Source organism: Streptomyces sp. NPDC031064 (assembly GCF_055570965.1).
This window is the reverse complement of the sequence record NZ_JBVIGF010000003.1, coordinates 470591-556544: the sequence shown is the minus strand read 5'-3', so window position 1 is coordinate 556544 and position 85954 is coordinate 470591. Positions and strand designations below refer to the sequence as shown.

The 85954-nt window shown below is 72.1% G+C and carries 79 protein-coding genes, 2 pseudogenes and 2 riboswitches; of the genes and pseudogenes, 29 read left to right on the top strand and 52 right to left on the bottom strand.

All coding sequences use genetic code 11. From position 1 onward, the window contains the following. Window positions 1-144: 144 nt before the first annotated feature. From ACZ46W_RS13590 to rsmH, 16 genes are all read right to left on the bottom strand, one after another. The gene (locus ACZ46W_RS13590; protein WP_366130232.1) at window positions 145-1227 is read right to left on the bottom strand and encodes a DivIVA domain-containing protein; all 1083 of its coding nucleotides are present in this window, start codon (window positions 1225-1227) and stop codon (window positions 145-147) included. A 57-nt stretch (window positions 1228-1284) separates the two neighbouring features. Further along, window positions 1285-1581: a YggT family protein gene (locus ACZ46W_RS13585; protein WP_073752292.1), complete on the bottom strand. Its 297-nt coding sequence runs from the start codon at window positions 1579-1581 to the stop codon at window positions 1285-1287. 70 nt (window positions 1582-1651) lie between these two features. After that, entirely contained in the window at window positions 1652-2278 is a 627-nt protein-coding gene (locus tag ACZ46W_RS13580; protein WP_073752289.1) for a cell division protein SepF, read from the bottom strand. Between the two features lie 142 nt (window positions 2279-2420). Continuing rightward, complete coding sequence (locus ACZ46W_RS13575; RefSeq protein ID WP_468336081.1) at window positions 2421-3140, bottom strand: YggS family pyridoxal phosphate-dependent enzyme; 720 nt, start codon at window positions 3138-3140, stop codon at window positions 2421-2423. A 6-nt stretch (window positions 3141-3146) separates the two neighbouring features. After that, on the bottom strand, window positions 3147-3878 hold the full coding sequence (gene pgeF / locus ACZ46W_RS13570; protein WP_468336078.1) for a peptidoglycan editing factor PgeF: 732 nt from the start codon (window positions 3876-3878) through the stop codon (window positions 3147-3149). A gap of 9 nt (window positions 3879-3887) precedes the next feature. Then, window positions 3888-5102 (bottom strand): cell division protein FtsZ, encoded by a 1215-nt coding sequence (ftsZ, locus tag ACZ46W_RS13565; protein ID WP_366130236.1) that lies wholly within the window; start codon window positions 5100-5102, stop codon window positions 3888-3890. Between the two features lie 278 nt (window positions 5103-5380). Then, on the bottom strand, window positions 5381-6202 hold the full coding sequence (locus ACZ46W_RS13560) for a cell division protein FtsQ/DivIB (protein WP_468336074.1): 822 nt from the start codon (window positions 6200-6202) through the stop codon (window positions 5381-5383). Between the two features lie 13 nt (window positions 6203-6215). Further along, the gene (gene murG / locus ACZ46W_RS13555; protein ID WP_084897035.1) at window positions 6216-7310 is read right to left on the bottom strand and encodes an undecaprenyldiphospho-muramoylpentapeptide beta-N-acetylglucosaminyltransferase; all 1095 of its coding nucleotides are present in this window, start codon (window positions 7308-7310) and stop codon (window positions 6216-6218) included. A 6-nt stretch (window positions 7311-7316) separates the two neighbouring features. Further along, a complete protein-coding gene (gene ftsW / locus ACZ46W_RS13550) occupies window positions 7317-8855 on the bottom strand; it encodes a putative lipid II flippase FtsW (protein ID WP_468336070.1) in 1539 nt (512 codons plus the stop codon). Window positions 8856-8903: 48 nt separating this feature from the next. Further along, complete coding sequence (gene murD, locus ACZ46W_RS13545; RefSeq protein ID WP_468336067.1) at window positions 8904-10334, bottom strand: UDP-N-acetylmuramoyl-L-alanine--D-glutamate ligase; 1431 nt, start codon at window positions 10332-10334, stop codon at window positions 8904-8906. Continuing rightward, window positions 10316-11386, bottom strand: coding sequence for a phospho-N-acetylmuramoyl-pentapeptide-transferase (gene mraY / locus ACZ46W_RS13540; protein ID WP_468336064.1), 1071 nt, complete (start codon window positions 11384-11386; stop codon window positions 10316-10318). Before mraY ends, murD begins: the two co-directional genes overlap by 19 nt. Then, a complete protein-coding gene (locus tag ACZ46W_RS13535; protein WP_468336061.1) occupies window positions 11383-12813 on the bottom strand; it encodes a UDP-N-acetylmuramoyl-tripeptide--D-alanyl-D-alanine ligase in 1431 nt (476 codons plus the stop codon). Before ACZ46W_RS13535 ends, mraY begins: the two co-directional genes overlap by 4 nt. A 4-nt stretch (window positions 12814-12817) precedes the next feature. Continuing rightward, window positions 12818-14485 (bottom strand): UDP-N-acetylmuramoyl-L-alanyl-D-glutamate--2,6-diaminopimelate ligase, encoded by a 1668-nt coding sequence (locus ACZ46W_RS13530; RefSeq protein WP_468336058.1) that lies wholly within the window; start codon window positions 14483-14485, stop codon window positions 12818-12820. A gap of 17 nt (window positions 14486-14502) precedes the next feature. Continuing rightward, window positions 14503-16464 carry a peptidoglycan D,D-transpeptidase FtsI family protein gene (locus tag ACZ46W_RS13525; RefSeq protein ID WP_468336055.1) on the bottom strand — a complete coding sequence of 654 codons (1962 nt, stop codon included), beginning with the start codon at window positions 16462-16464 and terminating at the stop codon, window positions 14503-14505. A gap of 4 nt (window positions 16465-16468) precedes the next feature. Beyond that, window positions 16469-16876: a cell division protein FtsL gene (ftsL, locus tag ACZ46W_RS13520; protein ID WP_468336052.1), complete on the bottom strand. Its 408-nt coding sequence runs from the start codon at window positions 16874-16876 to the stop codon at window positions 16469-16471. Between the two features lie 69 nt (window positions 16877-16945). Then, entirely contained in the window at window positions 16946-17902 is a 957-nt protein-coding gene (gene rsmH / locus ACZ46W_RS13515) for a 16S rRNA (cytosine(1402)-N(4))-methyltransferase RsmH (protein WP_468336049.1), read from the bottom strand. A gap of 412 nt (window positions 17903-18314) precedes the next feature. Here rsmH and ACZ46W_RS13510 point away from each other — a divergent pair, with 412 nt between their 5' ends. The 4 genes from ACZ46W_RS13510 to ACZ46W_RS13495 all read left to right on the top strand — a co-directional run bounded on the left by ACZ46W_RS13510 (window position 18315) and on the right by ACZ46W_RS13495 (window position 24011). Next, window positions 18315-18863: a beta-class carbonic anhydrase gene (locus ACZ46W_RS13510; protein WP_468336046.1), complete on the top strand. Its 549-nt coding sequence runs from the start codon at window positions 18315-18317 to the stop codon at window positions 18861-18863. 209 nt (window positions 18864-19072) lie between these two features. After that, window positions 19073-20245, top strand: coding sequence for an AAA family ATPase (locus ACZ46W_RS13505; protein ID WP_468336043.1), 1173 nt, complete (start codon window positions 19073-19075; stop codon window positions 20243-20245). Beyond that, the gene (locus ACZ46W_RS13500) at window positions 20245-21612 is read left to right on the top strand and encodes a DUF58 domain-containing protein (RefSeq protein WP_468336040.1); all 1368 of its coding nucleotides are present in this window, start codon (window positions 20245-20247) and stop codon (window positions 21610-21612) included. The genes ACZ46W_RS13505 and ACZ46W_RS13500 overlap by 1 nt, the downstream gene beginning before the upstream one ends. Next, entirely contained in the window at window positions 21609-24011 is a 2403-nt protein-coding gene (locus ACZ46W_RS13495) for a transglutaminase TgpA family protein (protein WP_468336037.1), read from the top strand. The genes ACZ46W_RS13500 and ACZ46W_RS13495 overlap by 4 nt, the downstream gene beginning before the upstream one ends. Before the next feature lie 476 nt (window positions 24012-24487). On the opposite strand, the gene ACZ46W_RS13490 is transcribed toward ACZ46W_RS13495, so the two are convergent. From ACZ46W_RS13490 to ACZ46W_RS13480, 3 genes are all read right to left on the bottom strand, one after another. Next, entirely contained in the window at window positions 24488-24886 is a 399-nt protein-coding gene (locus tag ACZ46W_RS13490) for a DUF3040 domain-containing protein (protein ID WP_468336034.1), read from the bottom strand. Window positions 24887-25152: 266 nt separating this feature from the next. After that, entirely contained in the window at window positions 25153-25911 is a 759-nt protein-coding gene (locus ACZ46W_RS13485) for a methyltransferase (RefSeq protein ID WP_366129118.1), read from the bottom strand. A 71-nt stretch (window positions 25912-25982) separates the two neighbouring features. After that, window positions 25983-26468, bottom strand: a complete 486-nt coding sequence (locus ACZ46W_RS13480) for an SAV_6107 family HEPN domain-containing protein (RefSeq protein WP_468336031.1) — start codon at window positions 26466-26468, stop codon at window positions 25983-25985. Window positions 26469-26622: 154 nt separating this feature from the next. Between ACZ46W_RS13480 and ACZ46W_RS13475 the strand changes: the two genes are divergently transcribed. From ACZ46W_RS13475 to ACZ46W_RS13460, 4 genes are all read left to right on the top strand, one after another. Further along, window positions 26623-27567, top strand: coding sequence for an ATP-binding cassette domain-containing protein (locus tag ACZ46W_RS13475; protein WP_468336028.1), 945 nt, complete (start codon window positions 26623-26625; stop codon window positions 27565-27567). Next, on the top strand, window positions 27539-29632 hold the full coding sequence (locus ACZ46W_RS13470) for a YhgE/Pip family protein (RefSeq protein WP_468336025.1): 2094 nt from the start codon (window positions 27539-27541) through the stop codon (window positions 29630-29632). The genes ACZ46W_RS13475 and ACZ46W_RS13470 overlap by 29 nt, the downstream gene beginning before the upstream one ends. A 26-nt stretch (window positions 29633-29658) precedes the next feature. Continuing rightward, entirely contained in the window at window positions 29659-30267 is a 609-nt protein-coding gene (locus ACZ46W_RS13465) for a TetR/AcrR family transcriptional regulator (protein ID WP_468336022.1), read from the top strand. Window positions 30268-30666: 399 nt separating this feature from the next. After that, window positions 30667-32181: a phytoene desaturase family protein gene (locus ACZ46W_RS13460; protein WP_468336019.1), complete on the top strand. Its 1515-nt coding sequence runs from the start codon at window positions 30667-30669 to the stop codon at window positions 32179-32181. Between the two features lie 43 nt (window positions 32182-32224). Here the strand turns inward: ACZ46W_RS13460 and ACZ46W_RS13455 are convergent, their stop codons facing one another. The 6 genes and pseudogenes from ACZ46W_RS13455 to ACZ46W_RS13430 all read right to left on the bottom strand — a co-directional run. Beyond that, entirely contained in the window at window positions 32225-33058 is an 834-nt protein-coding gene (locus tag ACZ46W_RS13455) for a hypothetical protein (RefSeq protein ID WP_468336016.1), read from the bottom strand. Window positions 33059-33109: 51 nt separating this feature from the next. Continuing rightward, entirely contained in the window at window positions 33110-34027 is a 918-nt protein-coding gene (metF, locus tag ACZ46W_RS13450; protein WP_468336013.1) for a methylenetetrahydrofolate reductase [NAD(P)H], read from the bottom strand. Window positions 34028-34161: 134 nt separating this feature from the next. Next, window positions 34162-34815 (bottom strand): thiamine phosphate synthase, encoded by a 654-nt coding sequence (gene thiE / locus ACZ46W_RS13445; RefSeq protein WP_468336010.1) that lies wholly within the window; start codon window positions 34813-34815, stop codon window positions 34162-34164. A gap of 162 nt (window positions 34816-34977) precedes the next feature. Then, the gene (locus tag ACZ46W_RS13440; protein WP_366129126.1) at window positions 34978-35343 is read right to left on the bottom strand and encodes an Rv2175c family DNA-binding protein; all 366 of its coding nucleotides are present in this window, start codon (window positions 35341-35343) and stop codon (window positions 34978-34980) included. 61 nt (window positions 35344-35404) lie between these two features. Then, entirely contained in the window at window positions 35405-36610 is a 1206-nt protein-coding gene (locus tag ACZ46W_RS13435) for an NAD(P)/FAD-dependent oxidoreductase (protein ID WP_468336996.1), read from the bottom strand. A gap of 112 nt (window positions 36611-36722) precedes the next feature. Further along, a pseudogene (locus tag ACZ46W_RS13430) lies at window positions 36723-37061 on the bottom strand (avidin-fold protein); the annotation flags it as partial. A gap of 50 nt (window positions 37062-37111) precedes the next feature. Beyond that, a riboswitch (TPP riboswitch) is annotated at window positions 37112-37225 on the top strand. Between ACZ46W_RS13430 and thiO the strand changes: the two are divergent. The 6 genes from thiO to ACZ46W_RS13400 all read left to right on the top strand — a co-directional run bounded on the left by thiO (window position 37223) and on the right by ACZ46W_RS13400 (window position 43161). Continuing rightward, window positions 37223-38419 (top strand): glycine oxidase ThiO, encoded by a 1197-nt coding sequence (gene thiO, locus ACZ46W_RS13425; protein WP_468336007.1) that lies wholly within the window; start codon window positions 37223-37225, stop codon window positions 38417-38419. Its footprint overlaps the riboswitch before it by 3 nt. Further along, window positions 38416-38616 carry a sulfur carrier protein ThiS gene (gene thiS / locus ACZ46W_RS13420; RefSeq protein WP_366129129.1) on the top strand — a complete coding sequence of 67 codons (201 nt, stop codon included), beginning with the start codon at window positions 38416-38418 and terminating at the stop codon, window positions 38614-38616. Before thiO ends, thiS begins: the two co-directional genes overlap by 4 nt. A 3-nt stretch (window positions 38617-38619) precedes the next feature. Next, complete coding sequence (locus tag ACZ46W_RS13415) at window positions 38620-39414, top strand: thiazole synthase (RefSeq protein WP_468336003.1); 795 nt, start codon at window positions 38620-38622, stop codon at window positions 39412-39414. A gap of 244 nt (window positions 39415-39658) precedes the next feature. Beyond that, window positions 39659-41617, top strand: a complete 1959-nt coding sequence (pknB, locus tag ACZ46W_RS13410; protein WP_468336000.1) for a Stk1 family PASTA domain-containing Ser/Thr kinase — start codon at window positions 39659-39661, stop codon at window positions 41615-41617. Between the two features lie 6 nt (window positions 41618-41623). Next, a complete protein-coding gene (locus ACZ46W_RS13405; RefSeq protein WP_468335997.1) occupies window positions 41624-42478 on the top strand; it encodes a deoxyribonuclease IV in 855 nt (284 codons plus the stop codon). Between the two features lie 74 nt (window positions 42479-42552). Continuing rightward, the gene (locus ACZ46W_RS13400) at window positions 42553-43161 is read left to right on the top strand and encodes a DUF4396 domain-containing protein (protein ID WP_468335994.1); all 609 of its coding nucleotides are present in this window, start codon (window positions 42553-42555) and stop codon (window positions 43159-43161) included. Window positions 43162-43184: 23 nt separating this feature from the next. Here the strand turns inward: ACZ46W_RS13400 and ACZ46W_RS13395 are convergent, their stop codons facing one another. Beyond that, window positions 43185-43817, bottom strand: a complete 633-nt coding sequence (locus tag ACZ46W_RS13395; protein ID WP_468335991.1) for a sulfite oxidase-like oxidoreductase — start codon at window positions 43815-43817, stop codon at window positions 43185-43187. A gap of 156 nt (window positions 43818-43973) precedes the next feature. Between ACZ46W_RS13395 and bfr the strand changes: the two genes are divergently transcribed. Then, the gene (gene bfr / locus ACZ46W_RS13390) at window positions 43974-44453 is read left to right on the top strand and encodes a bacterioferritin (protein ID WP_468335989.1); all 480 of its coding nucleotides are present in this window, start codon (window positions 43974-43976) and stop codon (window positions 44451-44453) included. Window positions 44454-44484: 31 nt separating this feature from the next. On the opposite strand, the gene ACZ46W_RS13385 is transcribed toward bfr, so the two are convergent. Both ACZ46W_RS13385 and ACZ46W_RS13380 read right to left on the bottom strand, forming a co-directional pair. Then, the gene (locus ACZ46W_RS13385; RefSeq protein WP_468335986.1) at window positions 44485-44772 is read right to left on the bottom strand and encodes a (2Fe-2S)-binding protein; all 288 of its coding nucleotides are present in this window, start codon (window positions 44770-44772) and stop codon (window positions 44485-44487) included. Window positions 44773-44975: 203 nt separating this feature from the next. Continuing rightward, window positions 44976-46322 (bottom strand): class II 3-deoxy-7-phosphoheptulonate synthase, encoded by a 1347-nt coding sequence (locus ACZ46W_RS13380; RefSeq protein WP_468336993.1) that lies wholly within the window; start codon window positions 46320-46322, stop codon window positions 44976-44978. 56 nt (window positions 46323-46378) lie between these two features. Between ACZ46W_RS13380 and ACZ46W_RS13375 the strand changes: the two genes are divergently transcribed. Both ACZ46W_RS13375 and ACZ46W_RS13370 read left to right on the top strand, forming a co-directional pair. Then, complete coding sequence (locus ACZ46W_RS13375) at window positions 46379-46489, top strand: trp operon leader peptide (RefSeq protein WP_468335983.1); 111 nt, start codon at window positions 46379-46381, stop codon at window positions 46487-46489. Between the two features lie 136 nt (window positions 46490-46625). Further along, window positions 46626-48512: an anthranilate synthase family protein gene (locus tag ACZ46W_RS13370; protein ID WP_468335980.1), complete on the top strand. Its 1887-nt coding sequence runs from the start codon at window positions 46626-46628 to the stop codon at window positions 48510-48512. A gap of 39 nt (window positions 48513-48551) precedes the next feature. On the opposite strand, the gene ACZ46W_RS13365 is transcribed toward ACZ46W_RS13370, so the two are convergent. The 4 genes from ACZ46W_RS13365 to ACZ46W_RS13350 all read right to left on the bottom strand — a co-directional run bounded on the left by ACZ46W_RS13365 (window position 48552) and on the right by ACZ46W_RS13350 (window position 52399). After that, a complete protein-coding gene (locus tag ACZ46W_RS13365) occupies window positions 48552-49580 on the bottom strand; it encodes a 6-phosphofructokinase (RefSeq protein ID WP_468335977.1) in 1029 nt (342 codons plus the stop codon). A gap of 122 nt (window positions 49581-49702) precedes the next feature. Beyond that, window positions 49703-50377, bottom strand: coding sequence for a response regulator (locus ACZ46W_RS13360; protein ID WP_468335974.1), 675 nt, complete (start codon window positions 50375-50377; stop codon window positions 49703-49705). Continuing rightward, the gene (macS, locus tag ACZ46W_RS13355) at window positions 50374-51606 is read right to left on the bottom strand and encodes a MacS family sensor histidine kinase (RefSeq protein WP_468335971.1); all 1233 of its coding nucleotides are present in this window, start codon (window positions 51604-51606) and stop codon (window positions 50374-50376) included. The genes ACZ46W_RS13360 and macS overlap by 4 nt, the downstream gene beginning before the upstream one ends. Before the next feature lie 46 nt (window positions 51607-51652). After that, window positions 51653-52399: a lysophospholipid acyltransferase family protein gene (locus tag ACZ46W_RS13350; RefSeq protein WP_366129581.1), complete on the bottom strand. Its 747-nt coding sequence runs from the start codon at window positions 52397-52399 to the stop codon at window positions 51653-51655. A 204-nt stretch (window positions 52400-52603) separates the two neighbouring features. Here ACZ46W_RS13350 and ACZ46W_RS13345 point away from each other — a divergent pair, with 204 nt between their 5' ends. Together ACZ46W_RS13345 and ACZ46W_RS13340 are read left to right on the top strand one after the other, a co-directional pair. Then, a complete protein-coding gene (locus tag ACZ46W_RS13345) occupies window positions 52604-53410 on the top strand; it encodes an alpha/beta hydrolase (protein WP_468335968.1) in 807 nt (268 codons plus the stop codon). Further along, the gene (locus tag ACZ46W_RS13340) at window positions 53403-53966 is read left to right on the top strand and encodes a hypothetical protein (RefSeq protein WP_468335965.1); all 564 of its coding nucleotides are present in this window, start codon (window positions 53403-53405) and stop codon (window positions 53964-53966) included. Before ACZ46W_RS13345 ends, ACZ46W_RS13340 begins: the two co-directional genes overlap by 8 nt. Before the next feature lie 15 nt (window positions 53967-53981). On the opposite strand, the gene ACZ46W_RS13335 is transcribed toward ACZ46W_RS13340, so the two are convergent. The 6 genes from ACZ46W_RS13335 to ACZ46W_RS13310 all read right to left on the bottom strand — a co-directional run bounded on the left by ACZ46W_RS13335 (window position 53982) and on the right by ACZ46W_RS13310 (window position 58765). After that, window positions 53982-54740: an endonuclease/exonuclease/phosphatase family protein gene (locus ACZ46W_RS13335; RefSeq protein ID WP_468335962.1), complete on the bottom strand. Its 759-nt coding sequence runs from the start codon at window positions 54738-54740 to the stop codon at window positions 53982-53984. 71 nt (window positions 54741-54811) lie between these two features. Continuing rightward, window positions 54812-55753: an ROK family glucokinase gene (locus ACZ46W_RS13330; RefSeq protein ID WP_468335959.1), complete on the bottom strand. Its 942-nt coding sequence runs from the start codon at window positions 55751-55753 to the stop codon at window positions 54812-54814. 50 nt (window positions 55754-55803) lie between these two features. Further along, window positions 55804-56253, bottom strand: coding sequence for a DUF5304 domain-containing protein (locus tag ACZ46W_RS13325; protein ID WP_468335956.1), 450 nt, complete (start codon window positions 56251-56253; stop codon window positions 55804-55806). A 49-nt stretch (window positions 56254-56302) separates the two neighbouring features. Further along, window positions 56303-57451, bottom strand: a complete 1149-nt coding sequence (locus ACZ46W_RS13320; protein ID WP_468335953.1) for an ArsA family ATPase — start codon at window positions 57449-57451, stop codon at window positions 56303-56305. 29 nt (window positions 57452-57480) lie between these two features. After that, window positions 57481-57933, bottom strand: a complete 453-nt coding sequence (locus ACZ46W_RS13315) for an SRPBCC family protein (protein WP_468335950.1) — start codon at window positions 57931-57933, stop codon at window positions 57481-57483. 64 nt (window positions 57934-57997) lie between these two features. Further along, window positions 57998-58765, bottom strand: a complete 768-nt coding sequence (locus tag ACZ46W_RS13310) for a metallophosphoesterase family protein (RefSeq protein WP_468335947.1) — start codon at window positions 58763-58765, stop codon at window positions 57998-58000. A 257-nt stretch (window positions 58766-59022) separates the two neighbouring features. Here ACZ46W_RS13310 and ACZ46W_RS13305 point away from each other — a divergent pair, with 257 nt between their 5' ends. After that, window positions 59023-60819 carry an AMP-dependent synthetase/ligase gene (locus ACZ46W_RS13305; protein ID WP_468335944.1) on the top strand — a complete coding sequence of 599 codons (1797 nt, stop codon included), beginning with the start codon at window positions 59023-59025 and terminating at the stop codon, window positions 60817-60819. Here the strand turns inward: ACZ46W_RS13305 and ACZ46W_RS13300 are convergent. After that, window positions 60807-62402, bottom strand: a complete 1596-nt coding sequence (locus tag ACZ46W_RS13300; protein ID WP_468335941.1) for a GMC oxidoreductase — start codon at window positions 62400-62402, stop codon at window positions 60807-60809. The genes ACZ46W_RS13305 and ACZ46W_RS13300 overlap by 13 nt on opposite strands. A gap of 100 nt (window positions 62403-62502) precedes the next feature. Next, entirely contained in the window at window positions 62503-63645 is a 1143-nt protein-coding gene (locus ACZ46W_RS13295) for a glycosyltransferase family 4 protein (RefSeq protein WP_468335938.1), read from the bottom strand. Between the two features lie 88 nt (window positions 63646-63733). Here ACZ46W_RS13295 and ACZ46W_RS13290 point away from each other — a divergent pair, with 88 nt between their 5' ends. Next, window positions 63734-65035 carry a glycosyltransferase 87 family protein gene (locus ACZ46W_RS13290; protein WP_468335935.1) on the top strand — a complete coding sequence of 434 codons (1302 nt, stop codon included), beginning with the start codon at window positions 63734-63736 and terminating at the stop codon, window positions 65033-65035. On the opposite strand, the gene ACZ46W_RS13285 is transcribed toward ACZ46W_RS13290, so the two are convergent. The 5 genes from ACZ46W_RS13285 to ACZ46W_RS13265 all read right to left on the bottom strand — a co-directional run bounded on the left by ACZ46W_RS13285 (window position 64992) and on the right by ACZ46W_RS13265 (window position 70411). Beyond that, window positions 64992-66122 carry a hypothetical protein gene (locus ACZ46W_RS13285; protein ID WP_468336991.1) on the bottom strand — a complete coding sequence of 377 codons (1131 nt, stop codon included), beginning with the start codon at window positions 66120-66122 and terminating at the stop codon, window positions 64992-64994. The two genes, ACZ46W_RS13290 and ACZ46W_RS13285, sit on opposite strands and share 44 nt — an antisense overlap. 25 nt (window positions 66123-66147) lie before the next feature. Further along, complete coding sequence (locus ACZ46W_RS13280) at window positions 66148-67179, bottom strand: C40 family peptidase (RefSeq protein ID WP_468335932.1); 1032 nt, start codon at window positions 67177-67179, stop codon at window positions 66148-66150. Between the two features lie 226 nt (window positions 67180-67405). After that, window positions 67406-68431, bottom strand: coding sequence for a C40 family peptidase (locus ACZ46W_RS13275; RefSeq protein WP_468336988.1), 1026 nt, complete (start codon window positions 68429-68431; stop codon window positions 67406-67408). A gap of 321 nt (window positions 68432-68752) precedes the next feature. Beyond that, window positions 68753-70117, bottom strand: coding sequence for an NYN domain-containing protein (locus tag ACZ46W_RS13270; RefSeq protein WP_468335929.1), 1365 nt, complete (start codon window positions 70115-70117; stop codon window positions 68753-68755). 51 nt (window positions 70118-70168) lie between these two features. After that, the gene (locus ACZ46W_RS13265) at window positions 70169-70411 is read right to left on the bottom strand and encodes a hypothetical protein (protein WP_126882978.1); all 243 of its coding nucleotides are present in this window, start codon (window positions 70409-70411) and stop codon (window positions 70169-70171) included. Between the two features lie 152 nt (window positions 70412-70563). Between ACZ46W_RS13265 and ACZ46W_RS13260 the strand changes: the two genes are divergently transcribed. From ACZ46W_RS13260 to ACZ46W_RS13230, 7 genes and pseudogenes are all read left to right on the top strand, one after another. Next, window positions 70564-71262 carry a rhomboid family intramembrane serine protease gene (locus tag ACZ46W_RS13260; protein ID WP_468335925.1) on the top strand — a complete coding sequence of 233 codons (699 nt, stop codon included), beginning with the start codon at window positions 70564-70566 and terminating at the stop codon, window positions 71260-71262. Continuing rightward, a complete protein-coding gene (locus ACZ46W_RS13255) occupies window positions 71259-71540 on the top strand; it encodes an Lrp/AsnC family transcriptional regulator (protein WP_267241175.1) in 282 nt (93 codons plus the stop codon). The genes ACZ46W_RS13260 and ACZ46W_RS13255 overlap by 4 nt, the downstream gene beginning before the upstream one ends. Window positions 71541-71763: 223 nt before the next feature. Then, on the top strand, window positions 71764-72126 hold the full coding sequence (locus tag ACZ46W_RS13250) for a small hydrophilic protein (RefSeq protein WP_468335922.1): 363 nt from the start codon (window positions 71764-71766) through the stop codon (window positions 72124-72126). Further along, entirely contained in the window at window positions 72089-73537 is a 1449-nt protein-coding gene (locus ACZ46W_RS13245) for a sensor histidine kinase (RefSeq protein ID WP_468335919.1), read from the top strand. The genes ACZ46W_RS13250 and ACZ46W_RS13245 overlap by 38 nt, the downstream gene beginning before the upstream one ends. Then, a complete protein-coding gene (locus ACZ46W_RS13240; RefSeq protein ID WP_366129160.1) occupies window positions 73534-74193 on the top strand; it encodes a response regulator transcription factor in 660 nt (219 codons plus the stop codon). Before ACZ46W_RS13245 ends, ACZ46W_RS13240 begins: the two co-directional genes overlap by 4 nt. A 74-nt stretch (window positions 74194-74267) precedes the next feature. Then, the gene (locus tag ACZ46W_RS13235) at window positions 74268-75698 is read left to right on the top strand and encodes an SLC13 family permease (protein WP_468335915.1); all 1431 of its coding nucleotides are present in this window, start codon (window positions 74268-74270) and stop codon (window positions 75696-75698) included. Then, window positions 75653-76875 (top strand): annotated as a pseudogene (locus ACZ46W_RS13230) (glycerate kinase family protein); the annotation flags it as partial. The gene ACZ46W_RS13235 and the pseudogene ACZ46W_RS13230, both read left to right, overlap by 46 nt. Here ACZ46W_RS13230 and ACZ46W_RS13225 read toward each other — a convergent pair. From ACZ46W_RS13225 to ctaE, 6 genes are all read right to left on the bottom strand, one after another. After that, complete coding sequence (locus ACZ46W_RS13225) at window positions 76836-78200, bottom strand: aminotransferase class V-fold PLP-dependent enzyme (protein WP_468335912.1); 1365 nt, start codon at window positions 78198-78200, stop codon at window positions 76836-76838. The pseudogene ACZ46W_RS13230 and the gene ACZ46W_RS13225 overlap by 40 nt on opposite strands. 174 nt (window positions 78201-78374) lie before the next feature. After that, window positions 78375-78492: riboswitch (SAM riboswitch) on the bottom strand. Between the two features lie 75 nt (window positions 78493-78567). Then, entirely contained in the window at window positions 78568-79632 is a 1065-nt protein-coding gene (gene trpD, locus ACZ46W_RS13220; protein ID WP_468335909.1) for an anthranilate phosphoribosyltransferase, read from the bottom strand. Window positions 79633-79757: 125 nt separating this feature from the next. Beyond that, on the bottom strand, window positions 79758-81389 hold the full coding sequence (gene qcrB, locus ACZ46W_RS13215; protein WP_468335906.1) for a cytochrome bc1 complex cytochrome b subunit: 1632 nt from the start codon (window positions 81387-81389) through the stop codon (window positions 79758-79760). Next, complete coding sequence (gene qcrA / locus ACZ46W_RS13210; protein ID WP_468335903.1) at window positions 81386-82438, bottom strand: cytochrome bc1 complex Rieske iron-sulfur subunit; 1053 nt, start codon at window positions 82436-82438, stop codon at window positions 81386-81388. The genes qcrB and qcrA overlap by 4 nt, the downstream gene beginning before the upstream one ends. Beyond that, window positions 82435-83244: a cytochrome bc1 complex diheme cytochrome c subunit gene (gene qcrC / locus ACZ46W_RS13205; RefSeq protein ID WP_468335900.1), complete on the bottom strand. Its 810-nt coding sequence runs from the start codon at window positions 83242-83244 to the stop codon at window positions 82435-82437. Before qcrC ends, qcrA begins: the two co-directional genes overlap by 4 nt. 78 nt (window positions 83245-83322) lie before the next feature. Continuing rightward, complete coding sequence (ctaE, locus tag ACZ46W_RS13200; RefSeq protein WP_073752150.1) at window positions 83323-83943, bottom strand: aa3-type cytochrome oxidase subunit III; 621 nt, start codon at window positions 83941-83943, stop codon at window positions 83323-83325. Window positions 83944-84141: 198 nt separating this feature from the next. On the opposite strand from ctaE, the gene ACZ46W_RS13195 reads away from it, so the two are divergent. Next, on the top strand, window positions 84142-84543 hold the full coding sequence (locus ACZ46W_RS13195; RefSeq protein ID WP_468335897.1) for a hypothetical protein: 402 nt from the start codon (window positions 84142-84144) through the stop codon (window positions 84541-84543). 6 nt (window positions 84544-84549) lie between these two features. On the opposite strand, the gene ACZ46W_RS13190 is transcribed toward ACZ46W_RS13195, so the two are convergent. Further along, window positions 84550-85791 (bottom strand): L,D-transpeptidase, encoded by a 1242-nt coding sequence (locus ACZ46W_RS13190; protein WP_468335894.1) that lies wholly within the window; start codon window positions 85789-85791, stop codon window positions 84550-84552. Window positions 85792-85954 lie beyond the last annotated feature (163 nt).

Below are 85954 nucleotides of genomic sequence, written 5' to 3'. Positions count from 1 at the left end.
CCACACACCCCCACCCCCCCCCCCCCCCCCCCCCCCCCCCCCCCCCCCCCCCCCCCCCCCCCCCCCCCCCCCCCCCCCCCCCCCCCCCCCCCCCCCCCCTACTGCCTACCGACGGCTACGCGCGTACCGCGCGCCGCGCCCGCGTCAGTTGTCGTCCTCGTCGATGAGGAAGCCACGCATCGGCGACGGAGCCTGCTGCATCGGCTGCGGCGCCTGCGGCCGCACCGGTGCCATCGGCTGCGTCATCGCGGGCGACATCTGCTGCTGGCCGCCGTAGGACGGACCACCGCCCATCGGCTGGCCGCCACCCATGGTCTGGTTGCCGCCGTACGACGGGGCGCTCGCGCCGGCCGACGCCATCGACGGGGACGGCGGCAGCGACGCGGTCGCCGGGGTCCGCGGGGGGGCCAGCGAGTCGTCCGCCTGGGTTTCGAGCTGGCGGAGCTGGCTCTCCAGGTAGGACTTCAGGCGCGTACGGTACTCACGCTCGAAGCCCCGCAGGTCCTCGACCTTGCGCTCCAGCGTGGCGCGGGCGGACTCCAGGGAGCCCATCGCGACGCGGTGCTTCTCCTGCGCGTCCCGCTCCAGGGCGTCCGCCTTGGCGCGGGCGTCGCGCTCCAGGCCCTCGGCGCGCGACCGGGCCTCGCCGACGATCTTGTTGGCCTCGGAGCGGGCCTCCGCGATCGCCTGGTCGGCAGTCTGCTGGGCGAGGGAGAGAACGCGGGCCGCGCTGTCGCCGCCGGGGCCCTGACCGGGCTGCGGCATCTGCGGGCCGTGACCGCCCATGGGGCCACCCATGGGACCGCCCATCGGGCCGCCCATGGGGCCGCCCTGCATGGGACCGGGGCCGTGCTGGCCCTGCGGGCCGCCGTGGCTGGGACCGGCCGGAAGCTGCGGAGCACCACCGGGAAGCTGGGGGGGACCCATCTGCGGGGGCTGCTGCTGGACCGGCGGACCCGATATCCCGGCGGGCACGGGAGCCCCCGGACCGACCGGTCGGTCCTGCTGCTCCGGCGGCTTGCGCATGCCCTGCTGCTGCTGGTTCTGCGCGGCCGCGCGCGTGGCGGCGGCCAGCTTGGCGCGCAGGTCCTCGTTCTCGCGGAGCAGGCGCGTCAGTTCGGCTTCGACCTCGTCGAGGAAGGCATCGACCTCGTCCTCGTCATAGCCTTCTCGGAGGCGGACGGTCGTGAACTGCTTGTTCCGCACGTCCTCGGGGGTCAGCGGCATCTTTCCTTCACCTCTACGTAGTCGTCGGCAGTCGGCAGGACCGTTATCGCTACACCCTCACACCCTCATCATGAAGCTGTTCACGATGGAGATCAGGATGTAGACGATGATCATCAGAACGAAGAAGGACAGGTCGAGTGCCACGCCCCCGAGACGCAACGGCGGGATGAACCGCCGCAGAAGCTTCAGTGGTGGATCAGTGACAGTGTAGGTGGCCTCCAGAACGACCACCATCGCCTTCCCGGGTTGCCATGAACGAGCGAACTGGAAGACGTAGTCCATGACCAGCCGGAAGATCAGGACGACAAGGAAGCACATCAGAGCGATGTAGATCACTTGTAGTGCGACGCTCATCCCGCGCTTCCCTCTCCCCTGGTCCTATGTCCACCGGCCTCCCGGCCGGGCCGTTCCCGGTGTCGTGCTCTCAGCTCTGGTTGAAGAATCCGCCCTCTGCGATGCGGGCCTTGTCCTCCGCCGTGACATCGACGTTAGCAGGCGACAACAGGAACACCTTCTGCGTCACTCTCTCAATGCTGCCATGCAGGCCGAAGACGAGACCGGCGGCAAAGTCGACAAGTCGCTTCGCGTCCGTGTCGTCCATCTCCGTGAGATTCATGATCACAGGCGTGCCCTCGCGGAAGTGTTCCCCGATGGTACGGGCCTCGTTGTAGGTCCGCGGGTGCAGCGTGGTGATGCGGTAGGGCTCCCGCTCGGACACGACCTTGGGCATGATCACCGGTGCGTTCTTCTCCAGGCTCGGGCGTTCAGGTGTGATGGATGCCACGGGGGCGATTCGCGCCGGACGTCCGCTTTCAGCGGGAAGCGGAACAGGGTCGCGCTGCACGGGCGGCTGCTGGACGACACGCACCGGCTCCTCGCGCTCCGCCTGGTGCGAAGACTGGTGCGGGGGCTGGTGGCGCCGTCGGTCGCGCTCGGGCTCCGGCTCCAGTTCGGGTTCGAAGTCGTCATCGGGGTCGAAGCCCCGGCCGTCGTACCCATCGTCCTCCACGAGGCCGAGGTAGACCGCCATCTTGCGCATCGCGCCGGCCATTCTCTGAGTCCTCCGCTCTGTGGTGGATCGCCCTCATCACTCATGGGCACAGCGTCACCAAGTGCCCGCGATCCACAAGGCCTGTCCGCTGTTCGGCGGAAATGACCATATTTTCTGCTGTGGTCCGACTTGCTTCGCGACGTTACCCGAGCCGAGGTCGGACTCCGAGCACCGCCGTACCGATGCGCACATGTGTCGCTCCGGCCGCCACCGCGTCCTCGAGGTCCGCGCTCATCCCTGCTGACACCATGTTCGCAGCCGGATGGGACACGCGCAGGCGGGATGCGAATTCCATCAGCCGATCGAATGCGGCCCGTTCGCGCCCCGCATAGGGTCCGGCCAGCGGCGCGACCGTCATGAGTCCGTCGAGCCGGAGGCCCGGCGCGCCCTCGACCGCGTCCGCCAACTCCTCGATGCCGTCCGGCGCGACGCCGCCGCGCTCGCCACGCTCACCGGACTCCGCGTCGAGCGCCACCTGGATCAGGCACCCGATGTCGCGCCCGGCGCGCTCCGCCGCGCCCGACAGCGCGGTGACGAGCTTCAGCCGGTCGACCGACTGCACCTCATGCGCATAACTCGCCACAGAACGGGCCTTATTGGTCTGCAACTGGCCGACGAAGTGCCATGTGAGGTCGAGGTCCGCGCACTCGGCGGCCTTGGGGGCCGCGTCCTGGTCGCGGTTCTCGGCGACATGACGGACCCCCAGCTCGTGCAGCAGCCGTACGTCGCTCGCGGGGTACGTCTTGGTGACCACGATCAGGGTCACGTCCTCGCGCTCACGCCCGGCCGCCGCGCACGCGGCAGAGATACGTTCCTCCACTCGCGCGAGGTTCTCGGCGAGTTGAGCCTTGCGGTCCGTCATCTGCTATCAGTCCAACCAGACATATCCGGCGAGCCGCCCGGTCGTGCGGTCGCGACGGTACGAGTAGTGGTCGCGCGATTCGAGCGTGCAGACCTCCGAAGCGCGCCGGTCGCGCACCCCCAGCGCGTCGAGCTGGGCGTGCACCCCGGCGGTCACATCCACCGCCGGAGTGCCCCAACTCGTCGTGGAGTGCGCCTCCGGTACGACGGCGGCCACCTCGCCCCGCATGGTCTCGGGGACCTCGTAGCAGCGTCCGCACACGGCCGGGCCGGTGCGGGCGGTGATCCGTGCCGGCTCGGCACCGAGCGCGATCATGGCCTCGACGGTGGCCGGCACGACACCGGCGACCATCCCGGGCCGGCCGGCGTGCGCCGCGCCCACCACACCCGCGACCGGGTCGGCCAGCAGGACGGGCGTGCAGTCGGCGGTCAGCACCGCGAGCGCGAGCCCGCGCCGGGCGGTGACGATCCCGTCCACCGCCAAAACGTCCTGGTCCGCCGCCCACGGTCCGTCGACCACGGCCACGTCCCGGCCGTGCACCTGGTTCATCCACACGACCCGCCGCGGATCGAGCCCCAGCGACTCGGCGGCGAGCCGGCGGTTCGTCGTGACGGAGCCGGGGTCGTCGCCGACCGCTCCGCCGAGGTTGAGCTCTTCGTACGGAACGGCGCTCACCCCGCCCCACCGATCGGTGAAGGCGAAATGCGCGCCGCTCACTGAGTCGTGCTGCCCTATCACGTCACAGGGTCACTTCAGGAAGTCCGGGACGTCCAGCTCTTCGGCCGAGGTGTCCGGGTACGGACGGGCCGGCGGCACCGCCGGCGGCGTGACCGTCAGGGAGCTGTCGCTCACGGCCGGGGCGGGCTCGGCCGCCGGGGCCGGGGCCTCCTCGCGCACCGGCACGGTGCCGAGGCCGCTCACCGGGCGGGGCTGCTCCGTGGCCCGCGCCGGGGGCGCCGGCTCCTCGCGCTTGCTCGACCCGGCGCTGAGGATGTTGTCGCGCCGGGCCGGCGGCTGGCCCCCGTCGAAGCCGGCCGCGATGACCGTGACCCGCACCTCGTCACCGAGGGCGTCGTCGATGACGGCACCGAAGATGATGTTGGCCTCGGGGTGCGCGGCCTCGCTGACGAGCTGGGCGGCTTCGTTGATCTCGAAGAGGCCGAGGTCCGAGCCACCGGAGATGGACAGCAGCACCCCGCGGGCGCCGTCGATGGACGCCTCCAGCAGCGGCGAGGAGATCGCCATCTCGGCGGCGGCCACCGCGCGGTCGTCGCCGCGGGCCGAGCCGATGCCCATGAGGGCGGAACCGGCCTCGGACATGACCGACTTGACGTCGGCGAAGTCGAGGTTGATGAGACCCGGGGTGGTGATGAGGTCGGTGATGCCCTGGACGCCGGAGAGCAGGACCTGGTCGGCGGACTTGAACGCGTCCAGCACGCTGACCTGGCGGTCCGAGATGGACAGCAGCCGGTCGTTCGGGATGACGATGAGGGTGTCGACCTCTTCGCGGAGCTCGGCGATGCCGTCCTCCGCCTGGTTGGCGCGGCGCCGGCCCTCGAAGGTGAACGGCCGGGTGACCACACCGATGGTCAGGGCGCCCAGCGAGCGCGCGATGTTGGCGACGACGGGCGCGCCGCCGGTGCCGGTGCCGCCACCTTCGCCGGCGGTGACGAAGACCATGTCGGCCCCCTTGAGGACCTCCTCGATCTCCTCGCGGTGGTCCTCTGCCGCCTTGCGACCGACTGCCGGGTTGGCTCCGGCCCCGAGGCCGCGGGTGAGTTCACGGCCGACGTCGAGCTTGACGTCGGCGTCGCTCATCAACAGAGCTTGCGCGTCCGTGTTGATGGCGATGAACTCGACGCCCTTGAGACCGACCTCGATCATTCGGTTGATGGCATTGACACCACCGCCGCCGACACCGATGACCTTGATGACTGCGAGGTAGTTCTGCGGTGCTGCCACGTCGAAGGCCTCTCGCCTCGAGTTACGTGTCGCCACTTCGCGGTGGTCTCGCGCCGCGACGACGGATGCCGATGGGACGGTCCGAAACGCCGACCCAAACCCTAACGTTGAAGTTTAGGGTTACCAGTGTCTCTGTTCGCTGGACTCTTCCGAACAGGACACTAAGTCGACAAGTGGCGCACGTTCAACGAACACGCCGAACCTCCCGTTTTTCTTTTCACCCTATGTGATCACCCATAGCGCTGACCAACCAGGGTGCTGGCCAGCGCATATGTGCGTCAACTCCGCGACACGGCAGGGGCGGTCGGGGCACTCACGTCGAAGTGCCCCGCTTTGGGCGCCGCCTTCATCAGTGCGGTGAGCGCACGGGCTTTCGCCTCGCCGTCCTCGCCGCTGCCCCACACCACGGTCCTGCCGCCCGTCAGCTCCAGGGTGATGGAGTCGTACGAACGGACCCTCAGGACCTTGGCGTCCTCGGCGACCGGCCCCGGCAGGTCGCCCGCCACACCGACCGCCGCGGCGGTCAGCCGGTCGGCCCCGAAGCGGCGCAGGCTGGGGGACTGACCCACCGTCAGCTCCAGCAGCGGCACGCCCTTCGGGGCCTTGGCCGCGTCCACCGTGGCGAAATGCACACCGCTCGCGTCCACTTCGGTGAACTTTCCGCTCTTTTCCACCAGGAGGACCGGCGTACGTTCGACCACATTCAGGGCGATTCCGTGCGGCCATGACCGGACGACGTCCACCGAGTCGATCCGGGGCAGGGCGCGCAGCAGCCGGCCCTCGATGTCGTCCGTGTCGACCGACACCAGCGGGGCTCCGACCGGCACCGCGGCGGCCGCCCTGACCTCGGCGGGCGTCAGCACCCGCGTACCGGAGGTGGTGACCTGCTCGACCCGCAGCCACGCGGAGCCGTAGAAGAGCCACACACCGCTGGCGAGCAGGGCCAGGGCGGTGACGATCAGGAGCACGGCGCGGGGACCGGGCAGCCGGGAGAGCCGGGCCGGGGACGGACCCTTGGGCTTGGCGCCCTTGAGCCTGGCACCCACCGGCCGCTTGGTGCCCGGAGCGCCGCGCTCGGTGGTCGTCGTCGGCCCGGCCATGCTCCCTGCCTTCTCACGCCCTGTGGCGTGCCGCGATCGCCTCGTAGACCATGCCGACGAGCAGGTCGTCGGCGTCCCGGCGGCCGAACTCGGCGGCGGCGCGGGACATCTCGTACAGCCGGTGCGGGTCGGAGAGCACCGGGAGCACGTTGCCCTGGACCCACTCGGGCGTCAGCTCGGCGTCGTCGACCAGCAGCCCGCCGCCGGCCTTGACCACCGGCTGGGCGTTGAGCCGCTGTTCGCCGTTGCCGATCGGCAGCGGTACGTACGCGGCGGGCAGCCCCACGGCGGAGAGTTCGGCGACGGTCATCGCGCCCGCGCGGCACAGCATCATGTCGGCCGCGGCGTACGCGAGGTCCATCCGGTCCACGTACGGTACCGGGATGTAGGGCGGCATACCGGGCATGTTGTCGACGTGCGGCAGTTCGTTCTTGGGGCCGACCGCGTGCAGGATCTGGATGCCGGAGCGCTGGAGGACCGGGGCGATCTGCTGGATCACCTCGTTCAGCCGGCGGGCGCCCTGCGAGCCGCCGGAGACCAGCAGGGTCGGCAGGTTGGGGTCCAGGCCGAACGCGGCGCGCGCCTCCGGGCGGACCCGGGCGCGGTCGAGGGTGGCGATGGTGTGCCGCAGCGGGATGCCGATGTAGCGGGCGTTACGGAGCTTGCTGTCGGGGGTGGCGACGGCGACCCCGGCCGCGTACCGCGAGCCGATCTTGTTGGCCAGGCCGGGCCGGGCGTTGGCCTCGTGGACCACGATCGGTACGCCGAGCCGCTTGGCGGCCAGGTAGCCCGGCAGGGCCACGTAACCGCCGAAGCCGACGACGCAGTCGGCCTTCGTGCGCTCCAGGATCTGCTCGGCGGCCTTGATCGTGCCGCGCAGCCGCCCCGGGACGGTGATCAGCTCGGGGGTGGGCTTGCGCGGCAGCGGAACGGCGGGGATGAGCGCCAGCTCGTAGCCCCGCTCCGGTACGAGCCGGGTCTCCAGACCCCGCTCCGTACCGAGGGCCGTGATCCCCACGGTCGGGTCCTGCCTGCGCAGGGCGTCCGCGAGGGCGAGCGCGGGCTCGATGTGGCCGGCGGTCCCCCCACCGGCGAGTACGACATGCACCGAAATTCACCGCTCTCCGGACGGACGCTTCTTGACGCGCCGTCGCATCGACTTCCAACTCACCCCGGCCCGTTTGCCGAGACCAGGCTGTCGCATGGCCAGGGCCGCCTTCGCCGCGGGCTCCTCTCGCGCGAAGGCGATGAGCAGACCGACGGCGAACATGGTCGGCAGCAGGGCGGACCCTCCGTAGGAGAACAGCGGGAGCGGGACACCGGCGATCGGCAGCAGGCCGAGCACCGCACCGATGTTGACCACGGCCTGCGCCGTGATCCAGGTGGTCACGCCTCCCGCGGCATACCTCACGAAGGGGTCCTCCGTGCGTCCGGCCACGCGGATACCCGCATAGCCTAGAGCCGCGAAGAGGGCGAGTACCGACAGCGTCCCCGCCAGCCCCAGTTCCTCCCCGGTGATGGCGAAGATGAAGTCGGTGTGAGGTTCGGGGAGTTGGCCCCATTTTTCCACACTCGCTCCCAGCCCGGAACCGAACCATCCGCCCGACGCCAGAGCATAGATCCCGTGCACGGCCTGCCAGCACGAGTCCCCCGGGCCGGGCTCGGTGGCGCCGATGCAGGCGAGCCGCGCCATCCGGTTCTCGCTGGTCCTGATCAGCATGACGCCGATCGCGGCGGCGACCGCCAGCACGCCGACGAACATCCGGGTGGGCGCGCCGGCGAGCCACAGCAGGCCGAAGAGGATCGCGGTGAGGATGATCGCCGTCCCCATGTCGCCGCCCAGCATGATCAGTCCCAGCAGCAGGAAGGCGACCGGGACGAGCGGCACGAGCAGGTGCTTCCACTGGGTCAGCAGCCGTTTGTCCTGCTTGCGGGCGAGCAGGTCCGCGCCCCACAGGATCAGCGCCAGCTTGCCGAACTCGCTGGGCTGGAGCTGGAAGGGGCCACCCAGGTAGATCCAGTTCTGGTTGCCGTTGACGGAATGCCCTATCCCCGGGATCTGCACCAGGACCATCAGGAAGACGGTGCCGACGAGCAGCGGGTAGGCGAGCGCCCGGTGCAGCTTGGCCGGGACCCGGGAGGCGAACAGCAGCAGCCCGGTGCCGATGGCGGCGGCCAGGAACTGCTTGCGGAAGAAGTAGGTGTCGGACAGCGACAGCTCCAGCGCCTTGATCTGCGACGCCGAGTAGACCATCACAAGGCCCAGGACGGTGATCAGCAGGCTGGCGCCGAGGATCACGTAGTACGCGGTCAGAGGCCGGTCCCAGGCCCGCCGTGCCCGCTCGTAGAGCCCCCGCACCCCGCTCCCCCGCGGCGGCCGGGGGGCCGGCACCCTGCGGGCCCGCCCGGCCCGGCCACCGCCACGGGCCGCGGGCGGCCGCCGGAGCCCCGCGGTGCGGCCGCGCAGGGCGAGCCCGAAGCCGAGACCGCGCGGGGCGGGGCCATGGGTGCGGCCCCGTCGGGCGGGGCCCCTGGCGGGGCCGTTCAGGGCCGGACCAAAGGCGCGGGCCCACCCGGCGGGGCCCATGGCGGGGCCGTTCAGGGCGAGGCCCGCGCGGTGCGGTGCGTACGCGGCGGCGTGGTCGGCCGGCATGGTCGCTGTCCCCTCCAGTCGTGCCCGGCGCGGCCGGACCGGTGGCTGTCAGGCGCGCTCGGCGGCGAGTGCGCGGACCGCGTCCGCGAACGCCTCGCCCCGCTTGTTGTAGTTGACGAACATGTCCATCGAGGCGCAGGCCGGGGCGAGCAGGACCGTGTCCCCGGGCTGTGCGAGCCGTGCCGCTTCCCGGACCGCCTCCGGCATCGCCCCAGTGTCGGTCCGGTCGAGGTCGACGACCGGTACCTCCGGGGCGTGTCGCGCGAGGGCTTCCCGGATCAGGGCGCGGTCGGCGCCCATCAGGACGACGGCGCGCAACCGCTTCGCCGACGCGGCGACCAGCTCGTCGAAGGTCGCGCCCTTGGCGAGGCCCCCGGCGATCCACACGATCGGGTCGTACGCGGCCAGCGACGCCTCCGCGGCGTGGGTGTTGGTGGCCTTGGAATCGTCGACGTAGCGGACGCCCTGGACCTCCTCGACCAGCTCGATGCGGTGCGGGTCGGGGCGGAAGGCCCGCAGTCCGTCCCGTACGGCGGTGGCCGGGACGCCGAAGGCGCGGGCCAGGGCGGCCGCGGCGAGCGCGTTGGCGATGTTGTGCGGGGCCGGCGGATTGACGTCGGAGATCTGGGCGAGCTCCTGGGCCTGCTTCTGCCGGTTCTCGACGAAGGCGCGGTCCACCAGGAGGTCGTCCACGATCCCGACCTGGGAGGGGCCCGGCGTACCGAGGGTGAAGCCGATGGCGCGGCAGCCCTCCTCGACGTCGGCCTCGCGCACCAGGTCCTCGGTGGCCTTGTCGGCGACGTTGTAGACGCAGGCGACCTGGTTGCCCTCGTAGATCCGGCCCTTGTCGGCGGCGTACGCCTGCATGGAGCCGTGCCAGTCGAGGTGGTCCGGGGCGAGGTTCAGGACGGCCGCGGAGTGGGCGCGCACGGAGGGCGCCCAGTGCAGTTGGTAGCTGGACAGTTCGACGGCGAGGACGTCGTACTTCTCCTCGCCGAGGACGGCGTCCAGGAGGGAGACGCCGATGTTGCCCACGGCGGCGGTCTTCAGGCCCGCCGCCTCCAGGATGGCGGCGAGCATCCGTACGGTCGTGGTCTTGCCGTTGGTGCCGGTGACCGCGAGCCAGGGCGCGGCGTCGGGGCCGCGCAGCCGCCACGCCAGCTCGACGTCGCCCCAGACCTCCACGCCCGCCTCGGCGGCCGCGCGGAACAGCGGCTTGTCGGGCTGCCACCCGGGCGTGGTGACGACCAGCTCGGTGCCCTCCGGCAGGGTCGCCCCGTCGCCGAGGCGGACGGTGATGCCCTCCGCCTCCAGCTCGGCCGCCTGCGCGCGGGAGCGCTCGTCGTCGCCGTCGTTGACGACCGTGACGTGGGCGCCCAGGCCGGCGAGGACGCGGGCGGCGGGGATGCCGCTCACGCCCATGCCGGCGACGGTGACGTTCTTGCCCTGCCAGGAGGTACTCACTTGTCGGCTGCCCATCCCGCGTAGAAGAGGCCGAGTCCCACGATGACGCACATGCCCTGAATGATCCAGAAACGGACCACCACGAGCACTTCGGACCAGCCCTTGAGTTCGAAGTGATGCTGGAGCGGAGCCATCCGGAAGACCCGCTTCCCGGTCATCCGGAACGAACCGACCTGGATGACGACGGAGAGGGTGATGAGCACGAACAGGCCGCCCAGGAGGGCCAGCAGCAGCTCCGTGCGGGAGCAGATCGCCAGGCCCGCGAGCGCGCCGCCGAGGGCGAGCGAACCGGTGTCACCCATGAAGATCTTGGCGGGCGAGGTGTTCCACCACAGGAAGCCGAAGCAGGCGCCCATCAGCGCGGAGGCGACGACGGCGAGGTCGAGCGGGTCGCGCACCTCGAAGCAGGCGTTGGGGTTGGTCAGGGTGTCGGCGTTGGCGCACGACTCCTGGAACTGCCACAGCCCGATGAAGGTGTACGCGCCGAAGACCATCACCGAGGCGCCGGTGGCGAGGCCGTCGAGGCCGTCGGTCAGGTTCACGCCGTTCGACATGGCCAGGATCATGAACAGCGCCCAGACCACGAACAGCACCGGGCCGATGGACCAGCCGAAGTCGGTGATGAAGGAGAGCCTGGTGGACGCCGGGGTCTGGCCGCGGCCGTCGGCGAACTGGAGCGCGAGGACGGCGAAGGCGATGCCGACGATGAGCTGGCCGGCCATCTTCGCCTTGGCCCGCAGGCCCAGCGAACGCTGCTTGACGATCTTGATGTAGTCGTCGAGGAAGCCGACGAGGCCCATGCCCGCCATCAGGAACAGCACCAGGACGCCCGAGTAGGTCGGGTCCTCGCCGGTGATGACCTTGGCGAGCGCGTACGCGATGAGCGTGGCCAGGATGAAGGAGATACCGCCCATGGTGGGCGTGCCCTTCTTGCTGCCGTGCGTACGCGGGCCGTCGTCGCGGATGAACTGCCCGTATCCCTTGCGGGCCAGGAGCTTGATCAGCAGCGGCGTACCGATCAGGGTCAGGAAGAGCCCGATGGCTCCCGCGAAGAGGATCTGCCTCATCGGCCGGCGACCTCGCCCTCGGTGGTGTTCTCGAGCAGTGCCTGGGCGATCCGCTCGAGCCCGACCGACCTTGATGCCTTCACCAGCACGACGTCTCCCGGGCGCAGCTCTCTGCGCAACAGGTCGATCGCCGCCCGTGCGTCGGACACGTGCACCGACTCCTCACCCCACGAACCCTCGTTATATGCGCCCAGTTGCAGCCAGGACGCTTCCCTGCCCCCGACTGCGACGAGCTTGCTGACGTTGAGCCGGACGGCGAGCCGTCCGACCGCGTCGTGCTCGGCGAGCGCCTCGTCCCCCAGCTCGGCCATCTGACCGAGCACCGCCCACGTACGGCCCCCCTTGGCCTGTGCGGCCTTGCCCATGGCCGCGAGCGCGCGCAGGGCGGCTCGCATGGACTCGGGGTTCGCGTTGTAGGCGTCGTTGACGATCGTCACACCGTCAGGACGCTCGGTGACCTCCATGCGCCAGCGGGAGAGGGAGCCCGCCTCGGAGAGCGCGGTGGCGATCTCGTCGACGGACATGCCCAGCTCATGGGCGACGGCGGCCGCGGCGAGCGCGTTCGACACGTGGTGCTCACCGTACAGGCGCAAGGTCACGTCACTGCACCCGGTGGGTGTGTGAAGCCTGAAAGAGGGCTGTCCGGTCTCTGTGAGCCGGACATTCTCGGCACGTACGTGGGCTTCTTCGGCCTCGCCGAAGAACGTCACGCGCGCGTGGGTGCGGTTTTCCATGGCCCGCACGAGAGGGTCATCCGCGTTCAGCACGGCGATCCCGCCCGCCTCGGCGGACGGCAGCGCCTCGACCATCTCGCCCTTGGCCTGGGCGATCTGCTCCCGGCCGCCGAACTCGCCGATGTGGGCGGAGCCCACGTTCAGGACGAGACCGATCGACGGCGGGGTCAGCTCGGTGAGGTAGCGGATGTGGCCGATTCCGCGCGCTCCCATTTCCAGGACGAGGTGCTCGGTGTCCTTGTCCGCGCGCAGCGCGGTCAGCGGCAGGCCGATCTCGTTGTTGAGGGAGCCGGGCGTCCAGACGGTGGGGCCCTTGCGCTGGAGCACCTGGGCGATCAGGTCCTTGGTGCTGGTCTTGCCGGCCGAGCCGGTCAGCGCGACGACCTTGGTACCGAGGCGTCCGACGACCGCGCGGGCGAGCGCGCCGAGCGCCGTCTGGACGTCGTCCACGACGATGGCGGGCACCCCGACCGGGCGGGTGGCCAGCACGGCCGCCGCGCCCGCGTCCATGGCGCGCTGCGCGTAGTCGTGGCCGTCGACGTTCTCGCCGGCGAAGGCGGCGAAGAGGGAGCCGGGCTCGACCTGGCGGGAGTCGATGACGACGGGGCCGGTGACCTGTACGGCCGGATCCGGTATGTCGTACGACTGCCCGCCGACGATTTCGGCGATCTCGGCGAGGGAGAGGGCGATCACTACTTCATCCCTGACTGTTCTGGATGGCTTCGCGGAGGACCTGGCGGTCGTCGAAGGGGCGTACCACTCCGGCGATGTCCTGGCCCTGCTCGTGGCCCTTGCCCGCGACCAGCACGGTGTCGCCCGGCTGGGCGCGCGCCACGGCGGCGGCGATGGCGGCGGCCCGGTCGGCCTCCACGATCACGTCACCGCGCTCGTGGACGGGCACCTCGGCGGCGCCGGCCAGCATCGCGGCGAGGATCGCGAGCGGGTCCTCGGAGCGGGGGTTGTCGGAGGTGAGTACGGCGGTGTCGGCGAGGCGTGCGGCGGCGGCGCCCATGGGGCCGCGCTTGGTGACGTCCCGGTCGCCGCCGCAGCCGAGGACGATGTGCAGTCGGCCCTCGGTGACCTTGCGCAGGGCGCGCAGGACCGATTCGACGGCGTCCGTCTTGTGGGCGTAGTCGACGACGGCGAGGTAGGGCTGGCCGGCGTCGACGCGCTCCAGGCGGCCGGGTACGCCGGGGACGGCGGCGACGCCGTCGGCGGCGGTCTGGGGGTCGATCCCGGCCACGGCGAGGGTGACGACGGCGGCGAGGGTGTTGGCGACGTTGAACGGGCCGGGCAGCGGGGCCTTGGCGCCGATCCGCTCGCCCTTGGGGCCGCGGATGGTGAACGTGCTCCCCAGGGCGCCGATTTCGACGTCCTCGGCCCACCAGTCGGCGTCCTGGTTCCCCTCGGCGGAGAAGGTGACGACGGGGACGGAGGCCTCCTTGACCAGCCTCCTGCCGTACTCGTCGTCGAAGTTGACCACTCCCTGCCGGCTGCGGCGCGGGGTGAAGAGCTGCGCCTTGGCCTGGAAGTAGTCCTCCATGCCGGAGTGGAACTCCATGTGCTCCGGGCTGAGGTTGTTGAAGACGGCGACGTCGAAGACGCAGCCGTCGACCCGGCCGAGCACGAGGGCGTGGCTGGAGACCTCCATGGCGACCGCTTCGACGCCGCGCTCGCGCATCACCGCGAACAGGGCCTGGAGGTCGGTGGCTTCCGGGGTGGTCCGTTCGGACTTGATGCGCTCGTCGCCGATGCGCATCTCGACGGTGCCGATGAGCCCGGTCGCGCGGCCGGCGGCCTGGAGGCCGCCTTCGACGAGGTAGGCGGTGGTGGTCTTGCCGGAGGTGCCGGTGATGCCGATCTGGAGCAGGTCGCTGCCCGGCCGGCCGTAGATGTCGGCGGCGAGCTCGCCCATCCGGCCGCGCGGGTCCTCGGTGACCAGGACCGGCAGGCCGGTCGCGGCGGCGCGTTCGGCGCCCGCCGGGTCGGTGAGGACGGCGGCGGCGCCGAGGTCCGCGGCCTGGCCGGCGAAGTCGGCACCGTGGAGGCGGGCGCCCGGCAGGGCGGCGTACACGTCTCCGGGGCGCACGGCCCGGGAGTCGTGGGTGATGCCGGTCACCTCCGCGCTGCCCGGCGACGGGATGCCCAGCCGGGTCGCCAGCTCGCCCAGGGGTGTGGGGCGGACCTGGTCCGGCCGGGGCGCCCCGGGGCGTTTCGCGGGGGCGTCCTTCGGGGTGGTTCGGGACTGATCAGCGTGTGGCACGGCGGTGAGCGTACCGGGCGCACCCGCGATCGGGCTAAATGAGGGCGCCGGTGCAGCGTGGTCGCCGGATCGGTTCCCGGGGTCGGGCGTGATGGTTGTCACTGGTTGCTCCCGCCGGCTCACTCGCCGGGTTTGAACGTGACCGGCATGCGGGGTGCTTTTTTGCCGGTTGGTGCGACTTGCAGGGTCTTGAGGGCGAACTCCATGACCTTCTTGTAGATGGGGCCGCAGATCTGGCCGCCGAAGTAGCTGCCCCTGGTGGGGTTCTGGATGGCGCAGTAGACGGTGATCTGCGGGTCGTCGGCGGGTGCGAAGCCCGCGAAGGAGGCGGTGTAGCCGCGGTAGCGGCCGAGTTGGGGGTCGACGCGGTTGGCGGTGCCGGTCTTGCCGGCGACGCGGTAGCCGGGGATGGCGGCCTTGGTTCCGGTGCCTTCCTCGTCGTCGACGACCGATTCCAGCATGGCGGCGAGGGTCTTGGCCGTCTTCTCGCTGATGACCCTGGTCTGTTTGGGGGCGGGGGCCGGGGTGAAGCGGCCGTCGGGTCCCTTGGTGCCGCGTACGAGGGTGGGCTCGACGCGTACGCCGCCGTTGGCGATCGTCGAGTAGACGGACGCCGCCTGCATGGCGTTGATGGACAGGCCCTGTCCGAAGGGGATCGTGTACTGCTGGGAGGTGGACCAGTCCTGCGGCTTGGCCAGGATGCCGGGGGTCTCGCCGGGGTAGCCGAGGCCGGTGGGGCTGCCGAAGCCGAACTTGCGCAGGTAGGAGTGGAGGACCCGGTTCGCGTGGGCCTGGGTCGGGCCGAGCTGGCCGGTGGCCAGGATGGTGCCGATGTTGCTGGACTTGGCCAGGACGCCGTTGAGCGTCAGGTACCAGGTGGGGTGGTCGACGTCGTCCTTGAACAGCCGGTCGCCCCGGTGCAGCCGGTTGGGCACGACGACATGGGTGGCGGGCGTGGCGACGCCCTCCTCCAGGACGGCGGCCATCGAGACGACCTTGGCGGTGGAGCCGGGTTCGTAGGCGTCCTGGAGGGCGGCGTTGCCCATGGCGGCGGAGTTGGCCTGGGACAGGTCGTTGGGGTCGAAGCCGGGCGAGTTGGCCATGGCGAGGACCTCGCCGGTCCGGGCGTTCTGCACTATCACGTAGCCGCGGTCGGCCTTGGACTCCTCGACCTGCCGGGTGATGGCCTGCTGGGCGGCCCACTGGATGTCGCGGTCGATGGTCAGCTCGATGTCGGAGCCGGGGACGGCGGGGGTTTCCCGGGCGCCGACGGTGGGCACCCGGCGGCCGCCCGACTGGGCGTACTTGATCTTGCCGTCCCTGCCGGCCAGCTCGTCGTCGAGCATGGACTCCAGGCCGCCTCCGCCGCGGCCGTCGGCGTTGACGTAACCCAGTATCCCGGCGGCGAGGGTGCCGTTGGGGTACACGCGCTTGCTGCTGGGCTCGTTGAAGATGCCGGCGAGCACATTGACGCCGGCGCCGCCGCCGGCCTTCTCCTTGCGGGCCTTCTCGGCGAAGACGTTCTTCAGGTCCTTGATCTGGTTCCAGACCTGCGGGGTCTGGCGGCGGGCCAGCATCGCGTAGCGGGACTTGGGCGCCTTGAGCTTCTTGACCAGCTCGGCGGGGTCCTTGCCGAGGATCGGTGCGAGGAGGGCGGCGGCCTGCTCCGGGGCGTCGGGCGCCTTGCTCTCCTCGGGCGTGAACATCTTGGGGTCGGCGGTGATGTCGTACGCGTCGACGCTGGTGGCCAGGGCGATCCCGGCGCGGTCGGTGATCTCGCCGCGCTCGGCGGACAGCGTGTACTCCTGGTACCGGTTCTTCTCGGCCTTGGCCGCGTACGCGCTGGCGTCGACGGCCTGGACCTGGAGGAGGCGCACGACGAACGCCAGCATGACCAGCGTCAGGCCGAGACTGACCAGCCGCAGCCGGGGCCTGGGGCTGCCGAGGCGGATGGTGCCGGCCCTGGCGGGCGGGCGGGGCGCGGGACGCGGGCGCCGGGCGGCCGGGCGGGCGGGGCGGCCGGAGCGCTCCGGGCGGGCGGGGGCCGGTACGCGGCGGCGTGGGGGCTGGGTGGGGGGCACTGCGTCACCTGCCGGGCGTCGTCGGGACGGTGGGCGGGGCGGGTTCGGCCGTCGCCCGGCTGGGTACGCCCCGGACGGTGCCGTCGGGGCCCAGGAAGACGGGGCTGCCGCCGGGCACCATGCCGAGCTCACGGGCCCGGCGCTCCAGCGCGTCGGGGGCGGACCGGCCGTTCACGTCCCGCTGGAGCTCCTGCTCCTCGTCGGTGAGTTCGGTGGTCCGCTTCTTGAGTTCGCTCAGCCTGAAGGAGCCCTCGTTGAGGGAGGAGTTGAGCAGCAGGAGGGTGATCAGGCCGCCGCCCAGGAGCAGGACGACCAGCAGGACGAAGGGGGTGCGGGCCGCGGTGCTCGGCCCGGACGGCATGAGCCGCGCGAGCCTGGCCGCCCGCCCCTTCAACGGTCCCGCCTTGGTCACCTGTCCTCCCGGTTCGCCCCGCTGCCGTCCTCGTGCGTCACGCCGTCGTGCCTCTTTGGTGCCGGCCGGTCACAGCTCGTCCTCCCTGATCCGCTCGGCGCCCCGCAGCCGGGCGGGGGCGGCGCGGCGGTTCTCGGCGACCTCCTCCTCGGTGGGGAGTTCGGCGCCGCGCGTCAGCAACTTGAGCTTCGGCTGGTAGCGCTCCGGCACGACGGGCAGCCCCGGCGGCGCGGTACTGGCGGCGCCCGCCGCGAAGACCTGCTTGACCAGCCGGTCCTCCAGCGAGTGGTAGGACAGGACGGCGATCCGGCCGCCGACCGCGAGGGCCTTCACCGCGGCCGGGACGGCCCGCTCCAGGACGGTCAACTCGCCGTTGACCTCGATGCGCAGGGCCTGGAAGGTGCGCTTGGCCGGGTTGCCGCCGGTGCGCTTGGCGGCCTGCGGGAGGGCGTTGCGGATGAGCTCCACCAGCCGGGCGCTGTTGGTGAACGGTTCCTTCTCCCGTTCCCGCACGATCGCCGCCACGATCCGCTTGGCCTGCTTCTCCTCGCCGTACTGGCGCAGGATGCGGACAAGCTCGCCGGGCGGGTAGGTGTTGAGGACCTCGGCAGCGCTGATGCCGGTCGTCTGGTCCATGCGCATGTCGAGCGGGGCGTCCTGGGCGTACGCGAAGCCGCGGTCGGCCTCGTCGAGCTGCATGGAGGAGACACCGAGGTCGAACAGGACGCCCTGGACTCGCGGGACGCCGAGCCGGTCCAGGACGCCGGGCAGCTCGTCGTACACGGCGTGGACGAGGGTGGCGCGGTCGCCGAACCTCGCGAGCCGCTCGCCGGAGAGCCGCAGCGCCTCCTTGTCCCGGTCGAGGGCGATCAGCCGCGCCTCGGGGAAGCGGGTCAGCAGCGCCTCGCTGTGGCCGCCGAGGCCGAGGGTGCAGTCGACGACCACCGCACCGGGGTGCGCCAGTGCGGGTGCCAGCATGTCCAGGCACCGCTGGAGCATCACCGGGACGTGTCGGGTCTCGTTCATGCACGACCCTCGCTGCGCTCGCTCATGCGCCCTCTCAGATTCGGCGCGGCGTACGTACTGCCGGGTCCGGCGCCGGAAAGGGGGCGTCGGCCGACCGGCGAGCGGGAGGAGGCCGAGCCGTACGTACCGCCGCACACGCGGGGGAGAAACTGCGGGATTCGCTGGGATTCGCTCAATGTCTCCGTGAACTTCGCGTCACTTTAGTCCACTCCCCCGCCCGGTCAATCAACCGGGCAGCGCGTCGCGCGGGCCGCCCGGCACCCGGCCGCGCGAGGGGTGCAATTACGGACGGCTCACCCATATGGTGGCGCATTGCTCCCGCCTGTGGGTTACCTCACAACAAGGTGCGTTGATGTTCTTTGTCCCCTCTCACAGCGCGCCCGGAGGGCCGGTGACCATTAACGTCATAGCCATGTCGACTTCCGCTTCCGCGCACTCCATGCCCAGCCCGATACCTACTGGCGGCACGGTCACGGACCGCCTCGTCGAGGCCAACCGTCGTTACGCCGCCGATTTCACGGACCCCGGGATGGACGCGCGCCCCGTGCTCCAGGTCGCCGTCGTCGCCTGCATGGATGCCCGGCTCGACCTGCACGCGGCGCTCGGCCTGAACCTGGGCGACTGCCACACCATCCGCAACGCCGGTGGTGTCGTCACCGATGACGTGATCCGCTCCCTGACCATCAGCCAGCGGGCGCTCGGCACCCGCAGCGTGGTGCTGGTGCACCACACGGGCTGCGGCCTGGAGACCCTCACCGAGGAGTTCCGGCACGATCTGGAGCAGGAGGTCGGACAGCGGCCGGCCTGGGCGGTGGAGAGCTTCCGCGACGTCGACCAGGACGTCCGGCAGTCGATGCAGCGGGTGCGCACGTCACCGTTCCTGTTGCACACCGACGACGTCCGGGGCTTCGTCTTCGACGTGAAGACGGGACTCCTGCGCGAGATCGACGCGTCTTCCTGACTTTTCTCGGCACGGGACACCCGCACGGACCATGCCAACCCCGACATATCGCACGCGGTTATCCACAGCCGAGTGACACGTACGGGTAACGGCAACAAGAATGCGGGGGTGGCACCGCTCCTGAATGGTTCGGAGACGGTGTCCGTGTTTCAAGGGTGGACCGTGCCGTCAGTCGTGCACGGCCCATGGAACGGGCCGAGGAGGGCCGTGTGACGACCTATGACGATCGAGCGAGCCTCACAGATCTGACCACCACAGCGGAACGGGTCCGCCGGTCGGTGGAAGGTGTGATCGAAGGCAAGCCTGAGGTCGTACGGCTTTCGCTGACCGTGCTGCTCGCCGAGGGGCACCTCCTGATCGAGGATGTCCCCGGCGTCGGCAAGACGATGCTGGCCAAGGCGCTGGCGCGGTCCATCGACTGCTCCGTGCGGCGCATCCAGTTCACGCCCGACCTGCTGCCGTCGGACATCACCGGTGTCTCGATCTACGACCAGCAGCGGCGTGAGTTCGAGTTCAAGCCCGGCGCGATCTTCGCGCAGATCGTGATCGGCGACGAGATCAACCGCGCCTCGCCCAAGACCCAGTCGGCGCTGCTGGAGTCGATGGAGGAGCGCCAGGTCACCATGGACGGGCAGAGCTACGAACTGCCCAGCCCCTTCATGGTGGTGGCCACGCAGAACCCGGTCGAGATGGAGGGCACCTACCCGCTGCCCGAGGCGCAGCGCGACCGCTTCATGGCCCGCGTCTCGATCGGCTACCCGAGCGCCGAGGCCGAGCTCCAGATGCTGGACGTGCACGGCGGGGTGTCGCCGCTCGACGACCTCCAGCCGGTGGCGCACGCCCACGACATCGTGAAGCTGATCGACGCGGTCCGCATGGTCCACGTCTCGGAGGCGGTCCGGCGGTACGCGGTCGAGCTCGTCGCGGCGACCCGCACCCACCCCGACCTCCGGCTCGGCGCCTCGCCGCGCGCCACGCTGCACCTGCTGCGCGCCGCGAAGGCGTCCGCCGCGCTGAGCGGCCGTGACTACGCGCTGCCGGACGACGTCCAGGCGCTGGCCGTCCCGGTGCTGGCGCACCGGCTGCTGCCGACGTCCCAGGCCCAGCTCAACCGGCGCACCTCCGAGCAGGTCGTCCGCGACATCCTCCAGCGCACACCGGTGCCCACGGCGGCGCCGCCCGCGGCCGCGCCGAGGTCCGGCAGCCCCATGTCCGGCGGCCACGTCCCGGGCGGGCACGTCTCCGGCGGTCCGGTGTCCGGTGGGCACGTCTCCGGTGGCCATGTCTCCGGTGGGCACGTGCCGGGCGGTCAGGTGCCCGGCGGCCCCGTGTCCGGCGCCCCGCTGTACGGCCAGCAGCAGCCCGGCGTACGGCGGCTGTGATGACGGCCGGGGGGCCCGCCGCCCAGGACGGCGACAACATGGGCGGGGTACGGGCCGCCCTCGGTGGGCTGACCACGCGCGGCCGGTCGTTCCTGGCGGCCGGCATCGCGGCGGCGATCTGCGCGTACGTGCTGGGCCAGGGCGACCTGCTGCGGGTCGGGCTGCTGCTCGCCGTGCTGCCGCTGGTCTGCGTGACCGTGCTCTACCGCACCCGCTACCAGGTGGCGGGCAGCCGCCGGCTGTCGCCGCAGCGGGTGCCGGCCGGCTCCGAGGCGCGCGTGCACCTGCGGATGGAGAACGTCTCGCGGCTGCCCACGGGGCTGCTGATGCTCCAGGACCACGTGCCGTACGTGCTGGGGCCACGGCCCCGGTTCGTGCTGGACCGGGTGGAGGCGGGCGGGCGCCGTGAGGTGTCCTACCGGGTCCGCTCGGACCTGCGCGGGCGCTATCCGCTGGGGCCGCTCCAGTTGCGGCTGAGCGACCCGTTCGGGATGTGCGAGCTGACCCGGTCGTTCAGCGCGTACGACATGCTCACGGTCATACCGCGCACCGAGCCGCTGCCGCCGACATCGCTGTCGGGCGAGGCGTCTGGGTACGGCGAAGGGCGGCACCGGTCGCTGGCGCTGGCCGGCGAGGACGACGTGATCCCGCGCGAGTACCGCTACGGCGACGACCTGCGGCGGGTGCACTGGCGCTCCACCGCGCGGTACGGCGAGCTGATGGTGCGCCGCGAGGAGCAGCCGGAGCGGGCCAGGTGCACCGTGCTCCTGGACACCCGTGCGGTGGCCTACCAGGGTTCCGGGCCGGACACCGCCTTCGAGTGGGCGGTGTCGGGCGCGGCGTCGGTGGTGGTGCACATGCTGGAGCGGGGCTTCGCGGTCCGGCTGCTGACCGACGAGGGCAGTGCGCTGCCCGGCGACGGCGGGGACGGGTTCGCCTCGCCGGCACAGGACTCCGCCGAGGCGGCGGGCCTGATGATGGACACGCTCGCGGTCGTCGACCACTCCGACGGGGCGGGGCTCTCGCGCGCGTACGAACTGCTGCGCGGCGGGAACGAAGGACTGCTGGTCGCCTTCATCGGCGACCTGGACGAGGAGCAGGCGGCGGTGACGGCCCGGATGCGGCAGCGCACCGGTGCGGCCGTTGCCTTCGTCCTGGACAGCGGCACCTGGCTGACCGGCGGCGCGGTCGCCGGGGCCGTGGAGGACAGGCTGCGACGGTTGCGCGACGCGGGGTGGACGGCGGTGGCCGTTCCGGCCGGGGCGTCGCTCGGCGAACTGTGGCGGGACGCGGGCCGGGCCCGTACGGGATCGGGATCGGGTACGGCGAGCAGTGGGATGACCGGGGTTTCGGGGGGTTGGTCATGAGCGGTCGCGGGAGGCTGGCGCTGTGCGCGTTCGCCGCCACGCTGATGGCGGCGGGCGCGTTGCTGCCGCTGGTCGATCCGGCCACCTGGCTCCTCCAGGCGGCGGTGCTGGTGGCGGTGCAGAGCGGTGCGGGCGCGCTGGTCCGGCGCTGGACGTCGGCCCGGGCACTGACGGTGACGGTCCAGGCCGTGGTGGCCCTGGTGTCGCTGACGGTCGTGTTCGCCCGGGACCACGCCGTGGCCGGGTTCCTGCCCGGGCCGGACGCCGTCCGGCAGTTCGGTGTCCTGCTGACCGCGGGTGCGGAGGACGTGGGGAAGTACGCGATCCCGGCGCCCGAGACGGACGGCATCCGGCTGATGCTGGTCGGCGGTGTGCTGGTGATCGGGCTGGCGGTGGACGTCCTCGCGGTGACGTTCCGCAGCGCCGCCCCGGCCGGTCTGCCGCTGCTCGCGCTGTACTCGGTGGCGGCCGGGCTGTCGGGCGGCGGCGCGAGCTGGCTGTGGTTCCTGCTGGCCGCCGCCGGTTATCTGCTGCTCCTGCTGGCCGAGGGCCGCGACCGGCTCTCCCAGTGGGGGCGGGTCTTCGGCGCCGCGGCGCCCTCCCGGCGCGGCCGGGGGACGGCCGGGCCGCTGTCCCCGGGCGGTGGGCCGGTGGCCCCGGTGCGTACCGGGCGGCGGATCGGTGTGGTGGCCCTGGGCATCGCGCTGGCCGTGCCGGCGGTGCTGCCGTCGCTCAGCGGCGGGCTGCTCGACAGCGTGGGCAACGCGGGCGGCGAAGGCGGCGGGGGCACCATCGAGGCGGTCAACCCGCTGGTGTCCTTGCAGGACAACCTGACGCAGCCCGAGGACCGCGAGGTGCTGCGGTACAACACCAACGCGGAGGAGACCTCCGGGCTGTATCTGCGCCTGGTGGCGCTCGACCGGTTCGACGGCACGTCCTTCAGGACCTCCGAGCGCCCCATCGGGGACGTACCGGAGGAGCTGCCGCGCCCGGAGGGGCTGAGCGGGAACGTCAGCACGTCGGAGATCACCACCAACATCTCGGCGTCCGGCACCTACGAGCAGAAATGGCTGCCGCTGCCCTATCCGGCGTCCCGGGTCGACATCGACGGGCGCTGGCGGTACGAGCCGGCCGGGCGCACGCTCGTCGGCGACGAGGGCCAGACCACCAAGGGCGCGCGGTACTCGGTGCGAAGCCTGGTCGTGAACCCGACCCGGCAGCAGTTGGCGTCCGCCCCGCCGGCCCCGGACGCACTGGCGCGGGAGTACACCAAGGTGCCCGAGAACCTGCCCCAGGACGTGAAGGCGACGGCGCTGCGGGTCACCAAGGACGCGGCGAACGACTACGAGCGGGCCGTCAAACTCCAGGACTGGTTCGCCGTGGAGGGCGGCTTCCGCTACGACACCGCGGTGAGGTCGGGTACGGGGGTCGCGGCGATCTCCCAGTTCCTGAAGAACAAGGAGGGGTTCTGCATCCACTTCTCCTTCTCGATGGCGGCGATGGCCCGGACGCTGGACATTCCCGCGCGGGTCGCGGTCGGCTTCACTCCGGGTGCGCCGCAGTCGGGCGGCACCATGTCGGTCGGCATCCGCGACGCCCACGCCTGGCCCGAGCTGTACTTCGAGGGCGTGGGGTGGACCCGCTTCGAGCCGACGCCGACGCGCGGCTCGGTGCCCGAGTACACCCGGCAGGAGACGCCGACGGGTGAGCCGAGCACTCCGGCCGCGCCCGAGGCGAGCGCCACGGCGGCGCCGTCCGCGCAGCCTTCCGCCCAGGAGAGCTGCCCGCCGCAGGCGCGGCGGCTGGGCGAGTGCGGCGACACCGAGGAGCCGGACGCCGCCGCGGCGGGCGGGTCGGGCCCGCCGATGGGCACGATCCTGCTCGTCGCGGCCGGTGTGGTGGCCGTGGTCCTGATACCGCTGCTGCCGCTGCTGTGGCGGACGCGGGTACGGGCACGGCGCCTCCGTACGGCCGGGCAGGCCCTGGCGGTGTGGGAGGAGGTCATCGACACGGCGTGGGACCACGGCATCCCGCCGGACGATGCGCAGACGCCGCGCCAGACGGCCGTGCGGATCATCCTGCTGGGCCACCTGGACGGGGCGCCGGCCGAGGCGGTGCACCGGGTCGCCGACGCGGTGGAGCAGGTCCTGTACGCCCCGCGGCCGCGGCCCGCGACCGGGCTGGCCGAGGACGCCGCCCGTGTCCGCCAGGGCCTGGCCGCCGGTGCCGGCCGGGCCGGCCGGCTGCGCGCGCTGCTGCTGCCGCGCTCGGCCGTGCGGGTGGTGTGGGCGCTCTCGGACCGCTGGACGGCGCTCACCACCCGCTGGGCCGACCACCGCCGCCGCCTGCTGACCCGCTGGTCCGCCGCCCTCCGCCGCCCCACCCGCCAACGCGGCTGACGCGCGGACGGGCGGCGCCTCGCGGCCCGCTCCCGATCGGAAGGCCCCGGCCGGGTGGCCGGGGCCTTCCGGTCGGGGCCTGATGGGTCGGCCTGCTGCCTGGGCAAGGGCCGGGGCCTGGTGGCCAGGGTCCGGGGGCTTGTTGGCCAGGGCCTGATGGTGGTCGGCCTGTTGCCTGGCCAAGGGCCGGGGCCTGGTGGCCAGGGTCCGGAGGCTTGTCGGCCGGGGCATTGTGGCCGGGGCCTGATGGTGGTCGGCCTGTTGCCTGGGCAAGGGCCGTGGTCGACGGGCCGCGGCCTTGGCGCGACACCGACTCCCCTGTGCGTGCCCGTGCGGCACGGGCGGGGCGGGGCGCCGGAAAGGTCGGCGGGGCCGACGGGCCGACGGGGCCGCGGACATGGGTGAGGGGCGACCGCCCTTGAGCGGTCGCCCCTCACCCGTAAGTCACGCTGGGGCCCGGCCTCGCGGCCGTGCGTTCAGTGGCCCTGCTCGTCGCGGCGGCGCTGCCACCGCTGCTCGATCCGGTCCATCATCGAGCGGCGTTGCCGGGGGTGGTGCCGGCCGTGGGCGGCCGTGCCTCCCTCGGCCTGCTGCTCGCCCGGCTTGGGCGCCTTGCGCCATCCGGTGACCGCGAGGACCGCACAGCCGAGCATGACGAGGAATCCCACCACGCTGATCCAGATCTGCTGCGCGACCATTCCGGCCATGAGGAGCGCGATACCCACCAGGAAGCCTGCGACAGCCTGGTAGACCCGTCGCCGGGTGTATGTACGCAGCCCGCTTCCCTCGAGCGCTGTCGCGAACTTGGGATCTTCGGCGTACAGCGCTCGCTCCATCTGCTCGAGCATTCGCTGCTCGTGCTCCGAGAGCGGCACGGAGTCCTCCTCGTCGTCGGTCGCTGGGGGCGACCGGTATGCGGCCCTTTCAGGATAGGCAGGGATTCGCCCCCGTGAAACCCGCCCTCTGTGCCATTTCACCGATCGGGCCGCCATGCCGGTTCGGCTGGTGAGGCGTTGATTCCCCGTCCTCCGATCCGTCATGCCGGATGGTGTCCCTCGATCATACGGGGATCCGGACGCGAGCGGGGGGCCTGTGGCGTACTCCATCTGCCGCTGCGCCGCTGATCAGCCCGCTGCTCGGCTCAGCCGCGCTTTTCGCCCAGCACGTGCAGTTGGGTGGCGACCGACCGGAACGCGGGCAGCTCGGCTGCGGCCGCCTCCAGCTTGAGGAGCGCGTCCAGGGCGCCGGGCTCGGTGTCGACGAGGACACCGGGCACGAGGTCGGCGAAGACCCGTACGCCGTGCACGGCGCCGACCTCCACGCCGGCCGCCTCCACGGCCTCGGTGAGCTGCTCGGCCGTGAAGCGCCGGGGCACCGGGTCGCCCTCGCCCCAGCGGCCGGCCGGGTCGGTGAGCGCGCGGCGGGCCTCGGTGAAGTGCCCGGCGAGCGCACGCGCGAGGACCGCGCCGCCGAGCCCGGCCGCGAGCAGACTGAGCGCGCCGGAGGGCCGCAGGGCCTCCACCGCCTTGCGCACGCCTTCCGCGGGGTCGTCCACGTACTCCAGGACGCCGTGGCACAGCACCACGTCGTAGCCGCCGCGCTCGACGACGTCGAACAGGCCGTGGACGTCGCCCTGGACACCGCGCACCCGGTCGGCGACGCCGGCCTCGGCGGCACGGCGCTCCAGCGCGAACAGCGCGTTGGGGCTGGGGTCGACGACGGTGACCCGGTGCCCGAGCCGCGCGACGGGCACGGCGAAGTTCCCGCTGCCGCCGCCGGTGTCGAGGACGTCCAGGCTGTCCTTGCCGGTCGCCTTGACCCGGCGGTCGAGGGCGTCCTCGAGAACGTCCCACACCACGGCGGTACGAAGGGAGGCGCGGGGGCGCTGCGGGTCCGACACGGCTGTTGACTCCTAGGTGACGGTTAACGAACGCTTCCCACCCTATGGCCTGACGGGCTGTGCACGGTCCCTCAATCCGGCTGGTCCGCCGGCGTCCTTCGGACCCGTGGCCGCGGCAGCACCGGCTCGGGCACAAACAGCCGCTCCACCAGGCCCAGGAACATGGTCACGTCCCGGATCAGGTCGTCGGCGTCACGGCTGCTGGCCGCGCCCCGTATGCCCGCCTCGGCGCGCGCCCGGCGGGAGGCCCCGGCGGCGAACAGGGCGCTCCACTCGGTCAGCTCGGGCGCGATCTCCGGGAGCACGTCCCAGGCGCTGCGTATCTGCCGGCGTTTGCGCGGAGTGGTCTCGGGGCGGCCCCGGACCGCGAGCACGGCGGCCGCGGTGCGGAGGGCGGCGAGGTGCGCGGTGGCGTACCGCTCGTTGGGGGTTTCGAGGGTGCTCGCCTCCTCCAGGCCCGCGCGGGCCTGGTCGAGCAGGTCGAGGGCGGCGGGGGGCGCCGAGGCGCGACGCTGCACGGGGTGGACGTCGCTCGCCGCCGCGTGGGAACCGGCCATGACGAACCTCCAGTCGTCGTGTGACGGCACTGTGGCCGTATGTGTCCATCGTGCAGGCCACCACTGACAATCGGCCCTGACCTGGTCTTTTGCTTCGATCGAAGGTTCGGAGTAGTTTTTGCACTGACTGGTCAGTTCAAAGAAATGGGGGCTCGTGGACCACCAGGACGACGACCTGGAACGCCCGGAGAAGCGGGACACAGTGGCGGGGGAAGAGGCGCAGGCCGCCCACACCGAGGACGCGGACCACACCGAAGACGCGGACCACGACGACGAGGCGAAGCCCGGTGACCAGGCGGAGCCCGGTGCCGAGGCGCCGGCCGACGACACGGCACCCGGCCCCGGCCCTCGCCCCGGCGACGACGCCCCGCGGCAGCGCGGTGCGGCGGTCGTCGCGGAGGGCTTCGGGATGAAGGGGCCCAGAGGCTGGGCCTTCCGAGGCGTCACCGTGGACGCCGCGCCCGGCGCGCTCGTGACGATCGAGGGACCGTCCGGCTCCGGACGCACCTGCCTGCTGCTGGCCCTCACCGGCCGGATGCGCCCGACCGAGGGCCACGCGGAGGTCGGCGGGCTGCGACTGCCGCGCAAGATGGCCGCCGTACGACGGATCAGCGCGCTCGGCCCGGTGCCCGGCGTCAGCGACCTCGACCCGGCGCTGACCGTCGCCGAGCACCTCCGTGAACGGGCCCTGCTCCAGCGCCGGTTCGACGGCTCCCCGCTCGCCCTGCTGCGGCCGCGCGCCGAGCGGGCCGCCGCCTCACGCGCGCGCGTGCGGGCCGCCCTGGACGCCGCCGGTCTCGACCTGGACGCCCTGCCCAAGAAGGACCGCACGTCCGTGCGGGACCTGGAGCGGCTGGAGGCGCTGCGCCTGTCGATCGCCCTGGCCCTGATCGGCGAGCCGCGCCTGCTGGCCGTCGACGACATCGACCTCAAGCTCTCCGACGCCGACCGCGCCGAGGCCTGGGCGCTGCTGCGGTCCATCGCCGACGGCGGCACGACCGTCCTGGCCGTGTGCAGCGAGGCGCCCGGGAACACGATCACCATCCGGACCACCGAGGAGGGGGCGGCCGATGCGCTCGCCGAAACTGGCCGCGCTTGAGCTGAAGCGGTTCGGCAGGGGGAAGCTGCCGCGCGCCGCGCTCGTCGCGGTCCTGCTGCTGCCGCTGCTGTACGGCGCGCTGTACCTGTGGTCCTTCTGGGACCCGTACGGCAGGCTCGAGAAGCTGCCCGTCGCGCTCGTCAACGAGGACCGGGGCGCCACCGCCGACGGCAAGAAGATCACCGCGGGCGACGACATCACCAAGAACCTGCGCGAGAGCAAGGTCTTCGAGTGGCACGAGGTGAGCGACGCGGAGGCCCGTGAGGGCGTCGAGAACGGCACGTACTACCTGTCGCTCACCATGCCCGGGGACTTCAGCGAGCGCATCGCGTCCAGCTCCGGCGCCGCGCCCGAGACGGGCGCCCTTCAGGTGCGTACGAACGACGCCAACAACTACATCGTGGGACAGATCTCGCGGACCGTGTTCGCCGAGGTCCGCACCGCCGCGTCGACGAAGTCGTCCCGGTCGTTCCTGGACAAGATCTTCATCAAGTTCTCCGACCTCCACGACGCCACCGAGAAGGCGGCCAAGGGCGCCGACGAGCTCAAGGACGGTGCCGCGAAGGCCAAGAAGGGCTCCAAGGACCTCTCCGACGGCCTCACCGACGCCAAGAAGGGCAGCGGCGAGCTGGCCGGCGGTCTGAAGAAGCTCGACAAGGGCGCGTCCGACCTGGAGACCGGCGCCCGGCAGGTCGCCAACGGCACCCAGGTGCTCGCCGACAAGGTCAATGGTGTGGCCGCCGACGTACGGCCGTACCTCAAGGACAACGGCAAGCAGATCGGCGATTCCGCCCGGCTGGTCTCCGACCTCTCCAAGGGCATGCGCAACAGCCTGGACCTCATCGTGAAGCGGGGGCCGACCCTGCGGACGGGCGCGCACGTCGCCGCCGACGAACTGGCCGCCATCCACAAGGAGCAGTGCGAGGACAACCCCCTGCCCGACGCCAAGGCGTGCCCCAAGCTGGAGAAGGCGAAGGTGGCCTCGGCCGACGTGGCGACGGTCGCCGACGACCTCCACGAGCTGGCCAAGGACAGCAACGGCGACCTCAAGCGACTGGACGCGCAGCTCAAGGACCTCCAGACGAAGGCCGACGCCCTCGCCAAGCGGGCGCCGAACCTCGACGAGGACCTCGCCTACGCCGTCGGCAAGATCAACGAGCTGAACGCCGGCGCCCACAAGGTCGCCACCGGCGCCGACACCCTGCACACGGGCCTGAGCACCGCCAAGTCGGGCTCCACCGAACTCGACAGCGGCGTCGGGCGGCTCAAGAAGGGCGCCGGCGAGCTCGACAGCGGCCTGTACAAGCTCGCCGACGGTTCCACCGAGCTGGCCACGGGACTCAACGACGGCGTCGAGAAGATCCCCGACTACGACAAGGACTCCCGCGACCGCCGCACCGAGGTCATGGCCGACCCGGTCAAGCTCGCCTCCCAGTCGCTGCACAAGGCGCCCAACTACGGCACCGGATTCGCCCCGTACTTCATCCCGCTCTCCCTGTGGGTGGGCGCCATGGTGGCGTACATGCTGATCCAGCCGCTCAACCGCCGTGCGCTCGCCGCCGGTGCCTCCGCCTGGCGCATCGCGCTGGCCGGCTGGCTCCCGGTCGCCACGATCGGCGTGCTCCAGGTGGCGGCCCTGATGTCGGTCCTGCACTGGGCCCCGGGGCTGGGTCTCCGGATGGCCCGTCCCGCCGGGACGGTGGCCTTCCTGCTGCTGGTCACCTGCTGCTTCGCCGCCATCATCCAGTGGCTGAACGCCCGCTTCGGCGCGGCCGGACGGATCCTGGTCCTGGCCCTGCTGATGCTCCAGCTCACGTCGGCGGGCGGCACCTACCCGGTGCAGACCAGCCCCGGCTTCTTCAACGCGATCCACCCCTTCCTGCCGATGACGTACGTCGTCGAGGCACTGCGCCGGCTGATCACGGGCGGCGGCATCGGACCGGTCTGGCAGGCCTGCGCCGTGCTGGCCGCCTTCACCGCCGGGGCGCTCGCCCTGACCGCCCTCTCCGCGCGCCGCAAGCAGGTGTGGAGCCTGGACCGCCTGCACCCGGAGCTGAGCCTGTGAGCGCCGGGCCTGTGAGAATCGACGCCATGGACACCCAGAGCAGCAGACGGCAGGCCACCCGCACCAAGCTCTACGAGGCCGCGGTGACCCTCATCGCCGAGCAGGGCTTCTCGGCGACGACAGTGGACGAGATCGCCGAGCGCGCCGGGGTGGCCAAGGGCACGGTCTACTACAACTTCAAGAGCAAGACCGAGCTCTTCGAAGAGCTGCTGCGGCACGGGGTCGGACTGCTCACCGAGTCGCTGCGTGCCGCCGCCGACGAGACGGCGGCGCGCGGCGGGACCAGGGTCGAGGCGCTGGACGCGATGATCCGGGCCGGTCTGTTGTTCATCGACCGCTACCCGGCCTTCACCCAGCTCTACGTGGCCGAGCTGTGGCGCACCAACCGCGCCTGGCAGTCGACCCTCCTGGTGGTGCGCCAGGAGGCGGTCGCCGTCGTCGAGACGGTGCTGCGGGAAGCCGTGGCCGACGGCGAGCTGAGCGACGAGATCGACATCCCGCTGACCGCCGCCGCGCTGGTCGGGATGGTGCTGGTGGCGGCGCTGGACTGGCAGGCGTTCCAGCGTGAACGGTCCATCGACGACGTCCACTCGGCCCTGTCCCGGCTGCTGCACGGGCGCGTGAGCGGCCGCTGAGACCGCCGTACACGAAGAAGCCGGTCCGGTGAGGCTCGATCCCCCCGAGCCTCACCGGACCGGCGTCATTCCCCCGTGTCCCCCGATTTCCCCGTGCCCCCCGTACCCCCGTGCGGTCCCCCGTGTTCCCCCGTGTTCCCCCTGGTGGGAGAGCCCTGACCACCGTGTTTCCCCCGTTGGTCCCGGGCCCTCCTTTGTGCACCCCCGTTCCGTCAGGTGCGCGGTGCCGGTACCGCCGCCCCGTGTCGGCGGTGTCGGCTCCGCGCCCCTTCCGTGGTCTCCACTCTTCCGTCCGGGCCCATCCGGTCCCATCCGCGTACCTACTCATCTCGCTCCCTAGGTACGGGTACTCAGACGTCCGTGCTCATGCGCAGCCGGACGCCGGATAAGGTCCGTGACATGGCACGGATTGTGGTGATCGGCGCGGGGATGGGCGCCATGGCGGCGGCGGCCCGGCTGGCCGTGGCGGGCCACCGGGTGACGGTGTACGAGCGCATGGAGACGTACGGCGGCGCGGTCGGCCGGTACGAGCGGGACGGCTTCGCCTTCGACACCGGACCGGGCCTGCTGCACCTGCCCGCCGTGTACCGGGACCTGTTCGTGAAGACCGGCAAGGAGCCGCTGGAGCGGTGCGTCGAGCTGGCCCAGGTCGACCCGGCGAGCCGGCACGTCTTCGCCGACGGTACGGCGGTCTCGCTGCCGAACGCCTCGCGCGCCGGGATCGTCTCCGCGCTGGACGCGGCGCTCGGCGCGGGCGCCGGGGCACGGTGGGGCGAGTTCCTGAACCGTGCCCGGGACGCCTGGGACCGCTCGCGGCGGCCGCTGCTGGAGGAGCCCCTCCCGGCGGACGTGACGCCGTTCGCGCGCGACCCCTACCCGGCGCCGAGGACCGGTCTGCTGCGCCGTCCGGCGGCCACGCTCGCCGATGTGGGGCGGCGCGAGCTGCGCGACCCGCGGCTGGCCGCGCTGCTGGAGAGCCACGCCCTGGCGTACGGCTTCGATCCGGCGACCGCCCCCGCTGCCGCCGCCGTGCTGCCGTACATGGAGCAGACCTTCGGGAGCTGGTACGTGAGCGGCGGCATCCGGGCGCTGGCGGACGCCGTGTACGAGCGGTGCCGGCAGCGGAAGGTGGAGTTCGTCTTCGGCACGCCGGTGACCCGTGTCCTGGTCAAGGACGGCCGGGCGGTCGGCGTCGAGCTGGACGACCGGGAAGCGGTCGAGGCCGACCACGTGGTCGCGGGCGCGCCCCTGCCGGCGCTGTACCGGGACCAGGTGCTGGAGTGGGACAGCCAGGACGAGTGGCCGCGTCACCAGGAGGGCGTGCGGACGGGCCGGGTCACGGTGTGCCTGGCGCTGCGCGGCGCGCGGGAGCCGGGCGCCGCGCACCGGACGGTGGTGCACTCCGCCGACCGGGCCGACGAACTGGACGCCCTGGCGCGGGGCCGGCTGTGCGAGCGGCCCACCGTCGTGGTGCTGCGCCCCGACGACGAGCGGCTGCGCCCGGACGGGGACCACGAGTCGGTGACGGTGACCGCGACGGTGCCGGCGGGTGGGGCGTTCTCGTCGGAGAACCTGTGGGGCTCGGACGGGCAGCCGGCCGTGGAGGGCTTCGCCGACCGGATGGTCGAGGCCGCGGCGGCCGCCGTGCCCGAGCTGCGGGAGCGGCTGCTGTGGCGGGTGGTGCGCACCCCGGCCGACACGTTCCGCGAGACGGGCGCGTACCAGGTGCCGGGTCCGGCGCTGGCCGGCGCGCGCGGGTCGCTGCTGCCCGCCGCGAATCCGGCGCCGCTGGACGGGCTGTACTTCGCCGGGGGCTGGGCGCACCCGGGCGGCGGGCTGGCCCACGCCGGGATGTCGGGTGCCCTGGTGGCCGGGCTCATCGTGGAGGGCGCGGGCTTCCGGGGCTCTCAGTAGCGCCGAGGGCCGGCCCCCGGGGCGGTCGGCAAACGGACCGCCCTCAGTAGCGGTACGGGTCGCCCTGGGCCTGGTCCGGGTCGTAGCCGTACGGGGGCTGCTGCGGGGCCTGCTGGTCCCCGTCGCGCTGCTGCGGCACCCAGACGCCGCCGGGCGGGGTTTCCATGCCGTACTGGGGGGCGTAGGGGTCGGCGTACTGCTGCTGGCCGCCGTAGCCGTTGTCGTACGGGGTGGTGCCGGCGTACGGGTCGGAGTAGGCGGCGTACCCCTGCGGGTCCCCGGTGCCGTAGTCGTGGGTGGCCGTGGCGTAGCCGCCCTGCTGGTCGTAGGCGGGGGCGGCGTAGGTGCCGTACCCCTGGTCGTAGGAGGCGGTCTGGTCGGCGGGGGCGTAGCCGGGTGCGGCGCCGTAGACCCCGTACTGGCCGGTCTCGTCCGGCAGCGGCTCCGGTGCGTAGACCGCCGTGGTCTCGGCGGCCGTCGGCTCCTGGTCCCGGTGCTGGTCCCGGTGCTGGTCCTGTTCCCGGTCCGGCTCCTGCTCCTCGTATGCGAGGTTCGTCACCTCCAGGGTCGGTCCGGCGGCGGCGCCCGTCGCCCCGGACTTGCGGCGGCGGCTGGCCCCGGGGCGGCCGCCGAGCGCCCACCCGGTCGAGAAGCCCCGCCGGAAGGAGAGCGTCACGTACGTCTGGCCGATCGCGAAGGCGATGGCGCCCACGGCGATCACGGGGACGGAGGGCAGCAGCACGCCGAGGACCACGCCCAGGAACCCGGCGAAGGCGAGCAGCCGCCAGCGCAGCCGGGCCTTGTACTGCAGGAGCACTTCACCGAGCAGCCACAACGCGACGACGCCGAACGCGATGTAGAGGACCGTCCAGCCCATGCCCGCCCCTCTCGTACGGCCCCCCGCCCCGGGACTGGCGGGTACGGCCGGTCAGGACTGCTCGTGCAGTCCGAGATTCTCGTAGATCTCGAGCGTCGCCGTGGAGTTGTTGAGCGTGATGAAGTGCAATCCGGGGACACCCTCGGAGAGCAGCCGTGCGCAGAACTCCGTCGCGAACTCGATGCCAATGGAGCGTACAGCGGCCGGATCGTCCTTGACTGCGAGGATCCGCTCTTTCAGCTCGGGCGGGAAGTGGGCGTTGCTGAGCTGAGCGAACCGTTCGATCTGCTTGACGCTGGTGACGGGCATGATCTCGGGGATGATCGGGGTCTCGCAGCCCTTGGCCGCGACCCGGTCGCGCAGCCGCAGATAGTCCTCGGGGAAGAAGAACATCTGGGTGATCGCGTAGTCCGCGCCCGCACGGCACTTGTCCACGAAGTGCCGGATGTCGGTGTCCCAGTCGGTGGAGCGCGGGTGCATCTCGGGGAAGGCCGCGACGCCGACGCAGAAGTCGCCGGACTCCTTGATCAGCCGGACCAGGTCGGCGGCGAACCGCACGCCCTGGGGGTGCGGGACCCACTCGCCCATCGGGTCGCCGGGCGGGTCGCCCCGGACGGCGAGGATGTTGCGGATGTCGGCGTCGGCGTACTGGCCGATCATGTTGCGCAGCTCGGCGATCGTGTGGTCGACGGCGGTGAGGTGCGCGACGGGCGTGAGCGTGGTGTCGGCGGCGATCTCCTGGGTGGCCTTGACCGTCCCGGCCCTGGTGGAGCCGCCGGCTCCGTACGTCACGGAGACGAAGCTCGGAGCCACGGCTTCGACGCGGCGCAGCGCGTTCCAGAGGTTCCGCTCGCCCTTCTCCGTCTTGGGCGCCCAGAACTCGAAGGAGTACGACGTTTTGCCGGTCGCGAGCAGATCGCGCACCGTTCGCGCGCGATCTGTCCTGGTGGAAGGTGTGCCAAGGGCCATACGGGCAGGTTAGCCACGGGTCGGGCGTCACCCAACCAGAGCAGGGTGATTTGTCGGTTTTGCCGGGTTGTTGTCCACCCCTTGGACAATCGTGGACACGGTGACCCGGGCGCGGCGCCTACGCGGAGCGCCCGCTACGCCGTGCGCTCGCGGACCCGCTTGGCCAGCGCCGCCGTGGCCGCCGCCGGGTCGTCCGCCTCGGTGATCGCCCGGACGACGACGATCCGGTTGGCGCCGGCGTCCAGCACCTCGTCCAGGTTGCCCGCGTCGATGCCGCCGATCGCGAACCACGGGCGGTCCTGGTCCAGCGACGCCGCGTACCGCACGAGGCCGAGCCCCGGCGCGTACCGCCCCGGCTTGGTGGGCGTCGGCCAGCACGGGCCCGTGCAGAAGTAGTCGACGCCCGGCTCGGCGACCGCCGCGTCCACCTCGGCCTCCGCGTGCGTGGAGCGGCCCACCAGCACCTCGTCGCCCAGGATGACGCGGGCGGCCGGAACGGGCAGGTCGCCCTGGCCCAGGTGCAGCACGTCGGCGCCGATGGCGTGCGCGACGTCCGCCCGGTCGTTCACCGCCAGCAGCTTGCCGTGCCGGCGGCAGGCGTCGGCGAACACGGCCAAGTGCTCCAGCTCCTCGCCCGCCTCCATGCCCTTGTCACGCAACTGCACGATGTCCACACCCGAGGCCAGCACGGCGTCGAGGAACGCGGGCAGGTCGCCCTGGCGCTTGCGGGCGTCCGTGCAGAGGTAGAGCCGGGCGTCGGCGAGCTGGGCGGCGCGTGCGGTGGACATGAGGTGTTCCCCCCGGTTGGTGCGGCGGTGTACGGGCCAGAGGCTGGGCTCCCCGGCCCGTACACCGCCTGGTGTGTCGGTGTTCCGCCCGGCGTCGGCCGCCGGGCGCCTACCAGGACGCCGCCGGGCGCTTGCCGGGACGTCGCGGCGCTTACCAGGACGTCAGACGGCGAGCGCCTGGGCGCGGCGCTTCACCTCCGTGCCGCGATTCTCGCTGAGCGCCTGCGCGGGCGTGCCCGGCAGGCTCGGGTCGGGGGTGAAGAGCCACTCGAGCATCTCTTCGTCGGTGAAGCCGTCGTCCTTCAGGAGCGTCAGGGTCCCGGCGAGACCCTTGACCACCTTGCCGTCCTTGATGAAGGCGGCAGGGACCTGGAGCGTCCGGTTCTCACCACGGCGCACGGCGATGAGCTGGCCCTCCTTGACCAACTGCCGCACGCGCGTCACCTCGACATCGAGCATTTCCGCGATGTCGGGCAGGTGGAGCCAGGCGGGGACGAGAGCATCGATCTTTGCGTCAATCTCGGTCACGGCACTAGCGTGCCATCCCGCACTGACAGTCGGTAGCCGGGCTACGCCGGACCGGCCCCCGCTACGCCCGAGCGGCCGACTTCAGCGGTACGGAGGGGTCGGCGACGAGCCCCGGGTCGAGCGGCGTGCCGGACTCGATGAGCTTGCGCCCCTGGGCCAGGTCGCGGGGGCGGCCGACGGCCAGCAGCGCGACCAGGGCGTCCTGCCGCAGCCACGCCACGGACCAGGCGGCACCGGCCGGGTCGCCCCGCCACACCATCGTGTCGGCGGCCGGGTGATGACCGGCGTACTGCACGAACCGCCCGAACTGCTCGGACCAGAAGTACGGCACCGGGTCGTACGCCCGGGGGGCCTCGCCGACGATGTCGGCGGCCACCGTGCGCGGCCCCTGGAGGGCGTTGTCCCAGTGGTGCACCATCAGCCGCTCGCCGTAGCGGGCGGAGGGGAAGGACGCACAGTCGCCCACGGCGTACACGTCGGGCGCGGACGTGCGCAGGTGGTCGTCGGCGGTGATGGCGCCCTCCGGGCCGAGCGCGATACCCGAGCCGGCCAGCCAGGCGGTGGCCGGCCGGGCGCCGATGCCGACGACCACGGCCCCGGCGGGCAGCAGGCGCCCGTCCTCCAGGGCGACCTCGCCCGGTTCGAGGTGCGCCACGCGCGCGTGCGTCAGGAGTTTGGCGCCGCTCTCCTCGTACCACTCGGCCATCGGGGCGGCGACCTCGGCGGGCAGCGAGCCGGCCAGCGGCCGGCCGGCGGCCTCGACGACGGTGACCGCGCAGCCCGCCTCCCGGGCGGCCGTCGCGAACTCGGCGCCGATCCAGCCGGCCCCGACGACCACCACGTCGTGCTTCTCGGTCAGGACCGGGCGCAGCCGCTCGGCGTCGTCGAGGGTGCGCAGCAGGTGGACCCCGCGGACGCCCTCGGAACCGGGCAGCGCGATGGGCTGGGCGCCGGTGGCGACGACGAGGACGTCGTACGGGACCGGCCCCGCCTCGGTGTCCACCTCGTGCGCGTCCGGGCGCAGGGCGGTGACCTCGACGCCCAGGCGCAGTTCGATGCCGAGCGACTCGAAGTCCACGTCGAAGGCCGATCCCTCCGCCGTCCCCAGGAGCACCGCCTTGGACAACGGAGGCCGGTCGTAAGGCTGGTGGGGCTCCGCGCCGATCAGCAGCACGGGACCGGTGAAGCCCTGCTCGCGCAGCGCCACCGCCGTCTGCACACCCGCCATCCCGGCGCCGACGATGACGACGCGCCGCTCTGCTTCCATCCGCTCGTTCACCCGTCCACCTTATGCACCTGACACATCGTCAAGAAGAGACCGGCGGGAGAGACCGGGACGGAAGGCCGGAAGACGGAGGGGCGGAAGACGGAAGGACGGAAGACGGAAGCTCTTCCACCACGCTGGTACCACTGCCCTCCTGCGACTCCCATTCCCAGGTCTCCTCCAGCCGAACGCGCCCGTCGTCAAGTTCCACGACCGTGGCGACGCAGTGACCCGACGCCGTCCGGCCGTCGCGCTTGAGCTGGACATACCGAAAGTCGAGACGATCTCCCTCACGCGTCCCGACGAGGTGGCCGCGCACCACGTCCCCGCCCGCGTACTCGGCCCAGACGCACCCGTCCCCCTCGTGGTACGTGAACCGGGTCGCCGTACCGACCTGACCGGGAGCCTGGTCCGCCACAGGGGCGAGGACCAGCCCGTCGAGCGACCGCGCCACGGTGAAGCTCCCTTACAGCCGGTTGCGGGGTGGGGTTAGTCTGGCCACCGTAGAGCACTCGCGGGAGCCCGGACGCACCGGGCTGAGAGGGAGGCTGGGACGGCCTCCGACCGTACGAACCTGATCCGGGTCATGCCGGCGAAGGGAGGGGCTGGACGCCCATGCATCCACGTACGTCAGACGTCCTCGTCGTCGGGGGCGGAATCATCGGCCTGGTCACGGCCTGGCGGGCGGCGCAGCGCGGTCTGCGGGTCGCCGTGGTCGACCCGGGGCCGGGCGGCGGGGCCGCGCAGGTCGCCGCGGGCATGCTCGCCGCGGTCACCGAACTCCACTACGGCGAGGAGACGCTCCTCGGGCTCAATCTGGAGTCGGCGCGCCGCTACCCGGACTTCGTCACCGAACTCCAGCAGGCCGCCGGCGGCGTGGACGTCGGCTACCGCGCGCGCGGCACGCTCGCCGTCGCCCTGGACGCCGACGACCGCGCCCACCTGCGGGAGCTGCACGCGCTCCAGCACCGCTCGGGCCTGGAGTCGGAGTGGCTGACCGGCCGCGAATGCCGCCGCCTGGAGCCCATGCTGGCGCCGGGTGTGCGCGGCGGACTGCGGGTGGACGGCGACCACCAGGTCGACCCGCGGCGGCTCGCCGCCGCTCTGCTGGCCGCGTGCGAGCGGGCGGGCGTGGTGGTCCACCGCGCCTGGGCGGAGCGGCTGGTGGTCCTGCGGGACCGGGCGGCGGGGGTGCTCCTGAGCGATGGCACCGAGCGGGCCGCCGACCAGGTGGTGCTGGCCGCCGGCAGTCTGAGCGGCCGGCTCGGCGGCGTACCGGACGAGGTGCTGCCGCCGGTACGGCCCGTCAAGGGGCAGGTGCTACGGCTGTCGGTGCCGTCCGCGTACGCGCCGTTCCTGAGCCGTACGGTACGGGCGGTCGTGCGCGGCAGCCATGTGTACCTGGTGCCGCGCGAGAACGGCGAGCTGGTGGTGGGCGCGACGAGCGAGGAGCTGGGCTGGGACACCACGGTCACGGCGGGCGGGGTGTACGAGCTGCTGCGTGACGCGCACGAGCTGGTGCCCGGCATCACGGAGCTGCCCCTGACCGAGACCCGCGCGGGCCTGCGGCCCGGCTCCCCGGACAACGCGCCGCTGCTGGGGCCGACCGCACTGCCCGGGCTGCACCTGGCGACGGGGCACTACCGCAACGGGGTGCTGCTGACGCCCGTCACCGGCGACGTGATGGCCACCGTGCTGACCACCGGGGAGCTCCCGGAGGAGGCTCGCGCCTTCACCCCGGCCCGCTTCTCCCCCGCCGCCTCCGCCGCGGTCTCCCCCGCCACCTCCACCGTCACCGTAGGAGTGTCATGAACGTCTCCGTGAACGGCGAGGCGCGACAGCTCGCCGGCCCCACCACCCTCGACGCCCTGGTCGCCACCCTCACCACCGCGCCGTCCGGGGTCGCCGCCGCCGTCAACGAGACCGTCGTCCCGCGCAGCCAGTGGCCGGGGACGCTCCTCGGCGACGGCGACCGGGTCGAGGTCCTCACCGCGGTCCAGGGGGGCTGAGCCATGGCCGACGACCGTCTGACCATCGCCGGGACCACGTTCGACTCCCGGCTGATCATGGGCACCGGCGGGGCGCCCAGCCTCGACGTACTGGAACGCTCCCTGGCCGCCAGCGGCACGGAGCTGACGACCGTGGCGATGCGCCGCCTCGACCCGACCGTGCAGGGCTCGGTGCTGTCCGTCCTCGACAAGCTCGGCATCCGGGTCCTGCCGAACACGGCGGGCTGCTTCACCGCGGGCGAGGCCGTGCTGACGGCCCGCCTCGCGCGGGAGGCGCTCGGCACGGAGTGGATCAAGCTGGAGGTCGTCGCGGACGAGCGGACCCTGCTGCCCGACCCGATCGAGCTGCTCGACGCGGCCGAGACGCTGGTCGACGACGGCTTCACCGTCCTGCCGTACACCAACGACGACCCGGTGCTGGCGCGCAAGCTGGAGGACGTGGGCTGCGCGGCCATCATGCCGCTGGGCTCGCCCATCGGGTCGGGGCTCGGCATCCGCAACCCGCACAACTTCCAGCTCATCGTGGAGCACGCACGCGTGCCGGTGATCCTCGACGCCGGCGCCGGTACGGCGTCCGACGCGGCGCTGGCCATGGAGCTGGGCTGCGCGGCCGTGATGCTGGCCTCGGCGGTGACCCGGGCCCAGGAGCCGGTCCTCATGGCGGAGGCGATGCGGCACGCCGTCGAGGCGGGCCGCCTGGCGTACCGGGCGGGACGGATTCCCCGCCGCCACTTCGCCGAGGCCTCCTCCCCGGTCGAGGGCCGCGCGGCCCTGGACCCGGAGCGACCGGCGTTCTAGCGCCCGCACCGGGCCGGGCGCGGCCAGGCGCGGTGCGGGCGTCGGCGGAGCTGCCGGTGCCCACGGCTCCGGGGCGGGCGCGGCCCGGCCCGGCCGGGGCTGCCGGCTGCGCCCCCGGCGGCGGCCGGCGTGGCCGGGGGCTGGCGGGCTGCGCCCCCGGCGGGTGTCACAGGTCGGCTTCAGTCCAGGCCGTGGCAGGTACGGGGCGGTGGGGGTGTCGGTGGGGGCTCGTAGACTCGGGCGGGTGGATACGACCCTGCACGACCCCCTCGTCGGCCAGCTCCTCGACGGCCGTTACCGGGTCGACGCGCGCATCGCCGTCGGTGGCATGGCCACCGTCTACCGGGCCGTCGACACCCGGCTCGACCGGGTGCTCGCCCTCAAGGTGATGCATCCCGCCCTCGCGACCGACGCGACGTTCGTGGAGCGGTTCATCCGCGAGGCCAAGTCCGTGGCGCGCCTCTCGCACCCCAATGTGGTCGGCGTCTTCGACCAGGGCGCCGACGGGGCGTACGTCTACCTGGCGATGGAGTACGTCGCCGGGTGCACCCTCCGGGACGTGCTGCGCGAGCGCGGCGCGCTCCAGCCCCGGGCGGCGCTCGACATCCTGGAGCCGGTGCTCGCCGCGCTGGGCGCCGCGCACCGGGCCGGGTTCGTCCACCGGGACATGAAGCCGGAGAACGTCCTGATAGGGGACGACGGCCGGGTCAAGGTCGCCGACTTCGGGCTCGTCCGGGCCGTCGGCGCGGCCACCAACACCACCGGCTCCGTCCTCGGCACCGTGTCGTACCTGGCGCCCGAGCAGATCGAGCACGGCACCGCCGACACCCGCGCGGACGTGTACGCGTGCGGTGTCGTCCTGTACGAGATGCTGACCGGTGCCAAGCCGCACGCGGGCGACACGCCCGCCCAGGTCCTCTACCAGCATCTGAACGCGGACGTCCCGCCGCCCTCCGCCGCCGTGCCCGGCCTCTCGGTCGAGCTGGACGAGCTGGTGGCGAGCGCCACCGCCCGCAACCCCGAGGTGCGCCCGCACGACGCGGTGGCGCTCCTCGCGCAGGCCCGCGAGGCCCGCGCCGCGCTCGGCGACGACCAGCTCGACCTGATCCCGCCGCAGGCCCGTACCGACGGCGGGACCGGCGTCGAGGCCGGGGCCGACGCCGGGGCCGGCGGCTCCGAGGACCCCACCAGCGTGATCGCGCGGGCCCTGCCCGGCGAGCAGGACGGTGTCCAGCGCACCAGCCGGCTCGTCATGCCCCCGCGGCCCGGGCCCGAGCCGGAGCGCCACCGCCCCGCCCGCGCCCCCTTCGGCAACGCCCGTCGTGGCGTGCTCGCCGCCGTCGTCGCCGTCCTGCTGGTCCTCGGCGTGGGCGCGGGGGTCTGGTACATCAACTCGGGGCAGTTCACCCGGGTCCCCACCGTGCTCGGGCAGACCCAGGCGGAGGCCGAGAAGCGGCTCGCCGACGCCGGGCTGGACGTCAAGGACGTCAAGCGGGACTACAGCAACGCCTACAAGCGGGGCACCGTCATGGCCGCCGACCCCGCGCCGGGCGAGCGCATCCGGGGCAACGGCTCGGTGACCCTCACCGTCTCGCGCGGCCCCAGGATCGTGAAGGTGCCGAACCTCAAGGGCCTGGCGCTCGCCGACGCCAAGCGGGAGCTCACCAAGGCCGGTCTCGCCCCGGGTGTGATCACCCGGGCGTTCAGCCAGGAGTTCGAGCAGTCCACGGTCATCAGCTCCGACCCGGAGGCGGGCACCGAGCGCAGCCCCGACTCGGCGGTCGCCCTGGTCGTCAGCAAGGGCGCCCCGATCGACGTCCCGGACGTCACCGGGGACACCGTGGAGGACGCCAGCCGGACACTGGAGGAGGCCGGGCTCACCGTGAAGGTCGCCCCCGCGCGGGTCCACTCCACCGAGGCGGCGGGAAGCGTGGCCGCCCAGTCCCTCTCCCAGGGCAGCCAGGCCGCCAAGGGCGACACGATCACCCTCACCGTCTCCAAGGGCCCGCGCATGGTCGACGTCCCGGACGTCACCGGGAAGAACGTCGACGACGCCAAGCGGGAGCTGGAGGGCGCCGGCTTCACGGTGAAGGTCGAGAAGGGCTTCCCCTTCCTCGGGGACACCGTGGACAGCCAGTCCGTCAGCGGCGGCGAGCAGGCGCCGGAGGGCAGCACCATCACCATCAAGACCAAGGGACTGTAGAAGCACATGAGGAACCCCGTCGGCGGCCATGTCCCCGTGGCCGGCGGCCTCGCCAAGACCGGCCTCACCTACGCCCGCGAGATCGGCGCCGAGACCGTCCAGGTCTTCGTCGCCAACCCGCGCGGCTGGGCCACGCCCGCCGGAAACCCGGTCCAGGACGAGCTGTTCCGCGAGGAGTGCGCCATCGGCGGCATACCCGCGTACGTGCACGCCCCCTACTTGATCAACTTCGGCTCCCACACCGAGGCGACCGTCGAGTTCTCCGTGGCCTCCCTGCGCCACTCGCTGCGCCGCGCCCGGGACATCGGCGCGCTCGGCGTGGTCGTGCACACCGGTTCGGCGACCGGCGGCCGCCCCCGGCACGAGGCCCTGGCGCAGGTGCGCACGCACATGCTGCCGCTGCTGGACGAGCTCACGCACGACGACGACCCGTTCCTGCTGTTGGAGTCGACGGCCGGTCAGGGCGCCTCGCTCTGCTCCCGCACCTGGGACTTCGGCCCGTACTTCGAGGCGCTCGACGCCCACCCCAAGCTGGGTATCTGCCTGGACACCTGCCACATCTTCGCGGCCGGGCACGACCTGACCGGCGAGCACGGCGTACGCCAGACCCTTGACCTGCTGGTCGACACGGTCGGCGAGGGCCGGCTGAAGCTGATCCACGCCAACGACTCCAAGGACGTGGTGGGCGCGCACAAGGACCGTCACGCGAACATCGGCGCGGGTCACATCGGCGAGGACCCGTTCCGTGAGCTGATGCGCCACCCGGCCACCGACGGCGTTCCGCTGGTCATCGAGACTCCCGGCGGCAAGGAGGGACACGCCGCGGACATCGAGCGCCTGAAGAAGCTGCGAGACGGTTGAGGAATACCCCAGGGGGGTATACGGTTCTTGCTGTCGGCAGGAACCGCTACCGCCACATGACCTTGGGGGCTCTCATGCAGCACGGAACTCACACCCAGCACGGCGAGCGCGAGCACCACGGACACCACGAGCACGGCGAGCACGAACACCACGAGCACCGTGACCACCAGCACCGAGACGACCACGGCCACCAGGGCCACCAAGCCGCAGAGAACAACCACCAGCACCACCAGCACGGCACCGGCAAGGTGAGCTGGTCCATGGCCGCCCAGGCCACCCTCCACTGCCTCACCGGCTGCGCCATCGGCGAGGTCCTGGGCATGGTCATCGGCACGGCCCTGGGCTGGAGCACCCTGCCCACGATGGCCCTCGCCATCACCCTGGCCTTCTTCTTCGGTTACGCGCTCACCCTGCGCGGCATCCTCAAGGCCGGCGTGGACTTCAGGACCGCCTTCCGGGTGGCCCTCGCCGCCGACACGCTGTCCATCGCCGTCATGGAGCTGATCGACAACGGCGTACTGGCCCTATGGCCCGGCGCGATGGACGCGCACCTCACCGACGGGTTCTTCTGGGGCGTCCTCGCCTTCGCCCTCTTCGCCGCCTTCGTCATCACCACACCCGTCAACAAGTGGATGATCGGCCGCGGCAAGGGCCACGCGGTGGTGCACCAGTACCACCACTGAGCACGGGGTACCGCCAGGGGGTATCAGAGCTCCGGGCCGTCCCCCGGCTCCTCCTGGTACGAGTACCGCTGCTCCGTCCACGGGTCGCCGATGTTGTGATAGCCGCGCTCCTCCCAGAAGCCGCGGCGATCGGCGGTCATGTACTCCACGCCCCGGACCCACTTGGGCCCCTTCCAGGCGTACAGGTGCGGCACGATGAGCCGCAGCGGGAACCCGTGTTCGGCGGTGAGCAGCTCACCGTCCTTGTGGGTGGCGAAAATCGTTCGGTCCGAAGCGAAGTCGGAGAGCCGCATGTTCGCACTGAATCCGTACTCCGCCCACACCATCACATGCGTGACGGCGGCGGCCGGCGGCGCGAGTTCGAGGATCGTACGGGCGGGGACCCCACCCCATTCGGCCCCCAGCATGCTGTACTTCGTGACGCAGTGCAGGTCGGCCACCACCGTCGAGAAGGGCAGCGCCGAGAACTCCTCGTGGTTCCAGGTGTGCTTGTCGCCGCCAGCCGTGGCGCCGAAGACCCTGAACTCCCAGCGGTCCGGCTTGAACTTGGGGACCGGCCCGTAGTGGGTTACCGGCCAGCCGCGCTGAAGCCGCTGCCCCGGTGGAAGCTCGGACTCCCCTGCTGCCCGGTGTTCCCCGCTCCCTGGCTGACCCATGTCTCAATGGTGACAGACCGGGAGGGGTGGTCATGACCAGCGACGAGGCCGATTCGGGCAACTCCTACTAAGCGTGCACTTACTGGACGGCCTGGATCAGCGGTGCGAGGATGCGCGGCATCTGACCCGTTCACACGCGCGGAAGGAGCCTCTGCGATGCAGGGCGACCCCGAGGTCATCGAGTTCCTCAACGAGCAGCTCACCGCCGAGCTCACGGCGATCAACCAGTACTTCCTGCACGCGAAGATGCAGGAGAACTTCGGGTGGACGAAGCTCGCGAAATACACCCGTGCGGAGTCGTTCGACGAGATGAAGCACGCCGAGGTGCTGACCGACCGGATCCTCTTCCTGGAGGGCCTGCCGAACTACCAGCGGCTCTTCCACGTCCGCATCGGCCAGACCGTGATGGAGATGTTCCAGGCGGACCGGCAGGTCGAGGTCGAGGCGATCGACCGGCTCAGGCGGGGCATCGAGGTCATGCGGAGCAAGGGCGACATCACGTCGGCGAACATCTTCGAGTCGATCCTGGCGGACGAGGAGCACCACATCGACTACCTCGACACGCAGATCGACCTCGTCAACAAGCTCGGTGAGGCGCTCTACCTGGCCCAGCTCATCGAGCAGCCGGACAGCTAGGTGGCGCGAGCCCGACGGCGTCCGGCGGGGCCTAAGCGGCTTCGGGGAGCTCGACGACGGCGTCCACGGCTCCGTCGGCGACGAGGGAGTCCACGGCTCCGTCGGCCATGAGCGCGGGCTTCCCCTGGTCCACCAGCTCACGCCGGGGGCAGTTCCCACGGCCGAGGATCGCCTGTATGCGGCGTACGCAGGAGCCGCAGTCCGTGCCGGCCTTGCACGCCGACGCTATCTGGCGAGGGGTGCAGGCACCGGCGTCCGCGTGTTCCTTGACCTGCTTCTCGGTGACACCGAAGCACGAGCAGACGTACACGCGGTTCACCTCCCTGCGGGGCTCGACGGGATCTGTGGCTGGAGACCCCGCCCTTGATCGGTGAGGCTAACCTAACCTTACCCGCAGCCCCCGGCGTGCAAAAGCCCGGCAAACGGCGATGGGGCGCGGATCACACGGATCCGCGCCCCATCGGCACGTCAAGGCGATTTCACGCCAAGAACAGAGTCGACCAAGATCACAGTCGACCAAGATCACTGGTCCCGGTACATCTCCGCGACCAGGAACGCCAGGTCCAGCGACTGGCTGCGGTTGAGCCGCGGGTCGCAGGCCGTCTCGTAGCGCTGGTGCAGGTCGTCGACGAAGATCTCGTCGCCGCCGCCCACGCACTCGGTGACGTCGTCACCGGTCAGCTCCACGTGGATGCCGCCCGGGTGCGTACCCAGCTCCTTGTGGACCTCGAAGAAGCCCTTGACCTCGTCGAGCACGTCGTCGAAACGGCGCGTCTTGTGGCCGGAGGCCGCCTCGAAGGTGTTGCCGTGCATCGGGTCGGTCACCCAGGCCACGGTGGCACCGGACGCGGTGACCTTCTCGACCAGCTCGGGGAGCTTGTCGCGGACCTTGTCGGCGCCCATGCGGACGATGAAGGTCAGCCGGCCCGGCTCCCGCTCCGGGTCGAGACGGTCGACGTACGTCAGCGCCTCGTCGACCGTGGTCGTCGGGCCCAGCTTGATGCCGATCGGGTTGCGGATCCTCGACGCGAACTCGATGTGCGCCCCGTCGAGCTGGCGGGTGCGCTCGCCGATCCACACCATGTGGCCCGAGGTGTCGTAGAGCTGCCCCGTCCGGGAGTCGACGCGGGTCAGCGCCGACTCGTAGTCGAGCAGCAGCGCCTCGTGGGAGGCGTAGAACTCCACCGTGCGGAACTCTGCCGGGTCGGTGCCGCAGGCCTTCATGAAGTTCAGCGCGTTGTCGATCTCGCGCGCGAGCTGCTCGTAGCGCTGGCCCGACGGCGAGGACTTCACGAAGTCCTGGTTCCAGGCGTGCACCTGGCGGAGGTCGGCGTAACCACCGGTGGTGAAGGCGCGCACCAGGTTCAGCGTCGAGGCGGACGCCTGGTACATGCGCTTCAGCCGCTCCGGGTCCGGGACCCGGGCCTCCTCGGTGAACTCGAAGCCGTTGACGGAGTCGCCCCGGTACGTCGGCAGCGTCACCCCGTCGCGGGTCTCGGTCGGCTTGGAGCGCGGCTTGGAGTACTGGCCCGCGATCCGGCCCACCTTCACGACGGGCACGGAGGCGGCGTACGTCAGCACGGCGCCCATCTGGAGCAGGGTCTTGAGCTTGTTACGGATGTGGTCGGCCGACACGGCGTCGAAGGCCTCGGCGCAGTCGCCGCCCTGGAGCAGGAACGCCTCGCCCCTGGCGACGGCTCCCATCCGGGCGCGCAGCAGATCGCACTCGCCCGCGAAGACGAGCGGCGGATACGACTCGAGGTCCGCGATCACATCGCGCAGAGCCTCGGCATCGGGGTACTCGGGCTGCTGCGCCGCGGGCAGGTCTCGCCAGGTGTTGCCACCGGTTGCGGTGGACTTAGCGTTCACGGTCACGTGCACAACCTTACGGGGTCTTCCCATTCGTCCATTTAGGCGCTCACCTGATGAGACAACGAATCTTGATGGCTCTCCCGGTTCCGTGCGGTAGGGTGCGGCCCATGTTCGCGCTTTCGACCCAGAACTGGTGGTGGACCGCTCATCCGGCGGCCCACTGACTGCGCGTACACCGACACACGCGAAGGCCGCCCGAGGGGCGGCCTTCTTCGTTTCGTACGGGCCGTTCCTCTCCATCCGGATCCACCCGGATCCATCCGGATCCACCCGGATCCATCCGACTGGAAGGAACAGCCCGTGGACCTCTCCCGACTGCTCGACGACTCCTGCCCGCCCTTCGCCCTGCTGCGCCGCCGCACCCCGGGCCGCGATCACGACACGGTCGAGGTGCTGATCGGTGCCGTGCACGAGGCGGAGCACCTCGCGGACATCCCCGTCGGTGACCGGCCCACCCTGGCCCTGGTGCCGTTCCGGCAACTGCGCGAGCGGGGCTTCGACGTACGGGACGACGGCACGCCGCTGTCCGTGCTGGTCGCCGACGAGGCGTACGAGCTCCCGCTCGCCACCGCCCTGGAGCGGCTTCCCGCGCACGACGTGAACGTCGAGGCGGGTGCCTTCGACGTGTCCGACGAGGAGTACGCGCGGACGGTCCGCCGGGTGATCGAGGACGAGATCGGGCGCGGCGAGGGGGCGAACTTCGTCATCCGCCGCACGTACCGGGGCCGTATCCCCGGGTTCGGGCGGCGGGACGCGCTGGCGCTGTTCCGGCGGCTGCTGGACGGGGAGCGGGGCGCGTACTGGACCTTCGTCGTGCACACCGGGAACCGCACCCTGGTCGGGGCCAGCCCCGAGGTGCACGTGCGGATGTCGGGCGGGACGGTCGTGATGAACCCGATCAGCGGCACGTACCGCTACCCCGCCGCCGGGCCCACCGCCGAGGACCTGCTGTCCTTCCTCGCCGACCGCAAGGAGACCGAGGAGCTCTCCATGGTCGTGGACGAGGAGCTGAAGATGATGTGCACGGTCGGCGACATGGGCGGGGTGGTCGTCGGGCCGCGGCTGAAGGAGATGGCGCACCTCGCGCACACCGAGTACGAGCTGCGCGGGCGCTCGTCGCTGGACGTGAGGGATGTGCTGCGCGAGACGATGTTCGCGGCGACGGTCACCGGGTCGCCGGTGCAGAACGCCTGCCGGGTCATCGAGCGCCATGAGCCCCTCGGGCGGGACGGGGCCGGGCGCGGCTACTACGCGGGGGCGCTGGCGCTGCTCGGTACGGACGCGGGCGGGGCGCAGACCCTGGACTCGCCGATCCTGATCCGTACCGCCGACATCGCGGCCGACGGCGAGCTGCGCGTCCCGGTCGGCGCCACGCTGGTGCGGCACTCGGACCCGGCGGGCGAGGTCGCCGAGACGCACGCGAAGGCGGCGGGGGTGCTGGCGGCGCTGGGGGTACGCCCCGGGCGGCCGCGCGAGGAGTCCGTACGGCCCCGGCTCGCGGACGATCCGCGCGTCCGGGCGGCCCTGGACGCGCGGCGGGCGGACCTGGCGCCGTTCTGGCTGCGGATGCAGGAGCCGAGCGCCGAGCCGGCCGGGCACGCCCTGGTGGTGGACGGGGAGGACACGTTCACCGCGATGCTCGCGCACCTGCTGCGCTCCTCGGGTCTGGAGGTCACCGTCCGCCGGTTCGACGAGCCGGGGCTGCGGGAGGCGGCGCTGGCGCACGAGGGCCCGGTGGTGCTGGGTCCCGGGCCGGGCGACCCCGGCGACCTGGCCGACCCGAAGATGCGCTCCCTGCGGGCGCTGGCCGCCGGACTCGTGCGCGGCCACCGGCACGGGCTGCTGGGCGTGTGCCTCGGCCATGAGCTGATCGCGGCCGAGCTGGGCCTGGACCTCGTGCGCAAGGCGGTGCCCTTCCAGGGCGCACAGGTGCGGATCGACCTGTTCGGTACGGAGGAGACCGTCGGGTTCTACAACAGCTTCACCGCCCGGTGCGACCGGGAGGCGGCGGCCGAGCTGGCGGCGCACGGCGTGGAGGTGAGCCGTGACCCGGTGACCGACGAGGTGCACGCGCTGCGCGGGCCGGGCTTCGCGGGCGTGCAGTTCCACCCGGAGTCGGTACTGACGCTGCGGGGCGCGTCGATCGTGCGGGACCTGGTGCGGGCGCTGGACGTCAGCCGGAGGTGAGGCCACCGCCGCCCGACGTCCGCCCCCGCCACGGAACCGTCAGCCGAAGAAGACGCCGACCTCCTCGTACAGCCCGGGGTCCACCGTCTTCAGCTTCGCGGTCGCCTCACCGATCGGTACGCGGACGATGTCCGTGCCGCGCAGGGCGACCATGGTGCCGAAGTCGCCGTCCCGGACGGCGTCGATGGCGTGCAGCCCGAACCGGGTGGCCAGCCAGCGGTCGAAGGCGCTCGGTGTGCCGCCGCGCTGGACGTGGCCGAGGACGGTGGTGCGCGCCTCCTTCCCGGTCCGTTTCTCGATCTCCTTGGCGAGCCACTCGCCGACCCCCGAGAGCCGGACGTGGCCGAAGGAGTCCAGCGTCCCGTCCTTGAGGACCATGTCGCCGTCCTTGGGCATGGCGCCCTCGGCGACGACGACGATCGGCGCGTACGACGCCCGGAAGCGGGAGGTCACCCAGGAGCAGACCTGCTCCACGTCGAAGCGCTGCTCGGGAATGAGGATCACGTTGGCGCCGCCGGCCAGGCCGGAGTGCAGGGCTATCCAGCCGGCGTGACGGCCCATCACCTCCACCACCAGCACGCGCATGTGGGACTCGGCGGTGGTGTGGAGACGGTCGATGGCCTCCGTCGCGATGCCGACGGCCGTGTCGAAGCCGAAGGTGTAGTCGGTGGCGGACAGGTCGTTGTCGATGGTCTTCGGTACGCCGACGCACGGGATGCCGTACTCGCCGCTCAGGCGGGCGGCGACGCCCAGGGTGTCCTCGCCGCCGATCGTGATCAGCGCTTCCACGTCGTGCTTGGCGAGGGTGTCCTTGATGCGGCGGACACCGTCCGCCGCCGTGAGGGGATTGGTGCGCGAGGAGCCGAGGATGGTGCCGCCGCGCGGCAGGATGCCGCGCACGGCCGGGATGTCGAGCCGTACGGTGTCGCCCTCCAGGGGGCCGCGCCAGCCGTCGCGGAAGCCGGTGAAGGCGTAGCCGTACTCCTGGACGCCCTTGCGGACGATGGCGCGGATGACCGCGTTGAGACCGGGGCAGTCGCCGCCTCCGGTCAGTACTCCGACCCGCATGGATCATTCCCTTCGCCGTCACGGGGACGATGGAGACGTACGCGGGTCACGCTAATGGTGACGTACGTCACTCCGGGACGGTACGAACGGTGAATTCCGGGCGGGCGTAGGAGAGTTACGCGCTACGCGTCGTCGAGGCCGCGCTCTATCGCGTACCGCACCAGCTCGACCCTGTTGTGGAGCTGGAGCTTGCCGAGCGTGTTCTGGACGTGGTTCTGGACGGTGCGGTGGGAGATGACCAGGCGCTCGGCGATCTGCTTGTAGCTCAGCCCCTTGGCGACCAGCCGCAGCACCTCGGTCTCGCGGTCGGTGAGCTGGGGGGCCTTCGGCTCGTCCGTGCCGGCGGCGGGCAGCGGCTCCGAGGCCAGGCGGCGGTACTCGCCGAGGACCAGGCCGGCCAGGCCCGGCGTGAAGACCGGGTCGCCGACGGCCGTGCGGCGCACGGCGTCGAGCAGCTCGGCGGTGCTGGCCGACTTCAGCAGGTACCCGGTCGCGCCGGACTTCACCGCCTCCAGGACGTCGGCGTGCTCGCCGCTCGCGGAGAGCACCAGCACCCGCAGCGCGGGGTTGGCCCCGACCAGCTCCTTGCAGACCTGGACGCCCGGCTTGGCGGGCAGGTTCAGGTCGAGGACCAGCACGTCCGGACCGGTGGCCTGGGCGCGGCGCACGGCCTGCTCGCCGTCGCCGGCCGTGGCCACCACGTCGAACCCGGCCTCGGCCAGGTCCCGGGCGACGGCGTCCCGCCACATCGGGTGGTCGTCGACCACCATCACCTTGATCTGCTGCTGCTCGCTCATCGTCCTGCCTTCCCCCGCGAGGCCCTTGCCTTCGGAACCTTCAATTCGACTTCTGTGCCCTGCCCCGGCACCGAGACCAGCTCGGCGGTGCCGCCCAGGTCCCGGAGCCTGCCCCGGATGGACTGCGCGACGCCGAGCCGCCCCTCGCCCTCCGCCTGCGCGAGCCGCCCCTCCGGGATGCCCGGGCCGTCGTCCCGTACCGTCACGATCACCTCGTCCGGCCAGTCCTCGACCAGGATCCAGGCGCGGGCACCATCACCCGCGTGTCTGTGGACATTGTCCAGGGCGGCACTGACAGCGGCCGCGAGCTCCTTCGCGGCGGCGGGCGGCAGCAGCACCGGAGCGCCCGGTTCCGAGAAGGTGACCCGGGCTCCGGCGTGCGGGGCGAGCAGGGTGCGCAGGTCGGCCGGTCCACCGTCGCCGGTTTCGTCGGTTTCATCGGGTTCGTCCACCTCGCGCACCACGGCGCCCAGGGACTCGTCCTCCGAGACGCGCGAGGTACGGGTCAGGCCGCCCGCGACCAGGGTGCGCAGCGCGACCTCCTGCTCGCCCGCCATCCGGCCCAGCTCGGCGGCCTCGCCGCCCAGGGCCGTGCCCCGGCGCTGGACCATGGCCAGCACCTGGAGGACCGAGTCGTGGATGTCGCGGGCCAGCCGCTCCCGCTCGCGGGTGGCGGCCTCGATCTCCAGGGCCCGCGCGAGGGTCCGCTCGGAGGCGCGGGCGACCTCGACGACGTAACCGATCGCTATGGAGGCCACCCACACCAGCAGCACGTTGTGCAGGGTGTCCCGGCTGGGGTGACCGCGCTCGACGATGTTGGCGACGGCGACCAGGGAGGAGGCGAACCCCGCCCAGCGCCAGCCGCCCTTGATGGCGTACGCGAGGACCGAGCCGGCCGTCCAGATGCTCGGCAGCGTCGGGCCGTCGACCGACTGGGCGTGCGCGTCGGCCAGGGGGGTGAGCAGGATGCCGGTGAGGGCGATGGTCAGGTCGGTGACGAGGAAGCGCTTGGTGCAGCTCGTCGCGCCGGCCACCTTCGGGAGCGTGGCCAGCGTCCAGACGCACATCACGGCGAGGAAGCCGACGGCCACCCAGGGGCGCTCGAACTTGTCCCGGGTGAAGACGAACAGGAGCACCGCGTACGCCATGGTCAGGACGCGGTAGGCGGTCAGCGCCCGCCACAGCGGCTGCTCGACGGACATGCGGACGACGCGCTCGCGTTTGGCCAACTTCCCCACCCCTGGACGGACGGCGCGGGCACGCGCCGGACCGCGGTTACGCGCCCGACTGCTCGCGCTCGGCCTTCGCCGCTTCCTTGGCGGCTTCCTTCGCCGCCTCCTTGGCGGCCTTCTCCGCGTCGGCGATCTGCCGCTTGGCCGCCGTCGCGTAGATGTCGACGTACTCCTGGCCGGAGAGCTTCATGATCTCGTACATCACCTCGTCGGTGACCGAGCGGAGGATGAAGCGGTCGCCGTCCATGCCCTTGTAGCGGCTGAAGTCCAGGGGCTTGCCGATCCGGATGCCCGGCCGCATCAGCTTGGGGATGACCTTGCCGGGCGGCTGGATCTTCTCGGTGTCGATCATGGCGACCGGGATGACGGGCGCGCCGGTGGCCAGCGCCACGCGCGCGAGGCCACCCGGCTTGCCCCGGTAGAGCCGGCCGTCCGGCGAACGGGTGCCCTCCGGGTAGATGCCGAACAGCTCACCGCGCTCGATGACCTCGATACCGCTCCTGATCGCGGCCTCGCCCGCGCCGCGCGCACCCGAGCGGTCCACGGGCAACTGGCCGACGCCCTTGAAGAACGCGGCGGTGAGCTTGCCCTTCACACCGGGCGAGGTGAAGTACTCCGCCTTGGCGATGAAGGTCACCTTGCGGTCCAGGACCGCCGGCAGGAAGAACGAGTCGGAGAACGACAGGTGGTTGCTCGCGAGGATCGCCGGCCCCTCGGCGGGAATGTTCTCGAGGCCCTCCACCCAGGGCCTGAAAGCAAGCTTCAGCGACCCCCCGATGGAGAACTTCATTGCGCCGTAGATCAACTCGAGTGCCTCCTGTGTTCCGTCGATCAGACCTTAACCCGAGCGGGGCCCTCGCTCCCGCCCACGCCCGCGCACGGGCTGCCTCGCGCCCATGCGGGGGCGGTGACGGATCTGGTCGGTGTCAGCCCGGTCGCGTACGGTGAAGTACACCTTCCCGAGACCCATCGAACCCCCGAACAGGAGACCCCGGTGCCGGTCCTCCCTGGAGCCGAGCCGTACCGCCACGAGGGCGGAGAGGTCGGCGTGCTGCTCTGTCACGGCTTCACCGGTTCGCCGCAGTCGCTGCGTCCCTGGGCCGAATATCTGGCCGGGCGCGGCCTGACCGTGTCGCTGCCGCTGCTGCCCGGCCACGGCACGCGCTGGCAGGACATGCAGGTCACCGGCTGGCAGGACTGGTACGCCGAGGTGGACCGCGAGCTGCGCACGCTGCTGGAGCAGTGCCGGCAGGTCTTCGTCTTCGGCCTCTCCATGGGCGGCGCGCTGACGCTGCGGCTCGCCGCCAAGCACGGCGACGCCGTGCGGGGCATCGCCCTGGTGAACCCGGCGAACAAGGTGCACGGGCTCGCCGCCCACGCGCTGCCCGTCGTGCGCCACCTCATTCCGTCGCAGCCCGGCATCGTGAGCGACATCGCCAAGGAGGGCGTGGCGGAGCTCGGCTACGACCGGGTGCCGCTGCACGCCGCGCACTCGCTGCGGCAGTTCTTCCGGATCGTGGACCGCGAGCTGCCGCAGGTCACCCAGCCGGTGCTGCTGCTGCACAGCCCTCAGGACCATGTCGTGCCGCCCGCCGACTCGGCGCGGATCCTCAGCCGGATCTCCTCCACCGACGTCAAGGAGATCCTGCTGGAACAGAGCTACCACGTGGCGACGTTGGACCACGACGCGGAGCGGATCTTCGAGGAGAGTTACGCGTTCGTCGGCCGGCTCGCTCCGACTGCGGGCACGATGGGGTCCCCCATGCCGGAGGCCCGGGGAGGGAGCACGACCGGTGGCTGAACAGCACGACTCGGACAAGCGGGACGAGCAGCCGTTCGACGAGGAGGCGGCCTGGGCGGCGATCGTCGCCGGGTACGGCGAGGAGCCGGCCGATCCTCCGGGCGCCAAGCCGTTCAAGTCGATCGAGGACCTCGCCCTGCTGGAGGACGACGTCAACGACGTACCGGAGGGCCGATCGGCGGAGACCGGCAAGCCGGACAAGCCGCTCGGCAGCTCGGTGGTGTTCGCCCCGGGCGTCGGCATGGGCGGCCCGCGCGACTACGAGGTCGCCGAGGCGAAGGACGACGACCTCGACGAGACCGACGAGGGCCACTTCGTCCCGCCGGAGCCACCGCCGCTGCCGGAGGCCGACGCGACCGCCAAGTTCGCCTGGCTGGGGGTCGTCGGCGGCCCGGTGCTGATGCTCCTCGCGGTGATACTGCGCTGGGACATGACCTGGTGGCTCACGACCCTGTGCATCGGCGGCTTCCTGGGCGGCTTCGCCACCCTGGTGGCCCGGATGCGCAGCGGCGACGACGAGGACGACGACGACCCGGGCCGCGGCGCGGTGGTCTGATCCCACCGGGCGCCGTCAGACCGCCGGCACCCGCAGGGCCGCCAGCACCGGCAAATGGTCCGTGGCGGCCCTCAGGTCGGCGTCGGTGAGGCCCGGCAGGTCACGGGGGCCCGGGACGCCGCAGCCGAGCACCTCGATCCCCTTGGTGGCGAAGATCGCGTCGATCCGCTGGTGCGGGTCACCGGGGGTCGAGGTGTACTCGCCGCCCCAGGGCCGTACGGCCCAGCAGTCCTGGAGCTCGCCCGCAAGGCGCCGGAACGAGCGCCCGTCGGGCCGCTCGTTGATGTCGCCGGCCGCGATGGCGTGCGGTACGTCGAGGGCGGCCAGCCGGTCCAGGAGCATCCCGGCCTGGGCGTAGCGCTCCCGGGCCTGGAGGCTCAGGTGGCAGCTCAGCAGGCCGAGGCGGGCGCCCCCGATCCGTACGACCGCCGTCGCGAAGCCCCGCCGGTGCAGGCCGGGCGTGAGCGGCAGCAGCACGTCGTCCGTGCGCTCGACGGTCGCCCGCAGCGAGCACAGCAGCAGCGGCCCGCTCGCGGTCGCGCCCCCGCTCAGCACCAGCAGCTCGCTCTTCGCGGCGAGCCTGGCGGCGTGCTTGCGCCAGCGGAAGAAGCGGGGCGCCTCCTGGATCAGGACGAGGTCGGGCGCGCAGGCCCGGATCACGCGCGCCAGGGCGTCCTCGTCGTCCCGCATGGAGCGGATGTTGTAGCTGAGCACCCGGATCACGGCCGAACCGTCCGGCTCGGTGCGCGAGTTGGGCAGTTCGGTGATCGGCATACGAGCACGATATGACGGTGCCCGCCGCATCCGGGTGAGGACGCGGCGGGCACCGCCGTACGAGCGTGAGGTCAGCCCTGTCGGGCCAGGTCCGCCGCGCCGACCAGGCCGGCCTTGCCGCCGAGCCGGGCCGCGAGGACCTGGGCGTGCGGGCGGTACTGGCCGCCCACCAGCCAGCGGCGGAACGACTTGCGGATCGGCTCCAGGACCAGCTCACCCTCGTCCGAGACGCCGCCGCCCACGATGAACGCCGAGGGGTCGAACAGCGAGGCCAGGTCGGCCAGGCCCGCGCCGGCCCAGCGGGCCAGCTCCCGGAAGGAGTCCACCGCGACCGGGCAGCCCTGACGGGCGGCGTCGCTGATGTGCTTGCCCTGGATGCCCTCGGGGGTGCCGTCCCCGAGGCCCAGCAGGATCGTGGCGTTCTCCGGGGTGGCGGCGGCGCGCTGCTTGGCGTACCGCACGAGGGCGCGCCCCGACGCGTACTGCTCCCAGCAGCCCTGGCTGCCGCAGCCGCACAGCAGGCCGTCGGGGACGACCCGGATGTGGCCGAACTCGGCGGCCACGCCGAAGCGGCCGCGGCGCAGCTTGTTGCCGATGATGATGCCGCCGCCGAGGCCGGTGCCGAGGGTGATGCAGATGACGTCCTCGTGGCCCTTGCCGGCACCGAACTTGTACTCGCCCCAGGCGGCGGCGTTCGCGTCGTTCTCCACGACCACCGGCAGGCCGACGCGCTGTTCGACCTTGTCCTTCAGCGGCTCGTGCCGCCAGTGGATGTTCGGCGCGAAGAGGACCGTGGCGCGCTTGTCGTCGACGTACCCGGCGGCACCGATGCCGACGGCCTCGATGTCATGACCCTTGCCGGCCTCGGAGACGGCGGCGCAGATCGCGTCGACGATGCCTTCGGCGGTCGGCGGGGTGGGCACCTTGTGGGTGTCGAGGATCGTGCCCTCTTCGTCGACCACTCCGGCCGCGATCTTCGTGCCGCCGATGTCGACGCCGATGGTGAGTCCCATGTGTCCCTCAGTTTTCGGTCGAGCCCCGCTACGGCCAACCGTACCCGGTGTCAGTCCAGGTCGATGTGCTCGGTCGGGCCGGGGCCGCCGTCGTCCTCCTTCCGGCCCGGGGGCGGGGTGTCCGGTCCCCGGGTCCAGCGGCGCTCCTGGCCCTCGACGGCGGAGCGGTAGGCGGCCAGCAGTTCCTGGCCGGCGGCCGCGAGGTGGTCGAAGACCTGCGGGTTGCGCTCGATCACCGGCTCGACGGCGGCCTTCGCCTGGCTGACGAACTGCTGTACGGCACTCTGGGCGCCGGTGCCGAGCAGCGGGGTGCGCAGGGAGGCGACCTTGTCGGCGACCGCGTCGACGAGCTTGCGCAGCTCCTCGGCGGCGGCCCCGGGCGGCGGGCTCTCGGTGCCGCGGCGGCGCGCCCTCTCGGCCGCCAGGTCCTCGGCGCAGGCCTTGGCCCAGGCGTCGGCGTCCCACGCGTCGGCGTCGGGATGCTGGGTGGCATCGCTCATGGCGTACTCCTGCGGCGGCGTGGCGTGAAACTCCCGAATACTCCCGACGTTACCGCGTGCGGGGCCACAAATCCGGGTCGGGTGTGAAGCGGACGCTCAGCACCCCGTCCGCGAGGCCCGCCCCGGAGACGGTGCAGCGGCGCAGCGCGGACGGCAGCGGGACGACGCGGCGGAACGGCCCGACCGTGAGCACCAGTTCGTCGCCGCGCCGCACGAGGCCGAGGTCGGGCTTGGCCGCGCCGGGCAGCGGGATGCGCCAGACCAGGACGCCGTCGGGGTCGCGCCGGTCCTCGACGGTCCAGTCCGGTGCGGGGGCCGCGGCGGGGGCGGCGGGCGGCTCCAGCAGGGCGAGGTCGTCGGCGGTGCGCGGGTCGCGGCCGAGGTGCGGCAGCTCGTGCACCTGGTCGCCCAGCGCCTTGACGTGCGTCTGCTGCTGGGCGGCCAGGCCGGACAGCCAGGGGTCGGGGGACTCGGTGGGCAGCATCCGGTTGGCGACGACCGGGTCCAGGGCGATGCGGTGCAGGGCCAGGCCCGCGCGGGCGGCGCGCAGGGCGCCGGCGGCGGCCGGGCCGGGCTCGGCGACCAGCCGGACGGTGGTCTCCGGGTCGTCGATCATGGCCTGGACGGCGGCGAGTTCGGTGTCCCAGCGGGCGGCGGTCTCGTACAGCCACTCGGCGGGCATCGGTACGCCGGCGAGCTGGGCCAGCATCGGGCGCAGCGCGCGGGCGGCCTGCCGCTCGGGCGGCAGCAGGCGGCGCAGGTAGCGGCGGAGCTGCTCGGGCAGGGCGAGCACGGCGACGGCGTCGGGGACGGGCGGCAGGTCGGCCACGACGAGGTCCCAGTCGCCGGCGGCGGCGTCCCTGAGGGCGCGCAGCAGGGCGAACCGGTCGCTGCCGGGCAGTTCGGTGAGCTCCTCGTCGGCGAGCGGAGTGGCGCCGAGCAGCCCGAGGGCGGTGGCGGCGCGCTCCTGGAAGGCGAGGATCTCGGCGCGGAAGTGGGCGCCGGAGTCGATGCGGCGCACGACCGGCCGGTCGCCGTCTCCGTCGCCGGACGAGTCGTCGAACCAGCCGTCGGGCACGGCGGGGTCACCGGTGAGGAACAGGACGCGCTGCCCGCGCCGGGCCCCGCCGAGGGCGGTCGCGGCGGCGACGGTCGTACGCCCGGCGCCGCCGGGCCCGGTGACCAGGATGGTTCGCATGCCCGAGACGCTACCGGGACGTACCGGTGTCAGGAGGCGGCGGGGGTGGACTCCACGCGCTTCTTCAGGCCGGCCAGCGCGCGGTCGATGATGACCTTCTCGGCCTTCCGCTTGATCATGCCCAGCATGGGGATCTTGACGTCGACGGTGAGCTGGTACGTCACCTCGGTGCGGGTGCCGCCGGCGAGCGGGCTCAGGCGGTAGGAGCCGTCCAGGGCGCGGAGCATCTGGGACTTGACCAGCGTCCAGCTCACCTCGTTCTCGCCGGTCCAGGTGTACGCCAGGGTGTGGTCGTCCTTGATCGCGCCGGCGTCCAGCAGCAGGCGGACCTTCTCGGCGCGGCCGGCGGCGTCCTTCTCCAGGACCTCCGCCTCCTTCACCTCGCCCGTCCACTCCGGGTAGCGGGCGAAGTCGGCGATCACTCCCATGACGTCGGCCGGTGCCGCCTCGATCTCAATGCTCGAGCTGGTGTGTTCCGCCATCGCCGTGGCTCCTCCAGTGCGGTACCGGGTTCCTGTGGGGTGAAGGCTATCGCGTGGGCGGCCGTCACCATTCCAGGGCCCATGGCCTCCCGGTCGCCGCGAAATGTCCCACGTTCACGCACTCGGTCGCGCCCACCCTCATCCGCCGCACCAGCGGCTGGTGGACGTGGCCGAACAGGGCGTACCGGGGCTTGGTCCGCCGGATCGCCGCGAGCAGGGCCGTGCTGCCGCGCTCGAAGCGCCGGGCCACCGTGTCGTAGGTCAGTTCCGGCACCTCCGGGGGGATGTGCGAGCACAGCACGTCGACCTCGCCCAGGGCCTCGACCTTGGCCGCGTACTCCTCGTCGGAGATCTCGTACGGGGTTCGCATCGGGGTCCGCAGCCCGCCGCCCACGAAGCCGAAGACGCGGCCGCCGAGCTCGACGCGCTGGCCGTCCAGGACGGTGGTGCCGGGGCCGGCGTACTCGTGCCAGAGGCCGGGGATGTCGACATTTCCGTACGTGGCGTACGTGGGCGTCGGGAAGGCCGCGAACATCGCGGCGTACTGGCGGCGCACCGCCGACTCGATGGCCGTCTCGCGGTCCATGTCCAGTTCGGCCCACAGCCGGCGGCCGAACTCCCGGGCCTCGTCGAAGCGGCGGGCGGTGCGCAGCTCCACGATCCGGTCCGCGTTCTCGACGCCGAAGAGGTCGGGGAAGATCCCGCGGGCGTGGTCGTGGTAGTCGAGGAAGAGCACCAGGTCACCGAGGCATATCAGGGCGTCGGCGCCCTCCCCCGCCGTGGCCAGGCCCTCGGCGTTCCCGTGCACGTCACTGACCACATGGACTCGCATGGGAACCCACCTTAGGCGGTCGGACCTGCGGTTACTTCCGAGTCGTCACAGGTGTGGACTACTGTGCGCGAAGCACCGCCAATTACGTGTGACGCAGCGAACATCTGGCCAGCGCCCCTATCCGGAACCGAGTACTGGTGGGTAACGTCCGGGCAGTCCAGTCGTGCTCACCCCCACCGAGCACCTGCCCGATCTTGGACCGCAACCGGTGCATCACACAGAGCCGTGGCGCCGGCGCCCGATGAGGAGCAGCAGTTTTGCGCGAGTTCAGCCTTCCGGCCCTGTACGAGGTCCCCACGGACGGCAACCTGACGGATCTCATCCGCCGCAATGCCGCTCAGCACCCAGATGTCGCCGTGATGGGCCGCAAGGTGGCCGGCGTCTGGACGGACGTCACGGCGACCCAGTTCCTCGCCGAGGTGCGCGCCGCCGCCAAGGGCCTGATCGCCCAGGGCGTACGCCCGGGTGACCGGGTCGGCCTGATCTCCCGCACCCGCTACGAGTGGGTGCAGCTCGACTTCGCGATCTGGAGCGCGGGCGCGGTGACGGTGCCGGTCTACGAGACCAGCTCCCCCGAGCAGGTCCAGTGGATCCTCGGCGACTCGGGCGCGGTCGCGGTGATCGTGGAGAGCGAGGCGCACGCGGCGGCCGTGGAGTCCGTACGCGAGAACCTGCCGGCGCTGCGGCACGTCTGGCGCCTGGACAAGGGCGCCGTCGAGGAGCTGAACGCCCTCGGCGCCGACGTCTCGGAGGCGGCCGTCGACGAGGCCACGTCCGCCGCCAAGGCGGACGACATCGCGACGATCGTCTACACCTCGGGCACCACGGGCCGCCCCAAGGGCTGTGTGCTGACGCACCGCAACTTCTTCGCCGAGTGCGGCAACGTCGTGGAGCGGCTCAAGCCGCTGTTCCGCACCGGAGAGTGCTCCGCGCTGCTGTTCCTCCCGGCCGCGCACGTCTTCGGGCGGCTCATCGAGGTCGGCTCCGTCCTGGCGCCGATCCGCCTGGGCTGCGTACCGGACATCAAGGAACTCACCGACGAGCTCGCCACCTTCAAGCCGACGCTGATCCTGGGCGTTCCGCGCGTCTTCGAGAAGGTCTACAACTCGGCGCGCGCCAAGGCGCAGGCGGAGGGCAAGGGCAAGATCTTCGACAAGGCCGCGCAGACGGCCATCGAGTACAGCCGCGCCACCTCCACCCCCGAGGGCCCGTCGCTGGGCCTGAAGCTGAAGCACTTCGTCTTCGACAAGCTCGTCTACAGCAAGCTCCGCACGGTCCTGGGCGGGCGCTGCCAGGCGGCCGTCTCGGGCGGCGCGCCGCTGGGCGAGCGGCTGGGCCACTTCTACCGGGGCATCGGGCTGACGGTCCTGGAGGGCTACGGCCTGACGGAGACGTGCGCGGCGACCGCGTTCAACCCGTACGACCGCCCCAAGATCGGCACGGTCGGGCAGCCGCTGCCGGGCTCGGTGGTCCGCATCGCCGACGACGGCGAGGTGCTCATCCACGGTGAGCACGTCTTCTCGGGCTACTGGCAGAACGAGTCGGCGACCGCCGAGGCGCTGGCCGACGGCTGGTTCCACACCGGCGACATCGGCACCCTGGACGAGGACGGCTACCTGGCCATCACGGGCCGCAAGAAGGAGATCCTGGTCACCGCGGGCGGCAAGAACGTCGCCCCCGCGGTGATCGAGGACCGCATCCGCGGCCACGCGCTGGTCGCGGAGTGCATGGTGGTCGGCGACGGCCGCCCGTTCGTGGGCGCGCTGGTCACCATCGACGAGGAGTTCCTGGGCCGCTGGGCCGCCGAGCACGGCAAGCCGGCCGGTTCGACGGCGGCGTCGCTGCGCGAGGACCCGGACCTGCTGGCCGAGGTGCAGCGGGCCGTGGACGACGGCAACGCGGCGGTCTCCAAGGCGGAATCGGTGCGGAAATTCCGCATTCTCACCTCCCAGTTCACGGAGGAGGCCGGGCACATCACGCCGTCGCTGAAGCTGAAGCGCAATGTCGTGGCCAAGGACTTCGCGGACGAGATCGAGGCGATCTACCGCGCGTAATCCTCCCCGATCACCCGGCTCATCGTCCTTTCGGCGAGAGCCGTGATCGTCACGAACGGATTGACACCGATGGAGCCCGGCACCAGGGCTCCATCGGTCACATACACACCAGGAGCCCCTCGCACCCGCCCGTAGTCATCGGTCGCCCTGCCCAGCACGCACCCTCCCAGCGGGTGGTACGTGAAGTCGTCGGCGAAGGTCTTGTTGCCGCCGAAGAGGTCGTACCGGTAAATGGTCGCGTTCCTGAGGTTGATGCGGTCGAACAGCTTCTTCGCCGACGCGACCGACGCCTGGCTCTGCTCCCGTCTCCACTCCAGCCGCGCCGAGTCCGTCACCGGGTCGTAGGCGAACGTCCCGCGCTCCGGGTTCCGGGTGATCGCCAGGTAGAGGCTCACCCAGTGCTCCAGCCCGGTCGGCAGCGGGGCGATCTCCGCGAACACCGCGTTCGCCGGGTCGTCGATGCCCAGCACCGGCATGGTCGACTGGTCGGCCCCGACGGTGTCCCAGACGTGGTTGGCCCGTCCCGTCATGACGTTGCCGTTGGGCCCCCAGCCCTCACCCACCTCGGTGCTCAGCCCCGGCAGGGCGCCCGTCTCGCGGGCGCGCAGCAGCAACTCGGTGGTCCCGAGGCTCCCGGCGCCCAGGAAGAGCCGCTCGCAGCCGAACTCCCGCGTCTCGACGACCTTCCCGCCCAGGTCGATCCGGTCGGCGGTCACCACGTACGTCCCGTCCGGCTCCCTCCGTACGGCTCTGGCCCGGTGGAGCGTCTCGATGGCGACGTTCCCCGTCCCCAGCGCGGCCGCCAGATACGTCCGGTCGAGGCTGCGCTTGCCGTGGTTGTTGCCGTAGATGACCTCGCCGGCGAGCGCCGACCTGGGTACGGCACCGGCCGCCTCGCGGGCCATGTACCCGAAGTCGTACACGCTCGGCACGAACGCGGTCCTCAGCCCGGCGTTGGCGGCGTGCTTCCGCGACACCCGGCTGAAGCGGTACCACTCGGTGGACTCGAACCAGGCGGGGTCGACGGTGTTGACGCCGAGCATGGCGCGGGCGCGCGGGAAGTACGTGTCGTACATCTCGCCCGCGTCGACGCCCGGGAACACTTCGGCGAAGTACCCCCGCTCGGGGGTGACGGCCATGCCGCCGTTGACGAGGGAGCCACCGCCCACCCCCCGTCCCACGTACACCGACATGTCGGCGTACCGCACCCGGTCGAGCACCCCCGGGTACGGGCTGATGTCCTTGTTGACGACGTCCAGCCACAGGAACGTGGCGAGCGGCGCCTCGGTGCGGGCGCGGAACCACATGGACCGGTGGTCGGGCGCGCCGGTGGAGCAGAAGACCCGCCCGTCGGAGCCGGCGTTCTTCCAGAGGGCGCCCATTTCGAGGACGGTGGTCCGGATGCCCGCCTCACCGAGGCGCAGTGCCGCGACGGCGCCTCCGTAACCGGATCCGATGACCAGGGCGGGGCTGTACGCCCCCTGCGCGGCCGTGGCCCGGCCGATCCGGGTGAGGCCGAGCGCGGCGGCGGTCTGGAGGGCGCCGAGGCCGAGGAGGTGACGGCGCGTCAGTTTCGGTGTCATGGGCGGAGCATGTGCGGAACTTGCCGTTCCGCCCATAGGCGGCGCGGGCCCAAATCGACGCGCGAGGTCACCGGGGCCTGGCCACCCCCACCCCGCGCCGTCAGAGCAGGAGCTTCAGGCGTTCCGCCAGCAGGTCCCAGCGCCACCGGTCCTCGACCCACTCCCGGCCCCGCTCGCCCATCCGCCGGCGTAGCTCGGGGTCTTCCAGGAGGGTCACGAGACGGTCGGCGGACTCGGCCGGGGAGTCGCCGCGCACGACCCAGCCCGTCTCGCCGTCGAGCACGGCGTCCGGCGCGCCGCCGGAGTCGCCCGCGACGACCGGGAGGCCGGTCGCCGAGGCCTCCAGGTACACGATGCCGAGTCCCTCGACGTCGAGGCCGCCGCGCCGGGTCCGGCAGGGCATGGCGAACACGTCACCGGCGCCGTAGTGGGCGGGGAGCTCCTCCCACGGCACCGCGCCCGTGAAGCGCACCGATTCCGCCACGCCCGTCTCGGCGGCGAGGCGGCGGAGGTCCTTCTCGTACGGCCCGCCGCCGACGATCAGCAGGACCGCGTCCGGCACCCGCGAGAGCACCGCGGGCATGGCCCTGATCAGCGTGTCCTGGCCCTTGCGCGGGACCAGCCGGGAGACGCACACCACCACCGGCCGCTCCGCCAGGCCCAGCCGCTCCCGGATCGCGTCCCCGCCCGACCCGGGGTGGAACGTCTTCTCGTCGACCCCCGGCGGGAGCTGGACCATCCGCCCGGCCGCCCCAGGCGTGAGCGCCGCCGCGATGCGTGAGCGCGTGTACTCGCCGAGGTACGTGATCGTGTCCGTGCCCTCGCCGATCCGCCGCAGCAGTTGCCGCGAGCCCGGCAACTGCGCCCACCCGGCCTCGTGGCCGTGGGTGGTCGCGACGATCCGCCGCGCGCCGGCCCGGCGCAGCGCGGGCGCCATGAGCCCCAGCGGGGCCGCTGCCCCGAACCACACCGACTCGCAGCCGTGCTCGCGCAGCAGTGCGACCGCCCGCGCGGTGACACGTGGTGTGGGCAACAGCATCGTCGTGCGGTCCCGGACAACCTTGAACGGCTGTTCGGCGTCGAACAGGGCGGTCGCCTCGGCGCCCTCCCGGCCGCGCTTCCACGTGGAGGCGTAGACGACGATCCGTTCCGGATCGAGTCTGAGCGCCATGTTGTGCAGAAACGCCTGAATCCCGCCGGGTCTGGGCGGAAAGTCGTTGGTTACGATCAAGGTCTTGTGCATCGCATGCCGACAGTACCGAACGGCGCCGCTCCACCGCTCAGCACAGTCCCGCCCGGCGAAGCCCGGCAACGAGACCGAAGAGGTATGCATGAAGGGCCCCAGCGGCACCCGGCTCCCGCTCACAGTCGTCGGCATATGGCTGCTGACCAGGACTCTCCTGCTGCTCTGCGTCTTCAAGGTGTTCGTCCTGCCCGGGCCTGACATCACCACCGACGTCTCGGTGATCTACCAGGGCTGGTACGACGTGCTGCGCACCGGCACGTACCCGCTCGACGACGTGACCTGGCAGTACCCGCCGGCCGCCGCGCTCGCCATCCTCTCCCCCGGCCTGCTGCCCTTCCTGGAGTACGCCTCCGCCTTCTTCCTCCTCGTCCTCGTGTGCGACGCGCTGGTCTTCGGCCTGCTGCTGTACGCGGCGCGGCGGCCCGGCAAGTGCCTGTCGGGCGCCTGGGTGTGGGTCGCGGGCGTGCCGCTGCTCGGCCCGACCGCGTACGCGCGCTACGACCTGATGGTCACCGCCGTGGCCGTCGCCGCGCTGCTGGCCGGGGTCCGTCACCCGCGCGTGCTGGGCGCGCTGGCCGGGTTCGGCGCTCTGCTGAAGGTCTGGCCGGTGCTGCTGCTGGCGGGCACCTGGCGCGGCCGCGTCACCCGCCGCTCGTGGACGGCCGCGGCGGTCACGGGGGCCGCGGTGCTGCTGGCCTGCGTGGCGGCGATGCCGGGGGCGCTGGCGTTCCTCACCTTCCAGCGGGACCGGGGCACGGAGGTGGAGTCGCTGGGCTCGCTCGTCTTCCACGTGGCGCGGAACTTCGGCTGGGAGGGGCAGGTGCTGCTGAACTACGGCTCGGTCGAGTTCCTCGGCCCGTACGTGCCGGTCGTCTCGAAGGCCGCGCTCGCGCTGACGGTGGCGGCGTTCGGCTGGCTGCTCGTGTGGCGGGTGCGGGCGCGCGAGTTCGGTACGACGACGCCGGCCGACGCGGCGTTCGCGGCCGTGCTGCTGTTCACCACCACGAGCCGGGTGATCAGCCCCCAGTACATGATCTGGCTGGTCGGGCTGGCGGCCGTGTGCCTGGTCTTCCGCGCCAGCCGGATGGCCCGTCCCGCCAAGATGGTGCTGATCGCGACGGGCGTGACGATGCTGGAGTTCCCGATCTGGTTCACCCACATCGTGCACAGCGACCTGTGGGGCCTGGTGCTCCTGGGCGTACGCAACGGGCTGCTCGTCGCCGCCACGATCGCCGCGTGCCGTGAGCTGTGGCGGCAGACGGTCACCGAGCCGCGTCTGCGCGAGCACGAGCGCGAGCACGCCTCGGTCCCGGCGCAGGCCACCGAGCCGGACCACCGGGGGGTCACCCCAACCGGTTCCGCAGGTAGCCCCGCCACTGCGCGGTGAAGGCCTCGGGGGTGGTCCCGAGCACCTCGGGCAGGGCCCGCTCCCACCCCCGGGCCCCCGCCGCCCGGTAGAAGGCCCGCAGCTTCGCCTCGCCCCACCGGCCGGCGATCAGCTCGCACGCCAGCCAGCCGCCCTCGTACGCGCGGGCCAGGGCCGCCGCGTCGGTGGCGAAGGAGAAGTCGCCGTCCGTCGGCAGGGCGGCCGGGGTGTCGCCCGCGCGGACGGCGTCCCGCAGCTCGGGCGCGGCCTGGGCGGGCGTGCGGGACGTGCCCCGGTAGGCCACCCAGTCGGCGAAGCCCTCCGAGAGCCACAGCCCCGTGGCCGCCGAGGTGTGCGCCCGGGTGGCGACGTGCGTGGTCTCGTGGGTGAGCACGAAGCCCTGCCCGAACTCGCCGAGCCTCGCGTACCCCTCCGGATTGACGATCACCCGGTCCGCCGGCCCGTCGGGCGCACCGCCCACCCGGCCGGTCGTGACCGCCGCGATGCCCCGGTACCCCGCCGCCGGCTCCCCCAGCAGCGCCCCCATGCGCTCCAGCGAGCCCGGCACCAGCACCACCACGCGCCGCGCCCAGAGCCCCTCCGGCCAGGCGGCCGACACGGCGGGCACCGCCCGGTCGGCGGCCGCCGCGACGGCCCGCAGCCGTGCCGCGTCCTGCCCGACGCCCAGGACCAGGCTGTGCCTGCCCCGTACGACGTCGATGTCGCCCTGCTCCCAGAGCTGTGGGGCGGCGCCCTTCGCGGGCCGGTCGGACGTCACCTGCCAGCGGCCGTCCCGCCGCGCGAGCTCCAGCGCCCGTTCGCCGGTCACCGTGCCGCTGTCGAACCCGGCGATGCGGTAGCGCAGCTCGGCCCGCGCGCTCGCCCGGTCGTCGCCGTGCCGCCGCACCTCCGTGACCCGGTAGGACCAGGCCCGCAGCGGCACGTCCGACAGCTCGGCGGCCCGCACCTCGGCGGCCCGCCGGTCCACCGCCGCCCGGACGCCGGCCGTGTCGGGCGCGGGCGCCGGCCGGGGTGCCGTGCACCCGATGAGCAGCAGCAGGCCGAGCACCGCCCCCGCCGCACGTCTCCGGTTCCGCATCCTCCGCATCGTACGGGGCACGGCCGGGCCGTCGTCAGACCCGGGTGACGGCCGAGACCGGCATCATGCCCACCGGGTCGTAGCGCACGGGCGCGCCCGGGTAGGGGGCGTGCACCACCTGGCCGTTGCCCATGTACATCCCGACGTGGCTGGCGTCGTCCCGGTAGGTCACCAGGTCGCCGGGGCGCGCCTCGGACAGCGGGACGTGCCGTCCGGCGTTGCGCTGGGCCTGCGAGGTGCGCGGGAGGCCGACGCCCGCCTGCGCGTAGGACCACTGCATCAGCCCGGAACAGTCGAAGCCGGAGGGGCCGTTGGCGCCCCACACGTACGGCTTGCCGACGGCCGAGCGGGCCGCGGCGACGGCGGCGGCCGCCCGGCCCGACACGGCCTCGCCGCCCAGCGGCGGCAGGTCGTCGCGGCCGGAGCGGGAGGCGCGGTCGAAGGCGTCGCGCTCGTCGGAGGGGAGGGAGTTGAGCAGCGCCCGTGCCTCGGCGAGCTTGCGCTCGACCGTGCGCTTGTGGAGCGCCACGGCGGCCCGGCCGCGTTCGAGTTCGGCGAGCATCCGGGTGGCCTCGGCGCGCTGCTGGGCCAGGCCCCGCTGGGCGCGCCGGAGTTCGGTGAGGGCGCCGGCCTGCCGCTCGCTGATGCGGTCGAGGGCGGCGGCCTTGTCGAGGTAGCCGTCGGGGTCCTTCGAGAGCAGCAGCGCCAGCGCGGGGTCCATGCCGCCGGACCGGTACTGGGCGCCCGCCACGAGGCCGAGCGCGCCGCGCATCCGGTTGATCCGCTCCTGGCCGCGCGCCACGCCGTCCTGTACCCGGCCCACCTGCTCGCGCAGCGCGTCCGTGCGCTCGTCCGCCTCGTTGAACGCCTCGGTGGCCTTCTCGGCCTCCTCGTAGAGCCGGTCCACCTTGGCCCGGGTGACCTCCACCGGGGTGCCGGGCTCCGCGCTCGCGGGGGCGGCGCCGAACGCGGCGGCGGTGGCCGCCGCGGCGGAGAGGACAGTGACCTTCGCGCTCCGGGAGAGCCCCGGCGAGGAGGATGACGAGGACCGGCGATGGGACGCCACGTACCGCGCTCCCTTCCGCTGCTGTGCAGTCTGTGCGGGCTGTTGCGCGCCAGACAGTAGCCGGGCGACCACGCACCGGCCAGCGACCGTACGGGCGTCGAACAACGGCGCCCCGCCCGAGACCACAAGGTCACCGGCGGGGCGGAGCGTCAGCTTGGAGGGCGGTAAACCACCCGATCGGGCGCGCGGTTCGGGCGCGTCAGACGTGCCGGGCGTACCGGAGGCGTCAGATGCGTACGCCGAACTGGAAGTCGCCGAGCCAGTCCATCGACTCGTAGCGGACGAAGGCGCCGGGCTTCGGGGCGTGCAGCACCGTGTTGTTGCCCGCGTACAGGCCCACGTGCGAGAGGCCGTTGAAGAAGACGAGGTCGCCGGGCTTGAGCTGGCTGCGGCCGATCTTCACACCGTCGTTCTGCTGGGTGTAGGTGGTGCGGGTGAGGCTCACACCGGCCTGGCGGTACGCCCACTGGGTCAGGCCCGAACAGTCGTAGGCGTTGGGGCCCTCGGCACCGGAGATGTACGGCTTGCCGACCTGGGTGTCGGCGGCGGCGAGGGCGGCGGCGCCGCGCTGCGAGGCGGGCACCTCGTTGCCGAGGTCGACGCGGTCGCCGGCCTCGCGGCTGGCGCGCTGCTCCTCCTCCTGCATCTTCGCCCGCTCTTCGGCGGTCAGGGTGTTGAGCAGTTTCTGCGCCTCGGCGAGCTTGCCCTGGTAGGACTTCTTCTTCTCGGCGAGGGTCTTGCGCACGTCTTCGAGGCCGGCGAGCTTCGCGGTCGCCTCGGCCCGCTGCTGGGCCAGGGTGCGCTGTTTGGCCTGGATGGTCTCCAGGGCCTGGGCCTGCTTGGCGCTGATGGCGTCGACGGCCGACGCCTTGTCGAGGTAGCTGTCCGGGTCGGAGGAGAGCAGGAGCTGGAGCGCGGGGTCCATGCCGCCGGAGCGGTACTGGGCGGTGGCGACCGAACCGAGGCCGTCACGCAGCTCGTTGAGCTCCTGCTGGCCGCGCGCGACCTTGTCCTGGAGGGCGTCGACCTCCTTCTGGAGCTTGCCGCGCTGCTCGTCGGCGAGGTTGTACTGCTCGGTGGCTTCCTCGGCCTCGTGGTGGAGCTTGTCGACCTTGGCCTTGACCTCGCTCTTGCTCGGCTTGGGATCTGCCTGAGCGGCCTGGGAGGACAGGGCGACGGCAGCGGCGGCGGTCGCGGTGAGCACGGTCACGCGGGCGCGGCTCGGCTGCTTGGGACGACGGTGGGACGCCACGGAGGCGAGCTCCTTCTTCCTCATGCTGCCGCCTGCCGGGCATGGGGTCGGGGCCCCGGCTCCGCACATCGTGTCCGGCTCCCCCGCGAAACAGGCCGAACTGCACGGATTTAGGCGGTTCCTCCGCTGTCACTCCCGATGAGTGATCACCTGCGCGGAGGTTCGAGGCCAGACCCTAGTGACCATCTTGTGATCAGTTCAAATCCTCATGCGAAAAATCTCGCTCAGGGGCCACATTCTTTACACACAGCCCACGGTGCGTCATGGGCACTTGACGGTACGTTTCCCGAAATCGGGCATTGCGCCTATGAGTTATAAGCGTCACGAGACACGCGAAAGGCGCTTCAGCAGCAAGGCGGACGCGACGGGCCTCGCGCCCGACTTCGCGACGCCGTCGGCGACTTCCCGGTCGGTGGAGACCACCACGACCGGCCGGCCCGGCGGCTCGGCCCGGACGAGCTGGCGGATCAGCTCGTCCGCCGTCACACCCGGCTTGGAGAACAGCACCCGCACCCCGCGCGGCGGCGCGAGCAGCACCGGAGCGGCCAGCTCGGCGCCGTCGAAGACACAGGTGACCTCGGCGCCCGTGCGGGCGGCCAGCGCCGAGAGCCCGCCGAGCAGCCGCAGCCGCTGCTTCTCCAGCGGCATGGTCGGATAGCCGGTCTTGGTGACGTTGTAGCCGTCCACCACCAGGTGGGCCTGCGGCAGCGCCAGCAGTTGGTCCAGCAGCGCCGGGTCGGTCTCCGACAGGGCGCGGGCCGCGATGTCCTTGGGCGACATCCGGCCCGGCTCCACCGCGTCGACGGTGTCCGCCGGGTGGACCGAGACGGGCGGCAGGGCCAGCTCGCGGCGCAGCCCCTGGGCCGACTCCAGAACGGTGTCCAGCAGCAGCCGCAGCCGCATGTCCTCCACCGAACGGCCCTCGCGGGCGGCCCGCCGGCTGGCCTCCAGCGCGGCCTCCGCCTCGCCGAGGCGCGCCTTGAGGCGGCGCGTCTCGCTCTCCGCGGCGGAGACCTGGGCGGCCGCCTCGGCGCGTACCCCGTCGATGTCGGCCAGACTGCGGCGCAGGGCGGCCTCGCCGCGCTTGACGTCGCTCTGGGCGCTGCGCAGCTTGCGCTGAAGCGATTCGGCTTCCTTGCGCGCCGCGTCCAGCTCCGTGCGCAGCCGCTCCGTCTCCGCCTTCGTCTGGGCGCGGGCCTCGGCCAGCTCGGCGCGGAGCCGCTCCAGCTCCCGCCGGCCGGCCTCGTCGGCGCGCTCGGCGTCGGCCCGCTGGGCCTCCTCGCCGGCGGCGGCGACCAGCTTGACCCAGCCGGCGGGGCGCAGCACATAGGCGGCCGCGGCCACGTCCACCGGGTCGGCGGCGGCCGGGGGCGAGCCGGCCTCGACGGCGCCGGCCAGCTCCGGCTGCCCCTCCTTGAGCCGCTCGCCGATCCGCTGCCGGAACAGCGGGTCGGCCTCCAGCGCGGCCGCCATCGCGTTGCCCGCGAACTTGGCCCGGCGGGACGGGGTGAACCGGGCGTACTGACGCAACTGCGCGGGCAGTTCCGTGACCGTCAGCCCGCCGAAGGCGTCCGAGACGAGCGCGACGACGCGGCGCCGCACTCCCTCGGGCAGCGGGCGGTCGAGCGCCTCGGCGGCGCCACCGGCCGCACCGGCCGGCTCAGCGCCGCTGGCGGGCTGCTCCACGATTCGTCACCCCACTACCCGTCCGTCTCGGCCCCGGGCCGCTCCCGCTCCTCAGGAAGCCGCGCCCGGCCTGTCCACCAGCTCGATCTGGTCCACCGCGTTGCACCAACGGCAGCGGACCGACTCGATGGTCTCACTGACCACCTCGCGCTCCTCCACCGTGGGCTCGCCCGCGAGGTCCAGATGGACGTACTCCACGACCTTCGACGACCGCGTGACGTCGAAGCGCGTCAGATTGCCGCAGAGCGTGCAGCGCCAGCGGGTCGTCGCGGTCGGCAGGGGAACCGTCGTCATCGTTCCGTCCTCTTCCATGGTGCCGGGTGCGTCAGCCGCGGTGCGCCGTCGAACTGCGGGTGTACTGCCCGTAACCCTACGGCCTCGCGGGTACCCCTGTGGCGCGGCGAGGCACCCTGTCCCGCTCCCTCCGTTTACGTCATGATCTGTCCATGATCGCTTGGCGCGGACCGACCGTGACGTACGCCGTGATCGGCGCCTGCTTCCTGATCTTCCTGGTGAGCCCGGTGTCCGGGCTGAACCCCTCGTACGGCACCGGCGACGCGCTCCTGGCCGCCCAGAGCACGTACTTCCACCGCTGGGGCATCGTCCCCACCGAGCTGCTGAGCGGCGCCCCGCGCGCGCTGCTCACCCCGCTGACCGCCCTGTTCGTCAGCGGCAGTTGGCTGCACCTGCTCGGCAACATGCTCTTCCTGTACGTGTTCGGCGCGATGGCCGAGGAGCGGATGGGCCACCTGGAGTTCGGCCTCTTCTACGTGGGCTCGGGCTGCCTCGCCCTCTTCGCGTACGCGGTGGCGCACGCGCAATCGGACCAGACCCTGGTGGGCGCGTCGGGGGCGATCTCGGGGGTGCTCGGCGCGTTCCTCTACCTCTTCCCGAGGGCCCGGGTGACCAGCCTCTTCCCGTTCCTCTTCTTCCTGCCGCTGCGCTTCCCGGCGTGGATCGTGCTGCTCTTCTGGTTCGTCCTGCAATGGCTCGCCGCCCGCGACGCCGGCACCGGCCCGGGCGTGGCGTACCTGGCGCACGTGGTGGGGTTCTGCCTGGGCTTCCTGTACGCGTGGGGGCGGTTCCGGGGTGGGGCTAGAGTGAAGGCCCACCCAGCGGCCACCGAGGGAGAAGGACAGCCGTGATCACCGCGATCGTGCTCATCAAGACCAGCGTGGACCGCATCCCGGAGATCGCCGAGTCGATCGCCGCGCTGGAGAACGTCAGCGAGGTCTTCTCGGTCACGGGTACGTACGACCTGATCGCCATGGTCCGCGTGGCCAAGCACGACGACCTGGCCGACGTCATCCCCGGCCGGATCAGCAAGATCCCGGGCGTCGAGGCCACCGACACGCACGTGGCGTTCCGCACGTACTCCCAGCATGACCTGGAGGCCGCGTTCGCGATCGGCCTCGACGCGTAACGCCCCCCGGCCAGGGCACCCCCGCTGCCCGGCGCGCGTCACCCGGACGGATGACGTCCCGGGTCCGTCGGGGGCGCCCGGGCGCGGACGGCTGCCGCTGGGGCCGCTCCGGTGATCGCGCCCCGCTTCGGGGACGAGCCCCGTCAGGAACCCGTGCGGTTTATGAAGGAGCCTTCATCCGGCGCTCATTCACGCGTGGCCGGGCCGCGCCCAGGATGGGGGCATGGCCTTCACCCATCGCATGGTGACGCTCGCCGCGGTCGTCGCCATCCCGCTCGGCATCGCCGCGACCAGCTACACGCTGACCGACACGCCCGAGGCGCCGAAGGTGCCGCCCGAGGTGGAGCTGGGCACCTCGCCCCGGCCCACCGGGGCTCCGGAGCCGAGCCGGACGCCGGGGCCCGGCAGGACGGCGAGTGCGACGCCCACCGGCGTTCCCGTACCGAGCACGACGCGGCCCCCCGCGCCGAAGGAGACCCCGCCCGCCCGGACCCTGCCGACCGACACCGTGGTGCCGGGGCCGCCGGCCACCGCGGGGGACGACGACGATGACGACCTGGGTGACGACATCGGTGACGAGAACTGACCGCCGCGTCTCCGCCCGGGTGCGGATCCTGCTCTGGCTGCTGCTGGTGATGGGCGTGGCGCTGGTCGCCGTCGCCATGACGACCCGGTCCATCCTGCTGCGCGACGTCGACCACCGGATCAGCCAGCTCCTCACCCAGGAGACCCGCGAGTTCGCCAACTTCGTCGACCAGGGCGTGGACCCCGACACCGGCGCCGAGTTCACCGAGCCGCGCCGCCTGCTGGAGGTGTTCCTCCAGCGCCAGTACTCCGACCCCGACGAGGAGCTGCTCGGCCTGACCCGGGGGGCGGGGGGCGTCCCGGCCGTGCTGCGCCAGCCCCGGGACACCAGCGGCGACGCCCTGCACCACGACCGGGACGCGCTCGCCCGGATCTTCGACTCCCCCGACCGCTCCGGCACCCTGCGCCGCCCGCAGGGCGAGGTGCGGTGGGCCAAGGTGCCCATCCAGCCGGCGGGGCACGCCGCACCCGGCGCGTTCGTCGTCGCTTTCCACGCCGACAACGAGCAGGCCATCGCCGCCGAGGCGTTCCGCACCCAGCTCGCCATCTCGGGTGTGGCGCTGCTGATGACGACCGGCATCGGCTGGGCCGTCGCGGGCCGCATCCTCGCCCCCGTGCGCCTGGTCCGCCGGGCCGCCGCGCAGCTCACCGAGCAGGACCTGACCCGCCGCATCCCCGTGCAGGGCCGCGACGACATCGCGCTGCTCGCCGAGACGTTCAACGCCATGCTGGACCGGCTGGAGGCGGCGTTCGCGGCGCAGCGCCAGTTCGTCGACGACGCCGGACACGAGCTGCGCACGCCCATCACGATCGTGCGCGGGCACCTGGAGCTGATGGGCGACGACCCGGCCGAGCAGGCGGAGACGATCCGGCTGGTCACCGACGAGCTGGACCGGATGAGCCGGATCGTGGAGGACCTGCTTCTCCTCGCCAAGGCCGAGCGCCCCGACTTCGTCACGCCGGAGCCGGTGCAGCTCGGCGAGCTGACCGCCGACGTGTTCGTGAAGGCGCGGGCGCTGGGCGAGCGCGAGTGGGTGCTGGAAGGGGTCGCCGACCGGGAGGCCGAGCTGGACCCGCAGCGCATCACCCAGGCGATGGTGCAGCTCGCGCAGAACGCCGTCCAGCACACCGTGCCGGGGCAGCGGATAGGGATCGGCTCGCGCGAGGCCGAGGGCCGCATCGAGCTGTACGTCGCCGACACCGGGCCCGGTGTGCGGGCCGAGGACGCCGCCGTGATCTTCGAGCGGTTCCGGCGGGGCACGGCCCGGCGCGGCACCCGCGCGGGCGGCGGCGCGGGGCTTGGGCTGTCCATCGTGAAGGCCATCGCCGAGGGCCACCGGGGCCGGGTGGAGCTGCGCCGTACCGAGGGCGGCGGGGCCACCTTCGTACTCGTACTGGAGGAGGACGAGTGAACCGCATTCTGATCGCCGAGGACGAGGAGCGGATCGCCTCCTTCGTCGAGAAGGGGCTGCGCGCCAACGCGTTCACCACCACCGTCGCCGCCGACGGCGACACCGCTCTCGACTACGCCGTCACCGGCGGGTTCGACCTGATGGTGCTGGACATCGGGCTGCCCGGCCGGGACGGCTTCACCGTGCTGCGGGAGCTGCGCGAGGCCCGCGTCACGCTGCCGGTCATCGTGCTGACCGCACGGGATTCGGTACGGGACACGGTGGCCGGCCTGGAGGGCGGGGCGGACGACTGGATGACCAAGCCGTTCCGGTTCGAGGAGCTGCTGGCACGGGTACGGCTCCGGCTGCGCACCGCCGCCCGGGCGCCGGAGGTGACGGTGCTGCGCAGCGGCGACCTCGGCCTGGACCTGCGCACCCGCCGGGCCCGCGCCGGTGACCGCACCGTGGACCTGACGGCCCGTGAGTTCGTGCTGCTGGAACTGTTCCTGCGCCATCCCGGCCAGGTGCTGTCACGGGAGCAGATCCTGTCCCACGTCTGGGGGTACGACTTCGACCCCGGCTCGAACATCGTGGACGTGTACGTCCGGAACCTGCGCAAGAAGCTGGGCGCGCAACGGCTGGAGACGGTGCGCGGCATGGGGTACCGCCTGCCGTAGCGGGCTGCCGAAGATGAACTTTCCTTAACAAAGGGCTCATTGAGGACTCACGGCGCGTATCCAGACTGATCACCGTGACCCACTCCCTCAGCCGGGCGGCCTGGCTGGGCGGCGCGCTCGGTGTGTGCGCGCTGCTGGCCCTGCCGAACCGGTTCCCCGGACTCGGCGGCGACGCGCGCCTGACGCTGGCCGTCTTCGTGCTCGCCACCGTCGCCTGGATCGCCACCGCCGTCGACAACACGTACATCGCGCTGGGCGCGGGCCTGGCGCTCACCGCGACGGGGGTGATCAGCAGCGAGACCCTCTTCGCCACGCTGGGCGACGAGACGATCTGGCTGCTGATCTGCGCGTTCGTGCTGGCGGCTGCGGTCACCCGGACGGGGCTCGCCGGGCGGGCGGCCGCGTTCCTGGTGAGCGGCGCCCGCACGGTGCGCCAGCTCGTCCACCTGACGACCGCCGCGCTGGTCGTGACGTCGTTCGCCGTCCCGGCGACCTCGGGGCGGGCCGCGCTGGCCCTGCCCGTGTTCCTGGCACTGGCCGAGGTCCTGGCGGAGCGCAAGCGGCTGGTGGTGATGCTGGCGCTGCTGTTCCCGACGGTGGTGCTGCTGTCGGCGGTCGCCACGCTGATCGGCGCCGGGGCGCATCTGATCACCGTCAATGTGCTGTGGGAGCAGACCGGGCAGCGGCTGGGGTTCGTCCAGTGGCTGCTGCTGGGGCTGCCGCTGGCGATCGTGTCGTCCCACCTGGCGGCCGAGGCGGTGCTGCTGACGACCACTTCGCGGGCCGACCGGACCGAACCGGTGCGCATCACCCCGTCCGACATCGAGGCGCACTCCCCCACGCCCGTCACGGGCCCGCTGTCCACCGCCGAGGCGCGCTGCGCGCTGCTGCTCGCCACGGTGGTGCTGCTGTGGTGCAGCGAACCGCTGCACCGGGTGTCCCCGGCGGTGGTCGCGCTGATCGGCGCGGTGGTGGCGGCGTCACCGGCGCTGGGGACGGTACGGCTCAAGGACGGGCTGACGACCGTGCCCTGGCCGCTGCTGCTGTTCATGGCGGCGACGATGGCGATGGGCGTGGCGCTCGCCGATTCGGGCGCGGCGAAGTGGCTGGTGTCCGGGATGCCGGTGCACGCGCCGCCGTGGCTGTTCCTCACCGTCGTGGTGGTCGTCAGCACGGCGGCGCACCTGGTGCTCCAGTCCCGCTCGGCCCGCTCCTCCGTGCTCGTCCCGCTGGTGGTCGTGGCGGCGACCGCGGCGGGGGTCAACCCGGTGGCCGCCGCGCTCGCCTCGACGGCGGCGGCCGGGTTCTGCCACACGCTGCCCGCCTCCGCGAAGCCGGTGGCGCTGTTCTCCGACCTCCCCGACGGCGTGCCCACCTACACCCCGCGTGACCTGCTGCGGCTGTCGGCGGTGCTCGCCCCGCTCACGGCGGGCCTGGTCCTGCTGTTCGCCCTGACCGTCTGGCCGCTGCTCGGCGTGCCCGTCCTCCTGGAGACCCAGCCGTGAACGTTCCGTACCGCATCGCCGTGGCGCCCAGCGGCTTCAAGGAGTCCCTGTCGGCCCGGCAGGCCGCCGAGGCCATCGCCGAGGGGGTGGCACGGGTCCTGCCGGACGCCGAGCTGGACCTGATCCCGCTGGTCGACGGCGGGGAGGGCACGGCGGAGGCGCTGGCCGCCGCGACCGGCGGGCGGCTCGTCCCGTACCCCGCCACCGGCCCGCTGGGCGACCCGGTCGACAGCCACTTCGCGCTCCTCGGGGACGGCTCGGCGGTGGTGGAGATGGCCGCCGTCGCGGGGCTGGCCCTGGTGCCGCCGGGCCGCCGCGACCCGGGCGCCACCACGACGTACGGGGTCGGCGAGCTGATCCGGGCCGCCCTGGACGCGGGCGCCCGGCGGATCCTGGTCGGCTGCGGCGACTCGGGCACGTCGGACGGGGGCGCGGGCGCGCTCCAGGCGCTGGGCGTGCGGCTGCTGGACGCGGGCGGTGACGAACTGCCGTACGGCGGGGCGTCGTTGTCCCGGCTCGCGGGCATCGACGCGGGCGGGCTCGATCCGAGGCTGGCGGGCGCCGAGCTGCTGGTGGCGTGCAACCCGTACAACGTGCTGTGCGGCGAGCGGGGCGTGGCCCGGGTCTTCGGCCCCCAGAAGGGCGCGACCCCGGCGCAGTGCGAGGAGCTGTCGGCGGCGCTGGAGCACTGGTCGGCCCTGCTGACGGCGGCCTTCGCCCCGGAGGTGGACCTGCGCCGCGCGCCCGGCACGGGCGCGTCGGGCGGGCTGGGCGCCGGGCTCGCGGCGGTGGGCGCCCACCTGCTCCCGCGCTTCGAGGTGCTCCTCGACGGGCTGGACCTGGGCGCCCGGCTGGGCCACGCCGACCTGGTGATCACCGGCGAGGGCACCCTGGACGCCCAGACCGTGCGCGGCAAGGTACCCGGCGAGGTGGCGCGCCGGGCGCGGGAGGCGGGCGTCCCGGTGCTCGCGCTCGCCGGCACGCTGGGCGAGGGCGCCCGGGAGGCGGGGCTGGACGCCTACGAGTCGATCGCGCCCGGCCCCCTACCGCTGCCCAACGCCCTGGACCGCGCGGCCGAACTGCTCGCGGACGCCGCCGAGCGGGCGCTGCGCACGGTCCTCGTGGGCACCCGGATGGTCAGCCGCGGTCGGGCACACAGCGCCCGTCCTCCGTACGGTAGTTCCACTTCGCCCCGTCCCGTACGAGCTCCTTCACGGCCCGAACGAACCGGTCGACGTGCTCGTCCGGCGTCCCCGCCCCGAAGCTGACGCGGATGGCGTTGAGCGACTTCTCGCCCGGCGCCGCCTCGGGCGCGCCGCACTCGCCGACCTCCTGGGGGTCGCTGCCGAGCAGGGTGCGCACCAGCGGATGGGCGCAGAACAGCCCGTCGCGGACGCCGATCCCGTACTCGGCGGAGAGCGCCGCCGCGAAGTGGGAGCTGTTCCAGCCCTCGACGACGAACGAGATGACGCCGACCCGCGGGGCCTCGTCGCCGAACAGCGACAGCACCTTCACCTCGGGCACCTCGGCGAGCCCCTCGCGGACCTTGCCGATCAGGTACTGCTCGCGGGCGACGAGGTTGTCGAACCCGGCCTCGGTGAGCGCCTTGCAGGCGGAGGCGATGGCGTACACGCCGATGACGTTGGGCGACCCGGCCTCGTGGCGGGCGGCGGTGGTGTGCCATTCGACGTCCACCCCACCATCGGCGCGCCGGGCGACCTTCCGGGACGCGCCGCCGCCGGCCAGGTACGGCTCGGCCTCCCGCAGCCAGTCGGCGCGCCCGGCGAGGACGCCGGAGCCGAACGGGGCGTACAGCTTGTGCCCGGAGAACGCGACCCAGTCCACGTCCAGGTCGCGCACCGAGACCGGGTGGTGGGGCGCGAGCTGCGCGGCGTCCAGGACGATGCGGGCGCCGTGGGCGTGGGCGGCGGCGGCCAGTTCGCGCACGGGCCACAGCTCGCCGGTCACGTTGGACGCGCCGGTGACGCAGACCAGGGCGGGCCCGTAGGGGTCGCGGTCGGCGAGCGCCCGCTCCAGCGTCTCGACGGCCTGGCCCGGGGTGCGGGGCGCGTTGAGGTAGGTGACCCGCGCGTCCCTCCAGGGCAGCAGCGAGGCGTGGTGCTCGGTCTCGAACACGAAGACCTGGCAGTCGGCGGGCAGCGCGGCGGCCAGCAGGTTGAGCGAGTCGGTCGTCGAGCGGGTGAAGACGACCTGGTCGCCCTCGCGGCAGTCCAGGAACTCCGCGACGGCGACGCGGCTGTTCTCGAACAGGTCGGTCGACAACTGCGACAGGTACCCGGCGCCCCGGTGCACGCTGCCGTAGTAGGGCGCGTAGGCGGCCACGTCGTCCCACACCCGCTGGAGGGCGGGCGCGCTGGCGGCGTAGTCGAGGGCGGCGTACGTGACCTCACCACCGGTGACGAGCGGCACGGTGACATCCCGGCCCAGCACGGGCAGCGGGGAACAGACGGACTGGTCGGCGGCGACGGTGGTGACAGACATGGTGAACTCCCGTACGAGGCAGGCGAATCCGTGCGTCAACGCGTCGGAAAGGCAGCACGACGCGGCGCAGCGGGAAAGGTGAAAAGGGGGTACCGAAGAGGGGCGATACGCCCTATCGCATTCGCTTGCTCACGAGACTGCTCCCTTGAGGACCAGGACCCCAGGGTGTGCAGGGGTCCGCGCTTGCCGCAGACCTCGCTGCCTGCGGCCTGGTCTTCACCCGGGGCACCCCGCCACGGACGGAGGGTTGCCGGACAGCGGGCCGGGGCCGTAGTCGCTGTCACTCATGACCTTGAAAGGCATCTTGCCATACGTCTCGACATGCGCAAGGCGCAGTCCGGCATCCGGACTGCGCCCCGCGTCACACTCAGCGGTGGCTCGCCGCCACCCACCGTTCCAGCGCCGCCCGCGCCGCGCCGGAGTCGATCGACTCGGCCGCCTTGGCGATGCCCGCCCGGATCTGCTCGGCCAGCGGCGCGTCCGACGGCTCCAGGGCGACCAGGGCCGCCGCCGCGTTCAGCAGCACCGCGTCCCGTACGGGCCCGGTCTCGCCGGCCAGCAGCCGGCGCGCCACGTCCGCGTTGTACGAGGCGTCCGCGCCGCGCAGCGCCTCCACCGGCACCAGGTCGATGCCCACGTCCCTGGGGTCGAACGTCTCCTCGCGCACCGCGCCGTCCCGGACGACCCACACCTTCGAGGTGGCCGTGGTGGTCAGCTCGTCCAGCCCGTCGTCGCCCCGGAACACCAGCGCGGAGGAGCCGCGCTCGGCGAGGACGCCGGCCATGATGGGGGCCATCCGGGCGTCGGCGACGCCGGTCGCCTGGGCCTTCACCCGCGCCGGGTTGGTGAGCGGCCCGAGGAAGTTGAACGTGGTGCGGATGCCCAGCTCCTTGCGGGCCGCCGCCACGTGACGCAGCGCCGGGTGGAACTTCACCGCGAAGCAGAAGGTGATGCCGGCCTCCTCGGCGACCTCCGCCACCCGCCGGGGCGACAGGTCCAGGTTGACGCCGAGCTTCTCCAGCACGTCGGAGGAGCCGGAGGCGGAGGACGCGGCACGGTTGCCGTGCTTGACGACCTTGGCGCCGGTTCCGGCGACGACGATCGCCGACATGGTGGAGATGTTGACGGTCTTGGCGCCGTCGCCGCCCGTGCCGACGAGGTCGACGGACGGGCCGGGCACGTCGATGACGTTGGCGTGCTCGTACATGGTGCGTACGAGGCCCGTGATCTCCTCGACCGTCTCGCCCTTGGCGCGCAGCGCGACCGCGAAGCCGGCGATCTGGGCGTCGGTGGCCTCGCCGCGCATGATGCGGTCCATCGCCCACGCCGTGTCGTCGGCGCTCTGGTCGCGCCCTTCCAGCAGGCCGTTCAGCACCTCGGGCCAGGAACGACCCGCCGTGCTCGTACCTCCAGCGGGGTTCACAGCGCTCATGGTCGCTCCTGGTGTCCGTGCGTACAGAGATGAGCACAGCCTATCGAGCCGCCGGGCACGGCAAAGAGCCCCGTCCAGCGGCTGGACGGGGCTCGATGCGGTGTGGCGACTCTCAGGTCAGGTGATCAGTGGTGGCCGTGGCCGCTGCTGATCTCCTTGTACTCCTCGACGGTGGCCTTGGGGATCTGGTTCCCCTCGCCGAAGTAGCCCTTGCTGAGCTTGGCGCGGAGCCGCTGCGTGCGCGACGGCTTGCGCTCCACGCCGTTCTCGTCGACCGTCGGGCCGATCTCGGCGGGCGTGTACTGCTCGTGCGCGGTGAGCGAGTGGAGCTGGGCCTGGCTGAGCGGCTCGTGGATCTCGACGAACTCTCCGTGCGGCAGGCGCTTGATGATGCCGGACTCACGCCCGTGCAGCACCTTGTCGCGGTCGCGCCGCTGGAGACCCAGGCAGATCCGCTTGGTGATGATGAACGCGATGACCGGGCCGAGGAAGAAGAAGATCCGGACGAACCAGGTGATCGAGTTGATCGACATGTGGAAGTGGGTGGCGAAGATGTCGTTGCCACCACCGATCAGCATGATCATGTAGCCGGTGACCCAGGCGACACCGAGCGCGGTCCGGGTCGGCGCGTTGCGCGGCCGGTCCAGCAGGTGGTGTTCGCGCTTGTCGCCGGTGATCCACGACTCGATGAACGGGTAGACCGCGATCGCCACGAGCATCACGCCGAAGAGGACCAGCGGGATGAACACGCCCAGGACCAGGGTGTGGCCCCAGAGGTTGATCTCCCAGCCCGGCATGACACGGATCAGACCCTCGGCGAAGCCCATGTACCAGTCGGGCTGGGCGCCGGTGGACACCTGGTCCGGGCGGTAGGGGCCCATGGCCCAGATCGGGTTGATCGTGAACAGCGCGGCGATCATCGCGATGACACCGAAGACCAGGAAGAAGAAGCCTCCGGCCTTGGCCATGTACACCGGCAGCAGCGGCATGCCGACGACGTTCTTGTTCGTCCGGCCGGGGCCGGGGAACTGCGTGTGCTTGTGGTAGAAGACCAGGATCAGGTGCGCCACCACGAGGCCGAGCATGATGCCCGGCAGCAGCAGGATGTGGATCGAGTAGAACCGGGCCACCATGTCGTGGCCGGGGAACTCGCCGCCGAACAGGAACATCGAGATGTACGTGCCGACGATCGGCATGGACAGGATCGCGCCCTGGGTGAAGCGGACACCGGTGCCGGAGAGCAGGTCGTCCGGGAGCGAGTAACCGGTGAAGCCGGTGAACATGCCCAGGACGAACAGCAGGAAGCCGAACAGCCAGTTGATCTCACGCGGCTTGCGGAACGCGCCGGTGAAGAAGACGCGCATCATGTGCACGAACATGCCCGCGAGGAAGATCAGCGCGGCCCAGTGGTGGATCTGCCGGATGAGCAGACCACCGCGGACGTCGAAGCTGATGTCCAGGGTCGAGGCGTACGCCTCGGTCATGCGGATGCCCTGCATCGGCACGTACGAGCCGTGGTACTCGATCTCGTTCATGCTCGGGTGGAAGAACAGCGTCAGATACACACCCGTGAGGATGATGATCAGGAAGCTGTAGAGGCAGATCTCACCCAGCATGAAGGACCAGTGGTCCGGGAAGATCTTGCGCATGTTGGCCTTGGCGAGGCCGTAGATCCCCAGCCGGCCGTCGGCCCAGTCGGCGACCCGCTCGCCGGCGGGCGCCTTGCGCTTGGCGTCGCTTGCGGTCGTGGTGCTCATCCGCGCTCCCAGAATGCAGGGCCGACGGGCTCGGAGAAGTCACCGAGCGCTTCGAGGAAGCCCTCGTCGTTCACGCCGATCCGGAGCTGCGGGAGCGGGTGACCGGCCGGGCCGAAGATGACGCGGGCGCCGTCGGAGAGGTCGAAGGTGGACTGGTGGCACGGGCAGAGGACGTGGTGCGTCTGCTGCTCGTACAGGGAGATCGGGCAGCCCACGTGGGTGCAGATCTTGGAGAAGGCGACGATGCCCTCGTGCGACCACTCCAGCTCGCGCCGGTCCTTGATGTCCTCCGGCTGGATCCGGACGATCATCAAGGCATCCTTGGCGATCTTGGTGTTGAACTCGTGGTCGCTCTCCTCCAGGCCCTCGGGCTTGGCGAAGGTCAGCGAGCCGACCTGGACGTCCTCGGGACGCAGCGGCTCGTTGGTGTTCATGTTGATGAGCTGCTTGCCCTTGGCCCACGACGTGTGGAACAGCTTCTTCTCGGGCAGCGGGCCCAGCTCGCGCAGCAGCACCAGGCCGGAGAGCGGCACCATGGCCAGCGCGCCGAGCATGGTGTTGCGGATCAGCGGGCGGCGGCCGATCGCGGACTCCCGCGCACCGTCCGCGAAGTCCGCCATGACCTTGGCCTTGACCTCGGGCGTCGCCTCGATGGCGTGCCGGTCGTCGGCCATCTCCTCGTCGGACATCAGGGTGCGGGCCCAGTGGACCGCGCCCGCGCCGATGCAGAAGAGGGCGAGGCCCAGGGTCAGACCCAGCGACAGGTTGGTCGCGCTGACGTGACCCAGCGGCCAGACATAGACGATCTTGTCGACCGGGAAGATCACGAAGGAGGCGATGAAGCCGATCGTGGCCAGCATCGACAGGGTGAACAGCAGGGCGACCGTGCGCTCGGAGCGCTTGGCGGCCCGCTCGTCGATGTCCTGGATGCGCGGCTTGTGGGGCGGCAGCCCCGGGTCGGCGAACGGGTTCTCCGCGACCGCCGTGCCGTGCGTGGTGTCCTGCGCGTTCGGCAGGCTCTCTGCTTCTGAAATCTCTTGGCTACTCATGACTTCTTGGCCTTAGCGGTGTGGGCCGCGACCCAGACGGCGACAGCGATCAGGGAACCCAGACCGAAGATCCATCCGAACAGGCCCTCGCTGACCGGGCCCAGCCCGCCCAGTGCGAAGCCGCCGGGGGTCGGCGTCTCGTCACCGTTCACGCTGTTGATGTACGCGATGATGTCCTTCTTCTCCTTCTCCGGCATCGTGGTGTCGGGGAAGGACGGCATGTTCTGCGGGCCGGTCTGCATGGCCTCGTAGATGTGCTTGTTGCTCACACCGTCGAGGCTGGGGGCGAACTTGCCGTGCGTCAGGGCACCGCCCTCGCCGGTGAAGTTGTGGCACTGGGCGCAGTTGGTGCGGAACAGGTCGCCACCCCGGGCGATGTCCGCGCCTTCCGGGCTGTACTGCTTCTCGGTCGGCGTGATCGGACCGGCGCCGAGGGACGCGACGTACGCGGCGAGCTGGTCGATCTCGGCCTGCGAGTAGATGTTCTTCTTCTTCGGCACCTGGGCGCCGGGCTGCTGCGCCGGCATGCGGCCGGTGCCGACCTGGAAGTCCACGGCTGCGGAGCCGACGCCGACCAGGCTCGGGCCGTCAGTGGTTCCCTGACCGCCGGTTCCGTGGCAGCTGGCGCAGCCGACGGTGTAGAGCTTCTTGCCCTCCTCGATGGCGAGGGACTGGGCGGTTTCGTCTGCCTGCGCCTTGCCCGCGGGCGCGAACGCGGCGTACAGCCCCCCAGTGGCCGCCAGCGCGAGGAGTAGGACGACGACCGCCGCCAGCGGATGGCGTCGTCGTGCGGAGAGCTTTTTCACGGATTACCCCGGTGTCAGGATCTTCTGCGTCGATGCTTGCTGGATGTGTCGGGTGTACCTGGTCCGGTACGGGCCCGATTACTTGATCATGTAGATCGTGGCGAAGAGGCCGATCCAGACGACATCGACGAAGTGCCAGTAGTAGGACACGACGATGGCGGCGGTTGCCTGCTCGTGAGTGAATCTCCGGGCCGCGTACGTACGGCCGAGGACCAGCAGGAAGGCGATGAGACCGCCCGTCACGTGCAGGCCGTGGAAGCCGGTCGTCAGGTAGAACACGGAGCCGTACGGGTCGGACGAGAGCGAGAGGCCCTCGTGCTTGACCAGCTCGGTGTACTCGAAGACCTGGCCTCCGATGAAGATCGCACCCATCACGAACGTGATGATGAACCACGCCCGGAGCTTCTTCACATCGCCCCGCTCGGCGGCGAACACGCCGAGCTGGCAGGTGAGCGAGGAGAGCACCAGGATCGTGGTGTTGGTCGCCGAGAACGGGAAGTTCAGCAGGTCGGCTTTCTCTGACCAGAACTCGGCACCCGTCACCGATCGCAGGGTGAAGTACATCGCGAAGAGGGCCGCGAAGAACATCAGCTCGGAACTCAGCCAGATGATGGTTCCGACGCTGGTGAGGTTCGGCCGATTGACCGACGGGTGCGCGTGCCCGGTTTCTACTGTCGTTGCTGTCGCCACGACCGACATTATGTCGGTCGCTTATCCCGCCCTCACTCCGGGGGGTGCCGTTCGGTGTGTTGGTGCGCTCTGTCCAGCCCGAACGGCCCATCGCGGCGGGCATCGAAGGGATGTCCGAACCGGTGTTGGGGGCCGTTGGACAGGAGTAGCATCCGGCGCATCGGTACCAGCCTTCCTGCCCATGCCGCCGACGTACTCGGAGGAACAATGCAGTCGAGCGCCACCGTCCTGGTCTACAGCGACGACGCCAACACCCGCGCGCAGGTGCGGCTGGCGGCCGGGCGCAGGCCCGCGGCCGACGTTCCGCCGGTCGAGTACATCGAGTGCGCGACGCTCCCGGCCGTGCTGGACCAGCTCGACAAGGGCGGCGTCGACGTCTGCGTCCTGGACGGCGAGGCGGTGCCGGCGGGCGGCATGGGGGTGTGCCGGCAGATCAAGGACGAGGTGTTCCGCTGCCCGCCCGTGCTGCTGCTCATCGGCCGCCCCCAGGACGCCTGGCTGGCCACCTGGAGCCGCGCGGACGCCGCGGTGACCCTCCCGGTCGACCCGGTCGAGCTGGCGGACTCCCTGGCGGCCCTGCTGCGCAGCCGCCTGTCCGTGGAGGCGTGAGCCGCCTCAGAGGCCCGGGCTGAGGCGTACGTGCTCGGTGCGGGGGGCGTCGGCCTTGGCGGCGCTGCCCGTCTGCCACTTGTCCCAGGGCAGGTTCCAGTCGCCGAAGCCGTTGCCGAAGTGGTCCATCTCCTTGCCCGCGCTGTTGATGACGGTGACGATGTCGCCGGGGCGGACGTTCTCGTAGAACCAGGCGGCGTTGCTGGTGGACATGCCGGTGCAGCCGTGGCTGACGTTGGCGTACCCCTGTGAGCCGACGGACCAGGGGGCGGCGTGGACGTACTCGCCGCTCCAGGTGACCCGGGTGGCGTAGTAGACGGGCAGGTCGTACGACTCGCTGCTGCCCGCCGCGATGCCGACGGTGGTGCTGCGCATCCGGACGAAGTACTCCTTGCCGAGCACCACTTTGATGCCGTTACGGGTGGAGAAGCCCGGTTTCCCGGTGGTCACCGGAATGGTGTTGATCACCTTTCCGTTGCGCTTGACCGTCATGTGGTGGGTGGCCGCGTCGGTGATGGCCTCGACGCGGTCGCCGATGGTGAGGTTCAGGGACTTGGCGGAACCGCCGTAGAGGTGGCCCGCGACCTTCACCCCGGCGAGATTCCCCGTCACGGTGACGGACGCGCCGACGGGCCAGAACTCCTTCGGGCGATAGTGCAGCTTCTTGTCGTCGACCCAGTACCAGGAGCCCGTGACCGCGGGCCTGGAACGCACCTTGAGGGAGCGTTCGACGGCGGCCCTGCCCTCCTTGGTGGTGACCGGGGCGCTGAGCTCCGCCGTGATGGGCTGCCCGACGCCGTACTTGCCCGCCTCCGGGCCGAATTTCACGTTCAGGAGCCTTTTGGCGGCCGCGGTCTCGAAGGTCAGCGTACGGGCGCCGGGAGCGCCCTTGCGGTCCTCCGTGGCGACCCTGACGGTGTAGCGGGTGCCGGCCACCAGGGGGGCCGTGGAGCGCCAGCGGCTGCCGTCGGCGGACAGCTCGCCCGCGAGGTAGTGCCCGGCCGTGTCGACGGCCGTGACGTCCGTGATGCGGCCGTCCTTGCCCGTGGCGGTGACTTCCAGGGGCTTGTCGAGGGCCGCCTTGGCGGTGCCGGACGGGGCGTTGAACGCGACCTGGCGGGCCGCGTCGTACGGCTTCGCGGAGAGGGGGTGGCCGTCCGGGCCACCGCACGCGGTCGCGCTCGCACCGGTGACGGCGACCAGCAAGGTGCAGCTTATGGCGGTGCGCATGCGGGGCGTGTTGCTCATAAGCACACCGTAGGAAGGTATGGCCACAGCGGCACGCGGGATGACTCCAAACGAGGGGCCCGGGGGAAGCCACCCCGAGGGGGTTGGGGACCTTTTTGCGCCCGGACCCCAACCACCCCGTTTTTTTTTTTCTTTCCTCGTCCTCTCTCACCCCCCCCCCCAC

Bases quoted from the DNA above. Each gene is read 5' to 3' on its own strand.
- ACZ46W_RS13590 (WP_366130232.1), bottom strand. From the start codon at position 1,227: ATGCCGCTGACCCCCGAGGACGTGCGGAACAAGCAGTTCACGACCGTC.
- ACZ46W_RS13585 (WP_073752292.1), bottom strand. From the start codon at position 1,581: ATGAGCGTCGCACTACAAGTGATCTACATCGCTCTGATGTGCTTCCTT.
- ACZ46W_RS13580 (WP_073752289.1), bottom strand. From the start codon at position 2,278: ATGGCCGGCGCGATGCGCAAGATGGCGGTCTACCTCGGCCTCGTGGAG.
- ACZ46W_RS13575 (WP_468336081.1), bottom strand. From the start codon at position 3,140: ATGACGGACCGCAAGGCTCAACTCGCCGAGAACCTCGCGCGAGTGGAG.
- ACZ46W_RS13560 (WP_468336074.1), bottom strand. From the start codon at position 6,202: ATGGCCGGGCCGACGACGACCACCGAGCGCGGCGCTCCGGGCACCAAG.
- ftsW (WP_468336070.1), bottom strand. From the start codon at position 8,855: ATGCCGGCCGACCACGCCGCCGCGTACGCACCGCACCGCGCGGGCCTC.
- murD (WP_468336067.1), bottom strand. From the start codon at position 10,334: ATGGGCAGCCGACAAGTGAGTACCTCCTGGCAGGGCAAGAACGTCACC.
- mraY (WP_468336064.1), bottom strand. From the start codon at position 11,386: ATGAGGCAGATCCTCTTCGCGGGAGCCATCGGGCTCTTCCTGACCCTG.
- rsmH (WP_468336049.1), bottom strand. From the start codon at position 17,902: ATGAACGAGACCCGACACGTCCCGGTGATGCTCCAGCGGTGCCTGGAC.
- ACZ46W_RS13510 (WP_468336046.1), top strand. From the start codon at position 18,315: ATGTCGACTTCCGCTTCCGCGCACTCCATGCCCAGCCCGATACCTACT.
- ACZ46W_RS13500 (WP_468336040.1), top strand. From the start codon at position 20,245: ATGACGGCCGGGGGGCCCGCCGCCCAGGACGGCGACAACATGGGCGGG.
- ACZ46W_RS13495 (WP_468336037.1), top strand. From the start codon at position 21,609: ATGAGCGGTCGCGGGAGGCTGGCGCTGTGCGCGTTCGCCGCCACGCTG.
- ACZ46W_RS13480 (WP_468336031.1), bottom strand. From the start codon at position 26,468: ATGGCCGGTTCCCACGCGGCGGCGAGCGACGTCCACCCCGTGCAGCGT.
- ACZ46W_RS13470 (WP_468336025.1), top strand. From the start codon at position 27,539: ATGCGCTCGCCGAAACTGGCCGCGCTTGAGCTGAAGCGGTTCGGCAGG.
- ACZ46W_RS13465 (WP_468336022.1), top strand. From the start codon at position 29,659: ATGGACACCCAGAGCAGCAGACGGCAGGCCACCCGCACCAAGCTCTAC.
- ACZ46W_RS13460 (WP_468336019.1), top strand. From the start codon at position 30,667: ATGGCACGGATTGTGGTGATCGGCGCGGGGATGGGCGCCATGGCGGCG.
- ACZ46W_RS13455 (WP_468336016.1), bottom strand. From the start codon at position 33,058: ATGGGCTGGACGGTCCTCTACATCGCGTTCGGCGTCGTCGCGTTGTGG.
- metF (WP_468336013.1), bottom strand. From the start codon at position 34,027: ATGGCCCTTGGCACACCTTCCACCAGGACAGATCGCGCGCGAACGGTG.
- thiE (WP_468336010.1), bottom strand. From the start codon at position 34,815: ATGTCCACCGCACGCGCCGCCCAGCTCGCCGACGCCCGGCTCTACCTC.
- ACZ46W_RS13435 (WP_468336996.1), bottom strand. From the start codon at position 36,610: ATGGAAGCAGAGCGGCGCGTCGTCATCGTCGGCGCCGGGATGGCGGGT.
- thiO (WP_468336007.1), top strand. From the start codon at position 37,223: ATGCATCCACGTACGTCAGACGTCCTCGTCGTCGGGGGCGGAATCATC.
- thiS (WP_366129129.1), top strand. From the start codon at position 38,416: ATGAACGTCTCCGTGAACGGCGAGGCGCGACAGCTCGCCGGCCCCACC.
- ACZ46W_RS13415 (WP_468336003.1), top strand. From the start codon at position 38,620: ATGGCCGACGACCGTCTGACCATCGCCGGGACCACGTTCGACTCCCGG.
- ACZ46W_RS13405 (WP_468335997.1), top strand. From the start codon at position 41,624: ATGAGGAACCCCGTCGGCGGCCATGTCCCCGTGGCCGGCGGCCTCGCC.
- ACZ46W_RS13400 (WP_468335994.1), top strand. From the start codon at position 42,553: ATGCAGCACGGAACTCACACCCAGCACGGCGAGCGCGAGCACCACGGA.
- ACZ46W_RS13395 (WP_468335991.1), bottom strand. From the start codon at position 43,817: ATGGGTCAGCCAGGGAGCGGGGAACACCGGGCAGCAGGGGAGTCCGAG.
- bfr (WP_468335989.1), top strand. From the start codon at position 43,974: ATGCAGGGCGACCCCGAGGTCATCGAGTTCCTCAACGAGCAGCTCACC.
- ACZ46W_RS13375 (WP_468335983.1), top strand. From the start codon at position 46,379: ATGAGACAACGAATCTTGATGGCTCTCCCGGTTCCGTGCGGTAGGGTG.
- ACZ46W_RS13365 (WP_468335977.1), bottom strand. From the start codon at position 49,580: ATGCGGGTCGGAGTACTGACCGGAGGCGGCGACTGCCCCGGTCTCAAC.
- ACZ46W_RS13360 (WP_468335974.1), bottom strand. From the start codon at position 50,377: ATGAGCGAGCAGCAGCAGATCAAGGTGATGGTGGTCGACGACCACCCG.
- ACZ46W_RS13350 (WP_366129581.1), bottom strand. From the start codon at position 52,399: ATGAAGTTCTCCATCGGGGGGTCGCTGAAGCTTGCTTTCAGGCCCTGG.
- ACZ46W_RS13335 (WP_468335962.1), bottom strand. From the start codon at position 54,740: ATGCCGATCACCGAACTGCCCAACTCGCGCACCGAGCCGGACGGTTCG.
- ACZ46W_RS13330 (WP_468335959.1), bottom strand. From the start codon at position 55,753: ATGGGACTCACCATCGGCGTCGACATCGGCGGCACGAAGATCGCGGCC.
- ACZ46W_RS13325 (WP_468335956.1), bottom strand. From the start codon at position 56,253: ATGAGCGATGCCACCCAGCATCCCGACGCCGACGCGTGGGACGCCGAC.
- ACZ46W_RS13320 (WP_468335953.1), bottom strand. From the start codon at position 57,451: ATGCGAACCATCCTGGTCACCGGGCCCGGCGGCGCCGGGCGTACGACC.
- ACZ46W_RS13315 (WP_468335950.1), bottom strand. From the start codon at position 57,933: ATGGCGGAACACACCAGCTCGAGCATTGAGATCGAGGCGGCACCGGCC.
- ACZ46W_RS13310 (WP_468335947.1), bottom strand. From the start codon at position 58,765: ATGCGAGTCCATGTGGTCAGTGACGTGCACGGGAACGCCGAGGGCCTG.
- ACZ46W_RS13300 (WP_468335941.1), bottom strand. From the start codon at position 62,402: ATGACACCGAAACTGACGCGCCGTCACCTCCTCGGCCTCGGCGCCCTC.
- ACZ46W_RS13295 (WP_468335938.1), bottom strand. From the start codon at position 63,645: ATGCACAAGACCTTGATCGTAACCAACGACTTTCCGCCCAGACCCGGC.
- ACZ46W_RS13290 (WP_468335935.1), top strand. From the start codon at position 63,734: ATGAAGGGCCCCAGCGGCACCCGGCTCCCGCTCACAGTCGTCGGCATA.
- ACZ46W_RS13285 (WP_468336991.1), bottom strand. From the start codon at position 66,122: ATGCGGAGGATGCGGAACCGGAGACGTGCGGCGGGGGCGGTGCTCGGC.
- ACZ46W_RS13265 (WP_126882978.1), bottom strand. From the start codon at position 70,411: ATGACGACGGTTCCCCTGCCGACCGCGACGACCCGCTGGCGCTGCACG.
- ACZ46W_RS13260 (WP_468335925.1), top strand. From the start codon at position 70,564: ATGATCGCTTGGCGCGGACCGACCGTGACGTACGCCGTGATCGGCGCC.
- ACZ46W_RS13250 (WP_468335922.1), top strand. From the start codon at position 71,764: ATGGCCTTCACCCATCGCATGGTGACGCTCGCCGCGGTCGTCGCCATC.
- ACZ46W_RS13245 (WP_468335919.1), top strand. From the start codon at position 72,089: ATGACGACCTGGGTGACGACATCGGTGACGAGAACTGACCGCCGCGTC.
- ACZ46W_RS13225 (WP_468335912.1), bottom strand. From the start codon at position 78,200: ATGTCTGTCACCACCGTCGCCGCCGACCAGTCCGTCTGTTCCCCGCTG.
- trpD (WP_468335909.1), bottom strand. From the start codon at position 79,632: ATGAGCGCTGTGAACCCCGCTGGAGGTACGAGCACGGCGGGTCGTTCC.
- qcrB (WP_468335906.1), bottom strand. From the start codon at position 81,389: ATGAGCACCACGACCGCAAGCGACGCCAAGCGCAAGGCGCCCGCCGGC.
- qcrA (WP_468335903.1), bottom strand. From the start codon at position 82,438: ATGAGTAGCCAAGAGATTTCAGAAGCAGAGAGCCTGCCGAACGCGCAG.
- ctaE (WP_073752150.1), bottom strand. From the start codon at position 83,943: ATGTCGGTCGTGGCGACAGCAACGACAGTAGAAACCGGGCACGCGCAC.
- ACZ46W_RS13195 (WP_468335897.1), top strand. From the start codon at position 84,142: ATGCAGTCGAGCGCCACCGTCCTGGTCTACAGCGACGACGCCAACACC.
- ACZ46W_RS13190 (WP_468335894.1), bottom strand. From the start codon at position 85,791: ATGAGCAACACGCCCCGCATGCGCACCGCCATAAGCTGCACCTTGCTG.